Origin of the sequence: Aporhodopirellula rubra, assembly GCF_014192335.1 — a bacterium.
Classification (GTDB): Bacteria; Planctomycetota; Planctomycetia; order Pirellulales; family Pirellulaceae; genus Rhodopirellula; species Rhodopirellula rubra.
Map to the genome: position 1 here is coordinate 1 of NZ_JACHXU010000023.1, position 115,343 is coordinate 115,343.

Annotated in this window: 81 protein-coding genes and 1 pseudogene (1 of these 82 running past the window's edge); 36 read left to right on the forward strand and 46 right to left on the reverse strand. The window is 56.3% G+C overall.

What is annotated here, in order from left to right; translation table 11 throughout:
• Nucleotides 1–296: 296 nt before the first annotated feature.
• Nucleotides 297–782 (reverse strand): IS110 family transposase, encoded by a 486-nt coding sequence (locus tag FHS27_RS24210; protein ID WP_184307901.1) that lies wholly within the window; start codon nucleotides 780–782, stop codon nucleotides 297–299.
• A gap of 127 nt (nucleotides 783–909) precedes the next feature.
• Between FHS27_RS24210 and FHS27_RS24215 the strand changes: the two genes are divergently transcribed.
• From FHS27_RS24215 to FHS27_RS24235, 5 genes are all read left to right on the forward strand, one after another.
• A complete protein-coding gene (locus FHS27_RS24215; protein WP_184307904.1) occupies nucleotides 910–1,464 on the forward strand; it encodes a hypothetical protein in 555 nt (184 codons plus the stop codon).
• A 536-nt stretch (nucleotides 1,465–2,000) separates the two neighbouring features.
• Complete coding sequence (locus tag FHS27_RS24220; RefSeq protein ID WP_184307906.1) at nucleotides 2,001–2,477, forward strand: hypothetical protein; 477 nt, start codon at nucleotides 2,001–2,003, stop codon at nucleotides 2,475–2,477.
• 858 nt (nucleotides 2,478–3,335) lie between these two features.
• Nucleotides 3,336–4,016 carry a hypothetical protein gene (locus FHS27_RS24225; RefSeq protein ID WP_184307908.1) on the forward strand — a complete coding sequence of 227 codons (681 nt, stop codon included), beginning with the start codon at nucleotides 3,336–3,338 and terminating at the stop codon, nucleotides 4,014–4,016.
• 150 nt (nucleotides 4,017–4,166) lie between these two features.
• The gene (locus FHS27_RS24230) at nucleotides 4,167–4,532 is read left to right on the forward strand and encodes a DUF2200 domain-containing protein (protein WP_184307910.1); all 366 of its coding nucleotides are present in this window, start codon (nucleotides 4,167–4,169) and stop codon (nucleotides 4,530–4,532) included.
• Between the two features lie 1,105 nt (nucleotides 4,533–5,637).
• On the forward strand, nucleotides 5,638–6,024 hold the full coding sequence (locus tag FHS27_RS24235; RefSeq protein ID WP_184307912.1) for a DUF2306 domain-containing protein: 387 nt from the start codon (nucleotides 5,638–5,640) through the stop codon (nucleotides 6,022–6,024).
• Between the two features lie 301 nt (nucleotides 6,025–6,325).
• Here FHS27_RS24235 and FHS27_RS24240 read toward each other — a convergent pair whose 3' ends face one another.
• The 3 genes from FHS27_RS24240 to FHS27_RS24250 all read right to left on the reverse strand — a co-directional run bounded on the left by FHS27_RS24240 (nucleotide 6,326) and on the right by FHS27_RS24250 (nucleotide 12,053).
• Nucleotides 6,326–9,595 (reverse strand): protein kinase domain-containing protein, encoded by a 3,270-nt coding sequence (locus FHS27_RS24240; protein ID WP_184307914.1) that lies wholly within the window; start codon nucleotides 9,593–9,595, stop codon nucleotides 6,326–6,328.
• Nucleotides 9,596–9,794: 199 nt separating this feature from the next.
• Nucleotides 9,795–11,108 (reverse strand): AAA family ATPase, encoded by a 1,314-nt coding sequence (locus FHS27_RS24245; RefSeq protein WP_246420783.1) that lies wholly within the window; start codon nucleotides 11,106–11,108, stop codon nucleotides 9,795–9,797.
• 153 nt (nucleotides 11,109–11,261) lie between these two features.
• On the reverse strand, nucleotides 11,262–12,053 hold the full coding sequence (locus FHS27_RS24250) for an RsmE family RNA methyltransferase (protein ID WP_184307918.1): 792 nt from the start codon (nucleotides 12,051–12,053) through the stop codon (nucleotides 11,262–11,264).
• A 227-nt stretch (nucleotides 12,054–12,280) separates the two neighbouring features.
• Between FHS27_RS24250 and FHS27_RS24255 the strand changes: the two genes are divergently transcribed.
• On the forward strand, nucleotides 12,281–13,216 hold the full coding sequence (locus FHS27_RS24255) for a hypothetical protein (protein WP_184307920.1): 936 nt from the start codon (nucleotides 12,281–12,283) through the stop codon (nucleotides 13,214–13,216).
• Between the two features lie 97 nt (nucleotides 13,217–13,313).
• On the opposite strand, the gene FHS27_RS24260 is transcribed toward FHS27_RS24255, so the two are convergent.
• The 5 genes from FHS27_RS24260 to FHS27_RS24280 form a co-directional block, all read right to left on the reverse strand.
• Nucleotides 13,314–14,738 (reverse strand): DUF1501 domain-containing protein, encoded by a 1,425-nt coding sequence (locus FHS27_RS24260; protein WP_184307922.1) that lies wholly within the window; start codon nucleotides 14,736–14,738, stop codon nucleotides 13,314–13,316.
• 4 nt (nucleotides 14,739–14,742) lie between these two features.
• The gene (locus tag FHS27_RS24265; protein WP_184307924.1) at nucleotides 14,743–17,898 is read right to left on the reverse strand and encodes a PSD1 and planctomycete cytochrome C domain-containing protein; all 3,156 of its coding nucleotides are present in this window, start codon (nucleotides 17,896–17,898) and stop codon (nucleotides 14,743–14,745) included.
• Between the two features lie 175 nt (nucleotides 17,899–18,073).
• Nucleotides 18,074–19,909, reverse strand: coding sequence for a LamG domain-containing protein (locus FHS27_RS24270; protein ID WP_184307926.1), 1,836 nt, complete (start codon nucleotides 19,907–19,909; stop codon nucleotides 18,074–18,076).
• On the reverse strand, nucleotides 19,906–20,457 hold the full coding sequence (locus FHS27_RS24275; RefSeq protein WP_184307928.1) for a sigma-70 family RNA polymerase sigma factor: 552 nt from the start codon (nucleotides 20,455–20,457) through the stop codon (nucleotides 19,906–19,908). The genes FHS27_RS24270 and FHS27_RS24275 overlap by 4 nt, the downstream gene beginning before the upstream one ends.
• A 341-nt stretch (nucleotides 20,458–20,798) precedes the next feature.
• Entirely contained in the window at nucleotides 20,799–22,292 is a 1,494-nt protein-coding gene (locus FHS27_RS24280; protein WP_184307930.1) for a Gfo/Idh/MocA family protein, read from the reverse strand.
• 272 nt (nucleotides 22,293–22,564) lie between these two features.
• On the opposite strand from FHS27_RS24280, the gene FHS27_RS24285 reads away from it, so the two are divergent.
• Both FHS27_RS24285 and FHS27_RS24290 read left to right on the forward strand, forming a co-directional pair.
• Nucleotides 22,565–22,732 carry a hypothetical protein gene (locus FHS27_RS24285; RefSeq protein WP_184307932.1) on the forward strand — a complete coding sequence of 56 codons (168 nt, stop codon included), beginning with the start codon at nucleotides 22,565–22,567 and terminating at the stop codon, nucleotides 22,730–22,732.
• A gap of 61 nt (nucleotides 22,733–22,793) precedes the next feature.
• Entirely contained in the window at nucleotides 22,794–23,990 is a 1,197-nt protein-coding gene (locus FHS27_RS24290; protein ID WP_184307934.1) for a DUF1559 domain-containing protein, read from the forward strand.
• A 166-nt stretch (nucleotides 23,991–24,156) separates the two neighbouring features.
• Here the strand turns inward: FHS27_RS24290 and FHS27_RS24295 are convergent, their stop codons facing one another.
• Both FHS27_RS24295 and FHS27_RS24300 read right to left on the reverse strand, forming a co-directional pair.
• Nucleotides 24,157–24,573 carry a hypothetical protein gene (locus tag FHS27_RS24295; protein ID WP_246420785.1) on the reverse strand — a complete coding sequence of 139 codons (417 nt, stop codon included), beginning with the start codon at nucleotides 24,571–24,573 and terminating at the stop codon, nucleotides 24,157–24,159.
• Between the two features lie 333 nt (nucleotides 24,574–24,906).
• Entirely contained in the window at nucleotides 24,907–26,388 is a 1,482-nt protein-coding gene (locus FHS27_RS24300) for a BBP7 family outer membrane beta-barrel protein (protein WP_246420787.1), read from the reverse strand.
• A gap of 534 nt (nucleotides 26,389–26,922) precedes the next feature.
• Between FHS27_RS24300 and FHS27_RS24305 the strand changes: the two genes are divergently transcribed.
• Nucleotides 26,923–28,983 (forward strand): preprotein translocase subunit SecA, encoded by a 2,061-nt coding sequence (locus FHS27_RS24305; protein WP_390854478.1) that lies wholly within the window; start codon nucleotides 26,923–26,925, stop codon nucleotides 28,981–28,983.
• A gap of 49 nt (nucleotides 28,984–29,032) precedes the next feature.
• Here FHS27_RS24305 and FHS27_RS24310 read toward each other — a convergent pair whose 3' ends face one another.
• Nucleotides 29,033–29,713, reverse strand: a complete 681-nt coding sequence (locus tag FHS27_RS24310) for a hypothetical protein (protein ID WP_246420791.1) — start codon at nucleotides 29,711–29,713, stop codon at nucleotides 29,033–29,035.
• Between the two features lie 149 nt (nucleotides 29,714–29,862).
• Nucleotides 29,863–31,191, reverse strand: a complete 1,329-nt coding sequence (locus tag FHS27_RS24315) for a hypothetical protein (protein ID WP_184307942.1) — start codon at nucleotides 31,189–31,191, stop codon at nucleotides 29,863–29,865.
• Nucleotides 31,192–31,536: 345 nt separating this feature from the next.
• Here FHS27_RS24315 and FHS27_RS24320 point away from each other — a divergent pair, with 345 nt between their 5' ends.
• Nucleotides 31,537–32,253 (forward strand): hypothetical protein, encoded by a 717-nt coding sequence (locus FHS27_RS24320; protein ID WP_221225354.1) that lies wholly within the window; start codon nucleotides 31,537–31,539, stop codon nucleotides 32,251–32,253.
• A gap of 323 nt (nucleotides 32,254–32,576) precedes the next feature.
• Here FHS27_RS24320 and FHS27_RS24325 read toward each other — a convergent pair whose 3' ends face one another.
• The 4 genes from FHS27_RS24325 to FHS27_RS24340 all read right to left on the reverse strand — a co-directional run bounded on the left by FHS27_RS24325 (nucleotide 32,577) and on the right by FHS27_RS24340 (nucleotide 34,867).
• Complete coding sequence (locus FHS27_RS24325; protein ID WP_044255185.1) at nucleotides 32,577–32,885, reverse strand: hypothetical protein; 309 nt, start codon at nucleotides 32,883–32,885, stop codon at nucleotides 32,577–32,579.
• 40 nt (nucleotides 32,886–32,925) lie between these two features.
• The gene (locus tag FHS27_RS24330; protein ID WP_184307945.1) at nucleotides 32,926–33,372 is read right to left on the reverse strand and encodes an HU family DNA-binding protein; all 447 of its coding nucleotides are present in this window, start codon (nucleotides 33,370–33,372) and stop codon (nucleotides 32,926–32,928) included.
• A 314-nt stretch (nucleotides 33,373–33,686) separates the two neighbouring features.
• A complete protein-coding gene (locus FHS27_RS24335; RefSeq protein WP_246420793.1) occupies nucleotides 33,687–34,172 on the reverse strand; it encodes a YkgJ family cysteine cluster protein in 486 nt (161 codons plus the stop codon).
• A gap of 134 nt (nucleotides 34,173–34,306) precedes the next feature.
• Nucleotides 34,307–34,867 carry a carbon storage regulator gene (locus FHS27_RS24340; RefSeq protein ID WP_184307947.1) on the reverse strand — a complete coding sequence of 187 codons (561 nt, stop codon included), beginning with the start codon at nucleotides 34,865–34,867 and terminating at the stop codon, nucleotides 34,307–34,309.
• Nucleotides 34,868–35,656: 789 nt separating this feature from the next.
• Here FHS27_RS24340 and FHS27_RS24345 point away from each other — a divergent pair.
• Nucleotides 35,657–37,711 carry an NAD(+) synthase gene (locus FHS27_RS24345; protein ID WP_184307948.1) on the forward strand — a complete coding sequence of 685 codons (2,055 nt, stop codon included), beginning with the start codon at nucleotides 35,657–35,659 and terminating at the stop codon, nucleotides 37,709–37,711.
• Nucleotides 37,708–38,187, forward strand: coding sequence for a YaiI/YqxD family protein (locus FHS27_RS24350; protein ID WP_184307950.1), 480 nt, complete (start codon nucleotides 37,708–37,710; stop codon nucleotides 38,185–38,187). The genes FHS27_RS24345 and FHS27_RS24350 overlap by 4 nt, the downstream gene beginning before the upstream one ends.
• A gap of 117 nt (nucleotides 38,188–38,304) precedes the next feature.
• On the opposite strand, the gene FHS27_RS24355 is transcribed toward FHS27_RS24350, so the two are convergent.
• From FHS27_RS24355 to FHS27_RS24395, 9 genes are all read right to left on the reverse strand, one after another.
• Complete coding sequence (locus FHS27_RS24355) at nucleotides 38,305–38,871, reverse strand: rhomboid family intramembrane serine protease (RefSeq protein ID WP_184307952.1); 567 nt, start codon at nucleotides 38,869–38,871, stop codon at nucleotides 38,305–38,307.
• Between the two features lie 136 nt (nucleotides 38,872–39,007).
• The gene (locus tag FHS27_RS24360; RefSeq protein WP_221225356.1) at nucleotides 39,008–40,054 is read right to left on the reverse strand and encodes a glycoside hydrolase family 5 protein; all 1,047 of its coding nucleotides are present in this window, start codon (nucleotides 40,052–40,054) and stop codon (nucleotides 39,008–39,010) included.
• A 285-nt stretch (nucleotides 40,055–40,339) separates the two neighbouring features.
• On the reverse strand, nucleotides 40,340–42,736 hold the full coding sequence (locus FHS27_RS24365; protein WP_184307954.1) for a glycoside hydrolase family 3 N-terminal domain-containing protein: 2,397 nt from the start codon (nucleotides 42,734–42,736) through the stop codon (nucleotides 40,340–40,342).
• 136 nt (nucleotides 42,737–42,872) lie between these two features.
• Entirely contained in the window at nucleotides 42,873–44,339 is a 1,467-nt protein-coding gene (locus tag FHS27_RS24370; RefSeq protein ID WP_184307956.1) for a TRAP transporter large permease, read from the reverse strand.
• Entirely contained in the window at nucleotides 44,339–44,851 is a 513-nt protein-coding gene (locus FHS27_RS24375) for a TRAP transporter small permease (RefSeq protein ID WP_184307958.1), read from the reverse strand. Before FHS27_RS24375 ends, FHS27_RS24370 begins: the two co-directional genes overlap by 1 nt.
• A 13-nt stretch (nucleotides 44,852–44,864) precedes the next feature.
• A complete protein-coding gene (locus FHS27_RS24380; protein ID WP_184307960.1) occupies nucleotides 44,865–45,884 on the reverse strand; it encodes a TRAP transporter substrate-binding protein in 1,020 nt (339 codons plus the stop codon).
• Between the two features lie 227 nt (nucleotides 45,885–46,111).
• Complete coding sequence (locus FHS27_RS24385) at nucleotides 46,112–46,402, reverse strand: hypothetical protein (protein WP_184307963.1); 291 nt, start codon at nucleotides 46,400–46,402, stop codon at nucleotides 46,112–46,114.
• Between the two features lie 41 nt (nucleotides 46,403–46,443).
• On the reverse strand, nucleotides 46,444–47,457 hold the full coding sequence (locus FHS27_RS24390) for a diacylglycerol/lipid kinase family protein (protein ID WP_184307964.1): 1,014 nt from the start codon (nucleotides 47,455–47,457) through the stop codon (nucleotides 46,444–46,446).
• A gap of 31 nt (nucleotides 47,458–47,488) precedes the next feature.
• Complete coding sequence (locus tag FHS27_RS24395; protein ID WP_184307966.1) at nucleotides 47,489–48,856, reverse strand: BBP7 family outer membrane beta-barrel protein; 1,368 nt, start codon at nucleotides 48,854–48,856, stop codon at nucleotides 47,489–47,491.
• A 319-nt stretch (nucleotides 48,857–49,175) separates the two neighbouring features.
• On the opposite strand from FHS27_RS24395, the gene FHS27_RS30830 reads away from it, so the two are divergent.
• Together FHS27_RS30830 and FHS27_RS24405 are read left to right on the forward strand one after the other, a co-directional pair.
• Nucleotides 49,176–49,853, forward strand: a complete 678-nt coding sequence (locus FHS27_RS30830; protein WP_221225357.1) for a hypothetical protein — start codon at nucleotides 49,176–49,178, stop codon at nucleotides 49,851–49,853.
• A 281-nt stretch (nucleotides 49,854–50,134) separates the two neighbouring features.
• Entirely contained in the window at nucleotides 50,135–51,100 is a 966-nt protein-coding gene (locus FHS27_RS24405) for a DUF1559 domain-containing protein (RefSeq protein ID WP_246420795.1), read from the forward strand.
• Nucleotides 51,101–51,390: 290 nt separating this feature from the next.
• Here the strand turns inward: FHS27_RS24405 and FHS27_RS24410 are convergent, their stop codons facing one another.
• The 3 genes from FHS27_RS24410 to FHS27_RS24420 all read right to left on the reverse strand — a co-directional run bounded on the left by FHS27_RS24410 (nucleotide 51,391) and on the right by FHS27_RS24420 (nucleotide 56,032).
• Nucleotides 51,391–54,417, reverse strand: a complete 3,027-nt coding sequence (locus FHS27_RS24410) for an FG-GAP-like repeat-containing protein (RefSeq protein WP_184307968.1) — start codon at nucleotides 54,415–54,417, stop codon at nucleotides 51,391–51,393.
• 151 nt (nucleotides 54,418–54,568) lie between these two features.
• Nucleotides 54,569–55,777 carry a DUF1559 domain-containing protein gene (locus FHS27_RS24415; RefSeq protein ID WP_184307970.1) on the reverse strand — a complete coding sequence of 403 codons (1,209 nt, stop codon included), beginning with the start codon at nucleotides 55,775–55,777 and terminating at the stop codon, nucleotides 54,569–54,571.
• Between the two features lie 81 nt (nucleotides 55,778–55,858).
• A complete protein-coding gene (locus FHS27_RS24420; protein ID WP_184307972.1) occupies nucleotides 55,859–56,032 on the reverse strand; it encodes a hypothetical protein in 174 nt (57 codons plus the stop codon).
• An 835-nt stretch (nucleotides 56,033–56,867) separates the two neighbouring features.
• On the opposite strand from FHS27_RS24420, the gene FHS27_RS24425 reads away from it, so the two are divergent.
• Complete coding sequence (locus FHS27_RS24425; RefSeq protein WP_184307974.1) at nucleotides 56,868–58,232, forward strand: DUF1552 domain-containing protein; 1,365 nt, start codon at nucleotides 56,868–56,870, stop codon at nucleotides 58,230–58,232.
• A gap of 35 nt (nucleotides 58,233–58,267) precedes the next feature.
• On the forward strand, nucleotides 58,268–61,219 hold the full coding sequence (locus tag FHS27_RS24430) for a DUF1588 domain-containing protein (RefSeq protein WP_184307994.1): 2,952 nt from the start codon (nucleotides 58,268–58,270) through the stop codon (nucleotides 61,217–61,219).
• An 832-nt stretch (nucleotides 61,220–62,051) separates the two neighbouring features.
• Here FHS27_RS24430 and FHS27_RS24435 read toward each other — a convergent pair.
• The 3 genes and pseudogenes from FHS27_RS24435 to FHS27_RS24445 form a co-directional block, all read right to left on the reverse strand.
• Complete coding sequence (locus FHS27_RS24435) at nucleotides 62,052–62,525, reverse strand: hypothetical protein (protein WP_184307996.1); 474 nt, start codon at nucleotides 62,523–62,525, stop codon at nucleotides 62,052–62,054.
• Between the two features lie 182 nt (nucleotides 62,526–62,707).
• Nucleotides 62,708–63,883, reverse strand: coding sequence for an SHD1 domain-containing protein (locus FHS27_RS24440; protein WP_184307998.1), 1,176 nt, complete (start codon nucleotides 63,881–63,883; stop codon nucleotides 62,708–62,710).
• 296 nt (nucleotides 63,884–64,179) lie between these two features.
• Nucleotides 64,180–64,982 (reverse strand): annotated as a pseudogene (locus FHS27_RS24445) (ISAs1 family transposase).
• A 426-nt stretch (nucleotides 64,983–65,408) separates the two neighbouring features.
• On the opposite strand from FHS27_RS24445, the gene FHS27_RS24450 reads away from it, so the two are divergent.
• A complete protein-coding gene (locus tag FHS27_RS24450) occupies nucleotides 65,409–69,932 on the forward strand; it encodes a serine/threonine-protein kinase (RefSeq protein WP_184308000.1) in 4,524 nt (1,507 codons plus the stop codon).
• A gap of 18 nt (nucleotides 69,933–69,950) precedes the next feature.
• Here the strand turns inward: FHS27_RS24450 and FHS27_RS24455 are convergent, their stop codons facing one another.
• Both FHS27_RS24455 and FHS27_RS24460 read right to left on the reverse strand, forming a co-directional pair.
• Entirely contained in the window at nucleotides 69,951–71,450 is a 1,500-nt protein-coding gene (locus FHS27_RS24455) for a sulfatase (protein WP_184308002.1), read from the reverse strand.
• Nucleotides 71,451–71,565: 115 nt separating this feature from the next.
• Nucleotides 71,566–72,102: a nucleoside deaminase gene (locus tag FHS27_RS24460; RefSeq protein ID WP_184308004.1), complete on the reverse strand. Its 537-nt coding sequence runs from the start codon at nucleotides 72,100–72,102 to the stop codon at nucleotides 71,566–71,568.
• A gap of 501 nt (nucleotides 72,103–72,603) precedes the next feature.
• Between FHS27_RS24460 and FHS27_RS24465 the strand changes: the two genes are divergently transcribed.
• A complete protein-coding gene (locus FHS27_RS24465) occupies nucleotides 72,604–74,112 on the forward strand; it encodes an aldehyde dehydrogenase family protein (protein ID WP_184308007.1) in 1,509 nt (502 codons plus the stop codon).
• A gap of 184 nt (nucleotides 74,113–74,296) precedes the next feature.
• Here FHS27_RS24465 and FHS27_RS24470 read toward each other — a convergent pair whose 3' ends face one another.
• From FHS27_RS24470 to FHS27_RS24480, 3 genes are all read right to left on the reverse strand, one after another.
• Complete coding sequence (locus tag FHS27_RS24470; RefSeq protein WP_184308009.1) at nucleotides 74,297–76,051, reverse strand: TIGR03545 family protein; 1,755 nt, start codon at nucleotides 76,049–76,051, stop codon at nucleotides 74,297–74,299.
• A complete protein-coding gene (locus FHS27_RS24475) occupies nucleotides 76,048–76,986 on the reverse strand; it encodes a TIGR03546 family protein (protein ID WP_184308011.1) in 939 nt (312 codons plus the stop codon). The genes FHS27_RS24470 and FHS27_RS24475 overlap by 4 nt, the downstream gene beginning before the upstream one ends.
• A gap of 186 nt (nucleotides 76,987–77,172) precedes the next feature.
• Nucleotides 77,173–78,111: a prenyltransferase/squalene oxidase repeat-containing protein gene (locus tag FHS27_RS24480; RefSeq protein WP_184308013.1), complete on the reverse strand. Its 939-nt coding sequence runs from the start codon at nucleotides 78,109–78,111 to the stop codon at nucleotides 77,173–77,175.
• 456 nt (nucleotides 78,112–78,567) lie between these two features.
• Here FHS27_RS24480 and FHS27_RS24485 point away from each other — a divergent pair, with 456 nt between their 5' ends.
• The 4 genes from FHS27_RS24485 (at nucleotide 78,568) to FHS27_RS24500 (ending at nucleotide 84,078) form a co-directional block, all read left to right on the forward strand.
• Nucleotides 78,568–78,831: a Flp family type IVb pilin gene (locus tag FHS27_RS24485; protein ID WP_184308015.1), complete on the forward strand. Its 264-nt coding sequence runs from the start codon at nucleotides 78,568–78,570 to the stop codon at nucleotides 78,829–78,831.
• An 82-nt stretch (nucleotides 78,832–78,913) separates the two neighbouring features.
• Complete coding sequence (locus tag FHS27_RS24490) at nucleotides 78,914–79,456, forward strand: hypothetical protein (RefSeq protein ID WP_184308017.1); 543 nt, start codon at nucleotides 78,914–78,916, stop codon at nucleotides 79,454–79,456.
• A gap of 591 nt (nucleotides 79,457–80,047) precedes the next feature.
• Nucleotides 80,048–81,292: a hypothetical protein gene (locus FHS27_RS24495; RefSeq protein ID WP_315854676.1), complete on the forward strand. Its 1,245-nt coding sequence runs from the start codon at nucleotides 80,048–80,050 to the stop codon at nucleotides 81,290–81,292.
• A 188-nt stretch (nucleotides 81,293–81,480) separates the two neighbouring features.
• Nucleotides 81,481–84,078, forward strand: a complete 2,598-nt coding sequence (locus FHS27_RS24500; RefSeq protein ID WP_184308019.1) for an ATP-dependent Clp protease ATP-binding subunit — start codon at nucleotides 81,481–81,483, stop codon at nucleotides 84,076–84,078.
• 237 nt (nucleotides 84,079–84,315) lie between these two features.
• Here the strand turns inward: FHS27_RS24500 and FHS27_RS24505 are convergent, their stop codons facing one another.
• The 3 genes from FHS27_RS24505 to FHS27_RS24515 all read right to left on the reverse strand — a co-directional run bounded on the left by FHS27_RS24505 (nucleotide 84,316) and on the right by FHS27_RS24515 (nucleotide 86,643).
• Nucleotides 84,316–85,155, reverse strand: coding sequence for a DUF6690 family protein (locus FHS27_RS24505; RefSeq protein ID WP_184308021.1), 840 nt, complete (start codon nucleotides 85,153–85,155; stop codon nucleotides 84,316–84,318).
• A gap of 245 nt (nucleotides 85,156–85,400) precedes the next feature.
• On the reverse strand, nucleotides 85,401–85,913 hold the full coding sequence (locus FHS27_RS24510; protein ID WP_184308024.1) for a hypothetical protein: 513 nt from the start codon (nucleotides 85,911–85,913) through the stop codon (nucleotides 85,401–85,403).
• A gap of 52 nt (nucleotides 85,914–85,965) precedes the next feature.
• The gene (locus FHS27_RS24515) at nucleotides 85,966–86,643 is read right to left on the reverse strand and encodes a protein tyrosine phosphatase (RefSeq protein WP_246420799.1); all 678 of its coding nucleotides are present in this window, start codon (nucleotides 86,641–86,643) and stop codon (nucleotides 85,966–85,968) included.
• A gap of 422 nt (nucleotides 86,644–87,065) precedes the next feature.
• Here FHS27_RS24515 and FHS27_RS24520 point away from each other — a divergent pair, with 422 nt between their 5' ends.
• The 4 genes from FHS27_RS24520 to FHS27_RS24535 are packed head-to-tail and all read left to right on the forward strand — an operon-like array spanning nucleotide 87,066 to nucleotide 91,283.
• A complete protein-coding gene (locus FHS27_RS24520) occupies nucleotides 87,066–88,070 on the forward strand; it encodes an ATP-binding protein (protein WP_184308027.1) in 1,005 nt (334 codons plus the stop codon).
• Nucleotides 88,067–88,810, forward strand: coding sequence for an HAD family hydrolase (locus FHS27_RS24525; protein ID WP_246420801.1), 744 nt, complete (start codon nucleotides 88,067–88,069; stop codon nucleotides 88,808–88,810). The genes FHS27_RS24520 and FHS27_RS24525 overlap by 4 nt, the downstream gene beginning before the upstream one ends.
• Nucleotides 88,807–90,057 carry a GTPase gene (locus FHS27_RS24530; protein ID WP_221225358.1) on the forward strand — a complete coding sequence of 417 codons (1,251 nt, stop codon included), beginning with the start codon at nucleotides 88,807–88,809 and terminating at the stop codon, nucleotides 90,055–90,057. The genes FHS27_RS24525 and FHS27_RS24530 overlap by 4 nt, the downstream gene beginning before the upstream one ends.
• The gene (locus FHS27_RS24535) at nucleotides 90,054–91,283 is read left to right on the forward strand and encodes a class I SAM-dependent methyltransferase (RefSeq protein WP_184308029.1); all 1,230 of its coding nucleotides are present in this window, start codon (nucleotides 90,054–90,056) and stop codon (nucleotides 91,281–91,283) included. Before FHS27_RS24530 ends, FHS27_RS24535 begins: the two co-directional genes overlap by 4 nt.
• A 38-nt stretch (nucleotides 91,284–91,321) precedes the next feature.
• Here FHS27_RS24535 and FHS27_RS24540 read toward each other — a convergent pair whose 3' ends face one another.
• Nucleotides 91,322–92,848, reverse strand: coding sequence for a sulfatase family protein (locus tag FHS27_RS24540; protein WP_184308031.1), 1,527 nt, complete (start codon nucleotides 92,846–92,848; stop codon nucleotides 91,322–91,324).
• Between the two features lie 226 nt (nucleotides 92,849–93,074).
• Nucleotides 93,075–94,259 (reverse strand): AraC family transcriptional regulator, encoded by a 1,185-nt coding sequence (locus FHS27_RS24545; protein WP_184308033.1) that lies wholly within the window; start codon nucleotides 94,257–94,259, stop codon nucleotides 93,075–93,077.
• Between the two features lie 312 nt (nucleotides 94,260–94,571).
• On the opposite strand from FHS27_RS24545, the gene fucP reads away from it, so the two are divergent.
• From fucP to FHS27_RS24585, 8 genes are all read left to right on the forward strand, one after another.
• On the forward strand, nucleotides 94,572–96,017 hold the full coding sequence (fucP, locus tag FHS27_RS24550; RefSeq protein ID WP_184308035.1) for an L-fucose:H+ symporter permease: 1,446 nt from the start codon (nucleotides 94,572–94,574) through the stop codon (nucleotides 96,015–96,017).
• Between the two features lie 107 nt (nucleotides 96,018–96,124).
• The gene (locus tag FHS27_RS24555; protein ID WP_184308037.1) at nucleotides 96,125–97,936 is read left to right on the forward strand and encodes an L-fucose isomerase; all 1,812 of its coding nucleotides are present in this window, start codon (nucleotides 96,125–96,127) and stop codon (nucleotides 97,934–97,936) included.
• 91 nt (nucleotides 97,937–98,027) lie between these two features.
• The gene (locus tag FHS27_RS24560; protein WP_184308039.1) at nucleotides 98,028–98,786 is read left to right on the forward strand and encodes a class II aldolase/adducin family protein; all 759 of its coding nucleotides are present in this window, start codon (nucleotides 98,028–98,030) and stop codon (nucleotides 98,784–98,786) included.
• Nucleotides 98,783–100,450 carry a rhamnulokinase gene (locus FHS27_RS24565; RefSeq protein WP_246420803.1) on the forward strand — a complete coding sequence of 556 codons (1,668 nt, stop codon included), beginning with the start codon at nucleotides 98,783–98,785 and terminating at the stop codon, nucleotides 100,448–100,450. Before FHS27_RS24560 ends, FHS27_RS24565 begins: the two co-directional genes overlap by 4 nt.
• Before the next feature lie 218 nt (nucleotides 100,451–100,668).
• Entirely contained in the window at nucleotides 100,669–102,042 is a 1,374-nt protein-coding gene (locus tag FHS27_RS24570; RefSeq protein ID WP_390854467.1) for a class II aldolase/adducin family protein, read from the forward strand.
• A gap of 96 nt (nucleotides 102,043–102,138) precedes the next feature.
• Nucleotides 102,139–103,935 (forward strand): alpha-L-fucosidase, encoded by a 1,797-nt coding sequence (locus FHS27_RS24575; RefSeq protein ID WP_184308041.1) that lies wholly within the window; start codon nucleotides 102,139–102,141, stop codon nucleotides 103,933–103,935.
• 94 nt (nucleotides 103,936–104,029) lie between these two features.
• Nucleotides 104,030–105,505 carry a protein adenylyltransferase SelO gene (locus FHS27_RS24580; protein ID WP_315854678.1) on the forward strand — a complete coding sequence of 492 codons (1,476 nt, stop codon included), beginning with the start codon at nucleotides 104,030–104,032 and terminating at the stop codon, nucleotides 105,503–105,505.
• A 155-nt stretch (nucleotides 105,506–105,660) separates the two neighbouring features.
• Complete coding sequence (locus FHS27_RS24585) at nucleotides 105,661–107,148, forward strand: DUF1570 domain-containing protein (protein WP_246420812.1); 1,488 nt, start codon at nucleotides 105,661–105,663, stop codon at nucleotides 107,146–107,148.
• Nucleotides 107,149–107,231: 83 nt separating this feature from the next.
• Here the strand turns inward: FHS27_RS24585 and FHS27_RS24590 are convergent, their stop codons facing one another.
• Entirely contained in the window at nucleotides 107,232–109,628 is a 2,397-nt protein-coding gene (locus FHS27_RS24590; protein WP_184308045.1) for an alkaline phosphatase D family protein, read from the reverse strand.
• A 413-nt stretch (nucleotides 109,629–110,041) separates the two neighbouring features.
• Here FHS27_RS24590 and FHS27_RS24595 point away from each other — a divergent pair, with 413 nt between their 5' ends.
• On the forward strand, nucleotides 110,042–110,890 hold the full coding sequence (locus tag FHS27_RS24595; protein ID WP_184308047.1) for a dienelactone hydrolase family protein: 849 nt from the start codon (nucleotides 110,042–110,044) through the stop codon (nucleotides 110,888–110,890).
• A 56-nt stretch (nucleotides 110,891–110,946) separates the two neighbouring features.
• Here the strand turns inward: FHS27_RS24595 and FHS27_RS24600 are convergent, their stop codons facing one another.
• From FHS27_RS24600 to FHS27_RS24610, 3 genes are all read right to left on the reverse strand, one after another.
• Nucleotides 110,947–112,602, reverse strand: a complete 1,656-nt coding sequence (locus FHS27_RS24600) for an FAD-dependent oxidoreductase (RefSeq protein WP_184308049.1) — start codon at nucleotides 112,600–112,602, stop codon at nucleotides 110,947–110,949.
• Between the two features lie 468 nt (nucleotides 112,603–113,070).
• Nucleotides 113,071–113,460 carry a hypothetical protein gene (locus FHS27_RS24605; RefSeq protein ID WP_246420821.1) on the reverse strand — a complete coding sequence of 130 codons (390 nt, stop codon included), beginning with the start codon at nucleotides 113,458–113,460 and terminating at the stop codon, nucleotides 113,071–113,073.
• A gap of 155 nt (nucleotides 113,461–113,615) precedes the next feature.
• Nucleotides 113,616–114,596, reverse strand: a complete 981-nt coding sequence (locus FHS27_RS24610; RefSeq protein ID WP_184308051.1) for a ThuA domain-containing protein — start codon at nucleotides 114,594–114,596, stop codon at nucleotides 113,616–113,618.
• Between the two features lie 443 nt (nucleotides 114,597–115,039).
• Here FHS27_RS24610 and FHS27_RS24615 point away from each other — a divergent pair, with 443 nt between their 5' ends.
• Nucleotides 115,040–115,343: the 5' portion of a substrate-binding domain-containing protein gene (locus FHS27_RS24615; RefSeq protein ID WP_184308052.1), read on the forward strand. Its footprint extends 251 nt past the window's final position; only the first 304 of its 555 coding nucleotides appear in the window; its start codon is at nucleotides 115,040–115,042; its stop codon lies beyond the right edge, outside the window.

Here is a 115,343-nt window from a genome sequence, read left to right on the forward strand (position 1 = left end):
CTTCTAGTGAGCAGCAAGCGTCTTCCTTGGGTACGGCACATTCTTTAGGGCGATGTGTCGGAAGGTTCTACCGATCGATCAAGATCGGGCCTAAAGCGAACCGCTCCGCATCAGGTTGGTTTAGTGCTTCGTACCTCGGGTAGTTCTGTTCCTTGGCGGTTTGAGCAGTGGCGACAGCGGCCTCCCGGGGGTAAATGATGTGCGATTGACAGTAATGGACGATGGGTGAGTTTGAGCAAAGAGGGGCAAGAAGGGGCCAGCAGGTCCGATTCGCTATCACGACGTCACGCCATCAGTTACGCGATACTGGCTTTCTCGCCCGTCGCGATCTCGATACCGTGGTTGACGAACCACGCACGGATGGTGTTTTTGGTTTTGTTGATCCGTTGGTCGAGTGTTTTGCGGTACTTCACGAGGGATCGAAATTCACGGTGCTCGAGCGTGGGGACGTGAACCGGCTTGAGTTCCCCCATGGCGGCCAAGCGACCGAGTTTGAGTGCATCGTCACGATCGGTTTTTCGCTTGACTTTGGACCACGCCCAGGCTTCTTCATTGGTGCTGCAAACGAGGGTGCTGAAGCCAAACTGCTGGGCCACATCGTTGATCCATCCCGAAGGGCCGCACGCCTCCATGACGACCAGGTCAGCACGCTGGCTTTCGAAAAGCGTATTGAAGCAGTCGCGTGTGGTCGGCGTGGTGAGGAACTGAGTCCTTCGGGTTTGAGAATCAAAAAGGCAGGCAGCCGAGTTGAATTTGCCGAGGTCAAGTGCGAGAATCTTCATTGAGTTGAATCCTTGTGTTTGTTGGGTGGAGTAAATGTGACAAGCAGCCCCAGGCTGCCCAGATCACGGGTCCGAGTCGCCAGTCATTGTTGACAAATGACTCCCACCCTTCAAACCTCGGACTTACATGGATTCTTTACCCAATTGGGAGGCCGTGATATTGACGTCTCGACTTCTTGGATCGCGCGGTGAGGAATTGGCATTTGACATTTCTGGACCCGAACTGGTAGCGTCAGAACCGGATCTCTTTGCATGGCAACTTTCTGTTGCGGTGCGAATGCCTTCTTCCGTTGCATCACTTACTCAGGACATCTGTTCCACGTTCTACGGGGAGCTACCTGATATCGCTCCGTTGACGCGTTTGCTGGATAGAGTGCCGTCCGCGCGTTTCGTCATTGACGAACAGAGCTTTGAGCTTCAGATCCTTGAACATCAGATAAATTCTGGGCCTGTTTCCGGCTTTGTCGTGAACTGCCGCTATTACTCAAACAACGCTGGGCATGATGCAAACTGGGACTCAGGTGTTGTTGATCAGCTATTGATTGATCCATGTCCCAATGCAGCCAGTGTTCGGTTTGCTTTTGTAGTCGAGTTCGATGCGTTACAATCTTTCCATCGTGAACTCGCGGCCGACCTTAGTGCCGGTGCAATCAAGGATGGATCACCAGGAACTACACCTTGAAGCTTGAACCCGTGTTTTGTGTGATTTTGTTAGGTTGGTTATCGCCTTCAGATTGCTTTTGATTCGAGTGGCGCGCGAAGAGAGCAGGCGAGCGGAGCCAGTTTTGGAATGCTCGTAAGCGATTTGTAGAAAGGATGGGCGTACCCGACATATCGCTTGTTAGGTTCACCAACAGGGTCTTACTGGCACTGCAAATCGCAATGCCAGCATGCCACTAATGCCTACATCAAGAGTCGGACAGGACCAAGATCTCCATCGGGGACAATGCCACCAATCCGCAGACGGCCTCCGCGACCCATCCATGTAGTCGTATTATCCCGCCAGCAGTGTGAACAGTCAAACAAATCATTTCGTCTCAACTTCTCGACAACAGTTCCTCCCAGGCCTCCTCTTCGTACGCGAAGTACGAAAGATCTCCATGGCATGCACGCGGAGCGGGGCTTGGGGCCGAGTCTAAAATGAACAACTTTACTTGCCCCTACCGGTGACGCCGGGCGTTATCCGATTCGAAACATTGACGACAGGGAAATCCAAAAATGCGGTTTCTAATTGCGGCATCACTCATCACTATTGCTACGGCAAATGCATGTGGCCAAGAGAGCCCGCTCGCCGAGTTGACGGTAACATCAACCCGTTTGAGCTGTCCGTCCGGATTCGCGGAGGTCACCTTCGCATACAGACGTGGCAAAGCCGATAGCGACAAGTTGCAAGTCGATTTCATCGTCATCCAGACGTCACCGCACTCCCAGTTCAAGACAACCGTTCACTTGAGCAGCAAAGTCGACGACGTCACCCCTCCCGCCTACATCGCCCTCCCTGAATGGGCGGTCGACCTACCTCATGATCATCAAATACACGCTGTCACCGCTGGCCGCTACCACACAGTCGATTCTGATGTAACGCTTGGAGAAGTCCGAAGATGGCTCGACCAGCGTGAGGTAGAGGTGACGATCAGGTCGCTCCTGGAATACAGAACAAAATCGCGAGCTGCGAAGCATAACACCGGCGAATAATCATCCGCTGCACCCGTGCGATGAAGTCGGGCGTATCCAAATGGTCAATTTTTCATCGCCCCCGAGTGATAAGTGACGTTACCGGATAATCATGAAACGAGGACTTCCAACAATCGCCTATTCGATCTGCATGCATAATTCGTCCGATGGTCCTTCCTATTGTGCCTACAGCGAGGCCGATAGCCTCGAAATGTCGATGGATAACGAATAGCAAATCAATACGATCGGCGCTGCGCCGCCCTCGCTAACGGCAAGCATCACGAAAACTGCGGACGTGTCGTCGATGGGTGCCCTGGATGCGGCCAGCTATCCGGCACCGAACAGCGATTATGATTCGTTGCATGAAAATTGTGTGTCTTGGGCTTTTGCCAATCCGTGGGATGACGCCGAATCGATTATTCGAAATGGGCGTAACGTTTGGGTGTGCGTCGAGTCGCTTGATGAGCTTGAACGGGTCCTCTACTTCCGAGGCTTGACTTGCGAGAACACGAGCTTCGCGTTTCAGATTACCAGTGGCACCACCGTCCATGATGCTGCGTCGTTCGCGTCGCCAATCGTAGCCCGCCTGGTTGAATGTGGACTGCCAGGCGCACAAGTCCTTGCACGTGGCTCATTCGCTCACATGAACCTGCTAGAATATGGCGTCTTGACATTCATTAATGGGCTGCTGTTACTTGACGCTACTTTCGCTTCCATCATGGAATTGCTAACTCAAGTTACTTCGCATTTCGAAAAAGACGGGTCATAAAGCACACATCCGGAACGGTGGGCCGCGCGGTTCCGGAATTCCACTTTGGTTAGCCGCGGTCCAGTGATCTCAGACGTTTGTCTTACAATCCACAATAGGGATCGACCACCATGCTACGATGCACCTTGATCGCAACTATTGCTATTGCGGCGTTGGGGACAGCCCGACATGCAACCGCAGAAGACGTGCTCTTTGAAGATAGTTTTAGCGGCACTCTCTCAACTAAGTGGCAGGCTGTCGGGTTGACAGAAGACGACTACCGAATCCGCGACGGTGGATTGGAGATGCGTGTTCAACCAGGCAGACGTACTCGCGACACTCCGATGCTAATGGTCTTGCTACCCTTCAATACATCGGAGACTGTGACAGCGTCCGTAGAGGTGACACCACTGGATCGATTCACGGAACCGGACGAATCTGCAGGACTCTTCCTGACGGATGCTGACAGCCGAGAATTTGGCGCGGAAAAGAGGAACATGAACGGGCATCTTGTGTTCTCGCCGGGAAATGTAGAATTCATTGGGGAAAAAGGAGACGAAGGAGATCCGCAGCAATATGCGTTGAAGTTCTGGCCCGCGAATGAGGTCTACGGTCCACTACGGATCATCGTTCGAGGGCACTATGGCCACTTCCAGGTTGGCCCATCCCCGGCGGGTAAGTACTTGAACTTCTTCCACTCAGCGCTCCGCAAAAACGAACCGAAACGCGGTTTCTGTCTTTCTGCATCCGGTGCCCCATCCGACCGCGAACACTGGGTGCGATTCGACAATTTCCGCGTAACTCGCAATTGAGACGAATGATAGGATGCAAGGGAGCGATGGTGGTGCGGTTTCGTTTTGGATCGAAGCCAATTCCGCCGCCCCCACCGATCACAAACGTTATCCTTACTAGAATCCAACACCGCCAATACTGCTTGCTGCCTCAGAGATTGCAAAGCCACCATGAAGTCCACCGGGGATCACGATGAGCGTATCGCGAACATGACGTTCGCCTCTGTTTACCCGCACTATGTTGCGAAGGTTGAGAAGAAGGGTCGAACCGTAGAAGAGCTGCAACAAGTCATTTCATGGCTGACGGGTTTCAAAGCGAACGATGTCCAACGTCTGATTAAGAACGAGGCTACGTTCGAACAATTCTTTGCCGCCGCCACGCTCAACCCGAACGCAAGCCTGATCACTGGCTCAATTTGTGGCTATCGAATCGAAGAAATTGAGACACCGTTGACCAAACAAGTCAGATATTTGGACAAGTTGGTGGACGAATTGGCCAAAGGACGCAAAATGGAAAAGATTTTGCGGTCTCCCTAGTCCGAAAACTGCGGATTTACTGACCAAACGCACACTAGCTATACGTTGGGCAGGTGAATTTGAATGCCTTACGGGTGCTGAATGACCAATTTCATTTGTCTTGATCATTCCGGTGCAGCGGCTTGCACTTTTTTCGCTGGGTTGGCGCAGACGGTTATCGCAGTCGAGCGATTCGGAGATGCTGTTCTTTCGCGATATGATCGTCGGTTACGTTGAGTCGGAGCGGTAGGTTGCGTTGGCGGACGTTGGATTATGTTGGGTTATTAAGTAGGCGAGAGGTTGTTGGTGCGCGGTGATTGGGAAAGCGAAATTGGCGGATGGGTTGGCGCAGGGTTGTTGCGGGCTGAGGCTCTCAGACCGTGGTGGTGGGGACTGACCGAAGGGCCTCGGTCAGCTACGGGGAGTCTTGGTTTATGGGGTGGGTTGTTGCGGGCTGAGGCTCTCAGACCGTGGTGGTGGGAACTGACCGAAGGGCCTCGGTCAGCTACGGGGAGTCTTGGTTTATGAGGTGGGTTGTTGCGGGCTGAGGTTCTTGGACCGTGGTGGTGGGGACTGACCGAGAGGCCTCGGTCAGCTACGGGGAGTGTTGGATTGTGGGGTGGGTTGTTGCGGACTGAGGATCTTGGACCGTGGTGGTGGGGACTGACCGAAGGGCCTCGGTCAGCTACGGGGAGTGTTGGATTGTGGGGTGGGTTGTTGCGGGCTGTGGTTCTTGGACCGTGGTCGTGGGGACTGACCGAGGGGCCTCGGTCAGCTACGGGGAGTGTGAGGTGGCTTGGGTTTTGGGCGTGGAGAAGTTCGCAGTTGCTTTATTGGTAGCCGATTTGCGTCTCGAAGCCAGCAGCCCCCCGTAAGTACACCATAGGGGCGTACTGCACGCGTCGCGACCGAGAACGTTTGCCCCGCGGTTACGTCGTACGCACCGAAGCTTGTATCTTTCGCGTTCTGCCTGACGGGTAAGCAAAGGACGGGCGCAGGTGTATCATCTGCTGGCCCTAGCGAATGTCATTCGGTCACAGCAGTCAGAGAAGAGCGTCACTCGAGACACGGTGCTGTTTGTCTGATTTCATAATGGAAGAGATTTCAATTGGATTATCGACACCTCATGTTTTTGCACCTGGCGACGGTTGTTCCTTGTGTTTTCTTGGGCGCGATTGTCTTCGTGATAAAAAAAGGAACCCTCGTTCATAGGCGTATTGGTCGTATCTACATGATTTTGATGATGGCGACTGCGACAACAACCTTGTTCATGCCGGCGGTGGTCGGCCCTCGATTGCTAGACCATTTCGGGTTCATTCATCTGTTTAGCGTACTAACACTTTTCTCCGTCCCACGAGCCTATTTTGCCATTCGACGTGGGGATACGCGAACACATCAAATCTCGATGATCAGCCTGTATGCCGGAGCAATCGTCATCGCCGGCGCGTTTACATTCATGCCAGGCCGCTATTTGCACAGTCTCATTTTTGGCATGTCGGCCCTCGGCTACTGAGCTTTCTGGGCAATTCCCTGCAATAATGAAAAACTCAGAGTCGAGTTCAATTGCGCGTGAAAGCAGACCGAAACTAGGTGACGCCCTGACCAGACCCGCTGTTCTGTACCGGCCACAGTGAATAGATCATCAATTCATCTGGCCGGGAGGGTCTCGTCAGATGACGCGAATTCTCAACCGAAGAACTTTTGTGGGTACCGCGAACGCTCAATGAACACGATCGTCTCACCATCGCACTTTTTTCGGGCGTGTACCAAGCCGCGTACCAGGCCGCTGACCACGTTCAGCGAGCCGTCTCCTGCTACGGCTGATCCCATTGGATGTCGGTGCGGGCATGCAGCCGCTTGCTGACTTGGGTGTTGCCGCCGGTGAGTGTTTCGAACCTGCGAATGACCTCGTCAACGGGAATTTGCTGAGCTTCGTGCACGAGTGCGGGAGTGATGCCGGGGATAACGACGGTGGTGAGAGAGCCTTGGTGCGCGGCGGCGACTTTCGGTTCCAACCGTTCTCGCTCGCCGTCGCTGCCGACCAAGAGCAACAACCGTTGACGTCCGCCACATTGCAACAGACCGGGGATCGCGACTTTGAGTGCAGACTCGATCGTCGTCTGCTCGTTCCATCGGTTGCGTTGGCCGCCCGTGGGCGTGAAAGTTTGCGTTTCCATCGTTGCCGGGGCTGGTGTCGTCATGTAGTGCGCGGTGACCTTCACGGTGTCCGATGTCGCCTTCGTACTTGAATCAGGCTGTCCCAACGACGCGGTTACGTTGGTCACATTCACATCGGTCTTGTTAAGCAAGTTGTTGCATGTTGTCGAGGCGGAAACGTCCGTTACGCGTCGATGTTGATCGATGATGTCTTCGACCATGGGAAGGCACAGCGATACGAGTTCGCTCGCCATCGTTTTGACATCCCATGCTGCATCGGGTTTTCGCACGGGAGCGATAAGCCACCGCTGCGCCGACTCGTTGTGGAGGTGGTCGAGGACCTGAGTGAACCGGAGCTGGATTTCCTGCGGCATCTCAGTCCATGGGTTCTCGGTGTCACGGTTGTCACCAGGAACGCATCGGACGGCGCGAGCGATCCCGATTGCGGCTTCGGACAATTGAGTGTGCAGGGTCTCGAGTTGTTTCGTCAACCGCGAGTACGATTGGCTGGTCAATTGCAGGGCGATCGCCATCAAACGCGTAAGCGCCATCCGCTCGGCAGCTTCGAGGCGATTGACCATTTCTTCATCGCTCGCGCCAATACTCGTTCCGATATCCGACACGCTCGACTGCGACTGTTCAGCCAGCACACGTGACGTTTCGCGCGTTTCGACAATCAGCTTTTCGATCGCCTGAACGGCGGACGTGATATCGATGCGTCCGTCTTGCAGGCGAACGACCAACTCGCGTCGCAGCGAAACGACCTGCGCGGCGACGCTGCGTTGCAACTGCGTAGCAATATCGGCATCGTCGAGGCTGCCGAGGATCACCATTTCAATTGTTTCGCATTGACCGATCGCTTCGGCACTGAGCGGGGCCAGCAAGGCCGCCAACTGATCGACGATCGCGGCTTCATTTTCGCCGAACAAACCGCGGATTTGTCCGATCATCAATTGCGGATTGATATCGCATCGTTTGCGGAGCCGTTCGGCGAGCGGTCCCGCGATATCACGTGATTCGGCGGGGCGTCCGAGCCAACGCAACAAGAGATGACGTGCCGCGGCGGGAGCGAGCAAGTTTTCTTCTAACGCTCGAACGCATTTCAATCGTGTCACGCCGACACTGCGGATCATTGGTTTTGCCAAACCGACGGCATCGGCAGCGTCGCAGCGTCGAGCGGACGCCAAGAGTTCTCCGGCACCGGTCGCGTCTGCCCATAGGTAGTCGACGATTGTCGCGGATGCGGACGGTGAGTCCGGCGACGCATGATCGCCATCGAGAATCAGGTAGGCATCGCGGAGCGGGTTGCGAACGGCGGGGACTCCAGGCCAGTTGACACCGTTGTCACCAGGGTAACTGTTACCGGGGGTGACGTAATGACGAATTTCGGAGACCGCAGCGTGCGTGTCGTGCAGAGAAACGTTTTGATGCGGGTTTCCCTTCATGCACACCGATGACAACAGCGGCAAAACGGGTGCGTGCTCCATTCCGGCTTCATCGAGGAGCGTGCGGAGTCGCGGTGCGAGATCTAAGATCATCCCGCTCGCGGTCCCTCCGGAAATGGAGCCCACAATGTAGATGGAGGGTACACGTTCTCCACAAACGGCCGCGAGATGGTCGATCGCTTCACGAAGCCCGGCGTCAATCTTCTCAGCGTGATCGACCATCGCGAGCCGTCCCAATGGGCGCATGCCTTCGGTCGCAGCACTTCGCGGAACGTTGTAGATCCACCGGCGTGAGACGTTTCGCAGATGTTCGGTTGGGCGGGCGCGGTATTCCGACGCCGAACGCAATGGTGTGTGCAGAATCGTCGCGGGTGGGATTCGGTCGGACGCTTCGGTCAATCGAGCCGCATGGATCGTATGCATGTCGGTATCGATCAACACGGAATGCAAATCCAGCGGACATGCCGAGTGCAGCGTCGCGACGCGTCCACGGAGTTCGTGCAAACACTCCGCGCCGACACCACCAATGGCGACCAACAACGCATGTCCGGTAACACGGCTACGGAGCTGCTCGCTGTCGGCGTTGATGCTCGGCAAGTCCTCGACCGCAACTTCCTCAGCGACAGGTCCCGTGGTGACTCGTTGGACGGTGGTATCTTGACGTTGGCGAGGCGTTTTCAGGGCGTCGACGAATTCCTGACAACTGTCGAAGCGACGATCCGGATCTTTTTCGAGCGCCCGTGCCACGGCCACGCGATCTGCGGGCGGAAGCGGCTCGAGATTCGGCGCCGCGTGAACGTGCTGGGTCGCGAGTTGCGCGATCGTACGTCCGGAAAAGGGACGCGTTCCGGTCAACAGTTCCTGGTACATCACGGCGAGTGAGTACTGGTCACTGTTCATACTTGGCCGTCCGTCGAAGACCTCCGGCGGAGCGTAAATTGGTGTCAAACCGCCGACGATCGAGTTGTCAGTTTCTCGCAGATCCTTGAGCAACCCGAAGTCACCGACTTTGACGTGCCCGCCCACCATCAGGAGGTTACCGGGCTTCACGTCGAGATGCTGCAGTTGGTAACTCTTGTGCAAATAGTCCAACGCATCAGCGGCGTCATGCAAGTACGACAGTAACGCCGCACGCGGGATTCCACAGGAGCCACGATCGATGTGCCGCTTGAGAACATCTTCGAGCGATCCGTCAGCGAGTTCGGTGACGATCACCAATTGATCGTCCACGACGCCGAAACGTTCGAGCGTCAACAAGAACGGGTGATGAACCCCTTTGATTCGCTCGAGCGATTTGAGTTCGCGGGAACCACGATTCGCATGGGTGGCTCCAAAGACGATCTTTACCGCCTTTTTCAAACCACCGGGTGCGTTGGCCCGCCAGACTTCGCCGAACCCGCCTTCCCCGATTTTCTGCTCGAGGGTATAGCCGGAGATCGGCTCATACCCCGGCGCGATTTTGCGAACGCTTTGAACAGTCATGGGAACGAATTGGGAATTGGGTTAACGAAAAATATTGGAGGGCGAAGCAGGGCAATGGTTCGGCAACGGTCACACGACACGTCGCTTGGATAAACAAAAGCAATTCCGAAGAACGATCTTGCTGACGTCGCCAGACTTCACGGTTTGAATCATGGGAGATTCAACGATAGTGTACGAGCGCGTTATCATTCGAAATGCTTTACAGGGCGCTGAAGTAGTTACGACAGGCTTGATCGAGATACTCCGGTCGCAACGTCAACGGTAGATTGCGATAGCGACAGAAGTTCGCGACTTGCGTCAACAGGTCTCGTGGATGGCAGCGTCGTGGCGGCCGTTTTTTCGATTGGTAGAACGCGAGGAGATGCTCGGACGCCTCGGGTGTGTCAGGAAAGCCCATTTGCGATGCGACCGTTTTCATGAGCACGCGGAACTCCGCAGGTGTCGGATCATCAACAAAGATTTTGTACGGCACGCGCCGCAAGAACGCTTCGTCGACTAAGTCGTCGGGATTCAAGTTGGTCGAAAAGATGATCAACTGTTCGAACGGAATCTGAATTTTCTTACCCGTTGGCAACGTCAGGTAGTCGCATCGATTCTCCAGCGGCACGATCCATCGATTGAGCAACTCCTCCGGTGCGATCCGTTGACGACCAAAGTCATCGATCAGGAGGCAACCGCAATTGCTCTTCATTTGCAGCGGTGCTTCGCACATGTTCGATCGTGCGTCGTGACGAACCTCGAGGTTGTCCATCACCAGTTCACCACCGACGACGACACTCGGTCGCTGGATCCGCACCCACCGTTTATCCCATTCTTGGGAATTCAACATGCTGCCGTCGCCCTCGGGAATCGGGGCTTCGCGGTGGAACGCGTCATCCTTTAGTTTGATCAGGTTGCCGTCGTCCAGGATCGCATGGGGGATCCAGATTTCTTGACCAAGACACCGCGTCAAGCTGCGGGCGATGGTCGTCTTTCCGTTTCCGGGAGGTCCGAATAGGAACAAGCCGGTGTTACTATTGATTGCGGGGCCGAGCTGATCGAGCAGTTCGTCTTGGTAGGAGATTCGCGACAGTGAATCGCGAAGTTGATCGCGGTCGATCGGATCCACGCCCGCCGCTTGAGCCTCCACGCTCAACGTGTAATCACTCAAAGGAACGGGAGCCGGACCGACATAACTGCACTGCGAGAAGTGCTGTTGGGCTCGCTTTTGCCCGAGTTCGGTCAGCGAGTAGTAGTAATCGTTAAATGCCGCCGGTCGCACGTGAGCGACAAATTTGCGAACGCGAAGTGCGTCGACGATGGGCTCGACAATCCGAAACGGCAAACCCAATCGTGTTGCCACGTTACGGCCGCTGATGGTACCGGTTTGATGAATCATCTTGACCAGCAACGCTTCGACGAACGTGATCGACAGCCCGAGTTCGTTGAGGCTACGTGGTTCGGCGGGCCAGAACGTGTCGTCCGTCAATAGTCCGCCAAGCGCCGACGATTCGAAGCTATGGGTATCGGTCATCAATGCGGTCATCGGTCTTCAACTCGTCCAATGTGGCTAGCAGAATTGCGTATGACGAAAGCGGTAATTCGCCCACAACGGTGTGAACGGACTTTCATCCACGCAAACGTAGCTCACGTTTTGCCGCAATCGATCGAACGAGTTGCAAGCGGCCTAATCTCTCAAAAAACACGCCGCAATCACGCAAGCGGCCGTCTCAACTCGCAGAATCCGTTTCCCCAAATCAACCGCCACCATCCCGACATCCCGACACGCGGATAGTTCATCGTCGGTCAATCCGCCTTCGGGACCGATGGTGCACTGCAACGATCGAAACTGCGTTTGGGCGGCAAATTCCGCAACGATCTCATTCATCGTGCCACCACCGGGCATCGCGACGAGTCGTCGATCTGGAACAAGCGAATCGCGGTCGGTCGACTCTGCCGTGTGATTAGCCCCAGAGTTTGCCGGTTGTGACGATTGCGCGTTCGGCGGGAGCGAAATCCATTTGGCAAATCGCATGACGGGCGCGATCGACATCAACCGGTTTCGGCCGGACTGTTTGCACGCTTCGATCACGATGCGATCCAGTTTGCCTAGAAATGCATCGGCGGGCGGGCGTTGTGTTCGCTCGAACACGAGTGGTTGAATGCGAGTGACGCCGAGTTCCGTCAAGCGTTCGATCATCTCCTTCGCGCGATCCGGTTTGGGCAATCCGATCGCGAGTTCCAATTCGACGGTGGGCTCGCGGTCGACAAACGCGGGTGTTTCACACTGACAAACGCATTGTCGCCGATCCACGGACGTCACCCTCGCCGCCGATTGGTTGCCCTTGCCGTCGAAGAGTTCGATTTCGTCGTCGACGCGAACCCGCATGACACGTGCCGCGTGCATTGCCTCTTCGTCGGGTAACTCCACCATCGGCTGCTGAATCATCAGGTCGGGGGTGTAGTAGCGTCGCGTCATCAGAAAATCGCTCAGATTGTTTCAAGTTCGATGCGGTCGCGACGTCGGAACCACCGTTGTATCCGGCAATCGAGTGCGAGTCCGCAAATGTGTTGCATCGGGCAGAGTTTAACGCCTCGAACGCTTCGCTCGCAGTGCCCGTCGGCAGTTGGTCGATTCATAGATGAAACGGTCTTCCGCCGAAATGTGCGAAATTTCGGCAACACGCTTTTTTGAGGCCAACACCAGTGACCTACTCCCCACGATTTGTCTCACCAAAACGCGACGCCCGGCGAGCACCGGCTGAGATCATTGACGACGGCTACCATTCGTCGCCGTCGGCTACCGTGCAACCGTTACCGCCGGAAGTTCTGCAGCATTGGGGATTGATCGGTAGCCCGTTCGCTCCTGATCGTGCTCTCGATACCCCACTGGGTGTCACTGATTTCTATTTCCGCAGCAGCGCCCACGCGTCGGCATGCTCGTGGTTGCAGAGTCTCGTCATCGGTCCCGGTTCGCTCGCCGTGGTTACCGCATCGAAGGGAGCGGGCGCAACGACATGGTTGCGTCAGCTCGCAGCAACCTCGGGGCTGGGCGGTACCGCGCTCGAAACCGCCGTCGCGAGATGGGAAAACGAGTCTCTCGAACATCTCACAAACACTCTCTTCCGTCTCGCAGGAGACATCGAATCAAAAGCAAATGTCAAAACGCTGTGGCTGATCCACGCAACGACCGGCACCCAATCGACTCCCGTTGCCAACATCAATCGCCTTGCACTGTTAGCAGGTTGGCATGCGGCTAGGGCTGAGCGATTGCAGAATGTCCACATGGTCGTCGTGACCAGAGGCAAGCGTTCACTCAGTGGCGTTCGCGTTTTTCAAACGTCGCCAGAACTCCGTATGCCGACACATCACCTTTCGCGTCCGCATGGCAGCGAACTGCGGCGATGCGTGAACGCAGCGATGCACCACGCCGGAGGGACTCGCCCCGCATTCACTGTTTCGGCCGTCACCCATCTGGCCGAATCCAGTGGCGGTTCGATTCGCCGGCTCGGCGCACTCGTCCACACGGCGCTCGTCCATGGCCAGATCGCGGGGATTCGGCAGATCACTCGGGCTGATTTGTCGGCGCCCCTGATCAACCACGCGGCCACGGTCGACGAGTCCTGTTCCCGAGCGGCGTGATTCACCAGAGTCTCTGAGTGATGCCGTTCCCTCTCAGAATTGCGTTCGCCGGCGATCATTTCGAATTTGACGCCAAATCGAATGCATGCTCAGGCGTTTAAGCAATGACCTTTTCGATGACGTTGCCGTGAACGTTCGTCAGCCGAAAGTCGAATCCCTGGTGCCTGTACGTCAATCGTTTGTGATTGATTCCCATTAGGTGCAGCACCGTTGCGTGGAAATCGTGAACATGAAACGGGTCGATCGACGCGGTAAAACCAAAGTCATCCGTTTCGCCGTAGCTCGTGCCCGCGTTGACGCCACCACCGGCCATCCATAACGCGCCGCTCTTGGTGTGATGATCGCGTCCGCTGCCGCCCTGAGACATCGGCGTACGTCCGAACTCACCTCCCCAGATCACCAAGGTCTCATCGAGCATGCCGCGTTGTTTCAAATCCTTTAGCAAAGCCGCGCAGCCCTGGTCGACTTCCTTCGCGCGACTCTTGACGCCTTTGACGACCCCGCTATGGTGATCCCAGCCGGTGTGATACAACTGAATGAACCGCACGCCACCCTCGGCCATTCGGCGTGCCATTAAACAGTTCGACGCAAAACTGCCGCCGGGCTTTTCGTCAACGCCGTAGAGCTCGCGAGTTGCCGCGGTTTCCGATGTAAAGTCCGCGAGCCCCGGAACGCTGGTCTGCATCTGAAAGGCGAGTTCGTATTGATCGATTCTCGTCAGAATTTCTTCGTCGATAGAACGGTCATACTGCAAACGGTTCAGCGTCTCGATCGACGCGATTGATCTCTCCTGCGTCGCTCGGTCGATGCCTGATGGCGACTTCAAATAGTTCAGCGGCTGTTCGCTGCTGTAAAATTCAACACCTTGATGTTTACCGGGCAAAAAACCGTTATGCCACGCGGTCGTCGGGATCGGTTGGCCGCCGGGTCCGCTGCGCATGACGACGAAATCCGGCAGATCGGCCGCCTCTGAGCCGAGCCCATAAGACAGCCATGATCCCATGCTGGGTCGCCCCGCGATCCCAAATCCCGTGTTCATGAAAGTGTGGGCAGGATCATGATTTACTTGATCGGTTTGCAAAGTGCGGACCACGCAAAGGTCATCGGCAACCTCTTGGAGATGCGGGAAAACGTCTGAGATTGATTGCTCCGATTGACCACACTTTTTGAATTTGATCTCTGTGCCGAAACACTTCAACGCCTCGTACTGCAGGAACGCGAGCTTGACGCCTTCGGTCAGCGACTTCGGAATTGGCTTGCCGTTGAGTTCGCGGAGCATCGGCTTGTCGTCGAACGTTTCGAACTGACTCGGACCGCCGGACATGTACAAATAGATCACCCGCTTTGCCTTTGGCGGATGGTTGGGAAATTGCGTCTGCGCGGCAGATGCAGTTTCGCGGCGCAGCATGCTGCTCAGTGCGGCGGCACCGATACCAGAGGCGGCACGCGAAAAGAAATGACGACGCGTCGTGTTCAACATCGATGTGACGACCGGAGACGGCTTCATGAGTGAATCTTTCATAGCGTTACGACCGGTTCAGGAATTCGTGCAGATTCAAAATGACGCGAGTCACCACTGTCCAAGCAGCCAATTCCGCAGGAGCGATCTTTTCCGAACAAGGTGCTTGGCCGATCGAAATCAACGCGTCGGCGTCTTCGGGGGTCTCGCGATACACGTCTCGCTGCAAATCGAGAAGCTCTTTCAGCACCCGCCGCTCCTCGTTGCGGATCGGTCGCTGGAGAGCCAACTGAAACGCAAGATCCAATTTCTCGTTGTCATCTGCATCCACGTCCGCTCCGGTCTCTTCGATTACCCGCGTCGCGAACACGCGTGAGGCTTCCACAAAGATCGGATCATTGAGCAACGCCAACGCTTGTCCCGGCGTGTTCGTGATGTTTCGCTTTGCCGTGCATTCCTGACGCGTGGGTGCATCGAACGCCAACATCGTGGGATGGATGTTCTGCCGTTTCCAAAATGTGTAGAGGCTGCGTGAGTACTGAATGCGTCGCGGACTCGTTGCCCACAGAAGATGACGACTACCGAACATCACCTTGTCCGACGTGGTCCAGTACGGACTCGGCTGGTATGGATATACGCTTCGCGTTGGCACCTCATCGGTGATCCTCAGCAGTCCCGCGGTTTGCAGTGCCGCGTCTCGTATCGTTTCGGCGGGCAACCGGAACCGGTGCTGTCTCGCGTGCAGTCGGTTCTCCGGATCGATTTGCAACTGCGTCTCACTCGCCATGGAACTGAGCCGATAGGCTCGCGTTGATGTGAGTAACCGGATCATGTGGTTTCGATCCCAGCCGCTGTCTCGAAACTCACATGCGAGCCAGTCCAGCAACGCGAGATTGGACGGCCATTCGCCCTGCGTTCCGGAATCATCGAGCGTGTCGCTGATGCCACGTCCAAAGAATTGGTGCCACAGGCGGTTTACATAAACACGCGCGGTCAGTGGATTTCGTTCGTCGAAGAGCCACTCGGCCAAATCGAGTCGGCTCGGATTCGCGGACTCAATCGGGTTGCCTAAAAATTCAGGAACGGCAGGCGACACAAACGGTCCGGTTTGATCCTGGTAGTCGCCGCGGTTGAGCAAACGTGTCTTTTTGCGTTTGGGCGATTGCTTGGATACCAAGACCGGCATTGCCTGCGACCTCAACCGGCCCAGACGTGTTTCCAACCGGCGGAGCTTTTTCATGCGTTTGGGTTGTGAGTGTTCGCGGTAGACATCCTCAACGATTTCTTGTTGCAACGCGTCACGATCTTCCGTCAAGGTCTTCAAAGCGGATGCGACATATTCGAATCGCCGTTCGTACAGCTGGCGGTTAACGGGGCGCTGCCACCATTTGCGAATCGCGGTTTCACCCAACTCGAGCGAGGCGACCTTGTCGGCGCGAAGTTCCAAACCACTGTTGCCCCACATCACGCGTCCGCCACACTGCATCCACGCCATCCCTACGGCCTCGAACGCTTGACCGCTCACCGAGGGAATCATTTCGTTGAAGGGGACACGCAATCGAACCCAACCCGATTCTTCAGGCAGTTCACCCATTCGCTTCACACGCGTTGGTTCGCTCCACGGGTGCGATGCGTCAAGGGTTCCGGAGGTATCGCTGCCCCAGTAGTAAGTTTCGTAGTTCGCCGCCTTCCAACCCAATCGGCCATAGTCGCCGTGTGAGATTTGGATGCCCAACATTTCCGGTCGGGAGTTTTCGTCGATCCACACGTCGACGTACCAGGCGTCGCGCGCCGCGTCGGACTTGTAGGAACCGTGGTCGATGTAACCGGTCATGAATTCGGCCGCGTGATGACGTCGAAATTCGCCTTCAGCTGCGACGGTTTCGCGGACAGTCCGTTCGTCTTTGCGTGTCAGGTCAACGTCTCCTTCGAGCACGCGTAACGCCGTCATTGCACCGGGAACCCATACAAATTCTCCACGCGATTCTTTGTCGCGAAGACGTTTGAGAATCTGTTCTTCCCAGTTTGCGATTTCGTCGATCGGTTTGGCCGCGATCTTTCGCTGGAGCTGTTCGATTCCGGTTGCGAGTTGGTTGTCCTGTTTTGATCGATCCGTTTCTTCGTAAACGTAATGCAACGGTTCCCGACGATCGCCCGGTGCGTAAACACCGGCCTCCACAAGGTCATCAAAAAACGCCGCGAGACTGTAGTAGTCTTTCGCCAAGATAGGATCGAACTTGTGGTCGTGGCATTCGGCGCACCCGGTGGTAATCCCCAACCATACCGTTCCCATCGCTCGCACATGTTCACCTTTGAGCTTGTACAACTGCTCGGCCTCGATTGCTCCAGCTTCGCAATTCGTATTGACGATGCGGTTGTATCCCGAGGCGATCAAATCATCGTCAGTCGGATTCGGAAAAAGGTCGCCCGCCAGCTGTGCGATCGAAAATTGGTCGAAGGGCATGTTGTTGCCTATCGACTCGATCACCCAACGTCGGTAAGCCCCCGAATCGATCGGCTCGTCACTGACGAAACCGCTGGTGTCCGCCCACCGCACGAGGTCCAACCACCGGACCGCTTGGTGTTCAGCGAATGACACCTCGGACATCCATTCCTCGCGGAACTGCCTGAGATGTTCGACAGTTGGCTCCGATTCGAATCGTGCTACCTCATCAGCGGTCGGCGCCAAACCACGCAGGTCAAAACTCAGCCGACGAAGCAGTTCCCGTGGCGTCGCCTCCGATGCGGGAAACAACCCATTTTCCGCCCATCCGTGCTGCAAAAACGCGTCAACGGCATCCGGCAGCGCGTTCGTCGCAGGGCCAGGAACCGGCGGACGCCGAAGAGGTTTCCATGCCCAATGTTCTTGGTATTCGGCGCCCTGTTCGATCCATCGCGCAACAAGCTCGCGTTGCTCAGTCGACAACGTCTTTTCCGAATCAGGCGGCGGCATCGTCTCATCAGGATCATCACTCAAAATCCGTCGAATGAGCTCAGACTCTTCCGGATCTCCCGGAACGATCGCATCGAATTCGGTCGCACCTTCGAACGTATCGAGTCGCAATCCCGCTTCACGGTGCGCTTCATCGAAACCATGACAATAGAAACAGTTGTCGCTCAAGATCGGCCGAATGTCCCGATTGAACTCGACCCGCTGAGCGGACACGAGATGACATGGCGTTAGCGCAACGGTGAACACCGCGACAACGGGAAATCGATTCATAAGCAGGCGGGCCGCACTCGGATGGAACGAGCACGGTGATTCGAAGGAAGGTAGAGGCTTGCAAACAAAGCTAAACCCTACACGAAAATCTCGCAATCTGCTTGCCGCATTTCGGCCGATTTTAATGCATTTCAAACATCGTCAAATGCATAGACTTCCACCCCCGCAAACACCTCTACAGACGATCCGAAAACGGACTCGTCCTGAAGTCTATCGATGGCATCTGTGTCAAGGAGTCCGCAGAAGCACCAGCTGATTTTGGTGCCGATTTACCGATGCGGTAGTGCTCCTTGATTTCGCGATCCGAGAGTGCTCGCTCGTAGACGGCGACCTCATCGATCTGACCAATGAATGGTCGGTGACTGAGATCGGGATATAACTGACCGATCACCAAATTGAGGTTAGGACTCAGCTTGCTCGGGTCGCGATTCTCATCAACGATCCGTCCATCGACCAACATGCTGAGCGAATCGCCATTTTTGCGGAGCGTCCAGTGTTGCCACGTGCGAACCTTGTAGACGTCCTCTGACAACAAGTACGTCCCCGTCTTGTAGTCATTCGAGATGGGTGATCGATGAACAAAGCGAGTTCGGTTTGGTTTGAGATGCTGCAATGTTGACCAGTGCCGCGCACCGACCTCGAAAATCAAACCGTGATCGTACCCGTTATTTTTCGATGGGTTTGGCGATGTCAAACAGAATCCAGTGCCATGGTGGAAGCAAGTCGGCTTCATCCAAAGTTCGACCGTGTATTCATCTAATTCTTTCGAAGGCCACTGTTTCTCGGAAACAATCACTGACGAGTTATCCGACAAACCGAACTCCGCGACACGGTTGGACGCATATTGTCGCCAACGAACGTCGCCATGAATCACAGCATCGAAACCAGGAAGGTTGCCTTGGTTTGCGATTCGCTTCGGTGAATCAGCAATCGATTCCTCAAAACGCCAATAGATCACCGGATCGGCCTCAAGGATTGTGCTGACATACTCATCTGAAATTTTGAGCGGATCGAATCCCATACTGCGTGCGGACGCGAACTCGGTCGCCGAAGCGTTGTGGAATACGATCTCCATCTCGCCTTCGGAGTCGATGGTGAAACGCACCGCTTCGCCCTCGGCCAGTTCGATCGCGGACTCCTGTTCTCGCTCTTCGCCGGCTTCGACGATAACGCGACCTTTGAAGACATGCAGTTCCATCGATTGAAGGTTCATGACAATCCCCATTGACGCCCCATTTGCGGCGCGAACGGGTCCCATGGGTGTGTCGACGACAAAGTGCTGCGGGCTGCCGCCGGCGACTTCCGCGGTCAACGCGCCTGACTGCAACGAAAGCGCACCGTCGGGACGGATGAACGCACTGGCGGGTCCTTCGATTCGCACTCGATCGTTTCCGAACGGGCCGAAACCGAGCTCCGCGATTCCCTCGACAAGGCTCAACGTTTCGCCTAAACGCATGGATTGCCCCACCTTCGGAGTCGACATTCGGGACGGGAACCAAACGCAGGCCGTGGTCGAGACAAGGTACGACGTCGCACCGTCAGGGGACTCCACGGGAGTGGTACCTTCGGGTAGTACAGTTGACTCGCTCGCGTTAATCGTCGAGGCGGTTTTCCGCTGGGCAAGCGACCACGACAGCGCACCGATAGACAGATGAGAAAGGATCAATATTGCGGCACTAGTCGCAATCACCCAAGACGAGATGCCACGCCACTTGGTCGGATCCCGTCCGGCAGAATTGCCTCGATCAACGGTCGTTGACGCGTTTTCCGAATCGCTTATCGGCGTGCCTGCGTTGCCAGCCACTCCGGCGCAACTACCGGCTGGCCTTCTCATCGAAGGGGCGTCCTCGAGCGCAGACAATTGATCCAATAGCGAGGCAGCTTCTTCAGCTCCGCCCGGTGACAACACGAACGCATCAAGCCGCTCGCGTTCATCGTCCGATAGTTCGCCGTCCTGGGACGCGACGATCAACCGTCTGAGTTCAAATCGTTCATTCGGATCAAGAGTCATGACATGCTTTCCAACAGCCTCAATTCGACACAACGCATCAACGTACCGTGCACTCGACTGAGTTCACGATAGATCGAATGGATGGATCGGTTATTCGTTTTCGCGATCTCTTTCACGTCCACGCCTTCAAAATATCGCAGGTTGATGAGGTCGGCCTGCTCCGCCTCGAGTTCCTCAACACACTCTGAAAGTGCTTGACGACGGCTGTTCCACTGTTCCGAGATCGGCACCGCGGCATCGGCCAACGATTCGATCGCGGAATCGCTCAGTAATTTAATTTTGCGGCGCGCGTCTCGATGCTTCAACACCTCGAAGTACGCCATCCGACATGCCCACGCACCGAAATTGCCTTCACGGTCGTACTGACCAAATTTTTGCCACAGAATAAGACACGTGCGTTGGAACACCTCCTCAGTATCCTCGCGATTATTGAAAGCCAAAATTCGAATATACGACATCAACTGAGTCGTAATTGACGCCAGGAGACCGACAAATTCGTCTTGTGATTTATCTTCGTTGACAGGATTCACCTTATCCGATGGATTCATTTTCCACGCTTCTTTAGGAGGCCGGTCGGGCGGTCTGCTGACTCAAACGCGTTCCCATTTCTCGCCCTCGACAGTGGAAAGGCAGGAACCACCTGAAACGGCAGGATGCAGACGGAACAACTCCACCATGGCCTCAGCACCTAGACTCCCGGCAAGATCGCAATGTTTTGCGCAAAATCTCGAAATTTCCTGCGATTTTTCCGTGTGATGCACGGCATCGTCGTGCGACGAGCCTAGCACAAGACAACCGGCGCAGTGGCAAACCTCGGCCCGATCGCAAGTTTAGCGAACGCGTTTACAAAAAATGCCTACCGAGCCGACGTGTCGCCGCGAAGGCTGACTTACGAAATCGCCCTGACTTCGTACCCGGGTCGGTATTCGCGACTCAGGAACCGGTTTGCCAAATCCGCATGAGCGCCGACAAAACGTTCGTTCTTTGTGTCGTGCACGAGCGTCGGGCAGGATTTCAGTGTGCGAGCATCGACTCCAAACTTCGACAAGTGAGACGTCATGCCACCGACGAGATGATTCCATGCCGCGACCTCGGTATCCGCCATCAGTTGCTCCTGCGAGAATGAGCCACCTGCGCGAAACGCGACGTTAGCAAGGTTGCACCACCCGGTACTGAAGTGCCCGTTTTCGATAGGCGCATTCAACGTCGATGAATCTCGCGTTTGGACCGCGTCGATGAAGTTCTGAAGGTGGTCGGCAATGATCACGTTGTTTTCATGGAATTTCCGCATCACATTGCCATCGCGATCAATCGCCTGGCCGTTGCCCCGTTGACCGAGATAGAAACCTCCCTCGCACACGACGACGTACCCACTGCCCGGTGCGTTCGCCGGCCATTGGTCCGGTGACGATGCACTCGAAACATGCCAGGCCCCTTTTTCACCCGGCTTGACGGGAAGGTTACTCAGCGCGATCATCGTTGGGAACGTTTTCGTTTCTAACAATGCGAAGTGAACGTTCGGTGTTTGACCAGCGTCGTTCCATGCGACGCGACCGCCACCGACAGTGATCCGATCCGGCAGATCCTGCGAATCTTGGTAAGCGACGTTTCGCACGTCATCGAGAATGTGCACGCCCCAATTGCCCATCTCGCCGGTACCGGTGTTCCAATCCCAATGCCAATCGTAGTGCAACTGATTGCGATAGATCGGTTCCACGGCCGCAGGGCCGAACCACAACTCACGATCAATGTGCTTGGGGAACGGCAAAGGTTCGGCTCGTTTACCAACGGGGCCACGCAACCCCAAACGGTTCGCTTGAACGTATTGGATCTCGCCGAGCGTCTTCTCCGTGTGCAAGAACTCTCGAACTTGAGCTTGGATCGGATCGCTACGTTGCTGGGTGCCGAGTTGCACGATTCGCCCGTGCTTGGCAGCGGCATCGACCACCTGGCGTCCTTCCCACTGGTTGTGTCCGAGCGGTTTTTCGACGTAGACGTCTTTGCCGGCTTCGATGGCCCAGATCGCGGCAAGACAATGCCAGTGATCGCAGGTCGCAATCACGACCGCATCTACGTCAGGAGAATCCAACGCCTCACGCAAGTCGATCACAGGTCGGGCTTGATACAACGCCGCGGTCGTTTCGGCGCGCCCAATATCGGGGTCGGCCACGATCACAACTTTGGCACCGCGAGTCTTGTGCAGATAGGAAGCCAACTGACTTCCCTTACCACCGGCACCGAGTACGGCGATCCGGACTTCGTCATTCGCTGAGGCCGCATGGACTCTTCCCGCCAGCGACGCGGTCGCGATTCCGGCGGCGACTCCGCCTACGAAAGAGCGACGGGCGAGACGTGGCGGAGTTGTTTGATGTTTTGGTTTCATGAGCTTCGAACCGGAATAAGGGTACACGCACTCGCCAACTCCACGCATGCGGGCAACCTGTCGCCCGGTAGCGAGAATTAGTTTTCAAAAAGCTTGCAGTTTCACCGCAAAAAATGAAGCGCGATCGGGATATTTCTATAGGTTCGATAGCTCGAGCCTGAGTTTACCCGAAGTTCAACTTCCTTCAAGGGGCATTCCCCTTCCCTTTTCGTCACCATACGGGCACACGCGATACCGTTACGCCCTCGTCCTCCCTCAAAGGTCAACTTTTCGTGTTAAAGCAGAGCACCCTCGCAATCGTGTTACTGGCCCTCTTTTGCTGCCTTAACGGCTGCAGTGATTCCAACCCGTCTGTCATCGATACCGACCAACTCTCGGCTGAAGAAGCAGAAGAGCTGCGAATCGCAAACGAGGAATACGAGGCCTACATGAACGAATAAACAACACCTGCATCAACTGCGCCCGATGGGCGCCCCCTTATTACCCCTTGAAAAAATTATCATGAAGAGCGTCCGAAGAAAAAACGCTGGCTTTACGCTGGTCGAACTATTAGTCGTCATCGCGATCATTGGAGTCCTGGTCGGACTTCTCCTGCCGGCCGTTCAAGCGGCTCGCGAAGCGGCGCGGCGAATGAGCTGCAGCAATAATTTCAAACAGATTGGACTCGCGGTACATAATTATCACGCCGCGTTCAACCAATTGCCACAACAGGGCTGCGGATCGGCTGAGACCGTATTCGCGCCCGCCAACGCAAGCCAGTCGAGCGCTCGGCTGTACCTGAGCTGGCTCGTGGCGATCACGCCGTTTGTTGAACAACAAGCGATCTGGGAAAACATTTCCAGCGGCGTCGACTCCGACGGAACCCAGTTCCAACCGATGGGACCACAGCCTTGGGATCAATCCTTCACGCCTTGGATGACGGACATCCCCGCGTTCCGATGCCCGAGTGACCCTGGGTTCGGATTGCCCGCGAACGGCCGCAGCAACTACGGCGCGTGTATCGGAGACCACATGCGACTAACCAACAGCGGCGGACGCAACGAACGCGGCTTCTACGAAGGGCCTGATGACGACAACTGTGGCATGGACGGCGTCAGCCTCAGCGATGATTCGGCAGCAGCCATCGAAGCACGCGGAACTAACCGTGGAATGTTCTGGACTCGCCACTCAACTCGTTTCCGGGACGTTCTCGACGGACTTTCGAACACAATCATGGCAGGTGAACTCGCCACCAGCCTCGGTGCCAACGAAGTCAATGCGAACGTGGCTCACCTCGTCAACGACGGCCTGATTAGCGCGGCGAATTGGGACGTGCAACGATGCCTCGACCTCGTCGATCCACAACGGCCGAAGTTCTTCACCGCGGGCACGGAGTGCGCTAACAGTGCCGGGAAGTCCGCGCGTGGTTACGTTTGGGGCGACGGACGTTTGCTGTACACCTCGGTACAAACCATCCTCCCACCGAACAAACCGTCATGTGTTCGAGGACGTGACAAAGCTCAGGGCCTTTCCACCGTCGGCAGTCGCCACCAAGGCGGAGCACACGTGTGCATGGGCGACGGAGCAATCCGATTCATCACTGATTCCATTGAAGCAGGAGACTACAACACCAGGCCGCAAGTCGGTCGCGAAAGCCCGTTCGGTCTCTGGGGAGCACTCGGCACTCGCGCGATGAAGGAACAGGTCGAAGATTTCTAATCAACCTTCCGCGAGCTAAAGTTGCCTCATAGCCTCCTCGTCTCAGGACGGGGAGGTTTTCTTTTGCGGCATGTCAGTTCTGCAAGAGCGTTTGGCGGCAGCAAAGACTCGTGGTCTTAGGTGCGGGCAGCCTGGCGTGGACGCTGCTGCAGGGCATGTGCGCCGGCTATCTTTGCGGGGCGGCGGTCGACTGGAAGTGGCGGACCGATGTGAGTGCGACGCCTCGTTTAGCAGCTTCGTACCGGAGTGCTCGCTCAAAGAACGGGAACGCGTATCGCGAATTACGGCGAATGGCGTACTGTTCGATGGCGACGACAAGGCGGGTCTCGAGCTTTTCCTCTTCGACCAATTTCACAACGTATCGGATGTACGCAGCCTGCGTTTCCGTTGTCGCGTGCAAACGGTTTATCAATCGCTCTTCCAAACGTGCTGTGGAATCCATGTCGGCGGACAGGATCCGGGGAGCGGTGATTTGCGCTGACGCCGTTTGAACAATTCCGATGCAACCGATCAGAACGACCCAACGGATGCACGAGAGCGGGAGTCGAGCCGTGTTTGCGTCGCATACGTGGAATCGGTTCATCGTCAATCTCCAACTGAGTCGCATTATGTTTTTCGCGTTCGACATATCCTTCATGACGAGACGCTGCACCGTTGTCGTTAGCAAATCCGACTTGGGCGACGCAAGCGAAGAACCATGCGTCTTGCTTGTTTTTCAACAAAACGTGTCCCACACAGACGAAATTTCCATGAATCAACGAAAACAGCGTGGCAGAGCCAAAATTGCCCTGCCACGCTGTTGCTAACATTCTTTCAGTTCGTCGAGAGCCGAGCGAAAACCGTCTCGGAGATCCGGACTATATCAGAGCCGGATTTCACCCGGCAAAACCATCTCGCCTAGGGTGGTTCGGCTCGATTAGAACTGGATGACGCAGCCCAGGTCGACACCGTGAACGAACAACGAATCCGTTTCGAGACCATCGAATTGTGGTCGTTCAGCGGCTTCTACCGCACCGGCACCATCGAGCACCAAGTAGCCGGTGTTGATGTTGCGGTTAAGGTTGTCACCGATCATCAACACGTCATCCCACATGATGAACGAGTATCCGACGGAGAAGCTGACGTGAGGACGCAACTTGTATGCGAGCTTGATGTTGGCCTCAGGAGCGAAGCTGAAGTTGCTCTCCGAGATCGTTTGCTCAGCGTTGTTGGCGAAGATGCCACCAGGTTGATCCGCGAAACCAGAGCGGCCACGTGTTCCACGGCTGGTCCAGGTTTGGTCCATGTTACCCAAGTGAACCTTGGTCAACGCCGACAGAGTCCACGATCCACGACCAACAGTCGTCAAGAAGCCGACCTGACCGCCGAAGAATTCGTTTTCTGCGGTGATGTCGTCGTTGAAGGTGTAAACATCGCCTTGTCCGGCACCGACTTCGGTTTGAGTCGTCGTCGCGGCCAGGGTCAGGTTCTCTTCGATACCGAAGTGCGAGAAACCACCGATCAAATCGCTGCGGTAGCCTTTGCCGCCGAGCAATCGGAAACGGCCGTAACCTTCCGCACCGTACATTTCGAGCGTCGTGTTGACGCTAATATCGCCTTGGAAGTCGACTTCGCCCGCGGCGTTACCGTCGGTGAAAGCGATTTTGAGCGAGTTTTCTTGATCGGTAACGAGATCAGAATCGAAGTACGGAATACCGATCGAGCCGGCCGTTCCGTCGCCGCCCGCATTGTAGCTGTCTTCGGCTTCGCCGAGCATCCAGAAACGGCCGCCCATTCCGAAGTCTTCGGTCAGCATCACGCCACCGTCGAGACGGAAGCCGGCTTGCAGATCGCCACCGAAGGCGTTTTGTCCACCGAAAGCGGTCGTTGCACCTTGGTCCAATTCAGGCAGCACGCCTGCATCGTTTGTGCTGACCAACGGGATCGTCGATCGTACTTGCGGGAACCACAACAACGCTTCCGCTGTCATCCACGCACCTGTCTTGCTAGCGACGCGTCGCGACGGTGTGCACGCGACTGGGGCACAGGCAGCTGGGGCACAGGCGTTTCCGCAACTGCCACCGCAATCGCCGCTTTGACATCCGCATGACGCGGAGGCCATTGCGATGCCGCTTCCGACGTCACCCTGGTAAGTGGGCTGCGAGTCGCCGACGAACGATACCGGCTCGAGTTCCGACGGGAAGTACTGAGCGGGCTCAGCGGCTTCCTCATAGGAAACTTCGTTTGCGGTAGGTTCGGCCCTGTCATCGTTGTACAGGTCACCCACGTATTCGGAGCTTTCAGCGTAATAGGCGTCTTCGCCGAGATCGCCTACATAGCTGTTGTCAGCCGCATTCGCGGTGGTCGTTCCTGCTGACAGCATCGCTGTCAACGCTAGCATCTTCCATTTAGTTTTCATATTGTTCTTCATTAGGATTCTCGTGTAGTCCGGGAACACGGGATTGATCTGCATAATGGAATCGACCAATTCATCTGGAGTATTCAGATCGAACGGATCACTAGGAACAGATGACGCAAATTGCCTGAATTGAAAGAGATTGGCGGAACATCTTATCTATCCCCCCACAAATCTGGGTAAAATGCAGTTTCACGGCGATTGCACCTCGCCGAAGTGGGCAGTTAGCACGTAAAACCCTGAATCTCACTGTTGCTTTTTCTGGCAATAAAGCGAAATTCGGTATGTGCTGACACCGACCGTGCCTCATTCAGTGATCCGTTTCCTACTGCGATCCCTAACAACGTTGAAACGATGTCCGACTCGACCCTTTCCCAATCAGACTCTTCTGAAGAAACCGTTGCGAGCACCGGTGGCGTGGGAGCAATGGGCAGTGGAACAGAAGGCAGTGGAACAGAAGGCAACGGAACAGAAGGCGGCGGCCCCAAAGGCAACGAAAGCGACGACGGCGCAGTTGACGCCGGTGGCGCCAGTGGAATGACAACGCTCCCTGGCTCGACACTCTCTGAATCAGCTACGCCCGATCCGACGACGCCCAATCCAACGGCCCCCGATGTTGCGAACCAACGACGGTCGGGCGACCCGAGTGCCTCAGCGACTTCGTTTTTGTCGGCGCGGAACCTCCGACCGCGAATGATTCGATGGCGGCGGCAACTCGCACGCGTCAACGCATTTGAACCGATTCTGAAATCCGAAGACGACGCTACCATCCGCAAGCGCAGCCTCGCGTTGCGATACCGCGCGATGGCGGGTGAAAAACTCAGCACGCTGCTTCCCGAAGGTTACGCGTTATGTCGTGAGGCGGGACGTCGCGCGCTTTCAATGCGTCACTACGATGTCCAAATCGTCGGCGGCATCTCGCTGTTCGAAGGACACGTCGCCGAGATGCAAACCGGGGAAGGCAAAACGCTGACGGCGACACTGCCTCTGTACTTGCACTCGCTCGTCGGCAAAGGGGCCCACCTGGCGACGGTGAACGATTATCTCGCTCGTCGTGACGCGGAGTGGATGACGCCCCTGTTTGATATGCTCGGCGTTAGCGTTGGGATCATTCAAACCGAAGACGACCAAGGCGCACGCCGCAAGAGCTACTCGTGTGCGATCACCTACGGCACGGCCAAAGAATTCGGATTCGATTTCCTTCGCGACCGTTTGTTGCTGCGTGCACAAAACCGAATGCAGACTGAAATGCTGGGCGGCGGCGACGGGGGCTTCTCCGATTCGGGGGACCAAGTCGTGATGAGAGGCATGCACTTCTGCCTCGTCGATGAAGCCGACAGTATTCTGATCGACGAAGCCCGAACACCGCTGATCATCGGCAGCCTCGAGGACACCGTTCGCGACCAGATCGTCGAGTCGTATCGCTGGGCATCCGAACACGCGCCGAGTTTTGAGATCGACGAACATTTCGAAATCGATAACGAGACCAAAAAGATCGAACTCACCGCACGTGGCCGCGGTCGCGTGCGAGCGTTACCCAAGAGCGATCTCGTCCGCACAATGGGATTGGTTGATCTGTACGAATACATCGAGCGAGCGGTGAAGGTCCATCGCGAGTTCCTGCTCAACCGCCAGTACGTGATCCGCCCGAGCGAAAAAGATCCCAACGTTGACGAGATCGTGATCGTCGACGAATTCACCGGACGACTCGCCGAAGGGCGTAAGTGGCGAGACGGGATTCACCAAGCGATCGAGTCCAAAGAAGGAATCGAAATCAGTGTCCCGACCGGCCAGGCGGCGCGGATCACGGTGCAGGACCTCTTTCTACGGTACCCGCACCTCGCCGGAATGACCGGGACGGCCGCGACTAGCGCCAGCGAGATGCGGCGAATCTATCGCACGCCGGTCGTTCGCGTGCCCACCAACCGACCGCCACAACGGAAACAGTTGCCACCCAAAGTGTTCGGCACGTTGGAGTCGAAATTCCAAGCCATCGCGGAAGAAGTGCGAGACGTTCACGCGACAGGACGTCCGGTCCTGATCGGAACACGATCGATCGACAAAAGCGTGCTGCTGTCCAACCTGCTCAAGGAAATGGGCATCGAACATGAAGTCCTGAACGCCAACAACGTTGAACGCGAGGCCGAGATCGTCGCCGCCGCCGGTGGACTCGGACGCGTCACCGTCGCAACCAACATGGCCGGACGCGGTACGGACATTAAGCTCGCCGACGAAGTCGAGAGCCTCGGTGGCATGCACGTGATCTGCACCGAACTTCACGACGCCGCACGAATCGACCGCCAATTGATCGGTCGGTGCGGACGGCAGGGTGACCGTGGATCGTATCGCCAATACCTTTCGCTCGATGACGATATTCTCAAAGGCGGGCTGGGCGTACCAAAGTCTGAAAAGATGAAAGCACGCGGAGCCGCCAACACGGGATCAGCCGACCGACTCGCGAACATGTTCACGCGAGCTCAACGCAAAGTCGAACGCAAGCACTTTCGCGACCGCATGGTGCTCATGCACCACGAGAAAGAACGCAAAAAGATGCAGCGTGAGATCGGCCAAGACCCGTATCTCGATACCCCCGACTGATTCGAAGGCGAACGCGATTGTTCGGCTGGATCGATCGTGCGAGGGGCGGTCACTCCAGTCGTTTCTTGGATATCACGCGGATCTCTTTCGGTGTCAGTTCACGGAGATACCCTTTGTCGAGCACCCAATCGAACCGCCCCTGCGTCAACCGGTCGTAGACGCGGATCGCTTCGTCTTCACTGTGCGAGCGAGTCGTATAGTTCGCCAATCGTTCAACATGGTTCTTCCACGCCTTCATCAATCCCACCGATTCGGGCAGGTACACGGTGTCGATGTAGTCCAGCATGAAGGCGTCCTGCAAACCGAGATCCGATTCGCTCACTAGCGCCGTCATCAATTCTGTCGTCGGCACTGATGTCGCGTTCCTGCCGCCTCTGCGATTGACGACGGTGTTGAATTCGATCAGTCGCCGCTCTTCGACACCGTCCGCACCGGGCATCCGAAACCACTGCAACGTCGCGAACGTGGTCCGGTCCGAATCGAGGTAGATCGCCCACGCTGACTCCTTCGCACCGATGTGATCACCGATCGAAAACCGCAGTGCCGTGAAGCCGAGCTCATCGAGCTGTTCCAACCACGCCGCCCATCGTGACATCGGACGTGGCGGCATCGACTGCCGCTCCACCACCTCGTCATTGCCGGGGCCGCCGGATCCGTACGCGGGGATCACAGAGATACCGAGCCACTTCCGAACGCGAAAGTACAGCGTCACCCCGAATGCGATCGGCAATGGGATCGTCTTCTTGAGAAACCTCACCATTGTCGCGAACGGGATCGCATCGATTACCTCGCCGTAATACCGCGTGTTAGCCTGTCCTGGCTCACATTCTCGCTGCCGTCCACTCCGATCCGGTGCAGCCCACGGGCTCCCCTCGGCGTTCACAACAGTTCGCTCAAAGCTTCTTCGTCCTCCCTGACGTGAATTTCGATTTCGCTCAAACTCGGCATGCCTGCCGCAAGGAGCAGTTCCTCCAACCGAGTTCGACGCTCGGTCGGATCCAGCGGCCCCGCAACCGGAGCTCTAGCCCCCGATTCACCCTGTTGCCCGGCATGCATGCCGATCGGACCATCATTGAACTTGCGTTTGAATTTCCGCTCGATCAACTTAAAAACAATCGCGACGGCGACACAGACGATCAGGATCGTGATCATCGCCGCTTGCATTTTCCCGGCGATCAAACCAAACAACAGCACGGGAATGCACAGAATCACCGTCAGGCAACCTGTCGCCTTCACAGCTGTCTTTTTGACCTTGCCACCGAACATCGCCAGGACACTGCCCAAATCAATCCGCTTGGTCGACAATATCTTCGGTGTCAGTTTCGCCAACGCCTCGGCGTCTCTCATCGGGATCCCCGATGGCCCACTGACCCGACATTGGTCACTGTACCCTTCCTCGGACCAAGTAATATCCCATCCCCGCCATCCTCGCCTCAACGGCTCCAGGGTACGACGTGCCGCAATGTTACCCCAATACCCGATCTCACGCCGACCGAAGTCGAACCAGATCCCTTCGGTAACGACCGCTTCGGCGGGCACGTCTCCCGCACCCAACTCGATCAACTGCCGAATCGCGGCTTTCTCGCCTCGTATGATGTCCTGCGATATCTCATCGAGCTGTCGGTGACGGACGACACCTTGCTCGTTAATCAACGTCACCCAGGCGCGCGTCGTTTCGTCATCCATCTCATCGCGGCCACCATCCTCGAGATCATCGTCGTCGTCGAGATCGAAATCGTCGTCTCCCTCCGATTCATCGTCATCGTAGAAACCGGCGGCCTCGCGAACCGTCGACGGACGATCTACTATCTCATCTTCGTCCGTCTCGATCAGCCCCTCCTCGGCAACGTCGACGCCCGCGGCAATTGCGAGATCAGTGATCCCACGCGACGCATACTCGACTTCGTAACCGGGCCACGCCGCCCGCAATAGTTCGTGCAACACCTTGCCAACGCGTGCAACACCCAGGTCGTGATCGTCGCCGTCCCAAACTAGGTGTCGCCGATCGTGATCGATGACCGCACCACCACTCGATTCGGCAAACCAATCCTCCTCGTCTTCCTCTTGCACTTCCTCGCCGCTCAACCATTCGTCGAGTGCGTCGGGGCCCCACACGAGATTACGGAATAGGAAAACGTGAGCCCAACGATCGTAATAGAATCGCCGTTCCTGATCGCGTATCACAACGAAAACAGCAGGTTCGCTCAACGGACGATTCCCTCAGGAGTAGATATTTCTCGCAATGCCGCTCGGTGCGTGCCGAGCCCAGAAAGGACCGAAGCCTAGCGTTAAAAAGATGCCGACGCAACAAAATCGAAAGCCTGGAAACGGTTTCCCCGCCGTGGCAATTTCGCCAGAGCTCGTCGCGGGAACACCTGGAACGCTTGCCCACGCCCCCGTCACCTGCAACGATGAACGAGTCGCCCCGCGTACACAGACAACAACCCGCAAACGCGAACGACAGCCAACCCGTTCCATCACACGCGGAAGACGCCCAACGACTTCCGGGGAGCCCGACCGATGCCCAGCCAACGCTCGACGGAAATCAACGCAATGTCCCGGCACAGACCTCTCGGTGTGGCTAGCATCCACTTTGCGTTGGCGATCGCACTCGTGACGAGCATCCTGCAATCCGAGCCAGCGAACGCTCAGTTGATCCAGCAAACGATTCCGAATCAGAACATTGGCTCATCGTTTTTCGAAAACAACGGTGTCCAGTGGAATTTCAAGGGCCCCGGATTTTTCGCTAACTTCGGCGGCGGCAACGCGATCGCTCCGTTCGGTAACCCTGACTCCAACGCGGGATTGCGAACCGGAGTCGGCATCGCCGGTGGCGGGTTCTCCGGCGGCATTGGTTTGAACCTCGCCCAAGGCAGCAGCCGCAGCAACGTCTCGACGTCCGCATCCCTGACAACAACGGACGGCATGCCGGGATACATCAGCAGCCAAACCGTGCGTCCGTTTGTGACGGGCATCGTTCCGGTGGTGGGCGGGCAAGCGTTCACGTCGAGCATGCCGCCGCTGCCACCATCACCGACCGCCGCGTTTGGTGAATACCAACGGTCTCAAGTGGCCGACATGCAGCGTCGTAGCGCCGCTCATCAAGAATCGGTGCAAAAGAAGGCACAACACGCATTCGAGCGTGGGCAACGGGCCGAAGAAGAAGGCAACCTCAGAATGGCACGCGCAAACTACCAGAACGCTCTGCGCACCGCCCAAGGTCCGCTCCGTGTTGAGATTCTCATGCGAATGCGAGCACGAGGTTGGTAACCACGATGGCAGTGGCTTCGTTGCCCAACCGGTCGTAACGCAAGACCGGCAAATCGCATTCACGCGCATCAATCGTTGCCAGGCATAGAGATCACGCCAACGATATTGGCGCATGCCTTGCATCAAGAGGCCCGCGAGATCGCGGGGCAACGACACTCTTCTCGCTGGAGCACTTCAAATTTTGAACTGCCTGTCCACAGCAGTCTCGTCGCAGCAGACTCGCTCGCTAAAGAAGCGTTCACAGGACGTCGCCCACCGCCTGGTGACGGTGGTGAGTGCAAGAACAGAAATCCGCTATCAAACCCGACTCGGGCTATCCCGAATTAGAGCACACCGCCGTGGGTGCGGATGGGAGTCAAGTGACTCGGTGCGTCGAGTTGCCAGAACCGTTCCCACTCGTCGACTACAGCACGCAAGTTTTCCGAAGTGTAGAGCAACTGCTGCACACGACGCTCAGGTCGGGCGGAGTAGATTGGCAAGAAACAACCAACGCTGGTCGACACCGCGATCATCATGGTCAACCCAAGGATCATTCGCATGGCGGCCGAATGCAGCGTGGAGCGAGTCCGTGTCGCTGAGCCAGCCGAGTTTTTGGCTTCGGTGGCGTCGATCGCCTCTGTCGAAAGTGTCATCTGGGGTTCCTCCGTGAACAACAAACTTTCGCGACTCACTCTATCCCCAATTGCCACTAGGGCTGATCGGGCCGTCTGAATCGCGAGATGAATTTGAATTTTGACTTGAACTGGCGCTGGGTTTCGTTTCTGAGGCGGCTGGCTTGCCCTTGCTCGGGGTATTCGATTCTTCGGTCATGTCGAGCCAAGCCGGTCGGCCGGGCTCTTCGCTCAACTCCTGAACGCGTTGTTCCATTACCTTTCCGGGCTTGAAACTGACGACATATTTTTCAGGAACATGAACTTGTTGGCTCGTTTTAGGATTCCTTGCGTTGCGGGCCGCCCGAAGCTTAACTTCGAACACACCAAAATTTCGCAACTCAATTCTGCCTTCGCGAACCAAGGTCTCGACGATCGAATCGAACGTCCGTTGCACCACCTCTTTCGTCTGCTGCTGGGTCAATCCGAGTTCTTCGGAAATGACTCGCACGATCTCTTTTTTGGTCACTCCGTCAGCACTCCCAACCCAGTAGACTCGCGATGCTGCACAGCCTCTGGCCGCGTTCAACGAACGCAAACCTTTTATGCTGCACGACTTAGGAGTCCTCACTGTATTGACGTGGACGGGCGAGTGTCAAGGCGACGTGTTGCCGGAAAACAGGAGGAAATTTGAATCCGCCCTGAAAACCGCACTCGTAGCCGAGTAACCCGCACAATGGGTATCGACCGACACAATCGTCAAAGTCCAATCAATCTGACGAATTTCTGAAATCACGAGGACGAAATCCGCACCCAATTCCGAGCGTCCAGTCGTCCCCTCGCTTAAACCGGTTTTTCGGTCCGCCGAATCTCGATCTCATCGAGAGAATACAGCGTTCCGGCCCCAGCACCGGGGCAAACTTCGCACGTTTCCTGCCAATCGGCAGGCGTCGCCAGTGTGCTGTCCCAGAACGGCCACGTGCGACACTGAATCGGTCGCGAATTGTAGACCATGCAGTGCCGAGTCTTCGGCTCGAGGAAGATGCAATCGCCGTCGGGGTATTCTATCAAACTGGATTGGCGACCAACGCGGCGGGTGAATTTTTGCTCAAACTCATCCACCGACATCTTCAACTCAGCGGCCATGGCGGCAGTTTCGGCCTCGTCGATAAAGACGTACCCAGGCTCACCGCTGCAGCATTTCCCGCACTGGGTGCATTCGAATCGCAAGCCATCGGCATACCACGGAGTTTCGGCGGATACGGGCGTCTGCTGTGAAACTTGCTTTTTCTTATTGGGACGAGTCACGTGATTCAGCGTCGAAGGCATGATGTCGAGGGCACGAACGGACGTCGGTCGCGACAGAACGCCGTGACGGGCAACCGAGCCTCAAGCTAGCAAACCTACTCGTTCTATCAACCAGTCGCCCGCGACGGGCAACTCATTATCCAACCCGCCGCCCACTACGGTGCGGTGAAGAACGCGGCCAAAGGGGCCCGGCCACGGATCGCGTTTCGGTCGCGAGCGACGTTCTCGCGGAGGGTTCCGTCGCGGCCGATCGTTCCCGAGAACAACTGAACCGAGCTTTGCGGTGAATCGTTTCCGCTGGATTCGCAGCCATTGTCGAACTTACCGTCGTCAATATCTTTTCCCGCCGCAATCATTTCGTCTGCGGACATCAAACCGTCGACCACGTCATTGCGGATCGCACCTTGTTCGCCCGACTGACCTTCGCTCGGCTCGGCAACCTCGGCAACGTCCAAGAAAGTGCGAACACGATTGGTCGGCGATGTGACGACATCGGCTTTGCTGGCCTCGTTGTCGTTTGCCTTTGCGTTCTGAGCGGCGTCCGCGGAGACAATCGCGTCGGCGACCGATTCGCCTAATTCTGCTCGCAGAACTCGGACATCCCGTGGGGCGTCGATGCCGAGGCGAATTTGGTTGTTACGCAACTTGATGACGGTGATCGTGATGTCGTTGCCGATTTTGATTTGTTCGTTGAGTTTTCGTGTCAGAACCAACATGGCATTCTCCTTTTTGCCCAGGTCTCTCAGACGCCCCAAAGGGAGCGACGTCAGAACCAGGATTGAAACTCGAAAAGATGTGAAAGGCGGGGGCTACCCTGAGAAGTCCATCCTTCTCGGGGCAACGAAAGAGTGTTAACGCAACCGTGATGCCAAACTCTGGAATGAAACCCGTATTTTGTTCGCAAAGCCAACACACACAGTGACTTAGGGTTTCCTGAGCTTTTCCGCCCTACCGAACAACAATCCCAGTTGTGGAAGGAATTACAAAGTTTCAACCCTGGATTACAAAGCCCAAGACCGCCTGGGGCTCTCAACTCCAATAAAAATCGCACAGCCGTTATACTCTGCCACTCACCCACGCCTGATGAGCGGGCGGCGGCGAGAAAGGTTCGGCGGGAACTGAATATTGGCTCGAGACGGGCTTACGTCGGGATCAGGCAACGGGCGAGTTTGCGGCGGGAACCGAGCGTGCCTGCCAGCGTCCATTCGTGGCCCTGCATTCCCCGTACGCTGCGTTGTGATGTGACCATCGATCGCGGTACCGGCTCGATCGTTCTCTTTCTAACCGCGAACCTCACGAAGCCCCGGAATGACTTTCGAGATATCCTGCCACTCTTTGCCGCTACTCACTGTTTTCCGCCATGCATGTGAGCAGAAGAGCATGCCGGCAGCGATGACCGCCCTCGGCGAAAGTGATCCCAGAGACAACGCTCCTGCAATGACGAACTTACGCCGTAACGATTTCCGACCGTGACTCAGCCCCAACCAAGTAAAAGCGAAACGAAGATGCCCTGCGAAGACGTTTCTGACCCGTTACGCCGTCACGGCTATTACCGAACCACCGCTGCGGCTCCGGAGATCCGCGTTGCCGATCCTGCGTTCAACGCTCAATCGTCGATCGAGATGGTGCAACGGTTCGATGACTCCGATCTGATCGTTCTCCCGGAACTCGGGATGACGGGCTACACATGCGGCGACCTATTCGCCGTCGCACGATTGCTCGACGCGGCCAAGGACGCCTTGTTATCGCTCGCCGCTGCGACTGGCGATCAACCTGGCGTGGTGATCGCAGGACTCCCCATGACGGTCGGCACCAGCGTGATGAACGTCGCCGCGGTGCTGGGCGGTGGTCGCATCCATGGGGTCGTCCCCAAGACCTTCCTGCCGACGTACCGCGAATTTTACGAGGGGCGGCACTTCCGTGCGGCGAGTGATTCGGATCCGACGTCGGTCGAGATCGGCGGTGTCACGGTTCCGTTCGGGACAGACCTGTTGTTTCGTGACGGCGACGCGGTAATCGCGGTCGAAATCTGCGAAGACCTTTGGGTCCCCGTCCCACCGAGCAGCCACGCCGTCATCGCGGGCGCCAACGTGGTCGTCAATTTGTCTGCGAGCAACGAGACCGTCGGCAAAGCACAGTGGCGACGTGACCTCGTGGTCAGCCAATCGGGACGACTCGTCTGCGGTTACGTTTACGCGTCCGCCGGTGGTGGCGAATCGACGAGCGACCTCGTCTTCGGCGGACATTGTTTGATTGCCGAAAACGGCGGGCTGCTCGGCCAATCCCGCCGAATCGGCGACGGGGAGATTCCCGTCCTGCCAGACACGACTTCGCTGACCCGCGACATCGACCTGCAAAAGCTCGCCCACGACCGGCGAGTGATTGGCTCGTTCGACGACTTCCGCGATTCCCTGCCGCGTCCCTATCGCACGATTAATGTCGAGGCTCGAAGGACAACCGCGAGCGTAGAAAGTCGATTGCAATTGCAACGACGGATCGATCCGCACCCGTTCGTTCCCGACAATCCGGAAGAACGCGAGTCCCGCTGCGCCGAAATTCTTGCAATCCAAACGGGCGGCTTGGTGAAGCGACTCAGTGGATTGCCCGCGGACTTGACGCTATCGATCGGCGTTTCCGGAGGCCTCGACAGCACACTGGCGTTGCTCGTTGCGGCCGGAGCGGTTGACCATCTCGGACGTGATCGCTCCGTGATCAACGCGCTCGTGATGCCGGGTTTTGGTACGACCGATCATACGCGAGAAAACGCGATCGACTTAGTCAAACGTCTCGGTGTCACGTGCCAAACCGTTGACATCCGGCAACTCTCGCTCGACACCTTCATCGGCCTCGAACATTCCCCGATGGGAATCAAAGTGGACGAGCAGACCGACGTCGCCAAACTACAACAACAATTGCAGGCCACCGACGACGATGCCTATGACCTCGTATTCGAAAACGTCCAAGCCCGAATGCGGACGCTGCTGCTAATGAACAGTGGCTTTGTGCTGGGCACGGGCGACTTGAGCGAACAGGCACTCGGATGGAGCACGTACAACGGCGATCACATGTCGATGTACAACGTCAACTGTTCCATCCCCAAAACGCTGGTCCGTTACTTGGTGCGATACATCGCCGACCATCGTTATGACGAACCGATGCGAACGCTGTTGCACGAAATCGCCGACACGCCGATCTCGCCTGAACTGCTGCCACCGACCAAAGACGGCAAGATCCGTCAAAGCACCGAGGCGTCGCTCGGTCCGTACGAGTTGCACGACTTCTTCCTCTACCACTTCATCCGCGGCGGTTGCGATGCGTCCAAACTCGAGTTCCTGGCATTGCAAACCGAGTTCACTAAGCCGCACTCCCGCGACGTAATCGCAAAGACATTGCAAACGTTTATCAAGCGTTTCTTTACGAGCCAATACAAACGCAACTGTGTGCCCGACGGCCCGAAGGTCGGTTCGGTTTCGTTATCTCCGCGCGGCGACTGGCGAATGCCCGCGGATGCTTCTTACAGCGCATTCATGCCAAACGCATGGGACAAGAACGACTCATGAAAATTTGGATTGATGCCGATGCGGCGCCGAACGACGTCAAAACAATTGTCTTTCGTGCTGCCACACGCCTAAACATCGAAACCATTTTGGTCGCCAACCAAAAGATCGCGGCGCCCGCCAACGCCACAACGGTGCGATCAGTCGTCGTACGCGAAGGCGCCGATCAAGCCGACCGGTACATCGTCAAACACGGCGAACCGATGGAGATCGCAATCACCGCCGATCTTCCTCTCGCCGGCGACCTTGTCGAAAAGGGACTCATGGTCATCGACCCACGCGGTGAGGAATACTCAATCGCGAACATCGCGAGCCGGTTGTCGATGCGAAACTTCATGGACGAACTCCGCGGCACCGGCATGGTCACCGGCGGCAGTGCCCCCTACGGCGACAAAGACAAAAAAGCCTTCGCGGCCACCTTTGACCGCCTCCTGCAAAAAGGAATTCGCCACTTCGCGAAACAAGCCAACGCCGAATAAGTCGCCAACTTTTTCGCTCACACAGTCTTCTCGGCACGACACGGCGTGCCTGCCACAGTCACGTCGAGACGACCTTCAATCGCCACTTCGCCCTATGAGACCCGGCAAAACGATTATCTAGAAGAAGCCAGCCACTTTCTCGGTCGTCGCGATGCCGACGATGACACCGCCGATCGCGCCGAACAAATGCCCGTCCCAGGACACCGAGGATCCGAATGACGGGATCACGCCGCCGAGCAAACTGCCGCCGAAGAACAATCCCACCACGACGGCAACGGCAAGCGAAACGAATTGTTTCTCGCGGATACCGACGATCATTAAAAACGTGATCAGCCCGAAGACCAACCCGCTCGCCCCGACGTGATTGGCCGAGCGTCCAAAACACCACAACAGCACGCCGCCGCAGACCACAATCCCAACCACGGCTTCCCACGGGCGTTCTCGCGTCAACACAGTCAACGACAGCAAGATGGCGACGGGAATCGTGTTCCCAATCAAGTGCCCAATACCCGCGTGAAGAAACGGCATGAACGCGATCCCAGGAATCCGTCGTACCGTCCGAGGAACCAAACCCAAATCAAGCAACGATCCGGGGACGACGAAGTCAAGCAAATACACCACCCACATCACGGCAACGAAAGCAGCAACCGGATACAGCGTTTGAGACATGTTGGATGACGGCATAACAGGGCGTGCGAGTTTGCAAGATGAAGAGGGCCCCGCCAATCTATCAGCCACACCCATCGACGGCCACGCTGAACGAACAATAACACTCGGCCTCCGATTCGAGAAACCTTCTCGATTGAAGTCCGGTCACGCGTTATTCGCCGGACGAGGGAGTGACGGGGGCTTGGTTCAGTCTGCGCAACAGATTTCGAACGTAGACACCCGAATGTGTGAGGTCACTTTGCGACCACCCTCCCGTCGATCGTGCGCGCGGAATCAGTGCCGCACAAGTCTCCTCTTTGTCACCGATGCACCACTTGCACCAACTGATTTTGCGATCTTCCATCCACTTCACCCATCGATCCCATTCGGGAAGATCCAATTTGCCGAGACCGGACGCCTCGCAACCCCCGTACTCAGACACGAACAGCGGCAGCCCTTTTGACAATGCGTAATCGGCGTTATCACGCAGCGATTGCTTGTGAGTCCCGGCGTAGAAATGCAGCGCGTACATCACGTTCGCAACGCCATCGATCGGATCGTCCGCCGCCAAGTGAACATCCTGGTCCCAATGAGGACTGCCAACGAGAATGATGTTATCGGGATCGACTTCGCGAATCGCCGCAATGATCGACTCGGCGTACTGCTTGACTTCTTCCCACGTGTCACCCTCAGGCTCATTGTAGATCTCGTAGATCACGTTGGGATGGGCACCGTACGTCTGTGCCATCTCAACGAAAAACTCCTTTGACTCATCGAGATGCTTCGAGGCATTGTGATCGTGCCAGTCGATAATCACATACATTCCATTTTGAATGCACGCATCCACCACCGTCTTCACAATCTGTTTGGCCTCTTCGCTGGATTGCAAATAGCCGCCACGGGGTTCGATCCCCATCGCCGCTCGCAATACGGTGCAATTCCAATCGTCACGCAACCAGGACACGACATCCGCGTTCCAAAATTGCGGCCACCAAACATGCCACCCAAAACTCATCCCACGCAAAACAATCGGTGCACCCGCCGAGTCCACTAACTGTGTTCCCGAAACCGACAACTGCCCGTGCTCGGCAACAAAATCGCCTGAGCGAGACTGGGCAAACGTGTTGGTGACACAAACCAGAAACGCACCGACCAACAACATCGCTCTGGTGAGAGGCGTCTGCGCAGCCGTGCGATCGAATCGAATAAATCCCGTCATGCTTTTCTCACGTGGTCCCACTCCAAAATCTCCATCTCCGGCGACGCCGATGCTCACCATAAAACCCGGGCGGTCGATCGCGACTCACCTTTGACTCACTCATCACCATGAAATGACGCCGAACCGCGAGACAACGATATCCCGCATTCAGGTTGCATGCGCCATCAACTCTGGCTGCCTCTTCGCGAGGCCACCTATTCTCGAACCAGTTTAGTTGCGAAAACACCTCGTCACTTAGTCGCGTAGCCAAGTAGTTGCTACTCGCCCAGCGACTCACTCGTGCAGCTACTTAATCGTGAAGCTGCCCTTCTGTTGGATCCCGCCTTCTCCAGACGAGTCACTGATCATCACGTCAAAACGACCGGGTTCGACCACCCACTCGTTTTCACGGTTGAGCATCTTCAAATCTCGCTTTGGCGACAATTTGAATTGGACCGTCTTCGATTCGCCTGCCTCGAGTGAAACCCGTTCGAACCCACGCAAGAGTTGCTCGAACGGAGCCACCGACGCCACCGCATCTTTGATGTAAAGTTGCACCACGGCGTCGCCCTCACGGTCTCCCGCGTTGGCAACTTTGCAGGTTACCGTGATCTCATCGTCCGCAGTCGGTTCAGCCGGCGTAATCTCGAGGTCCTCGTACTCGAACGTTGTGTAGCTCAGCCCAAAGCCGAAATAATACAACGGACCGAGCACGCGTGTGGTTCCCCATCCGTTGGGATCGTGGCGAGCCTCCTGTTTGGACCACGCACCATTGCGGTGGGGGACAGCCAACGGAATCTGGCCGACTGTTTTTGGAAACGTAATCGGCAATTTTCCACCGGGGTTGTTTTGCCCGAAGACCGTCTCGGCTACCGCCTGGCCGACCTTCTCGCCACCGTGCCAGCAAACCAAGATGCCGTTTGCGTACTTGTCGATCCAATTCACGCTCGCGGCCCGACCGATCATCAACACAACCACAACCGGCTTGCCCGTCTTCACCATTTCTTGGACCAAGAGATCTTGATGACCAGGAAGGTTCAGGTCCGTCCGGGAACGCGATTCACCGACGGTGTCATCGTTATCTCCCATCACGCAAACGATCACGTCTGCCTTCTTCGCCGCCTCGATCGCCTCGTTCAGTTTCGCTTGTTCTTCGTCATTGGGCGGTTGGGGCAGAATTCCCGAACCAGGAAATGTCGCGTCATAGTAATCGACGCCTGCGGAGTGAATCACGTCGGCCCGATCACCGAGGAACGCCTTAATGCCAGCCAACGGTGTGACCACATCCGACGTACCGGGTCCGTACCGACTGATCATGGGTGATGCGTCATCGGACGCCGGGCCGGTGACCAGCACGGTGCCACAGGTGTCGGGGCTCAGCGGCAGGACGCCGTCATTTTTGAGCAACACCATCGCCTCACGTGCGGCCCGTAAAGTGACCGCTTCGTTCGCGTCGGTGTGAACGATCGACGGTGCGGCTTCGGCGTCCACGAACGGACGATCGAATAACCCCAACTCGAACTTCACTCGCAATACATCGCCAACACGTGCGTCAACCGTTTCCTCCGAAATGCGTCCGTCCGCAATCACCTTCCGCAACGGCACGATGAAGTCTTCTACTTTCTTGAACGTTGTCCGAACGTTCATTCCCGCATTGACCGCGAGAGCGATCGCCGCTTCGAAATCCTCGGCGACTTCGTGCTGTTCGTGCAAACGCGAAACCGCACCACTGTCGGAAACGACATACCCGTTGAATCCATACGTGTCACGCAATAACTCCGTCAGAAAGTACCGACTGCCCGTGACAGGCACACCGTCGTAGGTGTTGTACGAACTCATCGCGCCCTTCGGATGGGCTTCCGTAATTACCTTTTCGAACGGGTGCAGCAAGATCTCGTGCATGTCCCGAAACGGAATTTGAGGATCGGTGCGGGCTCGTCCGTCACGACCGCCGTGAGGAGTGCTGTAGGCGGCGAAGTGCTTGACCGTCGAGGCAACGCCCTGCGACTGAATCCCAAGTGTTTGCTGCTTGCCGAGTTCGCCGACGAGATAGGGCGACTCACCGTAGCACTCGATCGTTCGTCCCCATCGTGGGTCGCGGACGACGTCCAAGATTGGCGAATAGATGTTCGTGTACCCTAATGACTTAGCTTCCTTTCCCGTGATTTCGCCAATCTGACGAACGAGATTACGATCCCATGTCGCACCAATCCCGATCTGGCTCGGGAAGTTACTCGCGAGCGTGTGGCAAAGCCCTCTAATCCCCTCATTGGTGAAGTCCACGGGAATGCCCAACCGAGTTTCCTCGATGAACCACCGCTGAATAAGATTCAACAATTCGGCGTGTTCGACATGTCCGGTCATGTCCATCACCTGACGAACACCGTTGGCGTGCTCGTCAATATTCGCGATACCGTCTTTCCAAACGCGGTTCTTCCAATCTTCGGTCGGGTGCGTCGTTTTGAGAACCCGTTTGTGACCGTAGATGGTTCCCATCTGCGCGGTCTTTTCGTCCATGTTCATCCGACCAATCAAATCGGCGACACGTTCTTCGACGGGTAGCTCTGGATTCTCATACGGATCCATTTCACCGTTCTTGTTCCGGTCGATCCATCCGTCATGGTAAATCCCATCCGCGAAGGATGTCCCGCCGAGCAACAGCACGCTCATAAAGGCGATCAGCAATTTCATGTTGTGCATCATTACGTCTCTCAAAATTTTCCAAGTAGCGATGTGTGCGTCTTCGAACCCAATCGAACTCGCTTGACAACGCAAAACGTCTCATTCGTTTTGACTATTTCTCACGACCAACCGGGATCTGAGGCAAATTAATTTTCAATCATTGTTCGATTGGCTTTTCACCCATAAAGAACGCCTTTTCGACTTCGGCTTCTTTCAACTGTTTTGTCTGCACCGGCAACCAGAGCGATACGGAGGGGACATAGGTGATGACCATCAACGCGACCACCATGGCGCTAAAGAACGGCAACATTGTCGGAGTCACTTTCGCAATCGACGTCTTGCCGACACCGCACCCGATGAACAAACACGTGCCGACCGGAGGCGTGCAAAGCCCGATGCACAGATTGGCGATCATCATGATTCCAAAGTGAACCGGATGCATGCCCAACGTTGTCACCACCGGCAAGAAGATCGGCGTGAAAATCAGCACCGCCGGAGTCATGTCCATGAACGTCCCGACCAGGATCAGCAACAGGTTGATCAACAAAAGAATCACGAGCGGGTTGTCAGAAACGTCCAACAAAGTCGCACTGACCGTTTGAGGAATGTTGGCCATCGTCATGATCCAGCTCATCCCGGAACTGGCACCGATCAACAACATCACCACCGCCGTCGTGATTCCGGACTCCAACAGAATCGACGGCAACTCCGATGTTCTGATTTCGCGATAAACCAACACCGACAACACAAAGGAGTAGACCACCGCGATCGCGGCCGCCTCGGTTGCGGTGAAGATCCCACCAAGGATCCCACCGATCACAATCACGATCAACAACAACGTGAAGAACGCTCGACGAAACGTCGTAAAACAGCCCAGGCAAACGCACGTCAACGCACCAGCGATCGCCGCCGTGGCGAGCAATCCGATGCGAGGCGACATCATGGCGGTCACAAGCGTCGCGCCAATCACCGACGTCGCGACGATCGGCTTCCATTTCGCCATCTCGATCACTTCGCCACGATAACCGGCAAAGATCGAGATCACTCCGGCAACAAACATGATGCACAATCCCGACAACACCCCCGGCAGCACTCCTGCCATGAACATTGCCGCGATCGAAACCGACCCCGCTGCAACGGAATACACGATCATGATATTGCTAGGCGGGATCATCAGCCCCGTGGTTGCGGCCGTGGTTGTGACGGCGATGTTGAATTCACGCGAGTATCCCTTCCGGTTCATTTCCGGGATCATGAACCCGCCCACGGATGAAACCGCTGCGGCCGCCGATCCCGAAATCGAACCGAACAACATGCACGTCAGCGTGTTGACGTATCCGAGTCCGCCGGGCAACCTCCCGACCAAAGTGGCGGCAAAGTCAATCAATCGCCGCGCGAGACCACCTTTGCCCATCAAGTGTCCCGACAAGATAAAAAACGGAATCGCCAACAACGCGAAACTGTTCACCCCGCTGACCATGCGCGACGCCAACACGACCGATGGGTCCGAGCCTTCAGCGAGAATCGCCACAAAACTCGCCAACGCAATCGCAACAGCGATGGGAACGTTCAACACGAGCAAGACCGCAAAGGTCACAATCAAGATCAACGCGACGCTGCCCATCAGTCCACCTTCTCGGTTTCTTCATCGCAGCCGAGCCGAAGCGTTTCCAACAGGTTGTTGATCGTAAACAGCACCATGAAACAACCCGCAACCGGAATCACGAGGTAGATGTATCCCATCTTCCATCCGAGTGCCGGAGTCGTTTGATTGAGAACCAAGGCGTCGTAAACGACTCGCCCGCCACCGAGAATAAAAATCGAGATCGCAAAGAACAAAACCACCACATGGCTCAGCAATTGAAGGTTCCGCCGAACGCTCTGCTCAAACTTACCGACAAAGTAATCCACCCCGAGATGGCTCTTCGTCTCGAACGCGACCGCGCCCCCCAGCAAGGCAACCCAGATCAGCAGAAACCGGGCAAGCTCCTCCGTCCAACTCGCCTGCTCACCGCCGACATACCGAGTGAGAACTCCCCATACGACGTCGAACACGAGCAGCGTCATCGCGACGATCAACAGAAATTGCAGGATCTTCGTGAGTCCGTCGGTAATCTTTTTTAATACAAGATACATTCGTTTTCACGCTCTAATTCAAACTACCGATTCGATCGAGCAATGATTTGATGTCCGGGTTTTCGATTTGATCGAGCATCGGCTGCACTTTCTCCGCGAACGCCTCGACGTCGACGTCGTAGATCGTCACGCCCTCCGCTTTCGCTTTCTCGAGCGCCGCGTCCGTTTCCTTGCGCCAGAGCTCTCGCTGGAAAACCGCCGACTCCGACGCCGCCTGCTGCAACCATTGCTGTTGTTGCTCGGTCATGGATTCCCACACAGGAAGACTCATGAACAGCATGTCGGGAACGCGAGAATGGCCGTCGAGCGAAAAGTGTTTACAGACCTCGTAGTGCTTGTTCGTTGAAAAACTCGGTGCGTTATTTTCGGCCCCATCAACGGTGCCTTGCGCGAGTGCGGAATACAATTCGCCCCAAGCGATTGGCGTGGGTGCCCCGCCCATTGCCTTGACCATTTCGATTGCCGTCGCGCTGTTCATGACCCGAATTTTTTTTCCTTTCAAATCCTCGGGCGTGCGAATCGGACTCGACTTCGTATAGAAGTTCCGACTGCCCGCGTCGTAATAACAAAGTCCCCGCAGATATTTCTGCTCGCCTTTACGGAGCAATTCTTGACCGAGCTCACCTTCGAGCACGTTCCAAAAATGGGTCTCATCACGAAAGACATAAGGCAGACTGAACACGGCCATTGACGGTATAAAATTCTCTAACGCCGCAGCCGATATCTTCGTCATCGCCAGCGAACCGTTCTGCAATTGTTCAATGCACTCGGTTTCCGACCCCAACACCGCGCTGGGATAGATGTCGACCGTCATCGTTCCGCCTGACAATTCCTCCAGCCGATTTTTCATCGATTCCATCGCCAGATGAACCGGGTGCTTGGTGTCGAGACCATGGCCGAGTTTCAGCACCTTCTGAGTCGACCGATCTCCACCACTCGACTTCTGAACACGCAAATAGCTGGCAAACCCAACGGTCGCCAAAAATACGCCGATCAGCAAACCTGCAACAAAACTGGACCATGCTTTAGTCATGACTCAACAATCACATTTCTTAACAACAAAGGGGAGCAATCAGACCAGAAGATTCGATAACGCCGATTTGACAAGCACACGCAAGCGATGCCTCGGCGAATTCAAATAAGCGGCATCGATGGCCCAACAATACCGTGCAGCCAAAGTCACCGCGTCGGACAAAGGGAGACGAGCCGGCCACCGCTGGCCACCATGCGACTCAACGTAATCGGTGCGCGGGCGATCTACTACGGAGCAACATCGCCGCATTTCTCGCCCCGTGAGGGGAAGATTCCCGCCGCATCTTGGAGCCTGCACACTTTCGCGTCAAGTGTCGCACCGACCTCGAATGCAAAGTCGAAGACTCCCCGTCCGCCTGCGCACGACACGAATCCACGTACCTGCGACAAACGATCGCACATCGCGGCATGCTCCATCGCAGCACTGCGGAATGCGTCGACACAGTGAAACGATGCGGCGGCGGGGAACGCCGTCAGTTGCCTTGCCCACTGCGATCCGATCGAACCGGACTCGCTCACGTTCTACGCGACGTGAGCCCGACAGTGACCGCATCGATCGGCTACGCTTTCGATGGTTGAAGCAGCGTGACCCGGTTCGGCAAGACTTCGATCTTGACCGGCAATCGACCGGCGTAATCACCGTCGACCTGGTAAGGCACACGGTCCGGCGCCGTCCAAGTCATTCGTTTAACACGGCGCCGGGTCACGTCAGGGTGCAAAAGGTGCCAACCAAGCTTTATGCGGGCGAGATAATTCAACCCGCTCCATAGATAACCACGTCGCATCGCAAGCACATCGAGCAAACCGTCGTTCGGCGTCGCATCAGGCTCGATCCCGAGTCCCGCCGCGTAGCGGGGAAGATTGAACGCCATCATCCAGCACGCGTCGATCGGCCCATTCACAACGACGGCTTTGCATTGCTCATCTCGACCAACGTTTCCGCCGCCGGACAAATCACCGGCAACATCTTCATCGACGTCTTCAGATACATCTTCGACAGATCGAATGATCGGATACGAATAACGAGACAGGGCACGCAGGATCGGGCGGGCGTAGCTCCATCTGCGGATGTGCCCGCGCCGGGTCAGATGCATGCCGCGGACAACCTCCGCATCCATCCCCGCAGTGACCATCACGAGGAACAACTTCCCGTTGGCCAACCCCGCATCCATCTGAAAACGCTCGCCTCGCTCGATCGTCGCTGCGACATCAGCCGCGATCGGCGAGAATTCCCAATGACGAGCGAGCAAATTTTCGGTCCCCATCGGCATGGGAACGATCGGGATTTCCGGTGGAAGATTCTGTGCGACCAAAGCGATCGTTCCGTCCCCCCCCGCCGCGACAACCGCGAATTGCTGCGTTCCCATCGCCTCATCGGCAACGCGTTTCTGCAGCGCATCGATACTGTGCGTCACACGACAATCGATCCCGCGACCGCGCAACAACGTAACCAGTTGATCGATTTGATTTCGCCCCGCGCCGCTGCCCGCCTTGGGAGACGCAGTGATCCAAACCTCCCGGATCTTACGATCGGAGCGTTCGAATTCATGCGTTTGATTGCGGGAGGTCGACACGGACTCGGTGGGGTCAGAGGCGCCCCGATGCTCAGAACTGGAGCTGCAGTCCGAGGCTGAGGCCTTGAGCGTAATAGTCACTTTCGACGTACCTAAATTCAGGACGCCGTGAACCGGTCAGCGGATCGACCGGCGGCGCCAACAAGTTGGGATTGACATCAGTATCAATTTGGTCGCCGGCGCGAACAACCGCCGGCAGATAGACTAGCGTGTATCCGGCCGTTGCGTGCATCCAGTCAAAAATTCGCACGCCAAGGGTGAGTCCAATCTCGGGAATCATCGTGAACTCATCACGTTCATAGGTTCCGGAATTGAATTGTTGGGCCAATAGACCGCCGGGATAGTTTTCTGTGGTTCCGAATTCGGTGATCGCCGTTTGGCCGCTGATGCTAACCGTTTGCGTATTCTGGCCAACCGCGACGCGAAGCAACGACTCAAGCCAAATCCGCTTCAAATTGGCTTGATAGGCAACGCCCAGCTGCAGACCGTTGAACTCATTCTTGGAATGAAATCGATCGCTCAACTGCACCGTCCCCGGTGCTCCGGGGTCGAGCGACTCAAGAGTCTCCGAAAACGACAACCCGTCCTCCAGCCGAACATTCCGGTAGCCAACGATCCAATCGACGCGGTCCGTGTTTCGGCAGGCGACACAATTCCCGCCACAGGTAGGACACAACGATGCTCGCCCCGCGATCAGGAACGATCGCAGATTCGACTCCGAGCGAATCGACAGACTTCCGTCCACCAACCCCGGATAGTCGATCAGTTGCGAGGTTTCCTGGTCTGCATTGGTGTCATAAAACGGACGGGCGAGGATCTGACGCCCCGTGCCTCCCGAAAACCCATCATCTTGTTCGGCGAGAGAGAAGTACTCGCCCTCAATTCCGAACGCGGCCGTCGGCGTCAAAAAGAAACCGCCCTCAAGTCGCAGCCCCGCGGTGGAACCGTCGTTAATACTGCCACCGAACAGAACCGTCGTGTTATTAAACCCGAGCACACCGGCTTCCGCTTGTGCCGTGCCGTCGGGACTCGTCGTCGCGAGCGCCGGCGTTTGCATCCCCTCGGTCCACCAATGTAAATACTCGCCGCGGAGCCATAAACGGCTGGCTGGTTCGACACCGATGAGTGAACCGATGGTGGGAATCCCGGTGTAACCCGGCGCGCTGCCCGACCACTGGCTCGACGTCAGCCAAGTCGGAGGTGATGTGAAAATATTGGTCGTCGGAAGCCCATATCCTGTTCCAGACGGCGCGTATCCGCTGGTCGCGTAGGGGTCCGCAGCATCCTGAGCCGACAAATCCGCTGTCACGAAAACAACGCAAGCGATGAGAACGGTAGCACGGACGATCCGCATCGGAGATTCAATGATGAAACGATAGAGGAAGTTAGAGTCGAGCACCGGCAACTATCTTTAGAGTGAAATTCGCAAGAATCGTTCAAGATCCCCGCCCCTGCTGCCGCAGCATTCTTTTTTTAGTCTCCCGCTGTCAAGATCAGTCCCCCCATGACCACAAAGTGGCCGAGCGCAAAGTGGTCAGAGAAAAGCCCCCCGACCTGGGAGCGTTGGCCACTGCCTTCGCGTCCCAAACGCCCCTGGGCAGCTTGCTCTCGTTGGCATTTCGCCTGTCCAAACGTTGTCCCCTTTTGCCTTCTCTGTGGGGCTAACTATGATGCCAGGCCCATCCGACCGAACCATCACCGCGTTCTGATCCAGCACGGTGAGCACTCCCACCAACATTCGGTCCCAGCTCACCTCATCAGCGACGTACACGAGAGCCGTGAAATATCGACACCTCTATCGATCGATCGTTCTGCTGATCCTCGCGACAGCCGTGATCTCGATGTTGGGTCTGCGCGGCGTCATGACGCACAGCCACTCCGATGGCGAGGAAAAACACGTTCACGTCCAAGCGATCTCATCCTCGCCATCGTCTCCGCATCACCACGAGCACCCCCACCCCCATCCTCATGGACAAAGACATGGACATGCGCACGATCATGCCCATGCACACCCTCACGAACACGCCCACCCGCACGCACCGGCAACTTCTTCCCAACAGGACATTTCCCACGATCGACTGATACAAACGGTGTCGCCTGACTCCGCGACCAAGATCGCCTCGACTCACCCTCACTCGCACTACGTCTTCTTTGGATTTGAGTTTGTCGTTTTCGAATCCGGAAATCGCGAAGCGATCGCCAACGACGGCTTCGACGCAGTCGACTTGCGCTCCTGGCTCATTCGCGTGTTCAACGTTCGCAGCCCACTGTCGCCTGAAAGCCTCGCTTTCGAGCCAACGCCCGCGAGCATTCTTTGCGACCTGCTTCTTCGCATGAACGGAGGCCGTGTCAACGAACCTCCCTCCACGCCTCCTCCCGAGTTCGCCACTCTTTAACGTCCTACAGCGTTATCTGAACTCCATCTTGAACGCAACAAACGGTCACTGTTCTCTCCGCCTCTCGCGTTGAGACCGCGTCTGTATCGCTGCGTGTTCGCTCGTCCTATCTCGTCGCAACCGGTCTGCCGTCATGTCGGCGCAGACGCGCCGTTCGTCGCGACTGGATGACCGCATTCCTGCAGGCACACAACCGCCCTCGGTTGGAACGCTCATCTGCATGCGCGGGCGGATACACGAGCACGCAGATGCAACCGTGATCCACTCAAAACCCAAACACAATGAACCGAAAACTAGCAATGCAAATGCAACCTTCTCCTTCGCCCCGTCACTCCCGCGAGGCTTTTACCCTTGTTGAACTCTTGGTCGTGATTGCCATCATCGGCGTGCTCGTCGGCCTCTTACTTCCAGCGGTGCAGGCCGCCCGAGAAGCAGCCCGCCGCATGTCGTGCAGCAACAACCTCAAACAACTCGCTCTTGGCATTCAAAACTACGAATCCACCTTCGGCAGGCTTCCGCCGGGCTACCTGCACAAACCGGGACCGAGCGGCACGCTCTTCGACGCAAACCACATGGGGTTCGCTTGGGGGACAGCCATTCTTCCCCAAATTGAACAACCTGGATTGTTTGACCAATTCGATTTCAGCCGCCCGGTTTGGGACATCGAAAATATTGACGCCCGCGAAACACCGCTGGCAACCTTTCTCTGCCCCTCGGACACCTATTCGGAAGACTCCTACGTGATTCGAGATGACTCGGTGACACCGACTGAACGCTATGCGGCAGCCTCATACGCTGCGAACTGGGGCCCCTCCACCACGACCGTCAACCTCGATGACACACCACTGCAGAGCCAAGGCATTTTCTATCGAAACAGCCCGACGCGGTTTCGAGACATACTCGATGGTCTCTCCAACACGCTGGCACTCGGCGAACGGACCAACGGACCTCTCCCCACCAGCAACGCCTCCGCCGGTGGTCACATGCACTTCGAAACCGCGTGGTCGGCTGCCGTCCGCGACATCGATGATCTAGCCGATGACCACGGACACATGGTGTTGTTTGAGACTCAGTATCGCCCGAACCAAATTGACGGCGATGACAAAGGCCTTTCAGCCCCGCATGTCGGACTCTGCCAATTCGCCCTCTGCGACGGATCCGTCCGCGCGATCTCCGACCAAATCGACGAGAAACTCTACAACGCACTCGGCACCCGCAAGGGCAAAGAAGTGATCGACGAGTTCTAGCAAAATCGCCAGTGCCTCGAATCACCGAGCCCCAAAGACCAATCCGACCGTGGCCGAACGAGACGTTCGGCTGCGGACAGACGCATGGTCGACTCACTTGTTTCCGTGTGATCCCCAATCCATGGAACAACAAAGCTAAGAGTCAAACGGCAGGACGCCCATTCGCTGCGGCATATTTTGCCGGCGATCGAATTGCCTCGCCAATTTGCGTTCAGCTCACCACCGCACTCACGCGTGATATCACTAAAGCGATCAGATCAACGAACGTGACGAACGGTTTCACCGCTGCGTTATGGCGTGGCAAGCTCGAACGCGGGCTCGTTCTCGACTAACAGGAAATCATGGCCCGCGTCTAAATTGCCGAGCCGATCGACATGCCCTGACGGCCAAGACACCGTCACGTCGCCTGCCACGGACTGCTCGCCAAGCCCGATGTGGATGCAGCGTTCGTTGGAACACAGGAATCCATCACCGGCGAGCAATTGGTGAACCTCGACCTGCCCGTCGCGGACGACAGACACTTTCGCGCCGATGGCATCACGATGAGAACGAGTTGCCTTCAAGTAAAACCGTATCGCCGTTCCTGGTTCGCCGGTCTGGTTCATCAACAACGCACTCGGGGTGTCGACATGCGTCACAATAAGGTCGTTGAGTTGATCACGATTGAGATCCGCGATCGCGACCGCGCGGCCCAAATGAGTATTCAGGAAATACTCTCCTACCTCGTTCCCTTCGTGTTGTTTCCATCGCCCACCTGACACTTGGCCAAACAACTGCGGTTGCATTCGGAATGCTTCTCCGGATTCCTCCACCTGATTGACATGCCCGTTGGCGACAAAGAGCTGCATGGCATTTTGGTTGGTCAGATCAACCCACTGGGTACCAAACCCCAAGAACTTCATGGTCGGATCCAACAATCCTTTTTGGACGGTTCGATCCACCCAACTTCCCGGTGCGACCTGCTCATAGAGCGTGTTGTAATCGGTCGTGAAGTGCGTCACATAAAAGTCGATGTCGCCATCGCGGTCAGGATCAGCGGCGGCAACCCCCATCGACGCTTGCGCCTTCGAGATACCGCTCAGCCCCAATCCGCGTATGGTGCCTTGCTCTTTCAACAAGACATCCCGCTCGCCATCGGACGCGGACCAAAGGTGATTGGCGGACATGTCGTTAGCGACATAGCAATCCATTCCTGCCGCTTCGTCGAAAAAACCTGCCACTAAGCCCAGCCCGCGCCCGGGCGCGGCGACGGATCGCAGTTGACCGCTCGCGTCACGAACTCCGAGCTCGTCCTGGCCGCGCCACAGAACATCCAACTCAGCCTCGAACTTCAGCGGCGAGCATGTCACCACATCGCTGCCACCTCCGCAGTGTTTCGAGTACGGATCCGTTCCACCGCAATAACACGTTTCAAAAATGTCGGCATTTCCATCGGCATCAAAATCCGCGATCACCACCGACGTTCCCCAACGACTCCCCGAGACGCCGATCTGGTTGGTCATGTCGGTAAACGTTCCGTCCCCGTTGTTCTGGAAATACTTCGCTTCACCAATATTCGTATCGTACAGATCGGGAAAACCGTCGCCGTTAAAATCACCGACCGCGATCCCTTGCCCAAACCCGACATCGTGATAATCCGCCTGTGTGTGACAGGGAACGAATCGACCACCTAAATTTCGGTGCAATTGGTTTGTTGACGAATTTCGCCGCAACGGTTCGCCATCGAGAACCGCAGACGCCAGATCGGGCCAACCATCCAAGTCGAAATCGATCACCGAGACGCCCCCGCCTAACGCTTGGTAAATCCAAAAGCCATGCTTTCCGATTTCGAGTCCGGGGATCGATGTGTGATCGTACCCCATTTCTAACGACCGGTTGGCCAGCATGGGCGCACGCAAGGCATCTTGGTTCAGCGAACGGCTCGACGGATTAGCGAACTCCCACTTCATGCGGGGCATCGACGACAGATCGATACGACTTGCCAAACCCACGCCCTGCTTTTGCCATGGCGTCTGACTCGTCAGTTGTTTCCGAATCGCTTTTGCTCGCGGGACCGGCTCACTGACCAAGTCATCTGTCATCTTAACAGCCAATTTCGCCCAACCATCGGCCTCCCACTGCCGACCGAGCTGTTCAAGCGTGTCAGCAAGACTGAATGCGATTCGTTGCGAATTCTGCTCGGCGGCAAAAAAGTCATCCAACTGACTCCGCAGTCGCGTCTCCAACGCAACGACCTCTTCTACCTGTTGAGCGATTTCATCATGATCCGTCTGCAATAGGGACTGATGCAGATCAGTCATCGCACGGAAATGAGTAGGGTCATGCTGCAACGCAGACCAAAACGCGAAACAGGCCTGCGGATATTCCTGACGCGTCTGCGCCCATCGACCTGCGATGTACCAATACGCCGCGTTGTCATGCAACCGTGCGGGCAGATTAGCAAGCCATTCCTGAAGCCGCTCGCCATCATGGATTTCAACCAAACAACGCCCATACAACAGTCGTGCTTTGTCGCGGTCGGGCTGGCGATCGAGAAGCAGTTCGAGCTTCTCGGCCGCGTCACGATAACGAAGATTCGAAAAATCAATGGCTGCTAATCCGAGTTGCAACTCTTCACTCGCCGGATAGCTGCGAACGAGCCCGTATAGGTATTTCCAGTCGGGTTTAACACGATCCGGATTCGATGTAATGACGAGCGACTCGACGTCCTCAACTCCGTGCCGCACCAACGTCTTTAAAGAAGGGATCGCTTCTTCCACCACACCGATGGCGGCTGAGATCCCCGCGAGGTCATAATGGAATTGGCTATGTTTCGGATAAACTTCGGTGGCGAGTTTCAAAACTTCCACCGCTGTAAACGGGTGCCCACTCTTGAGACAGGCGTCAATTGTTTTCCGGTAGAGCGACGCCGGCACCGGAGAACCTTGCTCCAACATCGATCGATAGGCCGCAATCGCTTCCTCGTGCTTATTTGCGATCCATAGCAAATCACCGTTGAGCTCAAACGCCCGAACGTTTTCCGGATCGGCGATGAAGCAACGTGTCAGAACGCGCTGCGCATCCTCGATTTGTCGATTCGCAATCAAGCCCGCGACTTCATTCAGGTCCCGCTGAACCGACGAAGTGATCTCGCTAACCGGCAACTCAGGTTCGGGTATCGGACGAGTGTCTTGCGCCAACGTCGACGCAGGACTCTCCGATCCGCGCGGCGTCTCTTCGCGTGCTTGATCGTCGCCGCAACCGCTCGCCGCCAAAGCGACGCAAATCAACAGACAGCAGATTCTTAGCCCGCGAAAACAACCAACGCAATGATTCATATCAACCACAGATCCGAACAAGAATCAACGACATGCTGCGAACACTGTTCTGCGTCGCGCAAGATAAAAGGACGCGTTACCTCGGTCGAAACCGAAGTAACGCATCCCATGGTTTCGAAGACCACCATGAACGCAAGTTCAACAGGTGCAGCTAGAACTCTTGCGCGATTACTTCATGCGAAGCCTTCGTCCCAAGAGCTCCCCACAAACCGTACGGACTCGGTTCACCCGCACCCAATCCCGTCGAGCCAGGATTCGGTTCACCGTATGGTATGTGACTTTGGTCACCCGCATCGATCGACTCGGTGATGAACCTCACCGCCCCATCGCCCATCAAGACATGCACACCACCGACGTGTCTGCTCGACGCACTGAGCAAACCACGACTGCCGTGAGCCTCGACGACGTTGTAACTGTTCGGAGGCCTGATCGTGACGATGACCGATGATTGCGGGCGTCCATCGGACCAGCGATGCCCACGACCGTGATTGATATTGTCGTCCAACGTCGCCGTTTCGGCCCAATAGCCAGGACGGGACGCGTCCAACGCACCGGACGTTTCGTAGTAGTTGGGTGGACGTCGTTCAACCTCACTATCGAGCAAACAGGTTGTGATGACCTCACGCTGCTGCCCAATGTCGGCTGCGTTTTCACCGCACATGATCGTGTTACTCAAACCGTCTTGAAAGTCACGGAATCGCGTGAAGTGGCGAGCATGAAACGCGCCGCGTCCCCAACGTCCCACATTTTCAACCGACCATGACGACCATCCACCTTCTGAACCGGTGCGTCCGTCGTGCCAAATCCCGGAGTGATGCTGTTCTTTAATAGCATCCCCTGCACAGGCGGCATAATTACTGAAGGCAACCTTGCCTGGAATCAATGTTGCCGGATCACTCGGGCAACGATAGCCATTCACCTGCGTCAACCACGGAGCATAAAACTCTTCCCATGGCGGCGGCCCCATGGGTGGATAGGGCGGCGAAATTGGCGTGACTCGGTCACGCTCGAATCCGTATGGGTTGCTGATTTGTTCCCACAAACCCTGCTGCTCAATGAATGGCAAAACACCAACTGTCCAACTCAGCCAAAGCGAGTTGTTCGTGCCGGATCCGCCCGACTTTGTGCCGCCGGAATTCATAGGCAATCGACCGTACGCGGACTCGTAGTTATGGAGCCCGAGTCCGATCTGCTTGAAGTTGTTACTGCAACTCATTCGTCTCGCTGCTTCCCGCGCCGATTGTACAGCCGGGAGCAATAAGCCAACTAATACACCGATGATCGCAATCACAACGAGCAATTCGACCAGAGTGAATCCACGGTTTACGTGGCGTACACTGGGTGGCTTGGTAAAAGTCATCTGATACCTCAAAAATAGAAAACGAGTGTTCAATGAGATAGGCTCCAATCCACACTAGGACCACAGCCGTATCGATACAGGTCAGCGTCCAGGACGTTCAGTCATTTGTTTGGTGTACGCTGCCGCTTCCGCTCTCTCTTCGGCGGTCGGTGGCGCTACCGGAAGGTAGGTAGTCCCATCGCCACTGTCGCCACAACCAGCAAGCGAACTCAGGATGATCAAAAGACCAACGAGTTGAAGAATCGAGTTTTGCATACACACACCTATGACACGTTTGAAGTAACTGACCAACTATCCGCCTCGAAAACAAACCTAGTCACTCAAACGAGCATGAACAGACCAGTTTGCGAACTCCATTGACTAAGGGAACGAGCAGTCCCTAACAATTTTTCTAAAGGCGGCTCGTTGGTCTTCAACCAGCAAATTTTTCATTAAAACAAAGGGTACATACTACGCTTTTATGCCCTTTGAGGCGAGTTCCCAACAAACAAGACATCAGTCATTTTACCCCGCGTTTTACGGCACGAAATCAATCTCAACAATTTGCCAGCAAGCCCCACTTGGGAACACACATCTTTTCTTTTTTTCGCTAACTCCTTATTCCGCGTACGGCTTATGACTGTTGGCGTTACACGATGCTTCACTGCTTTTGCGGGAAAGTAAACTTTCCGTTGCGCAAACTCATATATGCATGGGCACCAAAGTTGCTTTGACAAATATCGCCCCTGATCGCATGTCAATCTCTGAACCATGCGATCACGAAACGAATTGCTGCCGAGACACACTTGGCATCGAACGCGGTCACCTACCGACAACAATCGCCCCCCCCACAGCCAATCCATGCCATGCCGTCTGGCGGACGGTGTCGCCCTGCCCAACGCCTAGATTGGTTGCCTGTTAGCGCAACCTGCTCCTCAGGCCGTTTGTATTCGATGCTGCCTCACACCTGCTGATCTTTGGCGGCTTGCCGCCCCCCCTCTCTCTCTCGTCCTCCCTCAATGTCAACACGGGGAGCCTTGGCGTGGTAGAATCGGGAGCCCCCCCAACACAGACTGATCAACAGTTTGCCCGCCCACTGCAGGATTTCCCCATGAATCATTCCCGCCGCAGCTTCTTGCGCATTCACGGTGGCACGCTTGTGCTTCCCTTCCTCCCGTCGCTGGCTTGGGCGGATGGAATCTCTTCCGAGATCGGTACGCCAAACAAGAAGATGGTGATCGTTTACTTGCCAAACGGCATCGTGCGGCGTTGCTTTTTTCCCGGCGAGGAAAACGCCGAGGTACCGGAGTTCATTGGCAACTTCGAAGCCGACAAGATCAAGAACGAGCGGCGTTTCAAGCACAAGCCAGGCTACTATCCGATCGAGTTGACGGAAACGATGCAGCCGCTGGCGGATCACGTCAAAGATCTGACGTTGATCACGGGACTCGACCGAACCTACAAAGACGGGCAGGACGTGCATGCCCAGGGAGCGTCGTGTTACCTGACCAGTTTGTCTCCCGAGCAGGCCACCCGGCAAGGCATTGCCCATCCCAATGGTCGAACGTTGGACCAGGTGATTGGGGACGCGGTGGGCCACTCCACAGTATTCAACACCTTGGAGATCAGTTGCAACGGCTTCACCGCGCCGAAGGAACCGATCGAATTCGACAACATCTCGTGGTACGGTCCCGGCCGAATCGCGCCGTCGATTCGTGAACCTCAAAAACTGTATGACCGCCTGTTCCTGCGTGAGAGTTATCGCGAGCACGTCGGCGACGTCACGGATCTGGTCCTGGCGGATGCCAAGACGCTGTCTCGCAAACTAGCCAACAAGGATCGCCATACGCTCCATGAGTTCATGGAGATGGTTCGCGGCATCGAATTGCGGATCCAAAAAATGGATCGGATGTTGTCCCAGGTCGACGTGCAAGTCCCCAAGAATGAAGTGCTGCCTCGGGGCGAGTACATTCGCCTGCAAATGGACCTGATGCTTTTGGCATTACAGATGGGCATCACCAACGTCTGCACATTCATGCTAGGGCCAGAACGTTGGGATGCAACGTTGATGTACGAAGGCGTTTTCGATAAACCTGTCCAGCATCACAACATGACACACAACCAGAAAGGAGATGGCTACAAGGACCTGCAGAAAATTGATGTTTTCCACATGCAGCAGTACGCCTACCTGATCCAGCGAATGAAAGAGATGACAGAGGCCGACGGCAGTTCAATGCTGGATAACTCGCTGGTTGCGTTCGGAGCTGGACTGGGCGATGGAGCGACGCACCAGTATTACGACTTGCCGATGATGGTCGCTGGCAATGCCCAGGGGCAAATCAAGCAAGGACGATTTATCAAATTGCCCAGCGGCACGCTGAATTCAAACCTGTGGCTGACGTTTGCTCAACTGATGGGCTTGGAGATCGACTCCTACGCTGACAGCACCGGTGTCATTTCGGACTTGTGGACATGATCACAAACAAGAAACGGGATCTCCATCGAATCTCGATGATGAGACGGAGTTGCGTTGTCGTTGGCTTGGTCTGGGCGGCCTGCCAGGGGGCACACGCTCAGGACCAAGATTTTCAACAAGTGCTCGTCCCGTTGTTTCAGCAGCATTGCCTGGATTGTCACGGTGCCGACGAAGCAAACGCGGACATCGATTTTGACAAGCTGGCCACGGCAGAAGATCTTCTTGCCCGACCCGCATGGATCGACAGCGTGTTGGATGCCATCGCCAGCGGTGCGATGCCACCCGATGGGGAGCCGGGATTGAACCAAGCGGAACAGACCCAGGCGGTGAACTCGCTGAGAGCGATGCTGCGTAAGGCGACCGAGCACGAGCCTCCAACAGGCATTCCTGTCAGCCGACTGAATCGTTTTCAGTACAACAATACCGTCCGCGATCTGTTCGATCTGGATCGTGACGTGTTTCCATTGCCCGAAAAACTGATGACTCGTCATCACAATTATCTGCATGACCGAAATCAGGGCGGGCACCCATTTCACATGCCCGATACGGTTCAGGTGGCGTCGCATTCATTGCAACCCCAACCGGGATTGGAAGGGGTGAAACCGTTTCCCAAAGACCTGCGAGCCGAACACGGATTCGATAATCAAGCGAGTCAATTGACGCTGTCGCCGTTGTTGCTCGACGCGTTCCTGCGACTCAGTGTTTCGATTGTGGAAAGCCCGCAGTTCAACGAACAGACCGTGGGCATCTGGGGCGATTTCTTTGCCGAGCCTGTGGATTCCAGCGATCACAATGGGGTGATTCGGCAGCGGTTGGAGCCGTTCCTGCGAATCGCTTTCCGTGGCCCGGTCGATGACGAAACCATCGGTCGGTACACGAGCTACGCGATCGCAAAAATGGACGGCGGGTTGTCGTTTCCGGACGGCATGAAAAAGGTTGCCGCGGCGGTGCTGTCGTCGCCTCTATTCCTGTATCGCTCACCGGCGACCGATCCGTCGGAACAACCTTTCGTGCTCGCTTCGCGGCTGTCTTATTTTCTCTGGGGCAGTTGTCCCGACCAAGACCTGTTGCGGCTGGCTGCGACGGGACAGCTTTCCGATCCGGCCATCCTTGATCAGACTCTCACGCGGATGTTGGCGGACCCCAGGATCGAACGTTTCTTAGATTCGTTTCCATCCCAATGGATGCAGTTGGAAAACGTGCTCGCGGTCACTCCGGATCCGCAGATCAATCGCTACTTTGCTCTGGCACCCAACCTGCCCGCGAGCGTGCAAATGGTTCTGGAGCCGCTGTTGCTGTTCGATACGGTGTTCGTCGAGGATCGACCGATTGCGGATTTGCTGGCTCCTGATTTCGCCTATCAGAGTGAATTTCTAAAGACGTGGTACCACAGCGAATTGTCGCCACCGCCGGTCGATGTGCAGGCGATCGAGGTCGAGAATCAACAAAGGGACACACGGCGACGTGAACTGCAGGAAGCCATTGCCGGCTTGGAGGCGGAACGGAGCCAGCTTGTGGAGCCGGTCCGCCGGGCGGTCTTGCAAGAGCGTCAACGCTCCGAGTCGGTTCTCCCCCCCGTCGATCTGAAACCCTATGCCAGCTGGGACTTTGATGGCGATTTATCGGAGTCCGTGCGGGGATTGGATCTGACGGCACACGGCGAGATTCAGTTTCGCGATGGGCGGGTTGTCTTGGACGGCGCTCATTTACTCAGCAAGCCGCTGCCCATCGATTTCAACGCCAAGACGATGGAAGTCTGGTTTCAGCTCGCGACATTGGAGCAACGCGGCGGCGGACTAATGGGCCTCCAAGTGACCGGCGGACTGTTTGAGAGCATCGTATTGGGAGAACGGCAGAACCTGCGTTGGATGTCCGGCAGCAACGGCTTTGAGCGTACCGAAGACATTGTTGACGCGTATGACGAGACCATCGCCGACGATCTGCTGCATCTGGTCATGGTGTACGAGGACGACGGGACCAAGAGGTTGTACCGTAACGGTCTGCCCTACGGTCAGCCGTATCAGAAGGGACAGGCGACGTTTCCACGCGACGTCACGAACGTGATGTTCGGACTCCGTCATTTGCCGCCGGGCGGCGACCGGTTTCTTTCCGTTAGCATCGATCGGGCTCGGTTGTACGATCGAGCGTTGACGGTGGACGAAGTTGAAGCGGCTGTGGCACAGCGGGAGGGCTTTGTCACGACCCGCGATCTGGTCGCGGCGATGACTCCTGATCAGAGACTGAGGCGTGACCAATTGGTCGCTGCCCTGGCCGATCACCGGGAAAAATTGAACCAAGTGCCTGTGAATATTGATCCCGCATCCGTCGTCCGGGCCGCTCAGCAAACGTACGACGACCAGCTCCGCACAATGATGCAGGCCCGCGAGTTTCAACGAGTCCCGATTCGTGATCCAAGGTATGGCGGAATCATTACCAACGCCGCCGTGCTCAGCATGACTTCGGGGCCCCAGCGAACGCATCCGGTGGCCCGAGGTGTGTGGGTGATCGAGGTGATTTTCAATGATCCACCCGATCCACCGCCCAACGATGTGCCGCCGCTCAATGAAGAAGCTGGCGACAAAGACCAGACCATCCGCGAGCGGTTTGCCGCTCATCGCGACAACGCGTCCTGCGCGGGCTGTCATACCAAACTCGATCCCCTCGGTTTTGCATTGGAGAACTTTGACATCACCGGTCGATGGCGCGATGTGTACGACAACGGTCGCGCGGTGGATGCCAGCGGCACGCTGATGCGAAAACATGATTTCGTCGAAGCGATCAGTTTCAAAGCCGCGGTCGTGAAGGAGCGACATCGTTTCGCCAAAGCCTTCACCAAGCACCTGCTGCGTTTTGCACTCGCACAAGAACTCACACCCGCCGACACGTTGGTGGTGGACGAAATACTCGCCCGTGCCGCCGACGACAACTACCGGTTGCAGACCTTGCTAGGCGAAGTGATTCGTAGCGAACGATTCAGCGCGCCCTGAAATCCTCCTCACACCATCGCGGTGGAATCCGTCCCCATCATGAATGACACGACTCGAATGAGCTAATCCGCTGTGAATCACGCCTCTTTCGAGAATTGTCTCTGACGCCGCGTCCTCAATCGGGCGAGGCCCCGAGATTGGCTTGAGAACCCTCTGGTAGCGTTTGCCTTCACCCCCTGTCCTGCAACGCGTTGTTCGCGATATCCAGGTGACGCTGGCTCCCCTTCCCGAACTTTCAGTTTTGATAGACGTCGCTCTGTTGTTCGTCATTGGTTTGAATCGATTTCTTCCAACGAATGCCCGACGTGGTGGGGTTTCGTTGCAGACAGGCGACCGGTCAAACGCAGCTACGGTTCAAATGGACGCACGTCAAACGCACATTACTGCAAATGAGCTTTTCCAGACGCTCGCTTAGTTTCGGCAATAGAAATCGTTTTGCCCCGCCTCGTGGGTTTGATGCTAACGCGGTCCCCAATTTCGCCACTGAGTACCTCCCTGTTTGCGGCGATCGTAGTTTCGCTCAGTCCCCAACACGCCCCCAATTCATATTTCAAATGCGCTGACGCAACTCATGATGCGAAAACAGCCTCTGCTTTGAAAAGAACAGTTTCATGCCTATTACCTCCAACTGTTTTGGATCGTCGGAATATCGCATCAAACCAGGAATGTTCCTCACAGACTCGCTGCAATGCTTTACGACTGTTTTTGTTACCAATCCCTGGTGCTCTCGTTAAGCCCCTCTTGGCAATCGAGAGGACGATTCATCGAACAGGCTGTCGATGAGACAGCACATCTTGCCAAGATCGAAAGCGGTCGCGTGGATGGTTAGACGCTACCGAATGCGTGGACGTTCGCAGCCCCAACAATGCAGCAATTGCTCGGGCCAATAGACCGCAGGCAAAACGAATGCATAGTGTGGCGATTGAGGAGCCACCACGAGCGGCAACACGCTATCGCTGAGCATTTGGTTCGGCAAATGATGGCGAGCGAATTGAACCGTTGAAATCAAACACCCGTCACGTGAGATGCTCGGCGGGACCGCCAACCCGAAAACACGAATCATTTCATCGGTAAGGTAATCCGCGATCTCGCGAAGCGCATGTGACGTCGGTTGCGTCCCTTTGAGCGTGGCCAATTCCGTAGCCACGTTTCCGAGTTCCTGTGGATCAAGACCGTGAGATTGCAAGCTGTAAACCATTTCACCGGGAAGGTTTTGCTGCCCAGGTACAAACAGGCCGCCATTGGCCTGGATCAAATGCCCCCAAACGATCACGCCGTCGCGAAACACTTTTCGCTGAGCAGACAAAGGTCGGCAAAGACCATCGGATCGAGATACGATGCGCGTAATCAACGAAAACGCTACTCGCAAATACCGCTTTTCAGCATCGCCAAAATTTCGAGGGGCGTCCCCGAAACGTTCGCAACACTCTCGCAACATTTCCGACCATATGAATTGGCTCTTACCTGTCACCACGACGGCCCTCGCTTCTACGAATCATCGTTTTGGAGCGACTTTTGTTTGGCCAGTTTGAGAATCATAATGCGATCCGGTTTACTCAACTTAATGATCGGAATGGACACCTCATCCCCGTTGCTTTTCCGCAACAAAACAAAACCGCCTTTAGAATCTACATAAGTCGCCAAGACGGAGAATTTGCCGGACGCATCGTTCCATAGTCGTTCACGATTGCCGTTCACCCCAACGCCCGATGCCCCATCTACTGACACGGCGTCCCGTGTTTGCTGGGCGAGTGCAACGTCTTTAGCGATCGCAAGGTCTTCTCTCACCATTCGGTATTTTGTACGCCAACCGTCCCACGTAACATCGACGGTGCCATCGTCATGAACCCGGTCGACGGTGACGTAGTTCCATTTTCGCCCCCACACGGCCCCCAACTTCATGCCAGGTGACAGTGGAGTTTCGGGCGCGACGATCATCGCGCCGTCAGGTAGCGGGATCCCGATTTTGTATCGTGTCACACCAGCCAACGGCTTTGGCGACGCGGCAGGTTCTCGATCAATCGACGCCTGGGATTCGTTGGGTGCATCCGGCTCTTCCACCTTTGGCATGGCATCCCCTCGGGACCGCGTCTCTTCCACTTTCTCGCTGGGAATCGCGGGCGAAGACGCCGTTATTTTGTCGACGCTCGGTTTCGGCGGTGTTTCGAGAGGCGGCACAATTTGGGACTCGAATGCAACCGCAGGTTCGGAGGCTACGGACCGCATGGTCGGTTTCGCAACCGAGACATCTACTCTCGGCAATGATGCCACGGGCGCCTTCTTCGCACTGCCGGGCACAAAGATCAGAAAGATGATTCCACCTAAAAGGATTACGATGCCGACAACAACCGCGATCGCACTCTTGTAGATCGGAATCGGAGGCTTGACGTAACCGTAAGCAGCCAACGAGTCACGACGGTACTTTGCCTTCTCCGCCTCCGTTTGCTCCCTGATGCCTAACCAAATCGCGTAGGCCCCAAAGCCGACAATCACGAGGCCAATTACAATCACGACTATGAAACCCACCAGCCCCTTCTCGGGAGCACCCTGATTCGCCTGCGCTGCATTCGCGGTAGCGTTAACGGCACCGAGAAGGATTCCCGCCAAAGAAGAACCACAGCGGACGATCCTGCTTCGACCTGAAATCGTTCCGAGATTATTCATGAGTATCATTTCGTGCCCCTCCCAATCCGCATTACCATCGTCTGCATAGAAACAATACCATCATTTCTTCCCTTGGGGGATTTAGACACCCTAACATCCAGACAAGTTCCCTTGAGATAACATCACTCGAGCGTAGAAAACTCAAACGATAGAATCTCCGCGTTGCTGGTCCCTTCCCCGTACACGGGTCGGATGAAGGCAGGAGTCGCTCCCCGGAAGGTTGTGGTCGACTCCTATTCGCTCGAAAATTTGCAAACTTTTGCTCCAATGCTCACCCAGGGCGTTTGCACGGGGAATCACGAGCTGAAAACGACTTGTTCCATGTAGCTGTCATCCCATCCCGCAGTGAGGCGTTTGTTCTTCACGCCACACTTGGCTGTCTTCTCTTGTTTTAACAGACTGAGTGCGGTTCGCCTCAACGTGCTGAAGTTCTCGTCCCCATGGCCCTTGCGGATTCGGCATTGGTCTTCGCCGAAGGTCACATCAAGTTGCCAGTGGCAACTGTTTTCAATTCCCCAATGTCCACGAACCGCGCCGGCGAAGGCTTCAACTGGCAGCATCGTACTCACGATGTAATATCAAATCGCGATCTCATCGCCCTTGCGGCGCTGAGTGTTGTTGATCGACATTCCAATGGCGTGGAGTCCCTTCCACCTTGAGCCATCTGGCAGGTCCTCCGGAAGTTCGCACAAGTAGTAGCTTCGCTCGTCGGTTCGACCATGAGTGTGTTCTTTTGTGTGATGTTCAACAACACTCACTCTCGCAAAGTCATCTTCCAGGTGGGCAAGAAAGAACGCCTTGATCCCCTCGTGAAGCATCGGCTGATTTCCTTTGACAGCCAAGCAAGAGTCCGCGCCTTCGTCGATGATCTTAGCAGCGATTTCGGTTTGGCATGAGTCAAGTCCAGGAATCTGGCAAACCAGTCTTTCTTCGTGATTGCGAATCGCGCAATTGCAAGGAAGTCGTCTGCTCCTGCAACAACTCCACAAATCATCATGAACAGCACATTGACCAGCGGATAGACAGGTTCTCCTGGACGAGGGTCGGTTACGTTGCCAAAACTGATCAATCCGTGAAGTAGAGCGTTCCGTCGAGACATGCCATAACGAGTGCCCCCGGCTGGCTGCGGAGAATCAACCGCCCAAACATGGGTCCTTGCTCACTTTTGCAGATTGCCCAGTGTGGCCCAATCGCCCTGGTTCGCAACTCGGATGAGTTGCGTGCCTTTAACGTCTGCTGCGAATTGGGATGTAATCGGCAAGACCGTCTCCGTCGGATAACACGGTCTGTACCGAGGAACACGTGGGTGGGAATGAGCAGAATTTTGGGTTTACATCGATCTGGGGGCCGTTTCCGGCGCCGTTAGACAGCGATTGAGGGCAACCGGTCACAGAAAACCCCCGAAATGTTCATGTTCCACGGTGAAGACCTGTTTGAATCTCGCTAGACTGACGGGGGGCATTGTCGGGCCCGTGCGATGCGTGCGCGCCTCTCCCTTTCATCTGTTTAGCCATACCATTCGCCGATGACTTCCCTCATTCAACGCGGACTCGAGATCGTGCCGGGTTACACGCTCGTTCGCCGATTGGGGTCGGGCATGGCGGGTGAGGTCTGGGTGGCTCGTGCGTCCGGCGGCGTTTACGTTGCGGTCAAAGTCGTTCGCGACATGAGCATGATCGGTAGCAAACGCGAGCTCGGTGCGTTGCGGATTGTCCGTGAGGTCAAACACACGAACCTTTGCCCATTGATTGGCGTTTGGTTTTTCGATGCCGACGGGGAATTGCTCAGCAATTCCGCGACGGACGATATTCTCGGACGAGAATCCTCGTTGATCGACACCGAATGTCTCAGCGGCGACCGCAACTCGGACGAGATGCGAGAAACTCATGCGATGGGTTTGGCAGATTCCAACGTCGACCTGAACCCGCGTGATCCGTCTGCCCCCAGCGACAGCCACCTGCAAGAGACGGGCGAATACAAGGGTGACGCGGCGGATGATTCGGGCTTCCTGTCGGCGTTGTCGCGAAAGTCTACCCCGCGTCCAAATCGAGGCTCGGACCTAACGCGGCCGAGGTCGGATTCGTCAACGTTGCCGACGCCCGGCGATCGACGCAACGAAGATGATCCTGATTCGTCACTCGGTGACGCCAAACAGATGGTCATCGCGATGGGCCTCGGTGAGAAAACACTGCACGACCGATTGGTCGAAATGCGTGCCCCCGGCAACGCACCGGAGAACGAGAACGATCCGCTGCATTTGCCCGGTGGAGTTCCCGCCCCTGAATTGATTCGGTATATCACCGGAGCCGCGTCGGCAATCGACGAACTGAACATCCACCACAACATTTACCACTGCGATATCAAGCCGCAGAACATTTTGATCGTCGGTGGAAACGCTCAGGTCTGCGACTTCGGGTTAGCTCGTCGCGTCCACGAGAATCGACGCACTCAGTTAGCAATCGGCACACCCGCCTATGGTGCGCCGGAGATGCTATTCGACCAGACCTACACCAAAACGATCGATCAGTATTCGCTCGCGATCACTTACTACGAAATGCGAACGGGCAACCTGCCGTTTGAGACGTCCCGTCGCTCGTCTTTTCTGCGAGCGAAAGCCAACGGAGAACTGCGGCTCGATGAGTTGCCGGTGCGTGAACGCGAGGTCATCGAACGGGCGACTCGCCTCGATCCGTCAGAGCGATACGAAACCTGTTCGCAGTTCGCGGAAAAACTTAACGAAGCGATCTTCTCAACTGGAGTGAGTGGAGCGGGCGGGCGACGCACGAAGGCTCTGATCGCGACCGCGATTTGCTTGCTGACTCTCATCGGTGGCGGCGTTGCCTATTACGTTTCGACGCTTCCGAAGACGGTGGTTGCGGAGAACGACGCTAAGTCTGACGAATCGATCCAATCCTCCTCAACGGATCCCCTTGAAAACAATCGCGAGGCCGAACAAAGTTCGGCGTTTGACTCGGACATAAGACCTGATGACGCTCTCGCTATCGACTCGGTACCACAGGACCCCGCCGATCTATCACCAAACGCTTTAGAGCCCCCAAACACGACAGAACCAGACTCAACGCCTCCTCTCTCGATGGGCCAGGAGTCACCAGCCAATGCACCGGAGAAACATACGGACGTTGCACCTGCTATTCCAGATCCAACGTCGGGTGAGATGCCTGTCGTCTCGACGGGACCTGATCCGATAGAGATGGATCCATCGACCGACGCGCCGCCAGTCATCACGACACTACCCGCCAATGTCGATCCGCCCACCGAGCCAAAACGCACGCCCGAGACGATCGACGAATATCTCGCCGCAGCCGTCGATCAGCTCGATCGTTGGTCCACACAGGATCCCGCGATCATCAAACGTACCGATCTCGAAGCGTTCGCAGACCAGATTGAGTCCTTCGCACCGACCCTGGATGCCGACGGCAACTGGGTTGATCCGCAGATTGCCAGTATTACCAAGTCGCCTTTTGAAGAACGTCACGTTCCCTCGGTGATTGCGATCGCGGACCGGTTTCGTGACGAAACGCTCGCTGACGAAACGCTCGCTGACAAGGCGAACAAGGTTAATCGCATCTCGACGGAAGATGCGAACGTTCTCGCGGGCCGAGTAGCATTGGCATCGCTACGTTCGCTGGTTCGCTCGTTGCTCGCCCCATCGTCATCCGTTTCTCCCGATGCGAAAGACGACGTCCGCAAAACGTTGCGTGGAGAGCAAGCCCAGAGAATTGCTGCGTTTCGAGACCTGTTTGGCGACGACGATCGCTTCCCATCGTCCGAACACCAAGCCGATGCGTCTTACACTTTGGCGAAATTCATTGTCGACGCGAAGAAGTCGCTTTCGTTTGATGACGACGAAATCGAGATCGCCAAAGAACGGCGATCCGATTTGAACCGAGCAAATGCGTTGAATTTGAATCCGGTTCGGCTATCGCGTCTCGCTGAAGCTCAAATGGGAGACTTGGTCGCCTTGCGGGTGGCTCGTGACGACGCCGGGGGCGGCGACGATTCTTCGGCTCAACGCAATGAAGTGATCGATGCGGTTGCCGTAGATATCACGCGTGATCTCGATAAGCCCGCTGCTCATGCGGATCAGAAAACGGGATGGGACCGGGTCAGCGGTGAACTGAACCTGAATGCCCATGCTGCGGCTGGATTGGCGATGTGGGATGCGAACCGTGTCAGTGATGCGATGAAGCATTGGATCGCCATCCAAAACGACGCGCTGCTGGACTTACATGTGCGAGACGATTGGCGAACCGATGTGGCAAACCGATGCCTCGATTGGCTCGCCGAGAACACCGATGCGGATGACAATGACATCGAAACCGTCCGCTTCAGCAAGTCGACGCGGCACGGCACCGGCGTGCTCGAATTGGTGTCTCGGTTCGCGGGAAAATCAGCGGACCTGCGAAAGAAAATCCAGCCAGAACAATTCCTGCTCGCGGCGGCGAAAGGCGATTACCGCACCGCGATGGAAGCGTGGGATGCGATGAATCTTTCGATGGACGATCCGCGGACAACGCCGCAGATCGGGTACGCCCTTTGGGAACTGTGTTCCCGACGTTTGAAAGACAACATCTCTGATACCGAACGTGCCGCGATCACCAACGACCTGGTCTTCGCAACGGTCGCACAATTGGACAACGCGACCGCGGGCGAACGCTTAGGCTCCGACATTCGGCTCAGCGAGACGCTCGCCAATCGCATCAACCAGACCCTCGATTCCGTTCACAAGATGACGACGCATCCGATTGATGCGATGCCCCAGATTTCGCAGAGGCTAGACCGACCGGAGTTGTTTGTTTTATGCAAACGATATCTCGATACGATCGCTAATTCGACCGCCCCATCAGACCACGGCCGTTTTCTTGATCGTCTAGAGAAGGTCCAGTTTGCCGCCGCGACCGCTGCGATGATCGAAAAGGACGTGCCCGCACGTGACGAGTTTCTGTTGATCGCGTCCGAAGCGTTCATTCAAACGCGGTACGAAGAGATCGACGACCTCCCCGCGGTCGAGATGATCGAGCGTTTGTTCGCGTATGAGAAAGCGGGCGATAACGCGTCACGCTCCGCACCGACGATCTACCGCCAATTCCTGGTGGCCAGAGCCGCCGACCAACGCGGATACCTCAGCCGAGATGACGAGGATGTGCTCAAGTACTACGTCCAAGCACGTGGTGCGTACACCCAATTGATTGAGAACCCAAACGTACCGCCCGATCTTCGGGGCAGTGTTTATCGATGCCGAGCGAGCCTGCTCAGTCGATTGGCCGTTCAGGAGACACTACCTCGCAAACGCGAATTGCTCGAACTCGCCGCAAAAGATGCTTCCGCTGCCGTCTCATTACCGCCTCGATGGCATTTCGACAACGACGATCGATTGACCACGGCCGCCGAAGTAAACATTTCGACGGTGAGACTAGTCACCGACCTCGAATTATCGGAAAAGCAAAAACTGCTCGACGATGCGGACCGATATATCGCCGAAGCGATCGCCGTTCGCAAGCAACTCGGCTATCCGACGTTCATGCACGAAACCCATCGGCTCAACGGTTATCTGTTCGATCTCTTGATGTCACCCAAAGGCAGACGCCATAGTAACCGCGAGCAGAAAGCGATGACGCTGATGAGTCAGCTCGGCACGGTACCGATCCCGTCTGCGCAAGAATTTGAAGTTGAAAAGACACTCGCCGCGCCGTCATACCGAACCAAAGTTCATTGGCACTGCATGTGTGCCATGGTGCACCGCCTCGCCGAACATCCCGAGATGGCGATGAGCCACATTCGATACGCGCTCCAGATCGCCGAAGAGCACTTACCGGAAACCGACGACCGGCGACACCGCGCGGTGTTGATCTACGTTCAATTCAAAGGACCTGAGTTACTGGAAGGCGTTTCCAAGAACGGACGGGCGGACCAGCAACTGGTCGGAGAACTCAGCGACAAACTGAACACGATCGTTGACCCGAATTCCTACTTCCGCATCGAGAAGCAGGGTTACGTTCGTGACCTTGAGAAGATGGCCAAACCTTAGCAATCCGAAAGAGCGGCATCACTTCTTCTTCCGGTTCTGCCGCGTAACCGTTCCGGCTTCCTCGGGACGATAATCCGGGTTGTCGCTCATCATTTGAGCTCCGGTCGTTTCCCGCCACGCGACCATCTGCTGAAGCAATCGCTCGGCCCGTTCCGGGTACGTCTGTGCGAGGTTTGTCGTTTCGCTAGGATCCTTACTCAGATCAAACAACTCGAGTCGTCCGTCCTCGAAGAACTCGATCAGTTTCCAGTCACCTTGCCGGATAGCGCCGTACGGTGCCGTGCGGTGATAGTGTGGATAATGCCAATACAACGCATCGCGTGACAGCGTTGTCGCATCGCCCTTCAACAGCGGCACGATGCTGAGCCCGTCTTGGTGTTGATCAGGACGCGGCGCCAGGTTGGCGATGTCGAGCATCGTGGGATAGAAATCGGTTCCGATCACCGGCTCGTCACACGACGTGCCTGCTTTGGTCACACCCGGCCACTTCACCACCAACGGTTCCCGAGTACCGCCCTCGTGCGAGAACCCTTTGAAATCACGTAGGCCACCAGACGTGCCCTGAAAATTGCCGCCGTTATCACCCGTTAAGACAATCACAGTGTTATCGGCGATTCCAAGAGTATCCAGCGTTTGCATCAATCGCCCGACGCTCTCATCGAGCCGCTCGACCATCCCCGCACGAGCCGGATCGAGATGTTCGTTATTCGTGTTCTCAAACGTTTTTGCTTTCGCTTTATACTTCGCAACCAATTCGGGCGGCGACATGATCGGGCCATGGAGCGTGTAGTAAGAGAAATACAGGAGAAAGGGTTGCGATTGCGGTGTTGCCTCCAAAAACTCAACGGCAGCGTCCGTCAGTTTGTCGGTCAGAAACTCACCAGGTTCTCCGTCGTCGAGGTTAGGAACATCGAACGGCGAGAAATACCTGCCTGGCCCTTTCGGCTGCCCCCATTCACGACCGCCCACGTTGAGATCGAAACCGTGATCGGTGGGATAGTGTTGATCAAAATCGTCTTGCCCGATCGGCATCAAATGCCACTTGCCGAAGAATGCGGTTGTGTAGCCGGACTCTTTCAACGCCTCTGGCAATAAGATGCGTTCATGATCGATCCGCATGTTCCAATCCGGAACCGACAATTTCGCGTGAGGATGATTGTGGCCGGCAATCCAATCAGTCAAATGCAGGCGTGCGGGATAGCAACCGGACAAGATTGCAGCACGACTCGGCGAGCAAACCGCACACGCGGCATAGGCGTTTTGAAACGTCATCCCTTGCCCCGCCAACGCGTCGATGTGAGGCGTTTCGTTGAACCGGGCACCGTAGCATCCGAAATCGCCCCACCCCAAATCATCAACGAGAAGAAAGACAAAGTTAGGCGGTTGTGCATTGCCGTCACTCTCCGGCATCGCCGCGGGTTGCGCCAATTCGGCCAACCCGATCGACGCATTCAAGCATGCCAGAAAAAGACAAACGGGCAACGTCCATCCACGTCGGTTCATACCAAATCGGTTCATGCCAGATACTCGAAGGTGGGGCTCTCGGTGTCGTTTACGGACGCCGAGGATATCGCGTCGAGCGGACGCATGCAAATATTCTGACAGAGCGGCTCGCTAACAAAGCAAAACAGCTTTACGCACTTCGCTCTCGTTTACGATTTCGCAACAATAACGCGATGCAGTCATTCCCCAAGACGGAACCACGCATGTCGATGTCGCAGGAAAACAGTTTCGCCAATTCCCGACCGTTGATTCCGAGTCCTCCGTAGCCCGCTTCGCTGACGACTACCTGATTGGCACCGAAGGCGATGTGCCGGATGCCGGCGAGAGCGGTAGCGGATAGACACATAGGACACGGTTCAGCGGTCGTCGCCAGCCAACACCCACTCAAATCACGCTTGCCGAGTTGCTTGCACGCGGCAGCGATTGCATTGATTTCGGCATGCGCGGAAGGGTTGTTGGCCGAGCGTGCAGTATTGTGGGCGACCGCGACTTGCTCACCATCGGATCGATAAATCGCTGCGCCGAATGGGTTCTCTCCGTGTCGAACACCTTCTTCCGCTATGGCAAGCGCCGCCTTCATCCACTGTTTTAAGTTCCAATCGTTTACTGTCTGCGAAATCCCTGCAGCCTTGTCGCTCATGTGCTTTTGTTCTTTCAAACGAACCATCAATTGAACTCGAAAAAAGGGGTCGACCAGCCGTCATCATGATGACCGATGGGAAGATGACCGACGGGGCCCGCGCCCCAAAATGCCGGAGCAAGTGTTCCGCAACATGAGCAAGCACATCTCGCGCCATTTACAACTGTTCATGTCGCATTTCGAGGCTCCCGATTGCGAATCGGAGCTCATAGCCGAGAGTTACCGGGTTGCTATCAAATTATCGTGTAATTTGAGCATTCGAAAACCCAGCGGTTCGCTGCCCGATCACGAGCCAACTGGACGATCACGGGTCGACTCGGCTGGTCCCCCAGCATGCGTTTTCCGCGAAGGAAGACCGCGACTCCGACGTCGCCGAATTTACCAAAATCCGGCGGACTTCTCGGCGGATCACGAAAGTCTTGTCGGCACGTGCTGCGGTTGTTTGGCGGTCCGAGCGGGGCTAGCAGATGTGTTACGATATTCGGTTGCTCTACCGCGTCTCATCCCCACTACCAAAGGTTGAAATCGATGTCTTCATCCACCGCTGCTCCGTCAACGATTCCATCCGATCTCGAATCGTTTCTTTCGTCGCCGAAACGAATGTTGATTAACGGAAATTGGGTGAACGCCAAGAGCGGAAAGACCTTCGACGTTTACGACCCTGCGACGGACCAAGTAATCGCGCAAGTCGCCGAGGGTGACCGGGAAGACATCAACGCTGCCGTATCCTCGGCTCGTGCGGCGTTTGATACCGGGCCGTGGTCCAAGATGACTGCATCCGAGCGAGGCCGACTGATTTGGAAGATCGGCGATCTGATCGAGGCCAACGCGGACGAGTTAGCTCAACTCGAAACACTCGACAACGGAAAGCCACTGGCGGTCGCCAAAGTCGCTGACGTGGCGCTGGCCGCTGACATGTTTCGCTACATGGCCGGTTGGGCGACCAAGATCGAGGGCAACACCATTTCGTTGAACGTGCCCTATTCACCGGGCAGTGAATTCCATGCGTACACATTGAAGGAACCGATCGGCGTTGTCGGTCAAATCATCCCTTGGAATTTCCCGCTCTTGATGGCGGCGTGGAAACTCGGTCCGGCACTAGCGACGGGATGCACGATCGTTCTTAAACCGGCGGAGCAAACACCGCTGTCGGCACTGCGACTCGGCGAACTGGTCGCCGAAGCAGGCATTCCGGACGGCGTGGTCAACATCGTAACCGGATTCGGCGAAACCGCCGGCGCGGCCCTCGCCTCTCACGATGACGTCGACAAAGTTGCTTTCACGGGTTCGACGGAAGTCGGCAAGTTGATCATCGGCGCGGCAACCGGCAACCTCAAAAAGGTAACACTCGAACTCGGCGGCAAGAGCCCCAACGTGATTTACGACGACGCGGACATTGATACCGCCATCGCGGGAGCCGCCGACGCGATCTTTTTCAACCAGGGCCAAGTCTGCAGCGCGGGTTCGCGTTTGTACGTGCAGCGTGGGATCTATGACGAGGTAGTCGCGGGCGTCAGCGAGATCGCCGCAAACATGAAGGTGGGCAGCGGGTTCGATCCGGAAACCCAAATGGGACCACTGGTGTCTCGCGAACAATTCAATCGCGTGAGCGGATACCTACGTGCCGGACTGGCCGAGGGCGCCGAAGCGTCCGCGGGAGGCGGCACCGTCGACCGCAACGGATACTTCGTTCAACCCACCGTGCTCAAGAACGCGTCACCGGAGATGTCCGTGGTGCGCGAAGAGATCTTTGGACCGGTCGTCGCTGCGATGCCGTTTGATAATGACAGCGAGATTGCGACGCAGGCGAACAATTCCACGTATGGACTCGCCGCAGGTATCTGGACACGCGACGTTTCCAAAGCACACCGGCTAGCGAAGTCAGTGAAAGCCGGCACGGTCTGGGTGAACTGCTACAGCATTTTCGACGCGGCATTGCCGTTCGGAGGATACAAGCAATCCGGATGGGGCCGCGAAATGGGCCACGCGGCACTGGAAAACTACCTGCAAACCAAATCCGTCTGCGTGAGTTTGTAGAAGGCAGGAGCCTGGCTACGACGTCAGACGAAACCGCAGGCGAATCACGTACCGCAGGCTGCCAGCCTGCAGTCACTGAAACGATGCGTGGTGGTGGGTGCTGCAGGCTAGCAGCCTGCGTTACGTTTGGATGCAGGCTAACAGCAGCCTGCGGTACGAATTGCTGGCGGCTTGCGGTTACGCGTTAGCGTAGGCTTTTGCCGAATGCGGTGCGTAGTTTGCCGAGATAGCTGTCGGCGTCTCCGACTTCGGAGAGCACTTTTTGGCTCATCTCTTCGATCGAACGATCCGCACCTGCCAGCAACGTCTGAGCTTCGGTCTGTTGTTTCGACATCCATTCTCGCATACTGAGCATTTGCTCGCGGTGAACGGACTCGACCTTCGCAGCCAACTTCGCTTTGCTGACTTCGAGTTGTTTGGCAATCGCGCCGCGGGCGGCGTCGCTGAACGCGTTCCCGAGGTTCGTATCCAAGTCGAGATCGAGGTCTTTCCAATCGCCTTTGAACGTCGCATCAATTTCGATGGAGTTTACGTTCGCGAGTGACTGATTCATCGAAACCACGGCGGCGGAACTGGCAGCTTTGCCTTCAACGGCCAAGTGCATGTTCACGCCAATTTGTTTGCTAACCAAACGGCCTTCGACGTCGTCGCCTTGACTGTTCAACTGCACCCAAACTTCGCGCTGGCCTCCGCTAATCGCAACGGCAACGTCGCTGCCGTCACCCAAGCGAACAGGATCCACCCGCATTTGTGGCCAGTGCAGCGTGAGTCGATCGAGCGAGTCGCCTTCACGGCGGTCGCGAACGTAGTCAACCTGCACGGTCTCCGGCCCTTCGAGCAACAATCGGGCACGCGTTGGGTTTTCGAGCAACTCGGGCTGTGGAGTCATGTTCTCGACAACACCGGTCAGTGCGTATGTTTTGCCGTCGGCACGCATCAGACCATCGACTTGGCACTCACGGATCAGCATTTCGGGACGTCGATTTCTACCGAGGAAGTCAAAGTCTTCACCGCGAACACGCTCCGCGTCGGGAGCCACGACGGTGTAATTTGCCAGCGTTCGGCCGCTATCGAGATAGCCGCGCAGTTGTGCGAGCGAACGACGGATTTCAGCCGAAATCAGATCGATGCCAAAGTTCTTTGATTCACTCAGGTCACCGGGAACGTACGCGTCGACTTTCGCGAGGTCGGCTCGACGTGCGTCTTCGAGACGTTGCAAATCGGATTGCATCTCGTCGGGCAACGCGTCGAGTTTCGCACGCACACGCAGCAGATCCTCACGCGCGGAGCGTGCCTCCGCGAGCGTCCGTTCGAGCTCGGGCCAATCTCGCAGTGGGTTGTCGATTCCTTTCGCCGTATCACGAATGGTCTTCACGCGTTGCTCCAGATCACGTGCTTGCTGCAACAGATCGGCGTACTCGTTTTCCCAGCGCCGACGGATCTCTTCGCCCGTTTTCACCGTTTCGAGGCTTTCGCCGATCTCTTCGGCGCTGTCGGTCAATCCGTTGGTGAATTGAGCGAGCATTTTGCTGATCATCGAAGGGCTGTCGGCGTCCTGGGTGGGATCGACAACGTCTTCGTAATGCCCCGAAAAGTCTCGCTGCGAACCGATCTGAAGCCCCGCGATTTTTGCTTGGCTGACAACCCAACGACGACGCAGGAACGCGTCGCCGTCAATGACGAGATCGACGGAGTCAGCAACGAATGCGTCGCGGAATTCCTTGCCGTCTCGCGGGTCGGCGACATGCACGTTGGCATAGTGGATCGATGGCGGAAACAGGCCGACTTTCGCCGAACCGATCTCAGCCTTCGCACCCGTGGAACTTTCCAGGCCCGCGACCGTGATGTACGTTGCCATTGGGCCGAGGCCCAATGCAAGGATCATCAATATTGCGACAACGATAATTACTCGTGTCAATAAAAAACGCCAACGAATCATGCCGCATCCTTGTCTTGAGAATCACGCAACTGTCGAAGCAAATAGCTGAGCGCTTCGTCAATCTTTTGCTGGTCATCGGCCGCCGAAGCCTTGGCGTCGGCAGCAGCTAATGGGGACGTCGTCGGAGCCGCGGACGTTTCGGTTCGAGACTCTTTCTTTTCCGTGCCGCCTGCGATCGCTACGCGAGTTTGTCGCGCAGGCGTGGCAGCGGTCGCCGGTTGTGTGGTTGCGCCGTCAGTATTCGCGGCGTCGACTCGCCGGACGTCGTAAACACGCCCAGACGATGCCGTCAACGGTTTACCAGGCGCCACCGAACTCGCCGCGGATGCGTCATCGAGCTTCGCGGCGCCGTCCGGAGTTGCCGAAGGCGCGAAATGTGGACGACTGGCTTGTGCGTGTCGAGAATCAACTCGACTGAGCGGTTGGCTTGTTGCCTCGTCTTTCTTGGCAGGCGATTGTGGCTTAACTCGTTGAACGGGAACGCCGTCTTCCAGTTCATCTTCGATCGGCGCCCATGCGCGAAAGATCGGATAGGTCAGCAAGAACAACGGAACCAACGCGACCAATCCAATTACAAAACTGCCTGCAACCACGGTGTTGTTCAAGTCCGTCCACGCAACGAGTGGGTACTGCCACGCGATCGCGAGCTGTTGCGCGACGTCGGGGCGATCAAATAGCCACCGGCCGACCGAATCGAATGTGGGGTCAATCGTTGGCGCAACAAACGTCACCGCCACGCCCACCAACGCGACCATTGCGTGATTAACGCGAAGAGTTAACACCAACAGCACGAGAGCAACGGCCAACAGATTGCCGTGTGGGATCAGCCCCAACAAGGCCCCGAACGCGACGCCCCAAGCCAATTGCGACGGATGCTTCCGTCCGGCAATCGCCTTGCGAACGCTGCTGATGAGTTTAATTGTCCATAATATCATGGCATGACGCCTCTATGCGGTAAATCGCTGCTGCAGACCGGTTAATCGATCGATGCGGCGCCGAGTTCTATCAACGCGCTATCCGTCTTAATCGGCACCACCGGAACGATCATTGAATACAATCGCTAAAATCGTCGTTGCCAGACCAAAAGTCGCGTTTTGTTCACGCGTCGATTCAACGACGCACTACTGATCGGCAGTCAGCACGGCACACATCGCCAGGGTGGCGAGGCCATAGAAGGTGTATTCCACGTCGGGCGTCTGATCGAGCGTGAAACCTACAAAGCCGCCACCGGATACCTGCATGGATTCGGCGTATTGCTTCACCCTTTGCAGCGAAACTTGGTCGGCTTCGTTCAAATCCGCGAGCGTCGTCAGTGCCGTGAAACTGCTGAGCAAATCGGCAAACGGGATGCGAGTGTTCGCCGTGAAGCCGCCCTCGTCGCTCTGCATATCGGCCACAAAATCTGCCGTTTCGGTGTGATTGTTGGGGTCGAGTCGGCCGAGAGTTTTCAGCGTACCGATCGCAGCGGCCGTTGGGTTCACGCCCGCTCGTTTTGCAACCCGGATTTCCAGATACCCGCCTTCGTCGTGTCGCTGCGTTTCGAGAAACCGAACGATGCCCTCGGCGTCGGGAACGGGAACATCCATCAATTCATGACAGAGGACCGTCAAAAACGTTTGATACGTGCTACCAGCGCGACCTTCGGGCGTTTTCGCGAACCCGCCGTCTGCACATCGCAGCGTCCCGAGCGTGTTGGCGACATTCGAACGCCAAGTCGTGTCATCGTCGGAAATAACAACGATACCGGTGGCCATTTCCAGCACCGCGGCGGCGAAAATCAGCGAAATCAAATCGATGACGCTGTCACGCTGCGTCATTCGTTTGCGCAGAAATTCCGCAGCCCCTTCGGCCACGTCAGCGTCGAGCTCGCCGAGAACCCACAATGCGCGAAGTGCGAACGCGGTATAGTACGGATCACTCTCGCCCTCCCGACCGGCGAATCCCCCATCGCCTCGTTGGCACCGGCGCAGCCAAGTGGCATGAGTGTCACGCATTTCCGGATCGAGCTGGGAGGCACCGATCGCCAATCGCAGAGTGAGTTCGTTGAGATATCCGCTCATATGATCTTGGTTCGAATTCAGTCGGTGAAGAGCGTCGGCGAGATGAAGGCAAGATTCCGGTCACAGGCAATCCCGCTCGTGATCGGTATCGATCGCCAATTCGTCGGAAATCCAGTGACGCTAGTCGAGCGACGGAGCTCCAGCGACGAGTGGGCCGCCAACGAGACTTAATAAACGGGAGGCAGCAGAACGGGAGTCAGTTCGAGGGGCCCCAAGATAACGGATAGGTCGGTGGCCGATAGTGAGCGACGCGGTTTCGCTGTCGCCGACGGCCAAGACAATCAATCGACACGACCGGCACAACCGTTTTCCTTGACCAACTTCTGGCAAACCTGCAGGAAGACTCCAACTGTTCAGGCGTATCAAGCTCGGCGGCTGACCTACGTTTGCTCTAGTGGAAAAGTTACCCACATTGCGTTCAATACGTTTTCGTCCCCTTGCGCCCATGATGCGATCATGACTGTCGTTACCAACACTCCACACCTCCCGCCTAGCGAAGCGATCGGTACCGAGTGGCAAACAATTAACTGCAATGAACAGTCAAAATCCATCAAGCAAGGCGTCCTGAACTGGATCGCCGACGAAGACGGAACGACTGCGGTCGAGTATGCCGTGATGGTCGCCATGATTGCTGTGACCTGCATGGTCGGAGTGAACCTGATGACTCAGGCCGCTGAAGAGAGCTTTACGAATTCCGCTGAAGCAATCGGAAACGCGTAACGCTCCCACCCCTCGACGCTCTCGTTGAGTGCCGACTGAAGATGCCGCCGTTTGTGCCCCCAAACCGCTATCGAGATCCACAATGTCCTCACGCCCGATTCGCCAACAATTGTTGGTCGAACAGGATGTCCAAGTAAGCTTGGTCTTCCGCGCGGTACTGTATGGTGCCGCCTGCATGACCTACTTCACCGTCATTCAGTTCTTCACCCAAGCGATGCATCATCCTGGCATCTTGATGTCGGAGATTTTTCTGTCGTTGACCGACGAAGCCGTTTACTGGGTACCTGGATTTCTCGTTCTTGGCCCCCTGATGGTTTATGACATGTTACGGATTACGAACCGGGTTGCCGGTCCGATCTACAGCATGAGGCGAGAGATGCGAGCGATTGCCGCAGGTGACAACGGGCGCGGGCTTAAATTCCGCAACGACGATTACTGGGATACGCTCGCAACCGAATTCAACGAACTGCGACGGACCGTGCTCGAACTGCGAGAAGAGAACGCAAACCTTCGAGCCAACCAAGCCGCACCGGCTCCCGAGGAAGAAGCCCCACAAGTAGACGAGTTCGCCGCCGCTGATTTAGAAATGTCCGAAGAACCGGCCGGAGCCGTCGTCCCGAGCTGATTCGGAACCGACAGCACAACACGCGAGACTCGCACGAGTGGCGTTAAAACCACGTATTTGACAAAACGATCGTCGCAAATGGGTGGTTTCCCCTATCGACCCTGAAGCGTTGACGGTTGGATAATAAAGCCGCTGGGGCAATGTGACCCAGTGGCTGGCTCTGGGGCCAAAGGAGACCAGCCGCTGGAGTCGCGTATCAATCCGGACGGCAGCTAATCCAGACGCTCGACATTGACGCCCGCATCCACCCTTCTGTCGCAAATCACGTTTCGCCCCGCACGCGTCTTCGATCAGTTAGACGGGGCTGCCTGTTCTCATTTGCAGACGCAACGCGCCGCTCGGGAAGCGGCGACACGATTGAATCCGTGCAATCCAAACCGGACCAATCGTCCGGGTTTGCCCGATTCCTCTCGACAACCGGTGCAGGTCGCAGACAACAACGAACATCCGGCGTCCCCAACGCGTCATGAGTCGGTACGATAGTCGTTACGTGCTAGAGTCTAAGGAAGCGGCGTCACTAGGATGGGTTGCCAACCGGCATCATCGGCAATCGACGCTCTCCCACCTTCCATCACCCACCGAGCCCCCGCCGTGAACGCAGCTCCGACGACGACCGAATCACCTTCATTGGATCCCAAGATGCTGGAAAAACTCAGCGGCGATCCTGCCAAACGCATTGATGAAGTGATCGCGTTCTATCGCCGCGAACGTCGACCGGTCGAACTATTCGAAGCTCTGAAGATGAAAAGCCGGATGCGGTTCGGTTTGCCCATGATTGCGCCTCCGGACGAAAGCATCGGAATGCAGACCCCGCGAGAGGTCGAGATCCAACGTGGACTCGAGGAGGGACTTCTTGACGCGTGTCGGCAAGCCGGCGCGATGCTGATCGAAGACGGAAAAATCGGCGAAGGATGGATGTACTTGCGTCCGATCGGTGACCCGGCACTGGCCAAGCGACTGTTCGCCAACGTCGAAATCACCGAGGACAACTATGACGAGATGGTCCACGTGCTGCTGCATGAAGGCGTCGACCTGGCACGCGGTTTCGATGCCGTCCTGAACCAGCAAGGCACCTGCAACTCGATCACGCTGTACGATTCCGCCATCGCATCGCGGAGCCGGGAAGACAAAAAAATTGCGTCGAAATGTCTTCTAAATCATCTTTACGACGAACTCGACACACGCGTTCGGGAGGATTTTTCGGAGCGTGCGGAAAAGAACGGCGTCGATTCCGAAAAAATTCAGCTCGATCTTAAAAACGCAACGCTGGGCGAACTCGTATCGAAACACAAGTGGATCCTGGGCGGGGGCGGTTACCACCTCGACACGACGCATTTGGCGTCCGTGGTGCGTTTTTCACTGGTCCTGGACGCCCCCGAGTTACTCGAAAAAGCGTTGCAGTTGTGCCAATATGGCCGCCGACTGCCATCGGACTTCCAATATCCGGGCGAAGAACCGTTTGTTGATTTCTACCCCGCTCACGCCGCGTTCTTCTCCGCTCTGTTGGGGAAAAACGTAGACACGGCGGTACGATTATTTGAACAGCGAGCCCGAACGGTCGATTCGGTGGTCCACGGCAGTGCCGCGATCGAAACCTATATCGACTTGCTCGATCGGCTCGGTCGACCTGCCGACGCATTGCGTGCCGCGATGGAACTTTTCCCCGATGACGTGCCGCTGGGGCGAGTGATGCCTGAAATGATCGAAATGGCGGGACGAGCGTCGGAAAAGGGTGATGGGCAAATTGCCGCAGAATTAGAAAAATTCTGTTTTGATCGCGGTGACTTGCTTGGAGTTGCCGCTGTCAGTGAACTCCTATCCCCCAATCCACGTTAAACCACTAGGATGACAACAGGCCAGTCGTAACCTAAGGTTTTGGTGTGCGGTTTGCGTTGGTGTTGACAGTGCCGCGAAAGATTCGCCAATTTGACAGCGTTAAGAAATGTTGATGCGGGCCGTGATCCGCCAACAGCGTTGAGGGTTCGGAACCAGATTTGAAGTTTTTGATTTAAGGACGAAAAAACATGTACGAACGGTTTACAGACCGAGCCCGGAAAGTCATGCAGTTGGCTAACCAAGAGGCTCAGCGATTCAATCACGAGTACATCGGTACTGAGCATATTTTGCTCGGGCTGGTGAAAGAGGGCAGTGGCGTCGCAGCCAATGTGCTGAAAAATCTCGACGTCGATTTGCGAAAAATTCGTCTCGAAGTCGAAAAACTCGTTCAAAGCGGTCCCGAAATGGTGACCGTCGGCAAATTGCCACAAACCCCGCGGGCTAAGAAAGTCATCGAATATTCGATGGAAGAAGCTCGCAACCTCAATCACAGTTACGTCGGCACGGAGCACATCCTGCTCGGTCTCTTGCGTGAACAAGAGGGCGTTGCCGCTCAGGTTTTGATGAACCTGGGTTTGAAATTGGAAGACGTCCGCGAAGAGGTTCTCAATCTCCTCGGCCATGGGCTCGAAGGTGCCGAAGTCGGCGAACGCGGTGGTCGTTCGGGCGAAGGCAGCGAGGGCGGTGGCAGTGGCGGCGGCAGCAGCAAGAGCGGCAAGAGCAAGACTCCTGCCCTGGACAGTTTCGGTCGTGACCTCACGGAACTCGCTCGCAAGGGTGAACTCGATCCGGTGATCGGGCGTGAACGTGAGATCGAACGTGCGATCCAAATCCTCTGCCGACGTACCAAGAACAACCCTGTCCTGCTCGGTGAAGCCGGTGTCGGGAAAACCGCGATCATCGAAGGTTTTGCTCAACGCGTGATCAACGGTGAGGTTCCGGAGATCCTCAGCGAAAAACGAATTGTCGTGCTCGACCTCGCGATGATGGTCGCGGGTACGAAATATCGCGGACAATTCGAAGAGCGGATCAAAGCCGTCATGACGGAAGTCCGTCGCGTCAAGAACACGATCCTGTTCATCGACGAATTGCACACCCTCGTCGGTGCCGGTGGTGCTGAAGGTGCGATCGATGCCGCTAACGTTCTCAAACCCGCGCTCGCTCGGGGTGAGATCCAGTGCATCGGTGCAACGACCCTCGACGAGTACCGTAAGTACATCGAGAAGGACAATGCTCTGGCACGTCGTTTCCAAGAAATCATGGTCGAACCGACCGGAACCGCCGAAACGATCGAGATCCTCAAGGGACTGCGTGAGCGATACGAAGAGCATCACCGCGTTCAATTCACCGACGATGCGGTTGTCGCCGCCGTCGAAATGAGTGAGCGTTACATCACCGCTCGTTGCTTGCCCGACAAGGCGATCGACGTGATCGATGAAGCGGGTGCACGTGTGCGACTCCGCTCGATGACTCGTCCACCAGACCTCAAAGAAATCGACGAACAAGTCGAAACGCTGAACAAGGACAAAGAAGACGCGGTTGCCAACCAAGACTTCGAGAAGGCCGCCAATCTGCGTGATCAGGCTGAAAAACTTCGCAAGAAGAAAGAGAAGATCACTCAAGAATGGCGTGAGAAGAGCCAGCAAACCGATGGCGTCGTCGACGAAGAAGTGATTGCCGAAGTCGTCAGCAAGATGACCGGTATCCCACTGACTCGTCTGTCGACCGAAGATTCGCTGCGTCTGCTCAAGATGGAAGACGAACTGCACGAGCGTGTGGTCAGCCAAGAACAAGCCGTCACGGCGATCGCGAAGGCTGTCCGGCGGAGTCGTTCAGGTCTGAAAGATCCGAAACGGCCAACCGGTTCGTTCATCTTCGCCGGTCCAACGGGTGTCGGTAAAACGTTGCTCGCCAAGGCACTCGCTGAATACATGTTCGGCGACCCTGACGCGCTCGTGCACATCGACATGTCGGAGTACATGGAGAAACACAACGTCAGCCGACTGATCGGGGCACCTCCCGGATTCGTCGGGTACGAAGAGGGCGGTCAGCTCACCGAGAAGATCCGCCGTCGTCCGTACGCAGTGGTCCTGTTCGACGAGATCGAAAAGGCTCACCCAGACGTATTCAACATGTTGCTGCAGGTGATGGAAGAAGGCCGCTTGACGGACTCCTTCGGTCGCAACGTCGACTTCCGCAACACGATCTTGATCATGACCACCAACGCCGGCGCGGAAGCGATCAAGAACGAAGCGGCATTCGGTTTTGCGAAACCCGATGGCGACGCGAGCTACGACTCGATGAAATCACGCGTGATGGACTCGATCGAACGTGTCTTCCGTCCTGAGTTCCTGAACCGACTCGACGACACGATCATCTTCCGCCACCTGACGACGACCGACCTCAAGGGCATCATCGATTTCGAATTGCAGAAGGTCCGCGAGCGATTGCTCGAACGCGGATTGGCTCTCGATTTGACCGACGACGCCAAAGAGTTTTTGGTCAAGAAGGGCAGCAACCTCGATTACGGTGCACGTCCATTGCGTCGTGCTCTCGAGCAACGCATCGAAGACCCGCTCGGCGAAGAATTGCTGCGTGGAACCTTTGTCGGAAAAGACACGATCGTCATCGACGTCCATCGCGACGACTCTGGCAAGATCACCCGTCTTAACTTCGAAGGCGAAACTCGCGGCCTGCCTGAACCAAAGGATGCGGAAGAAACCGTTGGCGCCAGTGCAGGATCCGAAGGCGAAAAACCGGAAGAATCGTCCGAAGACAAGTCGTAACGATCTGTCGCGAGTAACGATGACTCAATAACGAAAGAGCGTCTGAAATTTCAGACGCTCTTTTTTTATACCCTCGGCTTCCCGCTCAACAGGATCCTCGACGGCATTCAGCGATTGGACTTCAGTGACCGGGCTGCCGCGGGCGTAACCTCGCAACCTGCAAGATGCATGGCGCGACGGCGAACGAATCGTCACGAATCGATTGGCAAAGCACGTCGACGGGAGCCCTCGAGCAGCCTACCAGCGTCCGGTCCAACGATCCGTTTGAATGATCCGGCGAGCCTCTTCGCTGATGCCGTACTTCAGGTTCGGCTGATTCAATTCGAGGAACACGGTGTACTTCTGGTGGACGGCATCGCTGAACACGACTGGCGCGTGTGTGATTCGCAACAGGTGGACGGGAATCCCGTTCCATCGACGAGTGTAAACGCCCGCGTCGAGTGCTTTCTCGCCTTCCAGGCCGTAGTGACTCGTCAGCGTCGAAATCATTCGCTGAGCGTCGCCGGTAAATCCGTGCAGATTGATTCGTTGGATCGAACCGGAACGATCGAAGTAATACGTCAACGTTCCCGCGAGATCATCGCTGCGAATCCCCGTCACCACCGGCACCCGCAAACCTTCGAGCTGCAGGTCCGCGAGCACAGTCGAGACGCGCGAAAATCGGTTGAGAATCATCGGCGGTGTCAAATCAAACCGCAACGCCTCGCGGATGTCGGCCACGTTGTTGCCCGCGAGACTCGGCGTGGCGTTGGCGTCCTCCGGCATCGCGCCGAGTTTGCGGGCGATGTCCTCTTCGTACCGGTATCGCGACGAAGAAACCGGTCGCAACGTTTCGACCTGATGATGCGAGTGAACCGGATAGCGATCCGACCCCGGTGTTTGCACCACGCCTCCGACGGGCGCCTCGCCTGCGGCGCTGCTCCACGGTGCCGACGCGGTCAACGAACCGGCCTCACCGTTGATTTGGCTTGTGATCGTTGCGGTGGCTTCGCGCCCCCATTCGGTTTCATTGGCAACGTACGGAGTTCCAGCGGCGACGGCTAATACGGCGATCTTTCCAATGCGTCCGCCAATCATCCCTACTTCTCCCAATGCCGATTCACATGATCGAATTTGATGACGCGACTCTCTCTAAAACGCGAGAGCCGCTCGTTGTTGATCCAGCACGACCCGGCACGCCGCCGAACACTTCGCTATCTCTTCCATCGGCGTCCGCGAGGTTTAAGCAACCGTAATAATCCGTGCGCCACGACAGCAGTTACGACCGCGACAACCCGTCGACCGAGACGCGGTTTGAACACGCAAAAACCGAACGAAACGCATTACCGGCCGAGATACGTACGGGTGAACCAGAGCGACTCGGCGGTATCCAGATCCCGCACGTTTGCGGAACGTTCATCGAGAGAAAGCAACCGCAGGCGCGAGCCTGTTTGACCGGGCTCAAAACCGCGAATCAGTAAATCCGCGGAATCATCGATCTCCCAGTCACAGACCACGCCATAGGCAGACGACAACGGCACGTCGCCGTGAACGGGATCAACGGCACCATGAGTTCCGATCGTGCACGAAACATCGCCCCCCGTCATAAAGCGGTACTCGACAATCTTAGTATCACTGTCGAGTCGGTACCGCCACTGTTCAGTCAGCAGATGATCCCACGAGACCACCGGCGGACCCGGCACAGCCATGGACGGCGGCACCGGCGAACAACCGCCAATCAATATCAACGCGCCAAATGACGCGAATACCAATAGCAAGACTTTGACGCGACACAACATCGCACACGTTTTCCGCCGCACCGAAACGCCGACCAGGTTGCTATCGCGTTGAAACATAACTGCACCAGCGTCGATTCATCAGTGCCCTACTGAGTATTGAAAGTTTGGGCTATTGCGTTTTCATCCGGTCGGCCAATTCTCCCATCACAACCCACATTTCTTTTGCGATTTGTAAACTGCGTTCGTCGTAGGTCGCCGATTCTTCCTCGGTGCCATCGGACGCTTTCGGATCGACGTACAGCATCGCCACGCGGTCTGTCGCTCCGCGAACGACGGGACAGTTCTCGTCCGCGTGATCGCAACACATCACGGCGATGTATTTCGACTTCGGATTGTGAGCTTCATCATAAACCTTGCTAAAGCACATCACCGGCGGATGCGAGTCGCTGAACGACAGGTCATAGAACACGTTCTCGCCGGTCTCGGGCCTCGCGTCTTCATCACGACTCACCACGAAACCGGCCCGCCTCAACGACGCGATCGTTCTCGGGTTGCACGCCGTCGCTTCGGTTCCGCCGCTGAAACACACCACATCGTCACGCGTCAAACCGAAGTGAGCCGCTGCCGTTTGTGCCCAAACCTGTGCGAACTGACTCCTTCGTGAATTGTGAGTGCAGATGAACGTCAACATGACGGGCCTGCTCTCACGCAATCGCGTTTCGACGACTTTGGTCAATTCGTCGACGACCTCTCGTCGCTCGGGCGACAACGACTCTTTCACTCGCCGCCAATCGGTTTCACCCACAAACGCACGAATCGGTTCACGAACGAGGGACTGATTATTCAAGAGTAAAACTCCGAGGCGGGAACCATTCGCATCATCGGCCACTGATGTTTGGCAGGTGACTCCGAGGAAAACAACACCGAGGCAACCGGCGAAAGCGACTATTCCCCGAGGGGCATTTATTGACAACAGACACATAATGATGCGGGGGGTAATGGAGACGGCGTGTAGCTTACCAATGCCTTAGAATAGTGACGAGTAGCGACGGTGACGGCGGCTGAACCACGCCAACGTGCGGGCCCAAACCAAACCCGATTCGCGGGTTTGCGAAGTCGGCAACTCGTAAAATTCACCAAATCGCAATCCGTCACTCGCGAAAGACAGCGTCCACCTCGCGAAATACGCCGGGTGGCTTGATCGATGTCGTTTCGGCAGTCACGATAGTATCCAATTGCCTTCCCTCCCACTCCCCCGCCGATCGCGTCATGATTCTTGCCGAGAAAACTCGCTCCTGCACGCTCGTTGTCTCCAAAGGGCAGTCTCGCAACCCGGCGAAACGGGCCCTGGAACAGGCGATCGCGGACGCGGGAGGCAAGATCCCCGATTTAAACGTCCTCGTCGTCCCGCACCTTTACGATTTGCCGAAAAACGGCGACGCGATCAGTCGGCTCCGCGAAATCGAAGGCGACGTGATTTTGGCGAGCTGGATCTTTCCGCGTGCAGCCCACTGGGTGCTCGACCGCAACGGCGTCGGAGGCACGCCCGGCGACGTGTTGCTCGGTAACAGCGACGATGAAGACGACGCAGCCGAACCTGAACCTGCCGCCGAGGCGCAAGACGATTCAACCGAACGGATGACGGACCTTTACCCGCGTCCAAGTCGGAAGATCTTTTGCATCGACCTGAAGTCATCCGAAGACACGACCGAATTCGTCGGTGAGATTCAGCGAATCCTGGGTCTCGACTCCGAAACGAATGACAACCGCTCGTTGCCCATCGTGGGTGGAAAGATCGAGTCGGTTGAGGAGACCGCGGGCAGGCGTTGGTATCCCGTCATCGACTACAGTAGGTGCACCAATTGCATGGAGTGCGTCGACTTCTGCCTGTTCGGCGTTTACGGCGTCGATGGTGTCGAAAGCATCATGGTCGAGCAACCCGACAATTGTCGTAAGGGTTGCCCTGCCTGCAGTCGCGTGTGTCCCGAGAACGCAATCATCTTCCCTCAGCACAAAGCTCCCGCAATCGCCGGTGCCGAAACCGAAGGGGACGAGGGATTCAAGATTGACCTTTCGCAACTGTTTGGTGCCCCTAATGCCGGTGACGATCCAATCGCAACGGCGGCGCGTGAACGCGACGAGCAATTGTTACTCGCCGGACGTGGCACCGTCGGAATCGACGAGCGACTGAAGAAACGCCAATCGGCCCGCAGCAATCAACCGAAAGACGAGCTCGATCGACTCGTCGACACACTCGATGAGATGGACCTTTGACCCAAAACACTGATTCCGTCGACACATCCACCACTCAGCGAAATATCCTAGGCGTTGCACTCGACATGGATGGGCTGCTGTTCGATACCGAACGCATCTATTACCGCGTCGGTGACGTCGTGCTGCAACGACGAGGCTTCCGGTTTTCCAACGAGCTGCAATCTCGAATGATGGGTCGTGTGGGGCTGAGCGCGATCGCGGAAATGATCGCCTTTCATGAACTCAGTGACGATCCGGCTGAATTGCTCGAGGAATCCAACTCCGTTTACGGTGAACTGCTGCTCGAACATCTTCGGCCGATGCCCAGCCTCGATCAGTGGATGGAATACCTGATCAACAGTGGTGTCCCCTTTGGTCTCGCCACCAGCAGCCAGCGTCAGTTCGTAGACATGATTTTGCCGACAACCCATTGGCACGAACAACTCGCGTTCGTTCTCACCGGTGATGATGTCACCAACGGCAAACCGCACCCTGAGATGTACCTCAAAGCGGCCGCAGCATTGGCCATACCGCCCGGACAAATGCTGGTACTCGAGGACAGCGGCAACGGAGCCAACGCTGCGATCGCCGCGGGCGCCGTCACCGTTGCGATTCCCAATGAACATACCCGCGATCAAGCATTTGACGGGACGCACCTGATCGCGGAATCATTGAGCGATCCACGGTTATGGGATCTTCTGAAAAAGCACTCGGGCCAGCAAACGTCAGTCGGCGGCCCGACCGCACCGAATCGCTCATGAATGCGACGTACGTCAGTCGCATCACTGCTGTGGGTCGATCTGCCGTCGCGGTTGTCAGCGTGATCGGGCATCAAGCCGAAGCGTTCACTCGCGCTTGCTTTGCACCTGCGACGTCCTCATCATGGACCCCCGGCCAAATCCGCTACGGAACGTGGCGAGCCGACAGGGAAACGCAATCAGACGAAATCGAAGGCGAGTCCGTCGTGTTAACGCCTTTGGCCGAAAACCACTTCGAAATTCACGGCCACGGGGGATCCGCCGCGGTCAATCGAATCATCCAATCGCTCGTTGAGCTCGGTGCCACCCACGTCGACTCAGCCGAGTGGGCGAGTCTCTCTGCGTCGTTTCGCGATCAGGAATTCGAACCGTTGATCGCGGAAGCGGAGTCTGTCCTGACGCAATGCACAACACGCCGCAACGCAGCGACCGCGCTCGCGCAAACCCGCGGCTCGCTTCTGAGATGGACTTGCGACTGGATCGATCGAATCCACACCGAAATCGCAGGAGATGAACTCGAAAAGGGATCAGACCATTCGTCGTCTGTATTGCTCGCAGAACTGCGTGCCTCGGCATCGGACGTCTTATTGCGAGCGTCGACGGGAATGCACCTCACGGCCCCCTACCGCGTCGTGCTCGCCGGGCCACCAAACGTCGGCAAGAGCAGCTTGGTCAACCGAATCGTCGGCTACGGGCGCAGCATCACGCATGACGCCGCGGGAACCACTCGCGACGTCGTCGACTGCGACACCGTGATCGACGGACTGGCCATCCGTCTGGGCGATACCGCGGGAATTCGTGCTGGCGGTGATGTGATCGAACAAGAAGGAATCCGACGAGGATCGCTCGCGATTGCCAACGCCGATCTCGTGGTAATGGTCCTCGACCCGAATTCTCTCGCCGACGCCGATTCGATACAGAAAACCATCACCTCTCACAATCCCGACGCATCGATTCTACGTGTTCTCAACAAAGCCGACCGTCTTCTCGAAACGGCAGAGGAAACACACTCTGAATCAACGTGGCTCCGCACCATCGCGCATGACGCGGAGGCGCAGCAGAACGGAATCGAAGCACTCAAGAAAGCAATCTCCTCGACCCTTCGTCCACTCGAGTTTGACCACTCATCGGCAATGCCGATCGTGCCTCGTCACGTCCATTGGCTGAGTCAGATCGTAGGCAGTGCCAATCTTCGCCAATCAGTCGAACGTTTGACCGCACTTCGCGCCGGAGCGGAGACCGGCACGTGAGCGTTAACTCATTCCATCATCGAATACTCGGCGCGATCACGCCCGAACTGCATGCCCGACTCAATGAACTCAGTAACGATCCGGGATCAAAATCGAATCAGGATGCGTTCACGTCAGCCCAGCGAGCCGTGTTGGTCGACATTGCGTCACTGCAAGTGAAAGCGAAACGGACATTCGGTGCCGCCGCCAATCCCGAAGATGCGTGGTGGGTCACCCGCCGTGGGTTGCAACAATCCACGCATTACCGCGTGGCGGCGTTAAAGGCGAGCTGGATGGGCGACCACCCCGTCGCGGATCTCTGTTGCGGACTCGGCAGCGACTTGATCGCGTTTGCCCGTCGCGGACAAACCGTGGGTGTCGACATCGACACCGACGTTCTGTCTTTCACCCTGTCCAACCTACACGCGGCAGGCACGACGGCAGAACTGCGTGAACTCGACGTCACCCAAACACGCCCATCTGACCTGTTCGGCGACTCTGAGTTACTCCACATTGATCCGGATCGTCGCGCCGACGGGCAACGTCATACAGACGCCGACAACCTCGTCCCCTCTTGGGAACGCGTGTGCGAACTGATGGACGCGACACGGGGCGGATTAGTCAAACTGGCTCCCGCCACCCAACTCTCTGACGTACAATCCGTAGGCCTCCACCGGACATGGATTTCCACCTCCGGCAGCGTCCGTGAACAAACTGCGATCTACGGCGACACCCTCGACAACGTATGGTTGACCGAACAAGGTTTGCGAGCAGGCGAGCGTTCCGCGATCACCATCCGTGATGGAGTCCCACACGCGTATACCGAGCCGACCTCAGGAGAATTACCAGACAACGCACCGGAGAAAGGTGTCGGAGAATGGATCGTCGATCCGGACGCCGCAATCCGTGCCGCCGGTTTGACTGAATCGTTTGCCCGCGCCATTGGCGCCCGAACGATCGGCTCGGCGAGTGGATTTCTGACCTGCGATTCGCTCGACGCGTTACAGCCGTGGGCGTCCATGGCAATGGTTGCGAGGGTGATCGAAGTCGTCGGCTGCGACGACCGAAAACTGAGACGCTGCTTCCGGGCTCGCAAAGCCTACCCGGATTTAATCAAGGTCCGCGGCAGCGATCTCGATCCGACGCAGTTGGGCCGCAAAATGAAAAGCTGCGGCGACGCGCCACTGGGGCTATGGATCGGACGCGACGGAAAGAGAACCTACGCCGCGATCACCGAACCGATCTAGCACCACCGTTGCGAGATCGGCAGTTCGCGCAACGCACCTCATACGCCAACATTCTGTTTTTCGCTCTTGTTCTGCGGCACATTCTTCGCTGGGAGACGAGGACGCCTCGGCGAGAACGCATCGCTCGGGCGAATCATCTCAGCGTTCGGCCGTCGGTTTTGATTGATTTCTGCGACGACCGTTTCATATGCCTCCGTCAAACGCTGCACGACCTCCGGATGATCTTCCGCGACGTTCGTCGTTTCGCCGATATCCGCAACCGTGTCATAGAGCTGCACCGGGAACGTTGAACGTGCCTTCCTCGTGTTGTCACGTTTCGATTTTGATTTGCCTTCTTGCCACGGATAGAATTTCCATTTGCCGCTGCGAACGGCCCCCGGACCATGCATGAGCACATATGCATCGTGTGGGCTTGTCGCACCTGCCTCGCCGCTCATCAGCGGCCAGATATCTTTGCCATCGATTTTCCAACTCGGCAACTCGCCGCCACAGAGTCCCGCCAAGGTCGGCAACACATCGATTGAGGCGGCTACCTCTTTACAAATTGAACCTGCTGCAATTTTGCCGGGCCACCACATCAACGTCGGTTCACGAATGCCACCGTCGTAAACACTCCCCTTTCTTGCTCGAAGCGGAAGAGATGAACCGACCGCCGCACCGTTGTCAGAGGTAAATAGGATCAGTGTGTTATCTTGGATTCCCGCTGCTTTGACCGCACTAAGAATCTCGCCAACGGACCAATCCACTTCTTCGATCGCATTGGTAATCAGTTCCTTCTGCGGATTATCGAACGCCGGAGACACGGCCAAGGGTCGATGCACCATCGTATGCGGAAGATACAGGAAGAACGGCGATTGGCGAGATTGGTTGATATACCGGATCGCCTCTTCGGTATAACGTTTTGTGACGGTGGATTGATCCGCCGGATATTCAACAATCTCATCGCCACGCATCAACGGCACGGCATCTTTCTGTTTGTGCCCGCTCGCGAGATCATCACGCGTCACACCGAGGCGCAGTTCAACGCCATCGACGATTTTGTTCGCCGGGTCACGCCACATGTCATTGCTGTATGGAATCCCGAAATACGAGTCGAACCCCTGATCCGTTGGAAGGCAAGGCGGAAGGTGCCCGAGGTGCCACTTCCCAATGCACGAGGTGTCGTAACCGGTCAACTTCAACATGTCCGCAATGGTCACCTCATCGGGATGCAGACCGTGAGTGCTGTGGGGAAACAACACCGCATCCATACTCAGCCGTTCGTAGTGGCACCCGGTCAATAACGCCGCCCGTGACCCTGAACAAACCGCACACCCGACATAGAAGTCCGTGAACTTCATCCCTTCGCTCGCCATGCGATCCAGGTTCGGCGTCTGCGGCACCGTCGCTCCGTTGAATCCGACATCACCGTACCCCATGTCGTCGATAAAAATCAGAATGACGTTCGGACGGGGTGGATCAGCCGCGTTGGCTGCACCGACCCCAGTCCCTGCCCCAAAGGCCAAGCTCGCACCAACCACAATCACAGCAAACAAAAGATGCTTGGAATAAAACAACGGATGCATCAGTGAGATTCCTTCGGAGATGGGGAAACCGACGATCCTGAGATAACAGGATCACCGCATCACTGAACATGATAATGCATCGAGAGCACCCGAATGCCTAACCAGGAGTCTCGGCACGACAATCCCAATTGCCGCCCGTTTCGCGAACCAATCAGCTTCTCCGAAACCTAACCGAGTCCTCGAGATTGTAGGAATGACCGACCCACCACCTCAGCAACACGCTGTCCTAGGGACTCGGCGGCTTGGCGTTTTGGCTGCGGTATTCGCCGGGGGTTTGGCCGGTCTCGCGTTTGAATACGGCGCTGAGTCGTTCCTTATGACTGTATCCCGCACGTCGCGTGATTTGTTCCAGCGTCATCTTCGTCTCCGACAACAACTGCTTGACGCGGGCGATTTGCGTCGCGGTGATCAACTGATGCGGCGTTTGCCCCAACTCCTCTTGGCATCGTCGTTCGAGCTGCCGGCGCGACAACGTCGTGAACTCGGCAACGTCGCCGACGTTGATTCCGTCGCACGCGTGTTGACGAACAAACCGGCACACCCTTGCGAGCTCAACATCGTCGACCGCAATGACGCGAGTAGAAAAGCGTTCGGAAACCGATGTGGGCGGAATGAACTCAATGTCCTTTTCGGGCATCAATCCCGACAGCATTTGATGCATGATCTCGCCCGCACGATAACCGACACGAACCGCATCAGGACGCACACTCGATAGAGTCGGGTCACACAACAAACAGATTGCGTCGTCATCATCGACACCAATGATGCCCAAGTCATCGGGCACGGCAATCTCCATCGTCCGACAGGCGTTAAGAACCTGTTGACCTCGAATGTCATTACAGACAAACAAACCCGTCGGCCGCTCCAGCTCGGCGAGCCATTTCGACATCGGCTCGAAATCGATCATCCCAGCTTCTTCTAACATTGTCAGCGAGCTGGTCGGTTTCCCTTTGGACTCATAGACCGTCAGCGAGCAACCGGACTTGGCAACAAGCTCGCGAAAGTAACGCAAGCGGGCTTCCGAGTAGGAGGCAAACCGATAGCCGCAAAACGCAAACCGGCGAAAACCACGATCCCAAAGATGTTCAAACGCGAGCTCAGCGACCTTCTTGTTATCCGTCTCTACTTGTGGGACGCCATCGAATTTTCGATTGCAACGGACGTCAATGATCGGCACGTTTAGTTTGCGAAGCGAATCGATCGAGTGCACGTCGACGCGCGCAATCACACCACTGATTCGTGACGTTGCGATCCAATCGGGAATCTTAGAATCGAGCGTCATCTCCTGATGCAACAATGACCAATCAACCTGCGTTCGCGCGAACAACGCGACGCCGCGTAAGAGCTCACGACCGTAGGCGCGTGAGGCCTCGACGTGCAACGCGATTCGGGGACGTGATTTTGGTTTCATGACATTTTCCACAACCGCTTTGCTCGACGCAAAACATTAAACCTGTGTCGCATATTGTTCCAGCTTGCATGACTTGGTTCGCTATTCTCTACGGTTGGCGTGCCAAGGGAAGACGCATTTTATTCTTTTGCGGCTTTTGAGGGAAGTCAGTTGGTGGCAAATCGTCGCATCCGACTTCGCTGATTCTCACAATTCGCCCTCCAAGATTCAAGAATTCAGGGCTCGCCGATCGCGATTGAAAGCGATCTTACGATTTCATCCGGTGACCGGTGCACCGTTTCCTGTTTTTCGAAATGCGAAGTAATCGCGAACATGAATCATGACGTCCCCACGCCGGAATCCGGCATCGAAAACAAAACGACCTCAACGCCCTCAGTGGTACCGACCCAGTATCTATTTCCATTCATACTGGTCACAACCCTGTTCGCCCTTTGGGGTTTCGCCAATGACATCACAAACCCGTTGGTTCGTGCGTTTAAAGAGATCTTCCTGATCAGTAACGCGCAGAGCAGTTTGGTACAGTGGGCGTTCTATGGCGGTTACGCCACGATGGCGATTCCGGCCGCTTTGGTCATTCGCAAAGTTTCGTACAAGTCCGGCATCATCATCGGTCTGTTGCTGTACGCGATCGGCGCCCTGCTGACGATTCCCGCCAGCATGATGATGGATTTCAACATCTTTCTGGTCGGCTTCTATGTCCTCACGTTTGGACTCGCGTTTCTCGAAACGACCGCCAACCCATACATCCTTTCGATGGGCCCGCGCGAAACGGCCACGCAGCGATTGAATTTGGCGCAGGCGTTCAACCCGATCGGATCGTTGACCGGGATGGTGGTCGCGAGCACGTTTATCTTGCCGAGTTTGCAAGTCGCCGACTTCCGCGCCGCCGAGATCGCTGCACACCCTGAATACGCAACGATGCTGCCTAGCGAAGTGGATGGGTTAATCACCACGTCGATGGAAGAGCACGCGATCGCCGAACCGGAAGCACGCCAAGAAATGGTCGCGCATGATTTGGATGTCGTCAAAACACCCTACGTGGTTATCGCGGTCGTGGTGCTGGCCGTGCTGGTGCTCTTCATCCTGACAAAATTGCCCGACACGGGCCACGAGGAAGAAGAAATCCACCTCGTTCAATTACTGAAAAATTTGTTGACGAATTGGCAATACGTCGGCGGCGTGATCGCACAAACGTTCTACGTCGGTGCCCAAATCATGTGTTGGACGTTCATCATTCACTACGGAATGACGCTGGTCGGATTGAGTGCCTCGCAAGCTCAGAACTGCAACATTGTCGCAATGGGCATCTTTTTGGCGAGCCGGTTCATCTGCACGTTTATCTTGAAGTTCCTCGATCCCGGTTTGCTGTTGGGAATCCTTGCCATCGGCGGTGGTATGCTGACCGCGGGAGCAATCTTCCTACAGGGCATGACAGGCCTCTATTGCCTGATCGGCGTGTCCGCGTGCATGTCGCTGATGTTCCCGACGATCTACGGGATCGCCCTGAACGGCCTGACACCCAACGACGCCAAATTGGGATCGGCGGGCTTGATTTTCGCAATCGTCGGCGGAGCCTTCATGCCACGTTACCAAGGTGCGTTGATCGACGGCGAGGGCATGACGATCGCGGGCCAAGTATTAGAATCCGTTCGCGTTTCGTTCTTCCTGCCCCTGTTCTGCTTCGTCGTGATCGCAATTTTCGGTTTCTCCGTCGCGTTCATGCGGAGCAAACAAACGGCACCGTCGCCCGTAAGTTAAAACAATCTATCCCCACTCCTCTTGATCCCCCACGCCACCGCGTTTGAACGCGAACAACGAGTTCACTATCAATCGCCAACACGCGTTCTCTGAAAGGAAACGACAGTATGTCCAGCGACAACTCATCACCGACCCTTTGGAAAGGCGACCTTCCTAAGATTGGCATCCGTCCCACAATCGATGGTCGTTTGGGCGGTGTGCGTGAATCGCTCGAAGACCAAACGATGAATTTGGCCAAAACGGTCGCTGAGCTAATCGCGTCAAACGTGCGATATCCCAACGGTGAACCCGTCGAGATTGTGATCGCGGAAACCTGCATCGGGGGCGTCGCCGAGGCGGCCGCGTGCGACGATCTCTTCCGACGTGAAAACGTTGGCGTCTCGCTTACCGTGACACCGTGTTGGTGCTACGGTTCCGAAACCATGGACATGGATCCGCTGCGTCCGAAAGCCGTGTTCGGTTTCAACGGCACCGAACGCCCCGGTGCCGTTTACCTCGCCGCCGTGCTAGCCGGACACACTCAGAAAGGAATCCCCGCGTTCGGCATCTACGGCCGCGACGTCCAATCGGCGGGTGACTCGAACATGCCCGCCGACGTGACGGCGAAAATCCTGGATTTCGCGCAGTGCGGTTTGGCCGCGGCGTTGATGAAAGGCAAATCTTATCTGTCGATGGGCGGAACCTCGATGGGTATCGCCGGATCAATGGTTGATTTCTCATTCTGGGAAAAATGGCTGGGCATGCGTGTCGAAGACATCGACATGAGTGAGTTCATCGGACGGATGAACAAGGGCCAATACGATGCATCGGAATACGAAACCGCTCTGGCTTGGGTGAAAGAGAATTGCCCCGAAGGCGACGACTACAACAGCGACGACACCAAACGCTCGCGAGAACAACTCGACGCGGAATGGTCGGATTGCGTGAAGATGGTCCTGATCGCCCGAGACCTGATGGTCGGCAATCCGAAGTTGGCCGAAATGGGACTCAAGGAACAGGCCCAAGGTCACCAAGCCATCGCGTCGGGCTTCCAAGGCCAACGTCAATGGACCGACCATTTCCCCAATGGCGACTTCATGGAAGCCATCCTTAACACCTCGTTTGACTGGAACGGCAAACGCACGCCTTACATCGTTGCGACCGAAAATGACGGACTCAACGCCGCGACCATGTTGTTCGGACACTTATTGACCAACACCGCCCAGGTTTTCGCGGACTTGCGGACCTACTGGAGTCCCGATGCGGTTGCTTCCGCGTGCGACGGCTACCAACTCGAAGGTCACGCATCGGACGGGCTGTTGCACCTGATCAACTCGGGCCCCGCCGCACTCGATGGCACCGGACGCCAACGCGATGCGGACGGAAAACCGACGATGAAACCGTTCTGGGAAATCAGCGATGAGGAAGTCAAAGAGTGCCTCAAAGCGACTTCGTGGCACCCTTCGATCACGGAATACTTCCCCGGCGGCGGCATGAGCAGCCGATTCGCGACGTTGGGCGGAATGCCAGCAACGATGACCCGGATCAATTTGGTTTCAGGGCTCGGACCGGCATTGCAAATCGCCGAAGGACACACTGTTGAGTTGCCGAACAACGTGCACGACACGTTGGACATGCGAACCAACCCGACCTGGCCGACGACTTGGTTTGCACCAACGGTCACCGGTCGCGGTGCATTCACGTCAACCTATGATGTGATGAACCGCTGGGGTGCCAACCACTGCGTGATGACGGCCGGACACGTCGGCCACCTATTCATCACGTTGGCGTCGATTTTGCGAATCCCGGTTTACATGCACAACGTCGATGAGTCACGTGTGTTCCGCCCGAGTGCCTGGAACGCTTTCGGTACCGACAACCTGGAATCGGCTGACTTCCGCGCATGCGAAAACTTCGGCCCTCTCTACGGCCGCGCATAGTGACATCCGTCACCAGCTCGTTCCGGTGACGTTCTATCTACTGACAATTTCCTAGGTGCAGGCTCCAGCCTGCCTCTCGTAATAAGATCCAATGGCTCCTCAATCACCTCAAACTGACCTGCTCGAACTGTCTCATTTCCTCGGCCAAGAAGACCGCGACCTCGCGATCCTGGGGGAAGGCAACACCTCGGCCAAACTCGACGACGAGACGTTCCTCGTCAAAGCCAGCGGCAGTTGTCTGGAGACGCTTGGTCCGGACGACGTTGTCGCCTGTCGCTTCGACGCGCTGTTGCCGATGCTCGACCAAGACGACCTGACCGATCAACAGATCGAAGATCATTTGCTCGCGTGTCGTGTCGACACTCAGTCAAAGAAGCCGTCTGTGGAAACATTGTTTCACGCCTACCTCCTGACGCTGCCCGAAATCAGTTTTGTCGGGCACACGCACAGCATCCCGGTGAACCAGATTCTCTGCTCACCGTTGGCAGAACAGTTTGCCTCGAAGAAGCTGTTCCCCGATGAAATCGTATGCTGCGGCGCCCGATCGGTGTTCGTGCCTTACACCGATCCGGGGCTGCGTCTCTCGCAAGTCATCCGTGAAAAGACGATCGCATTCATGGACGAATTCGGTGCCCCGCCGCGAGTCATCTTGCTAGCCAACCACGGCTTGATCACGCTCGGCAAAACACCCGGTGCGGTGAAAGCGGCTATGTTAATGGCCCACAAATCCGCAGAAATTTTCGTCGGCGCCGCTGCCATGGGCGGTCCCGTTTTTCTATCCGATGAAGATGTCGACCGGATCGCCAATCGGATCGACGAACACTATCGCCAACGAGCACTCAAGCTATGACCAGTCGTTTCTATGTTGCGTGTGATTTAGGTGCAGAGAGCGGCCGCGTGATGCTGGGCAGTGTCACCGACGGCCGATTAGTACTCGAGGAAGTCCACCGTTTTCCAACGGGTGCCATCCGAATTCAAAATTCGCTTCGTTGGAACATCCTCGGGATCTTTGAAGAACTCAAAGCGGGGCTTCGTAAGATCGCCGCTCGTGGTATCGAAGTCGCCTCGGTGAGCGTTGACTCCTGGGGCGTCGACTACGCACTGTTCAATGAACGTCAACCGCTGCTCTCGCTGCCGTACCAATACCGCGACGCGAGAACGGAAAAGCGATACACCGACGCGTTAGAAAACGTCGGGCGTGAAAAGATCTTCGCGGAAACTGGTATCCAGTTCATGTCGATCAACACGCTCTATCACCTGATCGCGGACGTGGAGGAAAACCCCGATGTCCTTGGCATCGCAGATCAATTCCTGAACATCGCAGACTACGTCAACTATCTCTTCAGCGGCGTGGCGCGAGCCGAAGTCAGCTTGGCGAGCACGACGCAGATGTACAACCCGAACACGAAAACCTGGTCCGATGAACTGATTCGCCGGTTCCACCTGCCCGAACGCTTGTTCCCGCCGATCGTTCAATCCGGAACGACGCTCGGACCACTGACAACGGAAATGGCCAGCAACACGGGGCTGACCGGCGTTCAGGTAATCGCGACCTGCTCGCACGACACCGGGGCCGCCGTCGCCGCCGTGCCCGCGGAATCAAACGATCACTGGGCTTACCTGAGTTCGGGAACCTGGTCGCTGATCGGTGTCGAATTGCCGTCGCCGTTGGTGAACGAAACGATTCGCGAAGGCAATTACACGAACGAGGCAGGATTCGGGGGAACAACCCGTTTCCTCAAGAATATCGTCGGACTATGGCTCTTGCAGGAGTCGCGTCGGGCGTGGGCACGACAGGGCCACGAGTACGATTACGCGGAAATCAACGCGATGGCCGAGTCCGCCGAACCGTTCCGCAGCCTGATCGATCCGGACGACCCTCGCTTCCTCAGCCCCGAGGACATGCCCGAGGCGATCGCCAGCTATTGCCGAGACACCGGGCAACCAGAACCTTCGTCGCCTAGTGAATTTACACGATGTATTCTCGAAAGTTTGGCACTACTCTACAGGGAAACACTCGACACTATCGAACGTTTGACCGGACGCACGATCAAGACTTTGCGTATCGTCGGAGGAGGCAGCCAAAGCGGATTACTGAATCAGTTCGCCGCTAACGCGACGGGACGAACCGTGTTGGCGGGCCCCGTGGAAGCCACCGCGATCGGCAACGTCCTGATTCAGGCGGTTGCCCTCGGCGATTTGGAATCCCTCGCCGCCATGCGTGATTTGGTGCGAGATTCGTTCCCCATCGACACCTTCAAACCGTCCGAAAGCCAGCAATGGGACGACGCTCAACAACGATTCGCAAAACTACGCGACTCGAAAAAACGCGTCCGACCAAAACGCGAGAGTGTATTTCAGAACGAGGAATCACCACGCGCCCACCGCTGCCAAACGGTGGCCCACGTTCTCGCGAACGTAGCGACCTTTACGAACCTACGTCGCTCTCACTATCGCGTGAACAAACACGACAACGAACGAACAACACCGTACATCAAACAACAACACAATTAGCGGAGGAAGGATCAGCGGCAAGAAGCACGAGACGAAATAACCGAGGACAGTACGAAGACTCGCAAACCCATCGAACGCGTCACTCAGCAACTCTTTTCGCTTCTGACATGTGAACGGACGGATGCTCCAATGGCATTTCGACAACGGTCGCGACTCCAGTGGAAGTGGTACAATCGAGACTCTTGCTTCCGTTCGCACAACCCGAACCGAGGCGTTCCATGCCGTTGATGTGCGATGTCCCAAAGACGCTTCTTTTCGTCGTCAACGGCGGTTCCCCCAAATCCGCAGAGATCCCTAGCATGCACCCACCTCGCCCCTTGATCCATCCGCGCGACGAAATCACGCAAACGATGAGCCGCATTTACGGCTATCGCATGACGACAACGTCCGGCGGCAACCTATCGATCCGTGATGAGAACGGTGACATTTGGATCTCTCCGGCCCGTGTCGACAAGGGGAATCTGACTCGAAACGATATCGTCTGCGTCCAAGCCGACGGCACTATTGTTGGCCTGCATCCGCCTTCGTCGGAATTTCCATTTCACAAAGCAATCTATGACGCCCGCCCCGATATCCGGGCCATCGTCCACGCTCATCCCGTCGCTCTGGTCGCGTTCAGCATTTGTCAGGCAACCCCGAACACCAAACTGTTTCACCAAACGCATTCGGTCAGCGGGTCGGTCGGCTTCGCACCTTATGCCTGTCCCGGCAGCGAACAGCTCGGCACAAACATCGCCGCCACGTTTGCCGAAGGATGCGACAGCGTCATTTTGGAGAATCACGGCGTGGTAGTTGGCGGCGATTCGCTCCCGTGTGCGTTCCAACGTTTCGAGGCGTTCGAGTTCGCCGGCAAAACCCTGATCAAGGCTCAACAACTCGGCACGGTCCGCTATCTCGACGGCGAACAATTAGAGATCGCTCACAACCGCAGCGTCGACTTACCCACCTTCGAACCCGACACCGCAAAACCGGACGAGAGAGAGCTACGGCGCCAATTGTGCGAGTTCGTTCGACGTGGTTGCCGGCAACGGTTACTGATCAGCACCGAAGGCAGTTTTTCGGCACGATTGGACGATGACTCTTTCCTGATCACACCTACTCAAAAAGACCGCGAAGGCCTGAACATTGACGACATCGTCTTGGTCAACGGCGGTCAACGTGAACTGGGCAAGAAAGCCAGCCGTGCGGTCCTCGCTCACAAAGCAATTTACGACAGCGATCCCGCGATTCAAGCAATCGTGTTCGCTCACCCGGTCAACGCGACCGCGTTCAGTGTCACGGACGTGGTCTTTGATACCCGCACGATCCCCGAGAGTTATGTCTTCCTGCTCGACGTGGCGCACGTTCCCTACGGCGTGCAATATCTCGCCGATGGCAGTATCGCAAATTTCGTATCGTCCAAATCGCCCGCGGCGATCTTAGAAAACGATGGCGTCGTAGTGGCGGGCAAGAGCATCCTCGACGCGTTCGACCGACTCGAAGTCCTCGAGGCTACCGCCGAAGCGGTCATCAACGCCGGCTCCGTCGGAACGGTTTCGGTCATGCCGGACGCCGTCATCGCGGAACTGCGATCAGCATTTAATTTGGGTTAAACAGGCCCACGTCACAGGTTATCTCGCTCCCGCCTGCTCGCGATCAATCACCTCAAACAACTAGCGAAACTGATTCTTCGATATTGGAACCACAACATGCTTCAACAACACCTTTCGAAATTGTGCCTCGTCGGCGTTCTCCTGATACCGACGCTGCTTCCGGCGCAAGACGCGACCAACACTCGCTCGCGAAGCATGGACGAGATGTGGGGCGAACGCGTGGTCAAACTGCGAGCCGAAAACGCCAACCGCGGTCAGTTGTTCGACGAAGGCAACTACGCGATGTTCATCCACTGGGGCCTTTACTCGCAACTCGCCAACAAGGTTGACGGGAAGACCTATTATGGGATCGGCGAATGGATCATGAACAAGAACATGGCCGGCATCCCCAAGGATCGCTACAAAGAATTGGCGGGCACTTTCAACCCGATCGATTTCGATGCCGACGAAATCGCCGGCATCGCGAAAGACGCGGGCATGAAATACATCGTGATCACCGCCAAACACCATGACGGCTTCGCGATGTATCACTCCAAAGCGTGTGACTTCAACATCGTCGACGCCACGCCATGGAACAAAGACCCGATGAAGGAACTCGCTCGAGCCTGTCGGGATGCCGGACTCGGTTTCGGTTTCTACTATTCGCACAACCAGGACTGGACCTTCCCGGGCGGTGGCGGCGGACCGGGCAAAGATGAAAACGGCAATCGCGCGACGTTCGATGACTACTTCAAGAAAAAGTGTTTGCCGCAGGTCCGTGAGATCACGACGGAGTACGGTCCAATTGAGATCGTTTGGTTCGACACGCCGGGCAAGATGCCAAAAGAGTATGTTGAACAACTCGTCGAAGTTGTCCACGAAAACCAACCACACGCCATGGTGTCTGGACGCGCCGGCCACGGTTTGGGCGACTATCAAACGTTGGGCGATATGGAAGTGCCCCGACATAACATCGACGGCATGTGGGAAAGCGTCGACACGACGAACGATTCATGGGCCTATGCTTGGTACGACGAATACTGGAAATCGCCTCGCGAAATCCTCAAACGCTTGCTCGCCTGCGTCGGCCGCGGCGGAACCTACATGCTCAACGTCGGCCCGCGCGGCGATGGCACGATTCCCGAACGAGCCGTCAAAACATTGCGGATGTCGGGCGAGTGGATCCGCCGTTACCCGCAGGTCGTCTACGCCGCCGACGCTTCACCATGGCAACACGCCTTACCGTGGGGCGATGTGACTGGTCGCGACAACACGCTCTACCTTTGTGTCTTCGATTGGCCCGCATCGGGCAAACTGCATTTACCTAACTTGAAAACCGAAATCAAATCCGCCTCACTGCTCCACGGACCAAAATCGGATGCGATTGAATCCAGCAAGCAGGGCGATCACGCGGTGTTCACATTGCCTCCTCGTGCCCCCGAAAAACTGGTTTCCGTAATCGAGGTCAAACTCGCCGGAGCGCCGGTTGTCGATCCTACTTGGGCGATCGATCCGAGTGTGGAAACCATGCTCTTGGCCGAATTCGCTGACGTCTCCAACGCGAAAAAAGAAGAAAAGCGCTGGATGGAGAAGTTCGGTGAATGGAAAGGCGTCGTCCACGCATTCGATTGGGATACCGACGGCAAGGCATCGTGGACGCTCGATGTGCTGCAACCCGGTGACTACAACGTCGAACTGACTTACTCCGGCGAAGGCAGACTCGTTTGGGAAGTTTCGGTCGAGGGTGGCGAAACAATTCGTAACCAGCAAAACTCGTCGCACAACTATCAACTGTTCCCGATCGGTTGGATCAATTTCCCGTCCGCCGGTCGATACACGATTGATGTGAGGTGCTTGGAAGGCGAACTCGAGACCGCGAGCCTCAAGTCGATCCATTTCGCACCGGCGTATTGAGCGACGGGGAAGGCGAACCAACTTGGAAAGCTGCTACAATTTTCCAGCTCGTTCCACCGAGAGTTTGCTTCACACCTTCCAATGATTGTCACTCGTGCCCTTCCGATTTGAAAACAGCTACGCTCGCCTGCCCGCCACGTTTTTCGAGAATGTCGTTCCCACTCCGGTGAAAAACCCGGAGCTGATTCGCGTGAATCGGGAACTCGCCATCGAACTGGGCATCGATCCTTTGCAATTGGAATCGAATTCAGGCGCCGAGATTCTCTCCGGCAACCAAGTCGTCGAAGATTCCACGCCGATCGCGATGGCCTATTCCGGGCACCAATTCGGTGGTTTCTCGCCGCAACTCGGTGACGGGCGTGCGATCCTGCTCGGCGAAGCTGTCCGCGATGACGGCGTGCGTTTCGACATCCAACTCAAGGGTTCCGGGCAGACGCCGTTTTCCCGCCGTGGCGACGGACGCTCCGCACTCGGGCCGGTGCTACGTGAGTACATTCTCTGCGAAGCCATGGCGGCTCTCGGCGTCCCCACGACACGGGCACTCGCGGCCGTTGCCACCGGCCAACCTGTTTACCGAGAAGGCCCCGTCCCTGGTGGCGTCTTCACTCGTGTCGCGAGCTCGCATGTCCGCATCGGCACGTTTCAGTGGTTTGCCGCGCGAGAAGATGACGCGAACGTAAAAATCCTCGCCGACTACGTCATCGATCGTCATTACCCCGACGTGAAGGAAGCGGACAATCCTTATCTCGCGCTGCTCGACGGCGTGATCGAGCGCCAAGCCAAACTGATTGCGCACTGGATGCAGTTGGGATTCATTCACGGTGTGATGAACACGGACAACATGAGCGTCTCGGGCGAAACGATCGATTACGGCCCGTGTGCCTTCATGGACGAATATCACCCCGGCAAGACATTCAGCTCAATCGATCATCAAGGCCGATACGCCTACGCCAATCAGAGCCCCATCGGACAGTGGAACCTCACTCGATTTGCCGAAACCCTCCTTCCCCTACTCGATAACGATCAGGACACCGCAATCAAGAAGGCCGAGAGTTCTCTCGACAGGTACCCCGACATTCATCGGGCCGAAATGCGTCGCCGATTTTACGCAAAGATCGGCATCGCCGAAGACAACAACGACGACGATAATGCCAGCGACTGGGAATTGGTCGACACGCTACTCACCACGATGGCCGAAAACCACGCCGACTTCACGTTAGTGTTTCGTCATCTCCCCGACGCACTCGAACGCGACAACGCGGAACCGGTTTCCAAGTGGTTTGACCAACCGGATGCGTTCACGAAATGGTTTGATAATTGGCGTTTGCGGATTCCTGTTCCGGAGCGTGAAGCCGCGGTCAAATTAATGCGGACAACCAACCCGATCTACATCCCGCGAAATCACCGTGTCGAACAAGCGATCGCAGCCGGATACGAAGGCGACTTCGAGCCCTTCCATCGCTTGGTCAACCTACTGAGAGCTCCGTTCACCGAGCAACCCGAGCACGCCGAATACGAACATCCGCCCAAACCGGATGAGATCGTTCACGCGACGTTCTGCGGAACTTAGCGAGATTGTCGCAAATGACGGGTTAAATCCGGCGTCTCTTCGAATTCAGTTTCAATTTGCGTCCCCGAATTCGCACGCGGCTGTTTCATCACGGATTCGGACGACTTAACATAGCTGTTAAATCGCTATCGTTATTCGACACTGAGGGGCCGTTGATGCATCGTTTCGCCATTATTGCCGCGTTGCTGTTCACGTTTATCGGAATCGCACCTGCCCAAGCGCAGTTCAACCCGTTCGGCGGACTCCAACAACAACTCGACGAACAGCGTCGTCGGATGGAGCAGTCGTTGCGGGAAATGGACGCGAAAAGCCGAGAGATGCAGGACCGGATGAGGAACCTGCCCGGGACTCCATTCGGTAACAACAACCCGCCTGCCTCGGCAATGGCAGACAACGAGCCGGAACAAACGAGTGGGCTGCGTTTATCTCGAGGTTCGATCACTCATTCAAACGGGGAATCCGTCCTCGTCCGTGACGAAGAGGGAAACGACGTCATCGGCCGGTTGCACGTCAGCGTCGGAGAGACACGCGTGGTCCTGATGCCCGACGGACGTTTGAAAACATTCTCGATCGACGAAACTCGGGAGACCGACCGTCCGTTTGTACCAATGGAGATGGATGCGATCGAAGCGAAACTGCTTCGTGATCCCAAACTCGCCGGGTTCAAGACGATTCGCAGCCGGCGATTTCTTTACCTTTACAACAGCAGCGAGTTGTTCATTCGCTCATCGCGTACGATTTTGGAATCCATGTATCCCGCCGTGCGGAGATACTTCGAACGTTCGGGGATCGACGTTCACGAACCGGAGTTGCCGTTGGTCGTGATCGCCTTTGCCACCGATGAAGAATTCCAAGAATACCGTCGCATGCCGTCCGGCGTCGTCGCCTATTACGATTCGGAAACCAACGCATCGCTAATCTATGAACGTTCGGCATTGTCGACTCATGCACCCGAGATCGCCGTCAAGAATGCCATCTCGACGATCGCTCACGAAGGTGCCCACCAAATCCTGCACAACATTGGCGTGCAACAACGGCTTTCCAAATGGCCGCTGTGGCTGAGCGAAGGGCTCGCGGAATTCTACGCTCCGACATCCGTCCAAAAAGGCATCCGTTGGAGTGGACTGGGGTCATCAAACCAATTGCGAATGATGGAAATCTCCCGTGACTGGGAAGATAAAAAGCCACGCGGTTCCGGTTCGACGATCCGTCGCATCACGTCCGCGGATGAACTCGATTCACTCGACTACGCCTACGCGTGGGGATTGATCCACATGCTTTCGCGACGACATCAAAAAGAACTCTTCGCTTGCATTCTCGATTGCAGCAAACGCCGTCCGCTGGAGGGTATCGAAGGGCTGTCCGTCCCCGTTGAATCACCGAGCGAAATGTTTACGAAACACTTTGGGGAAGATTACGGCGACACCGAACAAGAAATGAACAAACATCTCCTCAGTCTCAACTACGTCGACCCGGTAAAGAACCAAACTCATTATCTCGTCATCTCAGGCAGCTCAGTATCACTGACGAGTTCCCCAGAAATGGTCAAAGACCTCAGGCGTCGTTCAGCAGGAAGATTCCAAGTCCGAACGTTCCCAAACCGAACACTAGCCGAACGCGCCATGGCCGCCATCACCCGCTGAGCAAGCGACGAGAGACGAGAGACGAGAGACGAGAGACGAGCTTCTAGCTTCTAGCTTCTAGCTTCTAGCAAACCTGCAACCCGTCACCTCCCCCGCCCGCCCAACTTCAACTCAATCGGCCAACCGTCAAATTGCCGATACGGCGTTAGCATCCTCGCGTTGCGATCAGGCCAGCATTCCAAGATCATTCGGTCGTTGGCAGTATCGATGCGGACGATTCCAAATCCCTCTCCCTGATGGATACGGTAACGCGTTCCGACACCTGCCTCACGTTGCTCGGGCGTGAGCACAAACCGTGAGGGACTCGTGTTCTTGTATCCCGGCATGTCTTCTTTCGGACCGGGATTGGCGACAGCGTACGTTTCGAAATGATTTCCGAATGCATCATTGAACTCACCGATATAACTCGGCTTTCCTTCCCACGGACCGCCACCAAGGTGTTCTTTCTCGTTCGGGTAAAACCATCGCCACCAAATACAGCCTCCCGCCGGTTGGCAGAACTGGTAAACGCCGTCCTTAGACGTCGGTGTATTCATGCGAGTGACCGACGCGAGGTGTTGATCCCCCGTAAACAGAAACGCGCCCGCTCTGCCGAACAATTCCACCGCCCGGTCGCGTGCCGTTTTAGGCCAACCGTTTGAATCGCGATCGGCAAACAGTTTCCCGTTGCCGATCGTGTTCAGCGTGACATAGTTCGTTTGACTAACGATCACACGTGCTTTCGAGGGATTCGGTACGTCGGCCCATTCGCTCAACATCTTCAATTGGGTGTCGCCGAGCATCGTCGGTTCCACTCCCGCGTCCACGCTCGGCAACGATGATTTGAACTTCCGATCTTCGAGCAACGCGAAATCCACGCCACCATAGCTGAACGTGCAGAAGTAATTCGTGATGCCACTGTCGCTGGGCCCTGGACTGTACGCGTCCGGATTGTGGCCACACATCGTACGCTGGACCATGTTGACGAAGTATCCGCTCTTGATGTAACCGCCACCTTGATCCCAACCCTCGGTCATCAATCGGCTGCCATCGCCCCACAGGTTAGGGTGCCACACATCATGATCGTCGGTCTGGAGCAAACATGGCACACGCGACGTCACGTTCTGAAACGACCAATGCCAAATCAGCCATTTGTAGAGATAGTCTTCCACCGGCATTGCGTCAGTCATGTCGATCGGCGTCGGCCACCATTCGTACAATTGGTCACCGGTAAAGAAGACGATGTCCGGTCGTCTTTCTATCAAAGGTTCCGTGATTCCACCGAACGGTGCCCATTGATTCGCCGGACTCCAAACACCAATGTATGATTCCCCCGGTTGTAGCAATGACTTGTTCGCGAGACTCTTACGCCCGATGTCTCCCGTACACGAAACACCACCGACAACCAATTCGCGATCAACCGGTTCAGCGGGCACAAAGAACCGATAAGGTTCCGCGTCTTTGGGACCGTGCAGCATCACGACGCGAAAGTTCGCCGGTGCGGAGTTGTCGTAATCCTTAATTCGCAACAACGCGTAATAGTCGGGTTCACTGATTCCGATAGGTCGCGAAACCTTCTTCCACGAACCGTCCGTCTGCTGTTGCTCCAATTGCACGCCCGTTCGCGTTCCCTTTCTTGATTCGGTCGCCGCATGGATCGACTTGCCAACCGACATGCACTGCACCCCTACCTTCAAATCGCCTCCGGCCACCGAATAAAGAACCCCCGCAATCGGTCCGTAAGCTCGTTCGGGGTGCGAGGCAACGCGTTCACCGACTAATCGCACGCGAGTGAATTGATGGGGTGATTGCAGCGTGCCATCCATGCTGATGATCGCAACGTTCCCTACCAGACGTTCAGCGGGGACTTCTGTTTGCGTCTGCGCAATCGAAATTCCGTTTGTTCGCAGCGTTGCCGTCAACGAGAACTTTTCCGTGTCGAGCCTTTGCCCTTCAACAACCAGCGTCATGCTCGATCCCGACTTGACGGTCGCAGGCAATGAGATTTCCGCTATCGGGACCGGAATTTTGACCTCCGCGTCGCTGCCAAAATCACGAATGCAAAGTTTCTTAGTAGACCATGCGACATCAATTACAAATCCGCCTCCCAATCCAGGAACGCCCTGAATCATCGACGCTTGTTTGTAATTCAGTTTCCCTTCACCACCGCCTAACAGCACACCCATGTGCCCGTTCGCGGCTGCCCGAAAATCCAACTCCACTTTGACGTGATCACCGCGAGGGTCCACATCGTGGGTCAACACGTGTGCGGTCCGCCAATCCCTGCCACCGTATTCATAGGCACACTGCAATTGCCCATCGACGACAGACCAATCTTGCAGCCGATTGGCCCAAATCTCCCTTCCGGGCCACCGCCGATCCTCCACCCCCTGCCAATCAATCTCAGTGGACGCAGCCTCAGTCGGCACCGCGGAAATTGCGAACGTCGTCGATAACAGCAACAGCCAATAGAAATTGAAAGTCCATCGATTAACAAACATGAGACAATTTAGAGGATAAGAGAAAACAAAACACATCGGTGCAATTTCCGGCGTCAGGTTCACGATCGCACCGGCATTCGTGTGGGCGCAATCACACGCCGGTGATCGGTGCCAATCATAGTCGATTCCGGGCACCCAATTCCGCGACGTCGCAATCGTCTCCCTGACACCTCGTGCTAGAAAATGCTCACTGGCCAACGTACAGTAACTTTGTTCAGCTAGGCACCGCTGAATCGTTAAACGCACGGAACCGTCGTGACGCGTCTGACGCAACACGTTAGATCGGGAAGAATTCAATCGGCGAGTTACGCCGTCCGATTGCTAGCGTTGATTTACGTTACCGCGCCGATGCCCTGTACGACGCTGACCAAACAACCAAACTCTCCACTTAGTTTTTCTAAACGAGGCTGCTGATGTGCGACCAAGACCATTTTGAAGATGACATGAAGAAATACTCACGCCGTGACCTCGGTGCACTCGCTGCCGCCGGAATCGGCGCCGCGATGATGCTGCCGCGTGCCGCAAATGCTGCGGAGGTCAGCTCGAGCGATGTCAGCATCACGACGCCCGATGGCGAGTGCGACGCCTATTTCGTGGCACCGACAACGGGTGCCCATGCCGCGGTACTCGTTTGGCCGGACATCTTCGGACTGCGTCCCGCGTTTCGACAAATGGGTAAACGTCTCGCGGAATCCGGATACGCGGTATTGGTCGTCAATCCGTTCTACCGAACACAGAAAGCACCAACCGCTGACAAAGGGGCAAACACTCCCATTTCCGATGTCATCCCTCTGGCACGTTCACTCAGCGCGACCACGCATACCACCGACGCAAAAGCACTCATCGCATGGCTCGATGAACATCCACAGGTCGACAAGAACAAAAAAGTCGGAACGACCGGATATTGCATGGGCGGCCCCATTGTCATGCGAACCGCCGCAGCAGTCCCGAACCGCGTCGGTGCCGCGGCGACTTTCCATGGCGGCGGATTGGTTACCGATCAACCCGACAGCCCACACCTGTTGATTCCGCAAATGCAAGCAGACTTTTTGATCGCGATCGCGGAGAACGACGACGAACGTGATCCGAAAGGCAAAGAAGTCCTGAAGGAAAAATTCGCGGACGCGAATCTGGACGCGGAAATCGAGGTCTACCCAGCCGGACACGGATGGTGCCCACCCGACACGCGAGTGCACAACGACGAACAAGCCGAAAAGGCATGGTCACGAATGTTGGCACTCTTCGAGAAATCACTCGCCTAGCGGATCGCGATAATACGCTCCTCAGAGACACCCTTTACGCCACGCCGCCCCGCACCTCACGCCCGCCCCGTTCGGCTGAGGTATTGGTGCACGCAGGTGATTCCGAGTGCACCGTCGCCCGCCGCGAAAGCACATCGCTTCGTCGTCCCGCTTCGAACATCGCCCGCGGCAAACACGCCCGGGTACGTCGTTTCCAGTTCACACGGCTCTCGCTCGAGCGTCCAACGCTGCGAATTACGAACGCCGGGCCCCGTTAAGACAAACCCGTGCGAATCGAGTTCAATCTCTTCGGGCAACCACTCCGTGTGTGGCTTGGCACCGACAAAGATGAACACACCCGAACACGGAATGCTTTCACAATCACCGCTGACGTTGTTGCGGATGGACACCTTCTCGAGCCGGCCGTTGCCCTCAAGGTGTTCGACTTCGCTCTCGTGCACGATATCGATCACATCGCTCTGCTCGATCCGTCTCGCAAAGTATTCGGACATGCTTTTGCGGATATCGTTGCCTCGCAGCAGCAGCTTCACGCGTTTGGCATGCTGCGAAAGGTACATCGCGGCTTGGCCTGCCGAATTACCACCACCGACAACGATGGCCGTTGTGTCACGGCACACGCGAGCTTCCACCGACGTAGCGGAAAAGTAGACGCCCATCCCTTCCAACCGTTCACAACCTTCGATCGGTAGTCGTCGGTACGAGGCACCGGTCGCGATCAGCACTGTTTTGGTCCGCACCTTTTGTCCAGTACACAACTCAACGCAATGATTGCCGTCTTCGCTGCACGACATCGACCGCACCGTCACAGGAGCGGTAAATTCAGCGCCGAATTTCATTGCTTGCAAGAATCCCAGGTTGGCCAATTCGGTACCCGAAACGCCCGACGGGAATCCCATGTAGTTTTCGATCTTGGAACTCTGGCCCGCTTGCCCACCGGGCCCGACTCCGTCGACGACAAGCGTACGCAAACCTTCCGACGCCCCGTAGACTGCCGACGCCAACCCGGCGGGCCCGGCACCAACAATCAACACGTCGTACAGTTCGTCTTTGATGTGGCGTGAAATCCCCAAACACTCCGCGACTTTCGCTAGCGAAGGTTTCGACTCAACGTGCTCACTGCATGCAATCACAGGAGCGTCTTCGGCAGCAAACCCGAGGCCGTCCAATGCGTTCCGCGAGACATCATCGGCTATATCAAAAAACGTGTGAGTGACGTTGTTCTTGTAAAAGAACTCTCGCAGACGCAGAGCTTCCTTTGAGTCGACGGTCCCGAAGACTCGCACGCCGAGAAAGTCAGACGCCTCTAACAATTTGCGACGGACCTGGAACGCGTCAAGCAGTTTGTCACTGATATGAGGCAACTCGGCCAACATATAACGAATCGTGCACGCCGTGATTTCGATCACTTCCGAGTCGCCCGCCGCGATCGCTGTCACGACCGCTGGTCGTCCGGTCAACATCGAAACGTCGCCGGTAAACTCTCGCGCCCCGTGAGTGACCACTACGCGAGCACTGCCGCTCGACGATTCGGTAATGGTGATCCCGCCCGATTTGATCACGAAAAATGAATAGTCACAATCACCGGATTGGAATAGCACCTCACCGTCGCCAACCGTCCGGAGCGTCCCGAGTTTTTCGAGACATTCCATCTCGTAATCGTCGAGGTTGGGGAAGGCGGTCGTGTTTCGATTATCGCCTGCGTCAGTTCGCATGTTCATTCTCGATTTCTCCGATATGCGTCCATTCTCAACCATTCCACGACCGACGAAAAGGCAGGCCAAACTCCCAACGCACTGACGCCGCCGGATTGATCACATGATTATCGCAACTCGGCTACCTCAGCGAAACTCCGACCACGATTGCACGCCTGAACCATGCCCCAATCGCGAAATCGCGGGCGCAGCAATGCCTATAGAGCAGATCGCAACAGCGGATGCAGCCAATGCCTCCCGTCTGTGGAGCTCCTAATTCCGACAGAATCCACCGACAATACACCGGTCAACACGATCTGTGACGTTATCGCGGCATCGTCGGCAGATCAAAGTTTATCGCAATGATCCGGATCGTCCTATCAATCTGACCGTCGAGCTCGCTGTGGCAGGTATCAACCATGAACGGCTGGATGTTTCTCGCAGGCATCTCTTGAGCCCAGACCATCAACGCAAACCGATTGACGCAATTCAACCGAAACGTTCGGGACGCGGGAATCCCCATGAACTCGCCAAGGCGTCGGCGGCTTCTTCGATATCGGTGATTTCACCCCAACCGCCGTTGCGCAGATACGCGTGTGCGAATTCGTGTGCGATCACGTACCATGCGAACGGTTCGGACGTGTCGTTCAGTTTCAAACGCAGAATCACACAGCGACTGCCGTTGCCGTCGAGCCCCGGAGCCGGCATCAGAAATGACCAGCCGACGCCCGGCTGATAATTATCGACCGTCACGCGAAAACGCGGATCGTTCAAGAAGTCGTCCTGCACATCACCGGGAAGATGTTCGAGCACGTGCAAAATCCGCTGCTGCAGCACCGGGTGCTGGGAGAACGGATCGAGGTACGCTTGGAAACGCATGAATGAATCAGACTTCGCGAACATCCGGTCAACGACAAACAGAGCAATGCAAACGGAAACACACCTGACGCAATCGTATCACAGGTTCCCGAATTCCGAACTCCCTCTCTCGCTGCACTCGTGCTCGAGCGGCGACCGATTAGGCATCAACGAGCCTATTCAAAATCCCGTTGGCTCGAATCGAACGCTTTGGGAAAGTCATCGGGGATGTCCGTCAAAGTCACCTCACCACTCGCCGCCCATTCGGTGCCGCGAAGCAATAGCGTGATAAAACCGACGCACTCCATCGTCTTGTCATCGTGTCCCAAGGGGGTATGAAAAATTTTCCCGTCGCCGTACTCGATTGTCATGATCGTCGGTTCGTGTCGCCCCGTGCCGCGGTATTTTGGATCCGCGAAAGATGTCGCCAAGATCGTCATGTTTTTCGCCGGGCCTCGCAACTTCTGATACAGCTCGTCTTTGACGTGCATCCATGATCGCGGCATCCCTTTGGTAATCGGGTGATCGGGGACACGCACAACAATTTGATACTCGTGTGCCGGCCCGTGGTCACCGCCCGAACCAGGAGTGGTGTCGCGAACGAGTTTTTCGGATCCATCGAGGTAAACATAGGGCCCCGACTTCTCATTGCGTCCGTCCCATCCGCCGAGTCCGATCATTTCGTTGAACTCTTCCCATGAACCGAACGAGTTATCGGCTGCGTGGATGATTACCATCCCGCCACCACCGGCGACATACGCTTCCAACGCGTCTTGGGTCTTCTGCGGCCACGGCGCCGCCTTCCAACCAAAATTGCTGAGCACAACGTCATAGCCAGCGAAGTTTGGTTCAAAATCTGGATCCGTCTTGGGTTGCCTCAGGTCTTCGTAGGTCTTACCATCCTCGAGCGGGTATTGCTCGAGCAACTTGCCGCCCTTCCACGTGTACTTTGTGCGAGCCACGTCGACGGTGAACCGTCCTGATTCCTCGAGGTACTTCTTCATCATGATCGTCGTCTTCGGCCACGCCGCATGGTTGTTCTGGCCGTCGATGATCAACACCTTCAGCTTCTCTTGTGCCGACGCCGTACGTTGCTGCAGCGATGCAGGAATCATCCAAAGGACAACAACGATTAAGAAAAACGCGATTCGGTTCATGGGGTTCGATCCGTGGGGAATTCCATCTCGAAGTGATGGGCAAAAATCGATGACGAACGGCTGAAACTTCTCCAGCCGATGACGCCCTTTGGAAAAACATTTGGGCACCGTCTCCACAACTTAATCCATTTGATCGACGATGTGCGGCGGCAGTCCGATTGTGCGGCGAAAAGTCCCAACGCGGTTGCCCCGATTGCTCACCTCTATCGGTGCCGCAAACGTGCCGACTCGCCAGGCGGCGTAGATAGTGAGGCCGAAATAGAACCGCCCCACCGTTCCGCAGCGGCTTACCTAAAGGCCCACGTTCTCGCTTGTTCCCTGCCCTCGGCAGCATTCCCTCTACGTCGACGTAGACCGATCTCGGCTAAAATGGACTCTTGTTCGGCGCGGCCGAATTCTGATCCGCTAATCGACACGATAATACTACAATCGCAGGATACCCAATGCACCATCTTCGTATCGCCCTTGCCGCGTGCCTAACGTTCGTTTACCTGATTTCATCGGACGACGTGACGGCAGCGGATCCCGTTCGGTTGGACGGCACGTCTCACCTGAACCGCCTCACGCGGGCTTGGGTTCAGACGGCCCAGGAAGTGAACTATCACCTCAAGGTCACCAACGAAGAATCCGGCAGCGGCGCGGGCTTCAAGCACTTCGCGCTCGGTCACTTGGACATCATCAAATCATCTCGTCCGATAAGAGACCGTGAACGCACCGCCTGCCAAAACGCGGGTATCCAAACCATCG

Excerpts from the sequence above, each read along its gene's own strand:
- FHS27_RS24210 (WP_184307901.1), bottom strand. The coding sequence starts at position 782 with ATGAAGATTCTCGCACTTGACCTCGGCAAATTCAACTCGGCTGCCTGC.
- FHS27_RS24215 (WP_184307904.1), top strand. The coding sequence starts at position 910 with ATGGATTCTTTACCCAATTGGGAGGCCGTGATATTGACGTCTCGACTT.
- FHS27_RS24220 (WP_184307906.1), top strand. The coding sequence starts at position 2,001 with ATGCGGTTTCTAATTGCGGCATCACTCATCACTATTGCTACGGCAAAT.
- FHS27_RS24225 (WP_184307908.1), top strand. The coding sequence starts at position 3,336 with ATGCTACGATGCACCTTGATCGCAACTATTGCTATTGCGGCGTTGGGG.
- FHS27_RS24230 (WP_184307910.1), top strand. The coding sequence starts at position 4,167 with ATGAAGTCCACCGGGGATCACGATGAGCGTATCGCGAACATGACGTTC.
- FHS27_RS24235 (WP_184307912.1), top strand. The coding sequence starts at position 5,638 with ATGTTTTTGCACCTGGCGACGGTTGTTCCTTGTGTTTTCTTGGGCGCG.
- FHS27_RS24240 (WP_184307914.1), bottom strand. The coding sequence starts at position 9,595 with ATGACTGTTCAAAGCGTTCGCAAAATCGCGCCGGGGTATGAGCCGATC.
- FHS27_RS24245 (WP_246420783.1), bottom strand. The coding sequence starts at position 11,108 with ATGACCGATACCCATAGCTTCGAATCGTCGGCGCTTGGCGGACTATTG.
- FHS27_RS24250 (WP_184307918.1), bottom strand. The coding sequence starts at position 12,053 with ATGACGCGACGCTACTACACCCCCGACCTGATGATTCAGCAGCCGATG.
- FHS27_RS24260 (WP_184307922.1), bottom strand. The coding sequence starts at position 14,738 with ATGAAAGATTCACTCATGAAGCCGTCTCCGGTCGTCACATCGATGTTG.
- FHS27_RS24265 (WP_184307924.1), bottom strand. The coding sequence starts at position 17,898 with ATGAATCGATTTCCCGTTGTCGCGGTGTTCACCGTTGCGCTAACGCCA.
- FHS27_RS24270 (WP_184307926.1), bottom strand. The coding sequence starts at position 19,909 with ATGACTCTTGATCCGAATGAACGATTTGAACTCAGACGGTTGATCGTC.
- FHS27_RS24275 (WP_184307928.1), bottom strand. The coding sequence starts at position 20,457 with ATGAATCCATCGGATAAGGTGAATCCTGTCAACGAAGATAAATCACAA.
- FHS27_RS24280 (WP_184307930.1), bottom strand. The coding sequence starts at position 22,292 with ATGAAACCAAAACATCAAACAACTCCGCCACGTCTCGCCCGTCGCTCT.
- FHS27_RS24290 (WP_184307934.1), top strand. The coding sequence starts at position 22,794 with ATGAAGAGCGTCCGAAGAAAAAACGCTGGCTTTACGCTGGTCGAACTA.
- FHS27_RS24295 (WP_246420785.1), bottom strand. The coding sequence starts at position 24,573 with ATGAACCGATTCCACGTATGCGACGCAAACACGGCTCGACTCCCGCTC.
- FHS27_RS24300 (WP_246420787.1), bottom strand. The coding sequence starts at position 26,388 with ATGAAAACTAAATGGAAGATGCTAGCGTTGACAGCGATGCTGTCAGCA.
- FHS27_RS24305 (WP_390854478.1), top strand. The coding sequence starts at position 26,923 with ATGACAACGCTCCCTGGCTCGACACTCTCTGAATCAGCTACGCCCGAT.
- FHS27_RS24320 (WP_221225354.1), top strand. The coding sequence starts at position 31,537 with ATGTCCCGGCACAGACCTCTCGGTGTGGCTAGCATCCACTTTGCGTTG.
- FHS27_RS24325 (WP_044255185.1), bottom strand. The coding sequence starts at position 32,885 with ATGACACTTTCGACAGAGGCGATCGACGCCACCGAAGCCAAAAACTCG.
- FHS27_RS24335 (WP_246420793.1), bottom strand. The coding sequence starts at position 34,172 with ATGCCTTCGACGCTGAATCACGTGACTCGTCCCAATAAGAAAAAGCAA.
- FHS27_RS24340 (WP_184307947.1), bottom strand. The coding sequence starts at position 34,867 with ATGTTGGTTCTGACACGAAAACTCAACGAACAAATCAAAATCGGCAAC.
- FHS27_RS24345 (WP_184307948.1), top strand. The coding sequence starts at position 35,657 with ATGCCCTGCGAAGACGTTTCTGACCCGTTACGCCGTCACGGCTATTAC.
- FHS27_RS24350 (WP_184307950.1), top strand. The coding sequence starts at position 37,708 with ATGAAAATTTGGATTGATGCCGATGCGGCGCCGAACGACGTCAAAACA.
- FHS27_RS24355 (WP_184307952.1), bottom strand. The coding sequence starts at position 38,871 with ATGCCGTCATCCAACATGTCTCAAACGCTGTATCCGGTTGCTGCTTTC.
- FHS27_RS24360 (WP_221225356.1), bottom strand. The coding sequence starts at position 40,054 with ATGACGGGATTTATTCGATTCGATCGCACGGCTGCGCAGACGCCTCTC.
- FHS27_RS24365 (WP_184307954.1), bottom strand. The coding sequence starts at position 42,736 with ATGATGCACAACATGAAATTGCTGATCGCCTTTATGAGCGTGCTGTTG.
- FHS27_RS24370 (WP_184307956.1), bottom strand. The coding sequence starts at position 44,339 with ATGGGCAGCGTCGCGTTGATCTTGATTGTGACCTTTGCGGTCTTGCTC.
- FHS27_RS24375 (WP_184307958.1), bottom strand. The coding sequence starts at position 44,851 with ATGTATCTTGTATTAAAAAAGATTACCGACGGACTCACGAAGATCCTG.
- FHS27_RS24380 (WP_184307960.1), bottom strand. The coding sequence starts at position 45,884 with ATGACTAAAGCATGGTCCAGTTTTGTTGCAGGTTTGCTGATCGGCGTA.
- FHS27_RS24405 (WP_246420795.1), top strand. The coding sequence starts at position 50,135 with ATGAACCGAAAACTAGCAATGCAAATGCAACCTTCTCCTTCGCCCCGT.
- FHS27_RS24410 (WP_184307968.1), bottom strand. The coding sequence starts at position 54,417 with ATGAATCATTGCGTTGGTTGTTTTCGCGGGCTAAGAATCTGCTGTCTG.
- FHS27_RS24415 (WP_184307970.1), bottom strand. The coding sequence starts at position 55,777 with ATGACTTTTACCAAGCCACCCAGTGTACGCCACGTAAACCGTGGATTC.
- FHS27_RS24420 (WP_184307972.1), bottom strand. The coding sequence starts at position 56,032 with ATGCAAAACTCGATTCTTCAACTCGTTGGTCTTTTGATCATCCTGAGT.
- FHS27_RS24425 (WP_184307974.1), top strand. The coding sequence starts at position 56,868 with ATGAATCATTCCCGCCGCAGCTTCTTGCGCATTCACGGTGGCACGCTT.
- FHS27_RS24430 (WP_184307994.1), top strand. The coding sequence starts at position 58,268 with ATGATGAGACGGAGTTGCGTTGTCGTTGGCTTGGTCTGGGCGGCCTGC.
- FHS27_RS24440 (WP_184307998.1), bottom strand. The coding sequence starts at position 63,883 with ATGAATAATCTCGGAACGATTTCAGGTCGAAGCAGGATCGTCCGCTGT.
- FHS27_RS24450 (WP_184308000.1), top strand. The coding sequence starts at position 65,409 with ATGACTTCCCTCATTCAACGCGGACTCGAGATCGTGCCGGGTTACACG.
- FHS27_RS24455 (WP_184308002.1), bottom strand. The coding sequence starts at position 71,450 with ATGAACCGATTTGGTATGAACCGACGTGGATGGACGTTGCCCGTTTGT.
- FHS27_RS24460 (WP_184308004.1), bottom strand. The coding sequence starts at position 72,102 with ATGGTTCGTTTGAAAGAACAAAAGCACATGAGCGACAAGGCTGCAGGG.
- FHS27_RS24465 (WP_184308007.1), top strand. The coding sequence starts at position 72,604 with ATGTCTTCATCCACCGCTGCTCCGTCAACGATTCCATCCGATCTCGAA.
- FHS27_RS24470 (WP_184308009.1), bottom strand. The coding sequence starts at position 76,051 with ATGATTCGTTGGCGTTTTTTATTGACACGAGTAATTATCGTTGTCGCA.
- FHS27_RS24475 (WP_184308011.1), bottom strand. The coding sequence starts at position 76,986 with ATGATATTATGGACAATTAAACTCATCAGCAGCGTTCGCAAGGCGATT.
- FHS27_RS24480 (WP_184308013.1), bottom strand. The coding sequence starts at position 78,111 with ATGAGCGGATATCTCAACGAACTCACTCTGCGATTGGCGATCGGTGCC.
- FHS27_RS24485 (WP_184308015.1), top strand. The coding sequence starts at position 78,568 with ATGACTGTCGTTACCAACACTCCACACCTCCCGCCTAGCGAAGCGATC.
- FHS27_RS24490 (WP_184308017.1), top strand. The coding sequence starts at position 78,914 with ATGTCCTCACGCCCGATTCGCCAACAATTGTTGGTCGAACAGGATGTC.
- FHS27_RS24500 (WP_184308019.1), top strand. The coding sequence starts at position 81,481 with ATGTACGAACGGTTTACAGACCGAGCCCGGAAAGTCATGCAGTTGGCT.
- FHS27_RS24505 (WP_184308021.1), bottom strand. The coding sequence starts at position 85,155 with ATGATTGGCGGACGCATTGGAAAGATCGCCGTATTAGCCGTCGCCGCT.
- FHS27_RS24510 (WP_184308024.1), bottom strand. The coding sequence starts at position 85,913 with ATGTTTCAACGCGATAGCAACCTGGTCGGCGTTTCGGTGCGGCGGAAA.
- FHS27_RS24520 (WP_184308027.1), top strand. The coding sequence starts at position 87,066 with ATGATTCTTGCCGAGAAAACTCGCTCCTGCACGCTCGTTGTCTCCAAA.
- FHS27_RS24530 (WP_221225358.1), top strand. The coding sequence starts at position 88,807 with ATGAATGCGACGTACGTCAGTCGCATCACTGCTGTGGGTCGATCTGCC.
- FHS27_RS24540 (WP_184308031.1), bottom strand. The coding sequence starts at position 92,848 with ATGCATCCGTTGTTTTATTCCAAGCATCTTTTGTTTGCTGTGATTGTG.
- FHS27_RS24545 (WP_184308033.1), bottom strand. The coding sequence starts at position 94,259 with ATGAAACCAAAATCACGTCCCCGAATCGCGTTGCACGTCGAGGCCTCA.
- fucP (WP_184308035.1), top strand. The coding sequence starts at position 94,572 with ATGAATCATGACGTCCCCACGCCGGAATCCGGCATCGAAAACAAAACG.
- FHS27_RS24555 (WP_184308037.1), top strand. The coding sequence starts at position 96,125 with ATGTCCAGCGACAACTCATCACCGACCCTTTGGAAAGGCGACCTTCCT.
- FHS27_RS24560 (WP_184308039.1), top strand. The coding sequence starts at position 98,028 with ATGGCTCCTCAATCACCTCAAACTGACCTGCTCGAACTGTCTCATTTC.
- FHS27_RS24565 (WP_246420803.1), top strand. The coding sequence starts at position 98,783 with ATGACCAGTCGTTTCTATGTTGCGTGTGATTTAGGTGCAGAGAGCGGC.
- FHS27_RS24570 (WP_390854467.1), top strand. The coding sequence starts at position 100,669 with ATGCCGTTGATGTGCGATGTCCCAAAGACGCTTCTTTTCGTCGTCAAC.
- FHS27_RS24575 (WP_184308041.1), top strand. The coding sequence starts at position 102,139 with ATGCTTCAACAACACCTTTCGAAATTGTGCCTCGTCGGCGTTCTCCTG.
- FHS27_RS24585 (WP_246420812.1), top strand. The coding sequence starts at position 105,661 with ATGCATCGTTTCGCCATTATTGCCGCGTTGCTGTTCACGTTTATCGGA.
- FHS27_RS24590 (WP_184308045.1), bottom strand. The coding sequence starts at position 109,628 with ATGTTTGTTAATCGATGGACTTTCAATTTCTATTGGCTGTTGCTGTTA.
- FHS27_RS24595 (WP_184308047.1), top strand. The coding sequence starts at position 110,042 with ATGTGCGACCAAGACCATTTTGAAGATGACATGAAGAAATACTCACGC.
- FHS27_RS24600 (WP_184308049.1), bottom strand. The coding sequence starts at position 112,602 with ATGCGAACTGACGCAGGCGATAATCGAAACACGACCGCCTTCCCCAAC.
- FHS27_RS24605 (WP_246420821.1), bottom strand. The coding sequence starts at position 113,460 with ATGCGTTTCCAAGCGTACCTCGATCCGTTCTCCCAGCACCCGGTGCTG.
- FHS27_RS24610 (WP_184308051.1), bottom strand. The coding sequence starts at position 114,596 with ATGAACCGAATCGCGTTTTTCTTAATCGTTGTTGTCCTTTGGATGATT.